At 70.9% G+C, this 115,343-nt stretch carries 99 protein-coding genes (2 of these 99 cut by a window edge); 57 read left to right on the top strand and 42 right to left on the bottom strand.

Features of this window, described 5'->3' with window-relative positions; translation table 11 throughout:
* The 6 genes from BLQ73_RS01700 to BLQ73_RS01675 all read left to right on the top strand — a co-directional run.
* On the top strand, positions 1 to 2,301 hold the 3' portion of the coding sequence (locus BLQ73_RS01700; protein ID WP_176955212.1) for an Eco57I restriction-modification methylase domain-containing protein. It extends 1,821 nt beyond the left edge of the window; only the last 2,301 of its 4,122 coding nucleotides appear in the window; its start codon lies beyond the left edge, outside the window; the stop codon is at positions 2,299 to 2,301.
* Between the two features lie 76 nt (positions 2,302 to 2,377).
* Complete coding sequence (gene drmA / locus BLQ73_RS01695; protein WP_093167466.1) at positions 2,378 to 6,274, top strand: DISARM system helicase DrmA; 3,897 nt, start codon at positions 2,378 to 2,380, stop codon at positions 6,272 to 6,274.
* Positions 6,271 to 8,193 carry a DUF1998 domain-containing protein gene (drmB, locus tag BLQ73_RS01690; protein WP_093167464.1) on the top strand — a complete coding sequence of 641 codons (1,923 nt, stop codon included), beginning with the start codon at positions 6,271 to 6,273 and terminating at the stop codon, positions 8,191 to 8,193. Before drmA ends, drmB begins: the two co-directional genes overlap by 4 nt.
* A complete protein-coding gene (drmC, locus tag BLQ73_RS01685) occupies positions 8,190 to 8,945 on the top strand; it encodes a DISARM system phospholipase D-like protein DrmC (RefSeq protein ID WP_093167462.1) in 756 nt (251 codons plus the stop codon). The genes drmB and drmC overlap by 4 nt, the downstream gene beginning before the upstream one ends.
* An 88-nt stretch (positions 8,946 to 9,033) precedes the next feature.
* Positions 9,034 to 10,962 (top strand): N-6 DNA methylase, encoded by a 1,929-nt coding sequence (locus BLQ73_RS01680; protein WP_143020074.1) that lies wholly within the window; start codon positions 9,034 to 9,036, stop codon positions 10,960 to 10,962.
* A 52-nt stretch (positions 10,963 to 11,014) separates the two neighbouring features.
* Positions 11,015 to 12,556 carry a serine/threonine-protein kinase gene (locus tag BLQ73_RS01675; protein ID WP_245690688.1) on the top strand — a complete coding sequence of 514 codons (1,542 nt, stop codon included), beginning with the start codon at positions 11,015 to 11,017 and terminating at the stop codon, positions 12,554 to 12,556.
* An 82-nt stretch (positions 12,557 to 12,638) separates the two neighbouring features.
* Here the strand turns inward: BLQ73_RS01675 and BLQ73_RS33045 are convergent, their stop codons facing one another.
* Positions 12,639 to 13,490 carry a DUF4190 domain-containing protein gene (locus BLQ73_RS33045; RefSeq protein ID WP_093167455.1) on the bottom strand — a complete coding sequence of 284 codons (852 nt, stop codon included), beginning with the start codon at positions 13,488 to 13,490 and terminating at the stop codon, positions 12,639 to 12,641.
* Between the two features lie 313 nt (positions 13,491 to 13,803).
* Between BLQ73_RS33045 and BLQ73_RS01665 the strand changes: the two genes are divergently transcribed.
* Positions 13,804 to 15,759: an ABC transporter ATP-binding protein gene (locus BLQ73_RS01665; protein ID WP_093167453.1), complete on the top strand. Its 1,956-nt coding sequence runs from the start codon at positions 13,804 to 13,806 to the stop codon at positions 15,757 to 15,759.
* 52 nt (positions 15,760 to 15,811) lie between these two features.
* On the opposite strand, the gene BLQ73_RS01660 is transcribed toward BLQ73_RS01665, so the two are convergent.
* From BLQ73_RS01660 to BLQ73_RS01650, 3 genes are all read right to left on the bottom strand, one after another.
* On the bottom strand, positions 15,812 to 16,273 hold the full coding sequence (locus tag BLQ73_RS01660) for a carboxymuconolactone decarboxylase family protein (protein WP_093167451.1): 462 nt from the start codon (positions 16,271 to 16,273) through the stop codon (positions 15,812 to 15,814).
* Positions 16,270 to 17,172, bottom strand: coding sequence for an RNA polymerase sigma factor SigJ (gene sigJ / locus BLQ73_RS01655; protein WP_245690686.1), 903 nt, complete (start codon positions 17,170 to 17,172; stop codon positions 16,270 to 16,272). The genes BLQ73_RS01660 and sigJ overlap by 4 nt, the downstream gene beginning before the upstream one ends.
* 75 nt (positions 17,173 to 17,247) lie before the next feature.
* The gene (locus tag BLQ73_RS01650; protein ID WP_093167447.1) at positions 17,248 to 17,937 is read right to left on the bottom strand and encodes a FadR/GntR family transcriptional regulator; all 690 of its coding nucleotides are present in this window, start codon (positions 17,935 to 17,937) and stop codon (positions 17,248 to 17,250) included.
* Between the two features lie 309 nt (positions 17,938 to 18,246).
* Here BLQ73_RS01650 and leuA point away from each other — a divergent pair, with 309 nt between their 5' ends.
* The 7 genes from leuA (at position 18,247) to BLQ73_RS01615 (ending at position 27,729) form a co-directional block, all read left to right on the top strand.
* Positions 18,247 to 19,938, top strand: coding sequence for a 2-isopropylmalate synthase (gene leuA, locus BLQ73_RS01645; protein ID WP_218125578.1), 1,692 nt, complete (start codon positions 18,247 to 18,249; stop codon positions 19,936 to 19,938).
* Positions 19,939 to 20,073: 135 nt separating this feature from the next.
* Positions 20,074 to 21,282, top strand: coding sequence for an MFS transporter (locus BLQ73_RS01640; protein WP_093167443.1), 1,209 nt, complete (start codon positions 20,074 to 20,076; stop codon positions 21,280 to 21,282).
* Positions 21,283 to 21,661: 379 nt separating this feature from the next.
* The gene (locus BLQ73_RS01635) at positions 21,662 to 22,570 is read left to right on the top strand and encodes a hypothetical protein (RefSeq protein WP_093167441.1); all 909 of its coding nucleotides are present in this window, start codon (positions 21,662 to 21,664) and stop codon (positions 22,568 to 22,570) included.
* A 159-nt stretch (positions 22,571 to 22,729) separates the two neighbouring features.
* Complete coding sequence (locus BLQ73_RS01630; RefSeq protein ID WP_093167439.1) at positions 22,730 to 23,980, top strand: MFS transporter; 1,251 nt, start codon at positions 22,730 to 22,732, stop codon at positions 23,978 to 23,980.
* A gap of 172 nt (positions 23,981 to 24,152) precedes the next feature.
* Positions 24,153 to 24,539: a hypothetical protein gene (locus tag BLQ73_RS01625; RefSeq protein ID WP_093167437.1), complete on the top strand. Its 387-nt coding sequence runs from the start codon at positions 24,153 to 24,155 to the stop codon at positions 24,537 to 24,539.
* A 498-nt stretch (positions 24,540 to 25,037) separates the two neighbouring features.
* On the top strand, positions 25,038 to 26,201 hold the full coding sequence (locus BLQ73_RS01620; RefSeq protein WP_093167435.1) for a CaiB/BaiF CoA transferase family protein: 1,164 nt from the start codon (positions 25,038 to 25,040) through the stop codon (positions 26,199 to 26,201).
* Between the two features lie 4 nt (positions 26,202 to 26,205).
* Positions 26,206 to 27,729 carry a carboxyl transferase domain-containing protein gene (locus BLQ73_RS01615; RefSeq protein WP_245690684.1) on the top strand — a complete coding sequence of 508 codons (1,524 nt, stop codon included), beginning with the start codon at positions 26,206 to 26,208 and terminating at the stop codon, positions 27,727 to 27,729.
* An 8-nt stretch (positions 27,730 to 27,737) separates the two neighbouring features.
* Here BLQ73_RS01615 and BLQ73_RS01610 read toward each other — a convergent pair whose 3' ends face one another.
* From BLQ73_RS01610 to BLQ73_RS01580, 7 genes are all read right to left on the bottom strand, one after another.
* The gene (locus tag BLQ73_RS01610) at positions 27,738 to 28,898 is read right to left on the bottom strand and encodes a hypothetical protein (protein WP_093167433.1); all 1,161 of its coding nucleotides are present in this window, start codon (positions 28,896 to 28,898) and stop codon (positions 27,738 to 27,740) included.
* Positions 28,895 to 29,425: a SigE family RNA polymerase sigma factor gene (locus BLQ73_RS01605; RefSeq protein ID WP_245690682.1), complete on the bottom strand. Its 531-nt coding sequence runs from the start codon at positions 29,423 to 29,425 to the stop codon at positions 28,895 to 28,897. Before BLQ73_RS01605 ends, BLQ73_RS01610 begins: the two co-directional genes overlap by 4 nt.
* 134 nt (positions 29,426 to 29,559) lie before the next feature.
* A complete protein-coding gene (locus tag BLQ73_RS01600; protein WP_093167431.1) occupies positions 29,560 to 29,970 on the bottom strand; it encodes a hypothetical protein in 411 nt (136 codons plus the stop codon).
* Positions 29,967 to 30,425, bottom strand: a complete 459-nt coding sequence (locus BLQ73_RS01595; RefSeq protein ID WP_245690680.1) for a hypothetical protein — start codon at positions 30,423 to 30,425, stop codon at positions 29,967 to 29,969. Before BLQ73_RS01595 ends, BLQ73_RS01600 begins: the two co-directional genes overlap by 4 nt.
* A gap of 4 nt (positions 30,426 to 30,429) precedes the next feature.
* Positions 30,430 to 31,248, bottom strand: coding sequence for a carbon-nitrogen hydrolase family protein (locus tag BLQ73_RS01590; protein ID WP_093167427.1), 819 nt, complete (start codon positions 31,246 to 31,248; stop codon positions 30,430 to 30,432).
* A gap of 27 nt (positions 31,249 to 31,275) precedes the next feature.
* Positions 31,276 to 31,887, bottom strand: coding sequence for an NAD-binding protein (locus BLQ73_RS01585; protein WP_093167425.1), 612 nt, complete (start codon positions 31,885 to 31,887; stop codon positions 31,276 to 31,278).
* 29 nt (positions 31,888 to 31,916) lie between these two features.
* The gene (locus tag BLQ73_RS01580) at positions 31,917 to 32,882 is read right to left on the bottom strand and encodes a DUF418 domain-containing protein (RefSeq protein WP_245690679.1); all 966 of its coding nucleotides are present in this window, start codon (positions 32,880 to 32,882) and stop codon (positions 31,917 to 31,919) included.
* Between the two features lie 112 nt (positions 32,883 to 32,994).
* On the opposite strand from BLQ73_RS01580, the gene BLQ73_RS01575 reads away from it, so the two are divergent.
* From BLQ73_RS01575 to BLQ73_RS01550, 6 genes are all read left to right on the top strand, one after another.
* Positions 32,995 to 34,161 (top strand): pyridoxal phosphate-dependent aminotransferase, encoded by a 1,167-nt coding sequence (locus tag BLQ73_RS01575; protein WP_176955211.1) that lies wholly within the window; start codon positions 32,995 to 32,997, stop codon positions 34,159 to 34,161.
* A 77-nt stretch (positions 34,162 to 34,238) separates the two neighbouring features.
* Positions 34,239 to 34,442 carry a FitA-like ribbon-helix-helix domain-containing protein gene (locus tag BLQ73_RS01570; protein ID WP_093167421.1) on the top strand — a complete coding sequence of 68 codons (204 nt, stop codon included), beginning with the start codon at positions 34,239 to 34,241 and terminating at the stop codon, positions 34,440 to 34,442.
* Positions 34,439 to 34,819: a type II toxin-antitoxin system death-on-curing family toxin gene (locus BLQ73_RS01565; RefSeq protein WP_093167419.1), complete on the top strand. Its 381-nt coding sequence runs from the start codon at positions 34,439 to 34,441 to the stop codon at positions 34,817 to 34,819. Before BLQ73_RS01570 ends, BLQ73_RS01565 begins: the two co-directional genes overlap by 4 nt.
* A gap of 216 nt (positions 34,820 to 35,035) precedes the next feature.
* A complete protein-coding gene (locus tag BLQ73_RS01560; protein ID WP_093167417.1) occupies positions 35,036 to 35,407 on the top strand; it encodes an ArsR/SmtB family transcription factor in 372 nt (123 codons plus the stop codon).
* On the top strand, positions 35,407 to 36,339 hold the full coding sequence (locus tag BLQ73_RS01555) for a cation diffusion facilitator family transporter (protein WP_093167415.1): 933 nt from the start codon (positions 35,407 to 35,409) through the stop codon (positions 36,337 to 36,339). Before BLQ73_RS01560 ends, BLQ73_RS01555 begins: the two co-directional genes overlap by 1 nt.
* Positions 36,340 to 36,400: 61 nt before the next feature.
* Positions 36,401 to 36,787, top strand: coding sequence for an aldo/keto reductase (locus tag BLQ73_RS01550; protein WP_093167413.1), 387 nt, complete (start codon positions 36,401 to 36,403; stop codon positions 36,785 to 36,787).
* A 223-nt stretch (positions 36,788 to 37,010) separates the two neighbouring features.
* On the opposite strand, the gene BLQ73_RS01545 is transcribed toward BLQ73_RS01550, so the two are convergent.
* Complete coding sequence (locus BLQ73_RS01545) at positions 37,011 to 37,604, bottom strand: TetR/AcrR family transcriptional regulator (RefSeq protein WP_143020073.1); 594 nt, start codon at positions 37,602 to 37,604, stop codon at positions 37,011 to 37,013.
* Positions 37,605 to 37,684: 80 nt separating this feature from the next.
* On the opposite strand from BLQ73_RS01545, the gene BLQ73_RS01540 reads away from it, so the two are divergent.
* Positions 37,685 to 39,226 (top strand): MDR family MFS transporter, encoded by a 1,542-nt coding sequence (locus BLQ73_RS01540; protein ID WP_245690676.1) that lies wholly within the window; start codon positions 37,685 to 37,687, stop codon positions 39,224 to 39,226.
* Positions 39,227 to 39,379: 153 nt separating this feature from the next.
* On the opposite strand, the gene ahpD is transcribed toward BLQ73_RS01540, so the two are convergent.
* Positions 39,380 to 39,916 carry an alkylhydroperoxidase, AhpD family gene (gene ahpD, locus BLQ73_RS01535; protein ID WP_093167409.1) on the bottom strand — a complete coding sequence of 179 codons (537 nt, stop codon included), beginning with the start codon at positions 39,914 to 39,916 and terminating at the stop codon, positions 39,380 to 39,382.
* The gene (locus tag BLQ73_RS01530) at positions 39,913 to 40,464 is read right to left on the bottom strand and encodes a peroxiredoxin (protein WP_093167407.1); all 552 of its coding nucleotides are present in this window, start codon (positions 40,462 to 40,464) and stop codon (positions 39,913 to 39,915) included. The genes ahpD and BLQ73_RS01530 overlap by 4 nt, the downstream gene beginning before the upstream one ends.
* A gap of 182 nt (positions 40,465 to 40,646) precedes the next feature.
* Between BLQ73_RS01530 and BLQ73_RS01525 the strand changes: the two genes are divergently transcribed.
* Positions 40,647 to 41,585, top strand: coding sequence for a LysR substrate-binding domain-containing protein (locus tag BLQ73_RS01525; protein ID WP_093167405.1), 939 nt, complete (start codon positions 40,647 to 40,649; stop codon positions 41,583 to 41,585).
* Positions 41,586 to 41,641: 56 nt separating this feature from the next.
* Here BLQ73_RS01525 and BLQ73_RS01520 read toward each other — a convergent pair whose 3' ends face one another.
* The 5 genes from BLQ73_RS01520 to BLQ73_RS01500 all read right to left on the bottom strand — a co-directional run bounded on the left by BLQ73_RS01520 (position 41,642) and on the right by BLQ73_RS01500 (position 47,382).
* A complete protein-coding gene (locus BLQ73_RS01520) occupies positions 41,642 to 41,992 on the bottom strand; it encodes a hypothetical protein (RefSeq protein ID WP_093167403.1) in 351 nt (116 codons plus the stop codon).
* Positions 41,993 to 42,092: 100 nt separating this feature from the next.
* Positions 42,093 to 42,995, bottom strand: coding sequence for a glycoside hydrolase family 16 protein (locus BLQ73_RS01515; protein WP_093167401.1), 903 nt, complete (start codon positions 42,993 to 42,995; stop codon positions 42,093 to 42,095).
* Between the two features lie 98 nt (positions 42,996 to 43,093).
* The gene (locus tag BLQ73_RS01510; protein ID WP_093167399.1) at positions 43,094 to 45,070 is read right to left on the bottom strand and encodes an acyltransferase family protein; all 1,977 of its coding nucleotides are present in this window, start codon (positions 45,068 to 45,070) and stop codon (positions 43,094 to 43,096) included.
* Positions 45,071 to 45,167: 97 nt separating this feature from the next.
* Positions 45,168 to 46,607 (bottom strand): glycosyltransferase family 2 protein, encoded by a 1,440-nt coding sequence (locus BLQ73_RS01505; protein ID WP_245690674.1) that lies wholly within the window; start codon positions 46,605 to 46,607, stop codon positions 45,168 to 45,170.
* A 538-nt stretch (positions 46,608 to 47,145) separates the two neighbouring features.
* On the bottom strand, positions 47,146 to 47,382 hold the full coding sequence (locus tag BLQ73_RS01500) for a hypothetical protein (protein ID WP_143020072.1): 237 nt from the start codon (positions 47,380 to 47,382) through the stop codon (positions 47,146 to 47,148).
* A gap of 169 nt (positions 47,383 to 47,551) precedes the next feature.
* Here BLQ73_RS01500 and bar point away from each other — a divergent pair, with 169 nt between their 5' ends.
* Entirely contained in the window at positions 47,552 to 48,658 is a 1,107-nt protein-coding gene (gene bar, locus BLQ73_RS01495; RefSeq protein ID WP_093167395.1) for a barbiturase, read from the top strand.
* Positions 48,659 to 49,428: 770 nt separating this feature from the next.
* Here the strand turns inward: bar and BLQ73_RS01490 are convergent.
* Both BLQ73_RS01490 and BLQ73_RS01485 read right to left on the bottom strand, forming a co-directional pair.
* Positions 49,429 to 49,806 carry a hypothetical protein gene (locus BLQ73_RS01490; protein WP_093167393.1) on the bottom strand — a complete coding sequence of 126 codons (378 nt, stop codon included), beginning with the start codon at positions 49,804 to 49,806 and terminating at the stop codon, positions 49,429 to 49,431.
* A 315-nt stretch (positions 49,807 to 50,121) separates the two neighbouring features.
* Positions 50,122 to 50,535 (bottom strand): hypothetical protein, encoded by a 414-nt coding sequence (locus BLQ73_RS01485; protein ID WP_093167391.1) that lies wholly within the window; start codon positions 50,533 to 50,535, stop codon positions 50,122 to 50,124.
* 696 nt (positions 50,536 to 51,231) lie between these two features.
* Between BLQ73_RS01485 and BLQ73_RS01480 the strand changes: the two genes are divergently transcribed.
* The 9 genes from BLQ73_RS01480 to BLQ73_RS01440 all read left to right on the top strand — a co-directional run bounded on the left by BLQ73_RS01480 (position 51,232) and on the right by BLQ73_RS01440 (position 58,380).
* Positions 51,232 to 52,281: an NBR1-Ig-like domain-containing protein gene (locus BLQ73_RS01480; RefSeq protein ID WP_143020071.1), complete on the top strand. Its 1,050-nt coding sequence runs from the start codon at positions 51,232 to 51,234 to the stop codon at positions 52,279 to 52,281.
* Positions 52,282 to 52,437: 156 nt separating this feature from the next.
* Positions 52,438 to 53,007, top strand: a complete 570-nt coding sequence (locus tag BLQ73_RS01475; protein ID WP_093167387.1) for an SseB family protein — start codon at positions 52,438 to 52,440, stop codon at positions 53,005 to 53,007.
* Between the two features lie 76 nt (positions 53,008 to 53,083).
* Complete coding sequence (locus BLQ73_RS01470) at positions 53,084 to 53,794, top strand: prepilin peptidase (RefSeq protein ID WP_245690672.1); 711 nt, start codon at positions 53,084 to 53,086, stop codon at positions 53,792 to 53,794.
* Between the two features lie 60 nt (positions 53,795 to 53,854).
* Positions 53,855 to 55,033: a chorismate synthase gene (gene aroC, locus BLQ73_RS01465; RefSeq protein ID WP_093167385.1), complete on the top strand. Its 1,179-nt coding sequence runs from the start codon at positions 53,855 to 53,857 to the stop codon at positions 55,031 to 55,033.
* Positions 55,030 to 55,536 carry a shikimate kinase gene (locus BLQ73_RS01460; RefSeq protein WP_218125570.1) on the top strand — a complete coding sequence of 169 codons (507 nt, stop codon included), beginning with the start codon at positions 55,030 to 55,032 and terminating at the stop codon, positions 55,534 to 55,536. The genes aroC and BLQ73_RS01460 overlap by 4 nt, the downstream gene beginning before the upstream one ends.
* Entirely contained in the window at positions 55,533 to 56,609 is a 1,077-nt protein-coding gene (gene aroB / locus BLQ73_RS01455) for a 3-dehydroquinate synthase (protein WP_093167383.1), read from the top strand. Before BLQ73_RS01460 ends, aroB begins: the two co-directional genes overlap by 4 nt.
* Positions 56,606 to 57,040 carry a type II 3-dehydroquinate dehydratase gene (aroQ, locus tag BLQ73_RS01450; protein ID WP_093167381.1) on the top strand — a complete coding sequence of 145 codons (435 nt, stop codon included), beginning with the start codon at positions 56,606 to 56,608 and terminating at the stop codon, positions 57,038 to 57,040. Before aroB ends, aroQ begins: the two co-directional genes overlap by 4 nt.
* Positions 57,037 to 57,798: an SGNH/GDSL hydrolase family protein gene (locus BLQ73_RS01445; protein WP_093167379.1), complete on the top strand. Its 762-nt coding sequence runs from the start codon at positions 57,037 to 57,039 to the stop codon at positions 57,796 to 57,798. Before aroQ ends, BLQ73_RS01445 begins: the two co-directional genes overlap by 4 nt.
* Before the next feature lie 78 nt (positions 57,799 to 57,876).
* The gene (locus BLQ73_RS01440) at positions 57,877 to 58,380 is read left to right on the top strand and encodes a hypothetical protein (protein ID WP_093167377.1); all 504 of its coding nucleotides are present in this window, start codon (positions 57,877 to 57,879) and stop codon (positions 58,378 to 58,380) included.
* On the opposite strand, the gene BLQ73_RS01435 is transcribed toward BLQ73_RS01440, so the two are convergent.
* Complete coding sequence (locus tag BLQ73_RS01435; RefSeq protein ID WP_245690703.1) at positions 58,317 to 60,248, bottom strand: ATP-dependent DNA helicase; 1,932 nt, start codon at positions 60,246 to 60,248, stop codon at positions 58,317 to 58,319. The two genes, BLQ73_RS01440 and BLQ73_RS01435, sit on opposite strands and share 64 nt — an antisense overlap.
* Before the next feature lie 360 nt (positions 60,249 to 60,608).
* On the opposite strand from BLQ73_RS01435, the gene BLQ73_RS01430 reads away from it, so the two are divergent.
* On the top strand, positions 60,609 to 62,114 hold the full coding sequence (locus tag BLQ73_RS01430; protein WP_143020070.1) for a hypothetical protein: 1,506 nt from the start codon (positions 60,609 to 60,611) through the stop codon (positions 62,112 to 62,114).
* Between the two features lie 89 nt (positions 62,115 to 62,203).
* A complete protein-coding gene (locus tag BLQ73_RS01425; protein ID WP_093167372.1) occupies positions 62,204 to 63,790 on the top strand; it encodes a Na+/H+ antiporter in 1,587 nt (528 codons plus the stop codon).
* 43 nt (positions 63,791 to 63,833) lie between these two features.
* Here the strand turns inward: BLQ73_RS01425 and BLQ73_RS01420 are convergent, their stop codons facing one another.
* Positions 63,834 to 64,091, bottom strand: coding sequence for a UBP-type zinc finger domain-containing protein (locus BLQ73_RS01420; RefSeq protein ID WP_093167370.1), 258 nt, complete (start codon positions 64,089 to 64,091; stop codon positions 63,834 to 63,836).
* Positions 64,092 to 64,203: 112 nt separating this feature from the next.
* Between BLQ73_RS01420 and BLQ73_RS01415 the strand changes: the two genes are divergently transcribed.
* The 3 genes from BLQ73_RS01415 (at position 64,204) to BLQ73_RS01405 (ending at position 65,493) form a co-directional block, all read left to right on the top strand.
* Positions 64,204 to 64,602: a hypothetical protein gene (locus BLQ73_RS01415; protein WP_093167368.1), complete on the top strand. Its 399-nt coding sequence runs from the start codon at positions 64,204 to 64,206 to the stop codon at positions 64,600 to 64,602.
* 208 nt (positions 64,603 to 64,810) lie between these two features.
* A complete protein-coding gene (locus BLQ73_RS01410; RefSeq protein ID WP_093167366.1) occupies positions 64,811 to 65,158 on the top strand; it encodes a YidH family protein in 348 nt (115 codons plus the stop codon).
* Positions 65,155 to 65,493 (top strand): YidH family protein, encoded by a 339-nt coding sequence (locus BLQ73_RS01405; RefSeq protein WP_093167364.1) that lies wholly within the window; start codon positions 65,155 to 65,157, stop codon positions 65,491 to 65,493. Before BLQ73_RS01410 ends, BLQ73_RS01405 begins: the two co-directional genes overlap by 4 nt.
* A 39-nt stretch (positions 65,494 to 65,532) precedes the next feature.
* Here the strand turns inward: BLQ73_RS01405 and BLQ73_RS01400 are convergent, their stop codons facing one another.
* Both BLQ73_RS01400 and BLQ73_RS01395 read right to left on the bottom strand, forming a co-directional pair.
* Positions 65,533 to 66,192, bottom strand: a complete 660-nt coding sequence (locus BLQ73_RS01400; RefSeq protein ID WP_093167362.1) for an SRPBCC family protein — start codon at positions 66,190 to 66,192, stop codon at positions 65,533 to 65,535.
* Complete coding sequence (locus BLQ73_RS01395; RefSeq protein WP_218125569.1) at positions 66,189 to 66,812, bottom strand: winged helix-turn-helix domain-containing protein; 624 nt, start codon at positions 66,810 to 66,812, stop codon at positions 66,189 to 66,191. Before BLQ73_RS01395 ends, BLQ73_RS01400 begins: the two co-directional genes overlap by 4 nt.
* A 153-nt stretch (positions 66,813 to 66,965) precedes the next feature.
* Here BLQ73_RS01395 and BLQ73_RS01390 point away from each other — a divergent pair, with 153 nt between their 5' ends.
* Positions 66,966 to 67,607 carry a TetR/AcrR family transcriptional regulator gene (locus tag BLQ73_RS01390; protein ID WP_093167358.1) on the top strand — a complete coding sequence of 214 codons (642 nt, stop codon included), beginning with the start codon at positions 66,966 to 66,968 and terminating at the stop codon, positions 67,605 to 67,607.
* A gap of 146 nt (positions 67,608 to 67,753) precedes the next feature.
* Here BLQ73_RS01390 and BLQ73_RS33760 read toward each other — a convergent pair whose 3' ends face one another.
* Positions 67,754 to 68,272 carry an aggregation-promoting factor C-terminal-like domain-containing protein gene (locus BLQ73_RS33760; protein WP_245690670.1) on the bottom strand — a complete coding sequence of 173 codons (519 nt, stop codon included), beginning with the start codon at positions 68,270 to 68,272 and terminating at the stop codon, positions 67,754 to 67,756.
* 599 nt (positions 68,273 to 68,871) lie between these two features.
* Positions 68,872 to 69,870 (bottom strand): LacI family DNA-binding transcriptional regulator, encoded by a 999-nt coding sequence (locus BLQ73_RS01380; protein ID WP_093167356.1) that lies wholly within the window; start codon positions 69,868 to 69,870, stop codon positions 68,872 to 68,874.
* A 200-nt stretch (positions 69,871 to 70,070) separates the two neighbouring features.
* On the opposite strand from BLQ73_RS01380, the gene BLQ73_RS01375 reads away from it, so the two are divergent.
* The gene (locus tag BLQ73_RS01375) at positions 70,071 to 71,291 is read left to right on the top strand and encodes an ABC transporter ATP-binding protein (protein ID WP_093167354.1); all 1,221 of its coding nucleotides are present in this window, start codon (positions 70,071 to 70,073) and stop codon (positions 71,289 to 71,291) included.
* A gap of 267 nt (positions 71,292 to 71,558) precedes the next feature.
* Positions 71,559 to 72,308 carry an SDR family NAD(P)-dependent oxidoreductase gene (locus BLQ73_RS01370; RefSeq protein WP_093167352.1) on the top strand — a complete coding sequence of 250 codons (750 nt, stop codon included), beginning with the start codon at positions 71,559 to 71,561 and terminating at the stop codon, positions 72,306 to 72,308.
* Positions 72,309 to 72,480: 172 nt separating this feature from the next.
* Here BLQ73_RS01370 and BLQ73_RS01365 read toward each other — a convergent pair whose 3' ends face one another.
* Entirely contained in the window at positions 72,481 to 73,470 is a 990-nt protein-coding gene (locus BLQ73_RS01365; protein ID WP_093167350.1) for a pirin family protein, read from the bottom strand.
* Between the two features lie 290 nt (positions 73,471 to 73,760).
* Between BLQ73_RS01365 and BLQ73_RS01360 the strand changes: the two genes are divergently transcribed.
* Complete coding sequence (locus BLQ73_RS01360; protein ID WP_093167348.1) at positions 73,761 to 75,584, top strand: M14 family zinc carboxypeptidase; 1,824 nt, start codon at positions 73,761 to 73,763, stop codon at positions 75,582 to 75,584.
* Positions 75,585 to 75,624: 40 nt separating this feature from the next.
* On the opposite strand, the gene BLQ73_RS34445 is transcribed toward BLQ73_RS01360, so the two are convergent.
* Together BLQ73_RS34445 and BLQ73_RS01355 are read right to left on the bottom strand one after the other, a co-directional pair.
* On the bottom strand, positions 75,625 to 75,750 hold the full coding sequence (locus BLQ73_RS34445; protein ID WP_275936250.1) for a hypothetical protein: 126 nt from the start codon (positions 75,748 to 75,750) through the stop codon (positions 75,625 to 75,627).
* A 243-nt stretch (positions 75,751 to 75,993) separates the two neighbouring features.
* Positions 75,994 to 77,529 carry an aldehyde dehydrogenase family protein gene (locus BLQ73_RS01355; protein ID WP_093167346.1) on the bottom strand — a complete coding sequence of 512 codons (1,536 nt, stop codon included), beginning with the start codon at positions 77,527 to 77,529 and terminating at the stop codon, positions 75,994 to 75,996.
* A 181-nt stretch (positions 77,530 to 77,710) separates the two neighbouring features.
* Here BLQ73_RS01355 and BLQ73_RS01350 point away from each other — a divergent pair, with 181 nt between their 5' ends.
* From BLQ73_RS01350 to BLQ73_RS01315, 8 genes are all read left to right on the top strand, one after another.
* Positions 77,711 to 78,730 carry an SWIM zinc finger family protein gene (locus BLQ73_RS01350; protein ID WP_176955210.1) on the top strand — a complete coding sequence of 340 codons (1,020 nt, stop codon included), beginning with the start codon at positions 77,711 to 77,713 and terminating at the stop codon, positions 78,728 to 78,730.
* Positions 78,727 to 80,130, top strand: a complete 1,404-nt coding sequence (locus BLQ73_RS01345) for a DUF5691 domain-containing protein (RefSeq protein WP_093167344.1) — start codon at positions 78,727 to 78,729, stop codon at positions 80,128 to 80,130. Before BLQ73_RS01350 ends, BLQ73_RS01345 begins: the two co-directional genes overlap by 4 nt.
* A complete protein-coding gene (locus BLQ73_RS01340) occupies positions 80,127 to 81,194 on the top strand; it encodes an ATP-binding protein (protein ID WP_093167342.1) in 1,068 nt (355 codons plus the stop codon). The genes BLQ73_RS01345 and BLQ73_RS01340 overlap by 4 nt, the downstream gene beginning before the upstream one ends.
* The gene (locus tag BLQ73_RS01335) at positions 81,181 to 83,691 is read left to right on the top strand and encodes a DUF5682 family protein (protein WP_093167340.1); all 2,511 of its coding nucleotides are present in this window, start codon (positions 81,181 to 81,183) and stop codon (positions 83,689 to 83,691) included. The genes BLQ73_RS01340 and BLQ73_RS01335 overlap by 14 nt, the downstream gene beginning before the upstream one ends.
* Positions 83,681 to 84,829 (top strand): vWA domain-containing protein, encoded by a 1,149-nt coding sequence (locus BLQ73_RS01330; RefSeq protein WP_093167338.1) that lies wholly within the window; start codon positions 83,681 to 83,683, stop codon positions 84,827 to 84,829. The genes BLQ73_RS01335 and BLQ73_RS01330 overlap by 11 nt, the downstream gene beginning before the upstream one ends.
* Positions 84,830 to 84,984: 155 nt before the next feature.
* Positions 84,985 to 86,385 (top strand): MFS transporter, encoded by a 1,401-nt coding sequence (locus tag BLQ73_RS01325; protein WP_093167335.1) that lies wholly within the window; start codon positions 84,985 to 84,987, stop codon positions 86,383 to 86,385.
* A 17-nt stretch (positions 86,386 to 86,402) separates the two neighbouring features.
* Complete coding sequence (locus BLQ73_RS01320; RefSeq protein WP_093167334.1) at positions 86,403 to 87,440, top strand: enolase C-terminal domain-like protein; 1,038 nt, start codon at positions 86,403 to 86,405, stop codon at positions 87,438 to 87,440.
* 57 nt (positions 87,441 to 87,497) lie between these two features.
* Entirely contained in the window at positions 87,498 to 88,547 is a 1,050-nt protein-coding gene (locus tag BLQ73_RS01315) for an alpha/beta hydrolase (RefSeq protein ID WP_093167332.1), read from the top strand.
* Here the strand turns inward: BLQ73_RS01315 and BLQ73_RS01310 are convergent.
* On the bottom strand, positions 88,517 to 89,989 hold the full coding sequence (locus BLQ73_RS01310) for an alpha/beta hydrolase family protein (protein ID WP_245690668.1): 1,473 nt from the start codon (positions 89,987 to 89,989) through the stop codon (positions 88,517 to 88,519). The genes BLQ73_RS01315 and BLQ73_RS01310 overlap by 31 nt on opposite strands.
* A gap of 195 nt (positions 89,990 to 90,184) precedes the next feature.
* Here BLQ73_RS01310 and BLQ73_RS01305 point away from each other — a divergent pair, with 195 nt between their 5' ends.
* The 5 genes from BLQ73_RS01305 to BLQ73_RS01285 all read left to right on the top strand — a co-directional run bounded on the left by BLQ73_RS01305 (position 90,185) and on the right by BLQ73_RS01285 (position 97,867).
* Positions 90,185 to 91,342: an exonuclease SbcCD subunit D gene (locus tag BLQ73_RS01305; protein WP_093167330.1), complete on the top strand. Its 1,158-nt coding sequence runs from the start codon at positions 90,185 to 90,187 to the stop codon at positions 91,340 to 91,342.
* Complete coding sequence (locus BLQ73_RS34440) at positions 91,342 to 95,781, top strand: AAA family ATPase (protein ID WP_093167328.1); 4,440 nt, start codon at positions 91,342 to 91,344, stop codon at positions 95,779 to 95,781. The genes BLQ73_RS01305 and BLQ73_RS34440 overlap by 1 nt, the downstream gene beginning before the upstream one ends.
* A gap of 258 nt (positions 95,782 to 96,039) precedes the next feature.
* Positions 96,040 to 96,774: a DsbA family protein gene (locus tag BLQ73_RS01295; RefSeq protein ID WP_245690666.1), complete on the top strand. Its 735-nt coding sequence runs from the start codon at positions 96,040 to 96,042 to the stop codon at positions 96,772 to 96,774.
* Positions 96,755 to 97,441, top strand: coding sequence for a vitamin K epoxide reductase family protein (locus BLQ73_RS01290; protein WP_093167326.1), 687 nt, complete (start codon positions 96,755 to 96,757; stop codon positions 97,439 to 97,441). The genes BLQ73_RS01295 and BLQ73_RS01290 overlap by 20 nt, the downstream gene beginning before the upstream one ends.
* Positions 97,442 to 97,576: 135 nt before the next feature.
* The gene (locus tag BLQ73_RS01285; protein WP_093167324.1) at positions 97,577 to 97,867 is read left to right on the top strand and encodes a hypothetical protein; all 291 of its coding nucleotides are present in this window, start codon (positions 97,577 to 97,579) and stop codon (positions 97,865 to 97,867) included.
* Positions 97,868 to 97,880: 13 nt separating this feature from the next.
* On the opposite strand, the gene BLQ73_RS01280 is transcribed toward BLQ73_RS01285, so the two are convergent.
* The 7 genes from BLQ73_RS01280 to BLQ73_RS01245 form a co-directional block, all read right to left on the bottom strand.
* Positions 97,881 to 98,540, bottom strand: a complete 660-nt coding sequence (locus BLQ73_RS01280) for a hydrolase (RefSeq protein ID WP_093167322.1) — start codon at positions 98,538 to 98,540, stop codon at positions 97,881 to 97,883.
* Between the two features lie 248 nt (positions 98,541 to 98,788).
* The gene (locus tag BLQ73_RS01275; protein ID WP_093167320.1) at positions 98,789 to 100,114 is read right to left on the bottom strand and encodes a threonine/serine exporter family protein; all 1,326 of its coding nucleotides are present in this window, start codon (positions 100,112 to 100,114) and stop codon (positions 98,789 to 98,791) included.
* Positions 100,115 to 100,196: 82 nt separating this feature from the next.
* Entirely contained in the window at positions 100,197 to 103,175 is a 2,979-nt protein-coding gene (locus BLQ73_RS01270) for a coiled-coil domain-containing protein (RefSeq protein ID WP_245690664.1), read from the bottom strand.
* Between the two features lie 127 nt (positions 103,176 to 103,302).
* A complete protein-coding gene (locus BLQ73_RS32015; protein ID WP_245690663.1) occupies positions 103,303 to 104,775 on the bottom strand; it encodes a DprA-like winged helix domain-containing protein in 1,473 nt (490 codons plus the stop codon).
* Positions 104,765 to 105,985, bottom strand: coding sequence for a hypothetical protein (locus tag BLQ73_RS01255; protein WP_093167318.1), 1,221 nt, complete (start codon positions 105,983 to 105,985; stop codon positions 104,765 to 104,767). Before BLQ73_RS01255 ends, BLQ73_RS32015 begins: the two co-directional genes overlap by 11 nt.
* 51 nt (positions 105,986 to 106,036) lie before the next feature.
* The gene (locus BLQ73_RS01250) at positions 106,037 to 106,771 is read right to left on the bottom strand and encodes a M50 family metallopeptidase (RefSeq protein ID WP_093167316.1); all 735 of its coding nucleotides are present in this window, start codon (positions 106,769 to 106,771) and stop codon (positions 106,037 to 106,039) included.
* A 289-nt stretch (positions 106,772 to 107,060) separates the two neighbouring features.
* A complete protein-coding gene (locus BLQ73_RS01245) occupies positions 107,061 to 107,441 on the bottom strand; it encodes a winged helix-turn-helix transcriptional regulator (protein WP_420819986.1) in 381 nt (126 codons plus the stop codon).
* A 17-nt stretch (positions 107,442 to 107,458) separates the two neighbouring features.
* Here BLQ73_RS01245 and BLQ73_RS01240 point away from each other — a divergent pair, with 17 nt between their 5' ends.
* On the top strand, positions 107,459 to 108,346 hold the full coding sequence (locus BLQ73_RS01240) for an NAD(P)-dependent oxidoreductase (protein WP_093167314.1): 888 nt from the start codon (positions 107,459 to 107,461) through the stop codon (positions 108,344 to 108,346).
* Between the two features lie 227 nt (positions 108,347 to 108,573).
* Here BLQ73_RS01240 and BLQ73_RS01235 read toward each other — a convergent pair whose 3' ends face one another.
* Positions 108,574 to 110,787, bottom strand: a complete 2,214-nt coding sequence (locus BLQ73_RS01235) for a thiamine pyrophosphate-dependent enzyme (RefSeq protein ID WP_093167312.1) — start codon at positions 110,785 to 110,787, stop codon at positions 108,574 to 108,576.
* Between the two features lie 250 nt (positions 110,788 to 111,037).
* Here BLQ73_RS01235 and BLQ73_RS01230 point away from each other — a divergent pair, with 250 nt between their 5' ends.
* Positions 111,038 to 112,096, top strand: a complete 1,059-nt coding sequence (locus BLQ73_RS01230) for a hypothetical protein (protein WP_093167310.1) — start codon at positions 111,038 to 111,040, stop codon at positions 112,094 to 112,096.
* 98 nt (positions 112,097 to 112,194) lie between these two features.
* Here the strand turns inward: BLQ73_RS01230 and BLQ73_RS01225 are convergent, their stop codons facing one another.
* Genes BLQ73_RS01225 through BLQ73_RS01215 form a run of 3 tightly spaced genes read right to left on the bottom strand, consistent with a single transcriptional unit; the run spans position 112,195 to position 114,664 of the window.
* Positions 112,195 to 113,058, bottom strand: coding sequence for an ABC transporter permease (locus BLQ73_RS01225; protein WP_093167308.1), 864 nt, complete (start codon positions 113,056 to 113,058; stop codon positions 112,195 to 112,197).
* Between the two features lie 3 nt (positions 113,059 to 113,061).
* Positions 113,062 to 114,045 carry an ATP-binding cassette domain-containing protein gene (locus tag BLQ73_RS01220; RefSeq protein ID WP_093167306.1) on the bottom strand — a complete coding sequence of 328 codons (984 nt, stop codon included), beginning with the start codon at positions 114,043 to 114,045 and terminating at the stop codon, positions 113,062 to 113,064.
* On the bottom strand, positions 114,038 to 114,664 hold the full coding sequence (locus BLQ73_RS01215; protein WP_218125568.1) for a PadR family transcriptional regulator: 627 nt from the start codon (positions 114,662 to 114,664) through the stop codon (positions 114,038 to 114,040). The genes BLQ73_RS01220 and BLQ73_RS01215 overlap by 8 nt, the downstream gene beginning before the upstream one ends.
* Before the next feature lie 193 nt (positions 114,665 to 114,857).
* On the opposite strand from BLQ73_RS01215, the gene pgeF reads away from it, so the two are divergent.
* Positions 114,858 to 115,343, top strand: partial view of a peptidoglycan editing factor PgeF gene (gene pgeF / locus BLQ73_RS01210; protein ID WP_093167541.1) — the 5' portion only. The gene runs 249 nt beyond the window's last position; the window shows 486 of its 735 coding nt (coding positions 1–486); it begins with the start codon at positions 114,858 to 114,860; its stop codon lies off the right edge, out of view.

Genomic DNA, 115,343 nt, shown 5'->3' with positions numbered 1-115,343 from the left:
CGGCCGAAGACCTCCGCCGAGATCCTCACTCTCAAGGTGGCCGACATCGCCATGGGCTCGGCCGCCTTCCTCGTCGCCGCTGCCCGCTACCTCGGCAACGCTCTCGTCGAAGCCTGGTCGCGCGAAGGCGACGCCCGCGCCGCCGCCTACCTCGACACCGAGCCCGCAGCCGGGGCCGAAGTGGACCCCGTTGTCATCGAAGCTCGTCGGCTCATCATCGAACACTGCCTGTACGGTGCCGACATCAACCCGATGGCTGTGGAGATGGCGAAACTGTCGCTGTGGCTGGTCTCCATGGACCCCCGCAGGCCCTTCACGTTCCTCGACGACAGGCTCGTCTCGGGTGACTCGCTGCTCGGCATCACCTCACTCGACCAGCTCGAAGTGATGCACATGGACCCGGTGAAGGGGCGCAAACTCCAGTCGGAGGGGGTGGTCGTCGACTTCACCACCGGCATCCGCGAACTCGTCGCCGACGTCGCCGCAGAGCGGCGACGCATCGCCGACATACCCCTGGGTGATGACCCGCCGGCGGCGCTGGCCATGAAACGCGCGCTTCTCGCCGACATCGGAGTGAAGACCGCACGCGTACGGCTGTTCGCCGATCTGGCCGTCGGCGCCGCCCTGGCCCACGCCGATCGGGGCGACAGCGGTCTGCGGGACGGGTCGCTGCACGCGGCCAACCTGGCCCGCAAGGTGCACGAGGGCACCGCGGACGAGGCCGAGGCGCGGGACAAGGCGGACGAATGGCTCGCGGTCGACCAGGTCACCGGGTCCTTTGATCGGGTGCCCATTCACTGGCCACTGGTGTTTCCCGAGGTGTTCGAACAGGGCGGATTCGACGCGGTCATCGGCAACCCTCCGTTTCTCGGTGGATCGAAAATTACTGGAAATTCTGGTAGCTCGTATCGCGAGTACCTGGTAAGGGCGGTAGGTGGCGGCAAGCGCGGCAATGCCGATCTGGTGGCATACTTTGTTCTTCGTGCCCATAGTTTCCTTGCGGAAATCGGTCAGACAGGGCTCATTGCCACTAACACGCTCGCGCAGGGAGATAGCCGGGAAGTTGGACTGGACCAACTGGTGGTGCAGGGTTTTGTCATTCGCAAGGCAATAAAGAGTCGCCCGTGGCCGTCGAAGAGTGCCACCCTCGAGTATTGCGCTGTATGGACAAGCCGTAAGTCGTTGGGCGACGCTGCTGGCCGCGATATCGACGGCCTCAGCGTGAGGGGCATCACGACCTCTCTCGAAGCTGAGTTTAGGGTGTTCGGCAAGCCGTACCGCTTGGCTTTCAATGAAAATATTTCCTTTGGCGGGTCGAAGCCCGATTCGTTGGGATTCACTATGCCAAATGACGCTGCCGCTCTTCTTGTAGAGAAAAATGTGCGGAATTCGGAGGTGCTTTTCCCTTACGTTAATGGCCAGGACTTGAATTCGCGTCCGGACCTGTCTTGCAGTCGGTGGATTATAAATTTCCATGACTGGAGCGAAACTCGGGCGAAAGGCTTTACTGAAGCCTACGGCCAAGTGTTGCGGATGGTTAAGCCGCAGCGCGAAAAGAATAATCGAAAGGTTCGGCGGGAGCGCTGGTGGCAATTTGCGGAGCGGGCGGTTGCTCTCTACAAGGCTATTGCCGGGTTGGATCGAGTGTTTGCAATAACTCGTGTAAGCAAGACGGTGATGCCGGTCATGCTGCCCACGGGGCAGGTTTTCAGTGAGGCGATGATAGTTTTCGCGTCCGAGGACACCGCGATGCTGGCCTTGTTGTCCAGCGCCCCCCACTACTGGTGGGCCGTCGCACACGCCTCCTCCATGAAGGCCGACCTCCGCTACACCCCTTCTGACGTTTTCGAAACCCTTCCCCTGCCCGGGCTCACGCAGGAGATGCGCGATCTGGGGGACCGGCTGGACACGTTCCGCCGTGACCTCATGCTGTCCCGCGACCTGGGCCTGACCAAGACCTACAACTTGGTCCACAGCCCCGACAACAAGGACCGCGATATCGCCGAGCTCCGCGAAATCCATAAGGCCGTCGACGAGGCCGTGTGCCGTGCCTACGGCTGGGACGACCTGATCGACCAAATGGCCCACGGCCACTACGACCTGGGCCGGGAGATCCGCTACACGGTGGCTCCCGCCGTACAGCGCGAGTTCGTGGACCGGCTCCTCGAACTTAACCACGAGCGTTACGCCGAGGAAGTGGCGAGGGGCCTGCACAAGAAAACAGCCGGCAAGGCGCCGGGCAAACCGAAGGCGCGTAAATCCGCGGCCGGTGGCGACGCCGTACAGGAGACGTTGCTCTAACAGAGTTGCTTTAACAGCATGGAACCGCTCGGGGGAGTTGGATGTCGGCGCGATCTGGAGAGAAGGTGTCCCCGGGGTGTTCGATCGCCAGGAGGGCTTGTTCGAGGCGGGTGCCGTTCAGGACGATCTGTTCGGCGGCGATGGTGGCGACGACGGCGGGGAGGGGTTAGCCGTGCCGTCGGATCGTGAGGAGCCGGTGTCCCCGCTGGACGTGCCGAAGGTGTTTGAGGAGGCCACGTCCTTCCAGGTCAGGGGCGAGTTCGAGAAGCTGGTCCGCAAAGACCTGTTGGGGCCGTGGCACGGGGAGTACGAGGAACTGCCGAAGCGGTCGCGGGGGCCTCGCGACCGCTACCTGGTGGGGATGCTGGGTCCGAAGCGGCTCGTGAGGTCGGTGCTGGAGTCGGCCGACGAGCAGCCGGACGTCGACGTGGCGGTGGGCGGCGACGGGTCCAGTGGTGAGTTGAACGACGTGCTGACGCCGCAGATCCTGGGCCGTATCTGGGCGTCGTCGATGGGGTTGTCGTGCACGGTGCCGGCGGATGTGGACCTGCTGGCGGTGACGGCGTCGTGGGGCCGCTACGGCATCTCCGAGGTGGAGGACGAGGACGGCAGGAAAGTCAACGTTTGGGTGCGGACGCCGGTGGCGCATCGTCTGGAAGTCCGGCTGGACGAGGGGCGCAGGGATCGGATTCCGTTGACGATGCACCGGGCGGAGGACCCGGGCGTGTACCTCTCGGTGGCGGTGCGCGATCTGCCGAATGCGCGCCGGGTGGTGGAGTTGGCTCTCGTCAACGGCCAGGAGGAGCCGGAGAGCAGGAAAGACACGAGCTGGCTGTTCCAGTCGGAGTTGCGGGTGACGGCATTGGACGGGGCAGCACCGGTTTTCCTGCCGATCGGCGACCCGACGGATGACGCGCCGGGCACGTCGCTCGATGGCGAGGACGCCCACCTGAGGCTGCTTTACCGCGACGAGCTGCGGCACGCGACGGGGCGCAATGTGGCGGTGCACGCGGAGGTCCGGGCGGGGGAAAGACGTGCGCACGAGCTGTGTACGACGTGGATCCCGGCGTTCGACGTTCCCACGACGATCGCTCCCGACGGCGACTTGCGGCTGGCCGGAGTGGAGCTGTCGATGGACCGTCTCGCACACGTCGACGTGGCGGAACTGGCGGCTGGGCTGTCGCCGCTGGCCGACGGTTACGCGCTGTGGCTGGACGAGCAGGCGGCGTTGATCGCTGGGCTGCCCGAGGGGTTGAGGGACGCCGCGACGGCCGCCGTGCACCGTGCCCGACAGGCTGCCACGCGTATTCGTGCCGGCATCGTGCTGCTCACCGATCCGGGGCGGGCAAGGCATGGGGAGGCGCTTCGGGCGTTCCGGTTTGCGAACAGGGCGATGGCGCTGCAGCGCCGCCACACGCTGATCGCCGGGCTGCGTGAGGAGCAAGGGCTGGGTTTCGGCGAGGCAGAAGCACAGGTGGCCTCCCGTGGGACTGACGCGGCGAAGTGGCGGCCGTTCCAGCTCGCGTTCATGCTGCTCAACCTGCCGTCCTTGACCGACCCGACTCACCCGGAGCGGTCGCGCGGCGCCGAGTCCGCCTCGACGGCGGTTGTTGACCTTCTGTTCTTCCCCACGGGAGGCGGCAAGACCGAGGCGTATCTCGGCCTGACCGCCTACACCTTTGCGATCCGCCGCATCCAAGGCGAGCTGGGGGCAGGCACGGACAAACGCAGCGGATTGGACGGCGTCGCCGTACTGATGCGTTACACGCTGCGGCTGCTCACGGCGCAGCAGTTTCAGCGGGCCGCGTCGCTGGTGTGCGCGGCGGAGATCCTGCGTCGTGAGGACCCTGGGCAGTGGGGGCGAGAGCCGTTCCGGATCGGGCTGTGGGTGGGGAGCGCGGTGTCACCGAACTGGTTCCCCGATGCGCAGCGGCAGATAGCCGATGCCAGGACCGCCGGACGGGGCGACCGGGTGAACGTGCTGCAGACGCTCACCTGCCCTTGGTGCGGCACGCGCCTGCGCGGGCACCAGGACCTCTACCCCGACGACGACCGGCGCAGGGTGCTGCTCTACTGCCCCAATGGGGAGGGACAGCGTGCCTGCCCGTTCTCCCAGCGGATGTCGCCCGGCGAGGGGCTCCCCATCCTGACCGTCGATGAAGAGATCTACCGGTTGACACCCAGCCTGGTGATCGCGACCGTTGACAAGCTGGCCCAGCTCCCGTGGCGCGGCTACGCGGGGCACCTGTTCGGGCGGGTGGGGCAGTACTGCCCTCGCCACGGCTACCGGCACGACGACCTCGATGACAAGACCAAGTGCGGCAACCGCCACAACTCCAAAGGGAACCTGCCCGCGGTGACGAGCACCGGTGTCGTACGGCTCCGCCCGCCGGACCTCGTCATCCAGGACGAGCTGCACCTGATCTCGGGCGCGCTCGGCACCGTCGTCGGCCTGTTCGAAGCCGCCGTCGACGAGTTGAGCACATGGACGTTCGAGGGGCGGGAGACAGGTCCGAAGATCGTCGCCTCAACAGCCACCACGAAACGCGCCCAAGAGCAGATCCTCGGCGTGTTCGGGCAGGGCCATGCGGTGTTCCCGCCGCAGGTGATCGATGTGAAGGACACGTTCTTCTCCCGCCGCGTGCCCGTCACCGAGGCGAACCCGGGCCGTCGCTATCTCGGCCTGTGCGCGCACGGCACCCGCCTCAAGGCCGCCGAGATCCGCCTCGCCGAGATCCTGCTGCTGGCCGGCCAGACGATGTTCGACAGATACGGCAGAGCCGCCGACCCATACATGACCACGGTCGGCTACTTCAACGCCACCAGGGAACTCGCGGGCATGCGCCGCTACCTGGACGACGACGTCGCGATCCGCGTGCGCCGCCACGGCTCCCTCAAAGGTCTGTCGAACCGGCTTGTCGCCCGGAACGCCGTACTGAACATCCAGGAACTCACGGCGCGCATCTCCTCCGGAGACATCAGCGAGGTATTGAAAAGGCTGGAACTCGGCTTCGACCCCGACCTCGACACCTCGGCCCGCCGCCGCGAGATCATGGCGCACAAGCGCGAGACTCAGCCCGCGCTCCGGGGTAGGAAGGACTCGCACGGCAGGCGGGGCGAGTCGGCCCTGCACCCCTTGGCCGCGCGGGAGCACGAGCGGTCCACGGCGGGGCGGCAGCCGATCGACTTCGCGCTGGCCACCTCGATGCTTCAGGTCGGCGTGGACGTGTCGCGGTTCGGGTTGATGGTCGTCACGGGTCAGCCGAAGAACACCGCGGAGTACATCCAGGCGTCTTCCCGCGTCGGGCGCGACCCGCTACGGCCCGGGTTGGTGATCACTCTCTACAGTTGGACTCGGCCTCGCGATCTCGCGCACTACGAGGACTTCGAGCACTACCACGCGACCTTCTACCGGCAGGTCGAGGCGCTGTCGGTCACGCCGTACACCCGTCGGGCCCTGGACCGCGGCACGACAGCCGCTTTCGTCGCCGCGGTCAGGAACACCGCCGGAGATCATTCGCGTAACGAGGACGCCCACGATGTGGATCTCGACGGGGATGACGTGCGGCGCGTGGTGGCCCGCTGGCTCGACCGCGCGGGATACATCGCGGGGGAGAGGGCCCGTGAGTACCTCGCCGAACGCATCGCCGTGGTCTGCGACGCGTGGCGGCGTGAGAGGTCGGGGCAGTTCGCCCTTGGGTATCAGGAGCAGCGCAAGCGCGGGCGAGAGCGAACCGGCCTGCTGAAGCTTCCGGGGAGCGCATCGTGGGGCGAGTTGACGGTCGGCAACTCGATGCGTGAGACCGAACGCGAGATCAACATGCTGCTGCCAGGCGGTGGGGAGATCTTCACACCGCTCTATGACGCGCCGGGCTGGTCCTTCCGCCTCGATGCCACGGCGTCGGAGGATTCGCGGGCCGACGAAGGCGATGAGATGGGTATGACAGGTGGGCGGGAAGGGAACGAGCGATGACGACCACGGCTCCATATCACCGCAAGGTCGGTAGCATACGGCCCAGCCACCTGATGTTCACGGGTGGAGTCGGTGCACTGATCGATCTGCCGTACTTCACTGTTCTCATGCGCGGGCTTGACGACTGGCGCTACGACTACCCCAGCGGTTCCGAGGAGAACGCCGGGTTCCGCGTCGTCGAGCCAAGGTTGCTGCGTGCAGCGCGCGCGCTGCGCGGACAGCAGGTAGGGGAGCTGCGCGCCGCGCCCTGGCTGGTGGAATCCGATGACGACCCGTCTGACCAGGCGGCGAGGACAGGTGTGCCGGTGGTGCCGTTCCCGGCCTGGATGCGCTGCATCGCATGTGACATCCTCGCCCCCATCGCATCGGCGACCATCTTCAGCTTCGAGAACTCCAAACGACGCAAACCACACGAAGCTCGTTTTTTCCATAAGAGTTGTTCGCGTGCCCAAGGCCGAAAGGCGATCGCGGTTCCCGCCCGTTTCCTTCTCGCGTGTGTGGCGGGGCATCTCGACGAGTTTCCCTATGCCCACTTCGTGCACCGCGGCGGCGCCTGTCCCGCAGCCTCTTACCCGACGTTGGAGATGCAGGACAGGGGAGGCAACATCGGGGTCAACGTCCAGCTCCGCTGTCAATCCTGCAACTCCGAGCCGCGAAACATGAGCGAGGCCATGGGAAGACGCGGCGCGGAGAACCTTCCGGCCTGCCGGGGTCGCCACCCTCATCTGCACAATCAGTTCCCACGCCCATGCAAGGCCGGCTCTCCGCCCAAGCTGCTGGTGCTCGGTGCATCCAACCAGTGGTTCGCGCAGACCTTATCTCTGCTCTCCGTACCAACGGACGCCGACGACGCGTTGGCCGACAAGGTGCGCAAGCACTGGCAGGCCATCGGCCCTTTGAAGTTGGAGATGTACCCCTGGGCGAGGACAGTGGTCAACGGGTTCAGCGAGCTGGCCCGCTGGACCGACGAAGAGATCTGGGCCGCCGTCGAACGTCACCGAGCGTCGCTTGAGGCGCCGGAGGAAGACGAGGAGGGGTATCCCGATCTGCGCACTCCCGAGTGGAAGGCGTTCACCGGGTCCGACGTGACGCAGACCGATGATTTCTCCCTCTACCGGCCTGGAGTTCCGACGGCACTGGCAGGTTTCTACCAGGACGTCGTGCAGGCCGAACGCATCCGGGAGGTGCGCGCGCTCATCGGTTTCACGCGTCTCGACGCCCCCGACCCCGAGGAGCCGGACCTTGTCACCTCGGTTCAGTTGGCCGGAGGACGCCCTGAGTGGCTGCCCGCGAGCGAAGTTCGGGGAGAGGGCGTTTTCATCAGGGTCAGGGAGGAGCTGCTCGCCGAGTGGGAACGGCGGGTGCGTGGCAGCGCAGCGATGAACCGGCATCGCGAGGCCTACGGCCGTTTCCGCGAGAACCGCTTCTCCGACCGGATCAAAACGGACTTCGACCCCATGAAGCACTGGCCCGGCTACCGTTACTATGCCCTGCACACGCTCTCCCACCTGTTGATCCGCACCATTGCTTTGGAATGCGGCTACAACTCGGCGAGCCTCGCCGAACGCATCTACGCGGGGGACGAGACCGACCCGCGCGGTGGCATCTTCATCTACACCGCCGTGCCCGATGCCGAAGGCACCCTTGGCGGGCTGGTCACTCTCGCTGAAGAGCAGTCCCTGATACGGCTGACGCGGCGCGCGCTCATCGAGGCTCGAACCTGCTCCTCCGACCCGTTGTGCTCTGAACGGATTCCCGATCGCGTTGACGACTTCCTGCACGGGGCGGCATGCCATGTATGCCTGTTCGTCTCCGAGACGACCTGTGAACGCGGCAACAGGTTCCTTGATCGCAGGTTCGTTGTCCCGGTCGACGGCAGCGGACTCGCCCTCTTCCCCGAGGCGCCGGTGGTCTCGTGAACCCTGGGTTCGAGCGGGCGGTGGAGAGCGCGGCACGCGCACTCCCACCCGCTCACCTGCGGGTGCTGGCGGCGCGTATCGCCGAAGGGTGGCCTGCCGAGGCTCTGGCCCTCGCACTCCCCACCGTGGACTTCGCCCCCGCCGCCCGTGCCGTGCTCGCCGCGAAGGAGGCGGGTGGTGTGTCCGACGCCGAAGCCGCGGCCTACCTACGCGGCGTCGCCGCCGGGATGGTACGTCAGGCGGCCGAGGTGACCGTGGAATCGGTGTGGAGCGGCCCGCACACGCACGCGGTGCCGCTGCGCTCTACGGCGCAGGTCCTCGTCGAACTGGTGGGTGAGGCTCGGCGGGAACTGCTGCTGATGACCTACTCGGCAAAGCCCTATGCTCCGGTGCTGGAGGCACTGGCCGCCGCCATTGAACGCGGAGTCGGAGTAGTGGCTGTAGTGGAGACACTGCGGGGCGCGGGCGGTGCTCTCACCGACCACGAACCCGCTGCCGCCTTCCGTTCGGTACCCGGAGTCGAACTCTGGCACTGGCCGACGGCGCAGCGGACCGAGGCGGGTGCGAAGATGCATGCCAAGCTCGCAGTGGCCGACCGGCGCGACATGCTGGTCTCGAGTGCCAATCTGACCCAATCGGGCATTGGAAAGAACGTGGAGGCAGGAGTGCGCATCCGTGGAGGCGCCGCGCCAAGGCGAGTGGCGGAGCACCTGGCCGAACTTAGGTTCAAGGGCATTCTGGCTCGATTATGAGCTTGAGGAAACGACTCACGATTGGGAGCAGGTGAAGCGGATCGGCCCGGTGCCGGGCCGCGGGCTGACGAATTCGAGGAGGTAGGCAGTGACGTCGGGGGAGAACGCGACGGTGGCGGCCGGCGACATCGCCAGGCTTGCCGGTGTGGGACGCGCCGCGGTGAGCAACTGGCGCAGGAGATTCGGAGATTTCCCCCAGCCGGTGGGTGGTACGACCGCGAGTCCGCTGTTCTCGCTTGCCGAGGTCGAAGCCTGGCTGGTCGAACAGGGGAAACTCCGACAGCTCCCCCAAGACGAGATGCTGTGGCAGCACGTACGCAACTCGGTCGACGATCTTCAACTGCTGTCACTTGTCAGCCGCCTCGCGACCGCCGTGGCTCACAGGAAGCTGTCATCCTTGCTCCGCAAGGATGACGACAAGGTCGCCGAAGCACTGCCAAACCTGCTCGTCGGTGACAACGATGTTCCGCTGATCCGGGCCACGGCCGAGCTCGCCCGAGAGCGGGGGCTGGCGGAGACGGTGGAGTTCCTCTACACCCGCTACACCGAGGCCCATTCGCGGCGGGTTCAAGCGCTGTCCCCGGAGGTTGCGCGGTTCATGGTGGCGTTTATCGAACCGGAAGCCACCGAAGTATTCGACCCGTCCTGCGCATTCGGTGGTCTTCTTCTGGCGCTCGTGTCCCGCCGCGACGACGGACATGAGATAAGTGCGATTCGGGTGAAGGGGCAGGACCGCAACACCGACGCCGCGAGGCTGGCCTGCGCCCGTTTGACAGCGCGTGGCATTTCCGCCGACATCCAGTCGGGCGATGCCCTGACCCGCGATGCCTTCCCTAACCTTCGCGTCGACGCCGCCGTCTGCGCCCCGCCATTCAATGAGCGCGGCTGGGGCTATGAGGCGTTGACGAACGACCCCCGGTGGGAATATGGCCTGCCGCCACGCGGCGAGTCTGAGTTGGCCTGGGTCCAGCACTGCCTGGCGCACGTCAAGTCCGGCGGACAGGCCATCGTGCTCATGCCCCCCGCCGCCGCCGACCGCAGGTCCGGGCGCAGAATCAGATCTCAGCTCTTGCGCACCGGCACGCTCCAGGCCGTGGTGTCGCTGCCGGCGGGGACGGCCCCGCAGTCCGCTGTCCCTCCACACCTGTGGCTGCTGCGACGACCCGGTGTCGGCGACGGCGTGCCTTCGCATGTGCTCATGGTGGACTCGTCGGAGGGCATTTGCTCCGACGACACAGTGCGGGCATGGCGATCGTTCCGGCGGGGGGAGAAGATCGACGAGGCCTTCGGCCGTACGGTGCCCATCATCGACCTACTCGACGACGAGGTTGACCTCACTCCCGTGCGTCACCTGCCGCGGGCCGCGTCGGTGCAGGTCGGCAACCTCGACCGCGCCCGCGAGGAGTTCTTCGCCCTAGCGGACGCCTTGCCTGCGGCATTGCCGGACGTATCACCGGGGGGCGGGCCGCTCACCATGACGACGATCGCGGAGCTTGTCCGAGCGGGGTCCCTTCAGGTCGAACACACTCCGATGCGCATGGAGACCGAGAGCGGCGATCTACGGCTCCTGACGGTCAAAGACGTAACCCTCGGTCGTCTGGCGACGGGGCAGGGCACACGGGAGGCCGGTCTGGTGATCGGGAGACCGGGCGACATCGTCGTCCCTGCCATCACCCGGCACATCATCGCCCGTGTCCTCGACGAGGAGGAGGCGCTCGGCCCTCACCTGTCCCTGATCCGGCCCAATCCGGAGGTGTTCGACTCGCATTTCATCGCTGGTTTCCTCCGTGCGACGTCGGTCCGTACGGCCGGTTCGGTCACGGGCTCTCACCGGGTGGATGTCAGGCGTGCGCAGATTCCCCGACTTCCCCTCACCGAGCAGCGGAAGTACGGTGAGGCGTTTCGTCGGCTCGACCGTTTCGAAGACACAGTGCGCCGCACCGGCGAGGCAGGTGAGAATCTCCGGCGTCTCATTTTCAATGGCCTGGCCGGCGGCGACCTACTCCCCGACTGTTGAATCCCCGCCCGTTGAACCAGATCAACTCGGCGCCTCAGGCAAGGTGGATGGCTTGAGCAGACCAACCAGCATCGACAACCGCTATGACCTTATCCCTAACTCCCTACGCCAAGGTGGGATGGGGGAGGTCTGGTTCGGGTTCGACAAGCGCCTTGATCGCAAGGTCGCCATCAAGTTCATCAGGATCGACAAGCTTCCCGACGGCAAGCCCGACACTATGCTTACGCAGCGGTTCGTGCGCGAATCGCGTATCACCGCGAGACTTGAGCACCCCGGGGTTCCCTCCGTCTACGACTGCGGAACGGTCGGCGACGATCTCTATCTGGTCATGCAACTCATTGACGGCTGCCCAGTGTCGGCACTCCTTGACGAAGTCGGCCATGTGCCTGTCGCCTGGGTTGCCGCAATCGGCGCACAGGTATGTTCGGTACTGGCGGTCGCCCATACCCATTCGCTCGTGCACCGGGACCTGAAGCCCTCCAACCTGATGCTCTGCGCGGACGGCACTGTGAAAGTGCTCGACTTCGGCGTCGCCGCCGCTCTCGCATCCAACGAGACCAGGCTCACCATGACGGGCATGGCGCTGGGCACGCCGGAGTACATGGCCCCAGAGCAGGCTCTCTCCGCTACCACCAGTCCGCAGAGCGATCTTTATTCCCTTGGCGTGATCCTCGATGAGTTGTTGACTGGCGAGAACCAGTTCGCCGGTGCGACTCGGCTGGCCGCCATGCGCAATCACATCGATCTCGCCCCTCGATCGCCGGGCGCGTGCAGGCCGGCTGTGCCGAAGGGGCTTGATCATCTAATTCTCCAAATGTTAGCCAAAAAGCCGGAGAACCGCCCGGCGAGCGCCGTTGAGGTCTACGACAGACTGATGGAGTTTTGTGGTGACCTCCCCGCCTTCCCGGGATATGTCGACATGGCTGCCGCGCATCCGGTCCGTATGTATTCCGCGGTGGTTGGCCGGATAGCGCCGTCCGTCCGGGAGGCCGTCTCGCCGCCTTCTAAGCCCGAGCGTGTTCCAATGCCCGCCCAGACTGTGCGGGCAAGCGACATCGCTTTGGCGCGGAGCGACGCCCGTGCTCTCATCGCTGAATCCCGTTTCACTCAGGCGGCCGACCTCCTCGCTGCCATCGTCGAGCCCGCCGGCCAGACGTTCGGCGCGCAGGACTCAAGCGTGATCAACCTGCGCTTGGAGCTCGCCGACGCGTTGTTCCTCGGTGGCGATTACTCGCGGGCCGCTTCGGCATTCGGGAAACTGGCAGAGGATCTCGCTGTGCGCGACGGGGCGGGGAACGACCTCGCGCTGCGCTGCCGCCAGCAACAGGCAACCTGTCACGCAGCGCTGGGTGAGAGCAGCCTTGCCCTCTCCAAGCTCAACGCGCTGCTTAAGGACGAACGGCGCTTCGGTGCGGACGAAGACCGCATCCTGGAACTACGCGAGCAGATCGGCCTCCTAGAGTTCGGCTCCGGCAATCCGAGCCGGGCCGCCAGTACGCTCAAAGCCCTCCTGCCCGACCTCGAACGTCGCCACGGCGCTGGCCACTTGAAGGTCGCGAGAATCCGAGAGATCCTCGCGACCGTCGATTCCTGACGCGGGACGTATGGTCGCTTGTGGCCGTCGTGCGAAGCAGGGGGCAGACCCGCGTTACGAGGGACAGATGGTTCTGACGGAGCTACTTCTTCAGGCTTCCGTAGACCTTGATCCGGTCGACCTGGAAGCTGGGGACGGTGGTGTTGCCGCCGATCTGGGTTTCGTAGCTTTCGCTACCGAGAGAGGTCACGTAGGCCTGGAAAAGGTCGCCTTGCACCACGTCGGACAGACGTGACTCCGACCCGGTGAGGAGTGCGTTCTGGTCGAAGTCGACGAAGCCGTAGGACGGTTGGAGTTTCGCGTGCCCGGTGTCGGCGCGGAATGTCGTGGTGCCGGTGGCCGCGTCGAACTGGGTGACTTCTCCGTAGATGATGAACTGCTTGCCGGTGTACGCGTCGGGGTCTTTGGTGAGTTTCGCGAAGCCTCTGCCGCTCAGAGTGCGGTAGTCCGATGCCGTGAAGGTGGAGCGCGTCGGGGTCGGTACGGCTGAGGACGCCTCCTTGTCCGCCGGAGTCGTGTCGGCCTGGGCCGTCTCCTCGGGGCCTGAGGTCTCCTCGACGGGGTTGGCGTTGGCCTCGGCCGACGCCTGGATCTCCTCGTAGCTTTCGATGGCCGCGTTGGTGAAGAGGCCGAAGACGGCGACGCTCACCACTGTCGAGACGATCCCCAGATAGCCGAGGACGAGTCCCGCGATGGCCAGCCCCCTGCCGAGGGCGTGTGTGGTCCGGATCTTTATGAGTGCGACATGTCCCAGAATCACGGCGAGAAGGCTGCCAAGGCCGCATAGCCAGAGAATGCCGAACACCAGCGACGCGATGGCGAGGCCGTTGGTTCGTGGGGGAGGTGCGCCGTATCCGCCGTATCCGGGCCCTTGTCCGGGATAGCCGGAGGCGTGGGTGGGGTAATCATGGTTCGGCGGATTTTGATCGTACATGCCTGCCACCTGGGGTTTTTCTTTGGGGAGCGATTAGCTTAGGGGAATTTGGTCACCTCTGGATCACGGAATGTTCAAAAGCGTATCGGTGTGAATACCTACTTTTTGGAAGCTGAAATGCCTTCGCATTGACCGTCGCCTTGGCATTTGTTGATCAAGAGGCGAGGGTGGGCGGGCTTGAGGTCAAGCATGCTTGAGGTTCTACGCTCAAGGTGAGCCGCCGGCGACAGCGGCGGCGGTGCCGTACTCAAGGGCCATCAGGGGCCATCGGGGGCGGCACTTCCGGCGAGCGAGAGAGCCCGGTGGTGAAAAAATGGACATGCAAGTGACGGCCTGGCACTCGATGTACAGCGCCATACACGCGCAAGACGACAAACGCCCCTTCTCCAAGGCGGTGTTACGCAGGATCGGGGGGTTCATCCGGCCGCACCGCCGGCAGCTCATGTGGTTCATGGCGTTGAGCGTCGTGCTGGCCGTGCTCGCGGTGGTGACGCCCGTGCTGGCCGGGCAGGTGGTCGACGCGATCGTCAACGCCGCCCCGCTTGAGAACGTCGTACGGCTGGCGCTGATCATCGCCGGGCTCGCCATCGCGGAGGCGGGGCTGGGTCTGCTGGGGCGGTGGCTGTCGTCGGGCGTCGGCGAAGGACTCATCCTCACCATGCGGACGGCCGTGTTCGACCACGTGCAGCGCATGCCCGTGGCGTTCTTCACCCGCACCCGCACCGGAGCCCTCGTCAGCAGGCTGAACAACGACGTCATCGGCGCGCAGCGCGCGTTCACCCAGGTCCTGTCCGGCGTCGTCGGCAACGTGGTGACGCTGGTCCTGACGTTCGTCGTGATGGTGGGGATCTCGTGGCAGATCACGCTGCTCGCGCTGCTCCTGCTACCGGTGTTCGTGATCCCCGCCCGCCGCATGGGCACCCGGCTGGCCCGGCTGCAGCGCGAGGCCGCCAACCACAACGCGCTGATGAGCACCCAGATGACCGAGAGGTTCTCCGCGCCCGGCGCGACGCTCGTCAAGCTGTTCGGCAGGCCGTCGCGCGAGTCGACGGAGTTCGCCCTGCGGGCGCGGCGCGTCCGCGACATCGGCGTGCGCACGGCCATGGTGCAGGCGGTGTTCGTCACCGCGCTGACCCTGGTGTCGGCGCTCGCGCTCGCGGTCGTGTACGGCCTCGGTGGCTTCTACTCCCTGAGCGGGCAGCTCGACGCCGGCGCCGTGGTCGCGCTCGCGCTGCTGCTCACCCGCCTCTACGCTCCGCTCACCGCGCTGGCCAGCGCACGCGTCGAGGTGATGAGCGCACTCGTCAGCTTCGAGCGGGTCTTCGAAGTGCTCGACCTCAAGCCGCTCATCACCGAGAAGCCCGACGCCGAGACCGTGCCGGAAGGCCCGGTGTCGCTGGAGTTCGACGGCGTGGACTTCGCCTACCCGTCGGCCGACAAGGTGTCGCTGGCCTCCCTGGAGGAGGTCGCCGCCCTCGACAGCCGCGGCGGAGTCCAAGTGCTCCACAATGTGTCGTTCAAGGCCGAACCCGGCCACATGGTCGCGCTCGTCGGTTCGTCCGGCGCCGGCAAGTCCACGATCGCCCAGCTCACGGCCCGGCTGTACGACGTGGACGGCGGTGCCGTACGCCTGTCGGGCATCGACGTGCGCGACCTGTCCGCGCAGTCGATCCGGGAAACGCTCGGCGTCGTCACCCAGGACGGGCACCTGTTCCACGACTCCATCCGGGAGAACCTGCTCCTGGCCCGGCCCGAGGCCACCGAGGACGAACTGTGGGACGCGCTGCTGCGCGCCCGGCTGGACACCCTGGTCAGGTCGCTCCCCGACAAGCTCGACACCGTGGTGGGGGAGCGGGGCTACCGCCTGTCGGGCGGCGAACGGCAACGCCTCACCATCGCCCGGATCCTGCTGGCCAGGCCCCGCGTCGTCATCCTCGACGAGGCGACCGCCCACCTGGACTCGACCTCCGAGGCGGCCGTCCAGGACGCCCTGGCCGAAGCCCTCGACGGGCGCACCTCCCTGGTCATCGCCCACCGACTCTCCACTGTGCGGGCGGCCGACCTCATCCTCGTCATCGAGGACGGGCGCGTCGTCGAACGCGGCACCCACGCCGAACTCCTCGCCGCGGGCGGACGCTACGAGGAGCTCCACCGCACCCAGTTCGAGCAGTCGCCCGAGGCGCCCGAGGCGCCCGAGGCGCCCGAGCCGTCCGAGGCGGCCGAGCCGTTCCGCGCGGAGCCGGGCGGCGATCTGGCCACCGTACGGTGACCCCGGGCAGTCGCGGCCTCCGCCCCCACAGGGGGCGGAGGCCGCGACGGGCTCAGGAGCTCTTCTGGTGCGACCCCGGCGGCATCCTGGTGATCACAGCGATACGGTTCCACGCGTTGATCGTGGCGATCGCCACGATCAACGCGGAGAGATCGTCCTCATCGAAATGCTTGGCGGCCTCCCGCCACACCTCATCCGGGACCGCCTCCGGCCGGTCGGCCAGCCGGGTGCCCTCCTCGGCCAGGGCGAGCGCCGCCCGCTCGGCGTCGGTGAACCACGGCGCCTCCCGCCACACAGGCACGTTGAAGAGCCGGTCGTCGGTCTCCCCGGCCTTGCGAAGCTCACGGGAGTGCATGTCCACGCAGAGGCCGCACCCGTTGATCTGGCTGACCCGCAGTTTCACCAGCCCCATCGTGATCTTCGACAGGCCGCTGTCCCGCAGGAACTCCTCCAGGCCCACCATGGCCTTGTAGGCTTCCGGCCTCTGCCGGAGGACATTCAGGCGTGCTGTCATTGGACTCTCCCTAGTTTCTCTGGATTGAGCACCATGTAGATCTCGGTGACGCGGCCGTCGACCACGGCTATCCCGATCACGCACTTGACCTCGCCGTCGCGCGTCCAGCAAAGCCCCGGCTCGCCGTTCACCGTGGTCGGCTCCAATGCGTACCCAGGTCTGGCACGCCTCGTCATCACCCCGACCAGGAAGCGCGCCACGCGGTCCGCGCCGCGTAGCACCCGCCGTGCCGCCGTGACAACCCCGCCGCCGTCACTGCGCAACACCACAGTCGGATCCAGCAGCGTCAACAGTGCGTCGAGATCATGCCCGAGGCACGCCCCCGCGAACGCCGTCACGACCTTGCGGTGTTCAGCCGGATCCACCTCGAAGCGCGGGCCGCGACTGCGCACATGCCTCCGCGCCCGTGCCGCCAACTGTCGGCATGCCGCCGGCGTACGGCCCACGACCCGGCCGACCTCGTCGAACGCCAGCCCGAACACATCGTGCAGCACGAACGCCGTGCGTTCAGCCGGGCTCAGCGACTCCAGCACGACGAGCATCGCCAGACTCATCGACTCGTCCAGCGTCACCCGATCCGCCGGGTCGCCGCCCTCGACCACCGGCTCGGGCAGCCACGGCCCGACGTACTCCTCACGCCGCACCCGCGCCGACCGCAGCACGTCGAGCGCCAGCCGCGACACCGTCACGACCAGCCATCCGGTCACGTCGTCGATCTCGGCGTGTGCCGTACGGCTCAGCCGCAGCCACGCCTCCTGCACGACGTCCTCGGCCTCGCCCAGGCTGCCGAGCAGGCCGTACGCCACTCCGACCAGCCGCGGCCTGATCGCCTCGAACTCGGCGGCCAGTTCCACTAGGCCACGCGCGCACTCACCGTTCACATCCCAAGGACGAGACACACCTCCAGGATGTGACATCCCCCGCCCGCCGTACGGCGGAGCCCTGCCCGTTCCTCGTCACCGGTGAGGTGGGTCCTACAGCGACTGGAGCCGGGCGAGTGTCTGCTCCAGCTCGCCCTGCAAGGTGCGCCGGGCGGCTTCGGCGTCTTCCCGGGCGATGGCGTCCACCAGCGCGGCGTGGCTCTCGTCGCCGTGGTCGGGCCGGCCGGCACGCAGATCGAGAAGCTCGACGAGATCGATGAGCCCTTGCCGGAGCACGGGCGTGAACTCGGTGAACAGGCCCGTCAGGACCGGGTTGTGGGCTGCGGCGATCACCGCCGCGTGCAGGGCTATGTCGGCGTCGACGAATTCGGCGTCGTTCTTGGCGGCGGCGTCGCGGCGCTCGGCCAGGGCGGCGCGGAGGGCCGTGATGTCGTCGTCGGTACGGCGCCGCGCCGCGAGGTGCGCGGCTTCGACCTCGACGAGCATGCGGACTTCGTAGACGTCGGTGACGGCCGCCTGGCGGAGTCGGACGGACCAGTCGTCCTGGGGGGTGGTCGCGATGACGAAGACCCCGGACCCTTGACGTGCCTGCACCAGCCCCGCCCCGGCCAGGGCGCGGAGGGCCTCCCTGACGGTGGAGCGGCCGACGCCGAGGGATTTGGCCAGGGTGGTCTCGCCGGGGAGCTTGGTGCCCACGGGCCATTCACCACCGGTGATCTGCGCCCGCAGGTGCTCGGTGGCCTGCTCGACCAAGGGGGACGGCCTCAGGGCGCCGAGGGGCATGTGACGGCCACCTTCCTGAAACTTGTCAGCTTGTCTGCGGAGTTGGTGCTATTCTACCGGGCATGCTGCGGTTCGAGCTTCTCCTTGGTTGCCGCTGCGGGGCCTGACCCGACCGGCCACCCGCAGCGGGTGCCAAGGCTGCGCCGGTCACCCCGTTGGCCGACTGAAAGAAGTCCAGCAGCAATGGTTCGCTCCATCCAGCCCAATGTCGAGAGCACTGTCCAGAGCAGTGTGTTCCCCACTCTGCGCACGCCGTCCGGAGACGTTCCGGCGGACGCGCCGCGGTGGAATCCGCAGCGTCCGAGCGCGATGCCGCACCACCGCTACCGGCCCGCCGATGAGCGGGTCGCCCTCCCTTTGACCGACCGCACCTGGCCCTCGCGCCGGCTTGAGCGGGCCCCGCTGTGGGTGCCCGTCGACCTCCGCGACGGCAACCAGGCCCTGGCCGAACCCATGGACACCGCCCGCAAGCGCCGGATGTTCGACCTGCTGGTGGCGATGGGCTTCAAGGAGATCGAGGTCGGATACCCCTCCGCCAGCCAGACCGACTTCGACTTCGTCCGTCATCTGGCCGACAGCGGCGCGGTGCCCGACGACGTGACCGTCTCCGTCTTCACGCCCGCCCGGCGCGACCTGATCGACCGGACCGTCGCCTCCGTCGAGGGGCTTCCCCGCGTCCTCGTCCACCTCTACACCGCCACCGCGCCCACCTGGAGGGACGTGGTGCTGGGCCGCTCCCGCGCCGAGGTCGGCGAGCTGATCCGGGGCGCCGCCACCTACCTGATGCGGCGCGCAGAGGAACGGCCGGGGGCCGACATCCGGTTCCAATTCTCCCCGGAGGTCTTCAACCTCACGGAGCCGGACTTCGTCCTTGAGGTGTGCAACGGCCTGACCGAGCTGTGGGAGGCGAGTCCCGACCGACCCGTGATCCACAACCTGCCGGCCACGGTCGAGATCGCCACCCCCAACGTCTACGCGGACCAGATCGAATACATGGACCGCCACTTGGCGCGCCGCGACTCCGTGATCCTGTCGGTCCACCCGCACAACGACCGCGGCACCGGTGTCGCCTGCGCCGAGCTGGCCGTCCTGGCGGGGGCGCAGCGCGTGGAGGGCTGCCTGTTCGGCAACGGCGAGCGCACCGGGAACGTCGACCTGGTGACCCTGGCCCTCAACCTGTACGCGCAGGGCGTCAACCCGATGATCGACTTCTCCGACATCGACGCGGTGCGCGAGGTGGTGGAGTACTGCAACCGGCTGCCGATCCACCCGCGCCACCCCTATGTCGGCGAGCTCGTGCACACGGCCTTCTCCGGCACCCACCAGGACGCCATCTCCAAGGGCATGGCCCATCACGCCAAGCAGGCCGCCGACAGTGGGGTTCCCGCCGAAGAGATCCCGTGGGCGGTGCCGTACCTCCCGATCGACCCGGGTGACATCGGCCGCACCTACGAGGAGGTCATCCGCATCAACTCCCAGTCCGGCAAGGGGGGCATGGCCTACCTGCTCCAGGTCCACCACGGCCTGGACCTGCCTCAGGCGATGCGCCCGGACTTCTCACGCGTCGTACAGCGGGTGACGGACGCGACGGGCCGGGAGCTCTCCCACAAGGAGCTGCTGGAGCTCTTCCGCACGACCTACATCATCCCGGCGGAGGAGGGCCCGGTCAGACTGCTCTCGTGGTCGACGTCGGAGACCGCTCCCGGTGAGCACCGTTTCACCTGCACGGTCCACGCCGACGGCCGGGAGCGCTCCTGCCAGGGCACCGGCAACGGGCCGCTGTCGGCCCTGACCGACGCGCTTCGCGCCGTGGGTGTCGCCGTCGACATCCTCAGCTACGCCGAGCACGCCACCGGGACCGGCCCGGACAGCCCGGCCGTCGCCTACATCGAGTGCGATGTCGACGGCGTGACCTGCTGGGGGGCGGGCTGGGACACCTCCGTCCTGAGCTCGACGGTCCACGCGGTCATGTCGGCCGTCAACCGTGCCGGGAGCGCCTGACCCGGCCTTCCCGCACCTAGTACGGCCTACGGTCTCACGGCCCGCACTTCAACTGACTCCTCAGAGGACCTGAGCACCCGAGTAGTAGCTGAGGGGTCCTGATCCGCATAGCACGGAGAACGGAACAGGCGTTTCATGAAAAAAGGACAGCTCGGCTTTCTGGCGGGCACGCACGTGGTCAACGACCTGTACCAAGGTGCGATCCCGGCGATGCTGCCGTTCCTGATGGCCGAGCGGCACTACAGCTACGCCGCGGTCTCAGGCCTGGCGTTCGCGGCCAGCGGCCTCTCCAGCCTGTTCCAGCCGCTGTTCGGTGTCCTCTCCGACCGCAAACCCCGGACCTGGCTGGTTCCGGCGGGCTTCGTGACCGCCGCGCTGGGGGTGGTGGCCGCCGGCCTGTCCTCCAGCTACCTGCTCACGTGGCTGTACCTCGCGCTGGCGGGGATCGGGATCGCCGCCTATCACCCGCCCGCGACCAGCCAGGCCCGGGCCGCGGGCGGATCCTCGCAGAAGGCCATGAGCGTCTTCTCGGTCGGCGGGACGATCGGCGGCTCGGTCGCGCCGGCCCTGGTCACGCTGGTGATCGGGTCGGTGGGTTTCGACGGCAGCTACCTGCTGGCGGTTCCCGCCCTGGTGATGGCGGCCCTGTGGATGCTCAAAGGGCCGTGGATGCGGTGGCGGGGCTACGTGGAGGCCCGCCCGCCGGTCATCGGCGGGCGGGGGTCCGCGGAGGGCGGCGCGGGCCGTACCGACGACTGGCGTTCGTTCACCCGCCTGGTCTTCGTGATCATCGGATGGTCCATCCCGTTCGTCGCGGTCACGTCGATGGTCTCGCTCTTCGCGCAAGGAGATCTGGGCCAGTCGCCGGCGGCCGGGGCGGCCGTCCTCACCGCCTACACCGCCGCCGGCGCCGCCGGCACCCTACTGGGCGGCTGGATCGGCGACCGGTACGGCCGGATGGCCGCGGTGCGGGTCGGCTATCTGGCGGCGCTCCCGGCGCTGCTGGGCATCGCCTGGGCCCCGACGTTCTGGGTCCTCGTCGTCAGTGCCGTGCTGTTCGGGACCGCGATGTTCCTCCCGTTCGCCGCACAGGTCACGCTGGCGCAGGATTACCTGCCCACCCGCATAGGGACCGCCAGCGGACTCACCCTGGGGCTGGCCATGGCCGCCGGCGGCCTGTGCTCTCCCCTGTTCGGGTGGCTGGCCGATGCGAGTGGTCTGCGGACCACCTTCTTCTCACTCGTCCTTGTTTTCATCGTTCCCGTCGTCATGGCACTCCGCCTTCCCGATCGTGCAGTGGAATTGTCCAATACGCAATCGCCGGAGCAGGTCGCCAAAAGGTGACTTCTTATCTCTCCCCAAGCCAGACCGCCGTCTGCGTATATCTGCGCCGACCGGCGGAGGGCGGACTGATCAAGGAGGCGGATCGGCGAGGCCGCCCGGCCGGCCTGCCCCGGTGGAACGCAGATCCCTGGTCTCGGCAGCGACGCAGGGGGCTGTTGTTGTCCAGGTCGCCGGTGGTGAGTCGGCGATGGTCTGCCGGTGGCGGCGGTCTCGTCATGCCGGGACGTGAGCGGGCCACGCGACGCGGCCGTGGGTAAAGAGCCCCACCTGGACTGGTCAACGTCTCTTCGTGAACGCTCCTTGGACGAGTGTGGTTCGGGTTATCACCCCTGGTCAGCCCCTCCTGAGCGGCGAATGATGAAAGAAGGAGGTGAAGGCTATGAAAGAGGGCCACGAGCTTCGCTGGGGAGGGATAGCGGGGATTCTCGCGTTGATCGTCGCGATCATCGCCCGAATCGTGGCGTGGAATGCGCCAGGCATCACCGAACACGCCGGACTGATCGGCGGCTATGTCGGCCAGCATCGGGGGCACATGCTGTGGGCCGCGCTGCTCACGACGATCGCGGCGGCGCTGTTCCTGTGGTTCGGTGTCGCCCTGGCTGCGGCGTTCCGCCGCGGGGAGGCCCGGCACGCGGACCTGACCGACATGGCCGGTGCGCGTGCGGAGGAGACCCGGCCGCCGGGCACCCCCGCGGCAGGGGGCCACGCTCCCGGGACGTATCCCGGGGAAGGGGTTCACGGGCCCGGGACGCATCCTGCGGCAGGAGGGCGGCCTGAGGGGGTCCGGGGGGAACACGCTCGTGCCGCGAGTGTCCGTCGCTACGGGTTCAGCGATCTGCCGGCGCTGGTGCTGGCCGGTTTCGTGGTTGTGGTGACGCTCGGGTTCGTCGGCGCCGCCGTCTATGCCGGAACGGCCTATGTGTTCTCCGTCAACCGGGGGCTGCTGCCTCTCGCGGCGGTGCCGTACACGGGGGTGACGCTCATGGGGTTGCTGTCCGGCATCGCGTGGGCCCTGCTGTTCGCCGCGATAGCGGGGGCGATCATACGCACGGCTGTGCTCCCGCAGTGGATGGCCTGGTTCGCCATCATCGTCGCGATCATCGCCTTCCTCTCGGCGTTGGCGCTGGGGATCACGGGCGGCGTCCTGGCGCCCCGTAGTTTCCTCGTGGGCTGGCTGCCCATGATCCTGGTCGGTCTGTGGACGCTGGTGGCGAGCGGACTGCTGATCCGTGAGCACCTGCCGTTCGCCACGCGGACGGTGGAGGCCAGGCCGGCGATGGGCCACTGAGCCCGGCGGAGGTCACGGCCTTGGAGGGCTCCACCCGCGTCCGGGTGGAGCCCTCACGCCTGCCTGGCTCCGCCGTACGGCGGGGTTTGCCTGGGTGTCCCCCTGAACGTGACCACCCCCGAGAGCCCGCGCCGATCGCCGGGCGGTAGGAAGGTGCGCATGACGAATGTGCACCGGCGCGTCTTCGACCACCGCACGATCGGCGGCGCCGAGGCGTGGACCGTCTGGACCTTAGCCGCCCTCCTGGTGGTCTGGCAGTTCTCCATCCTGACCGGCTACGGCATCGTGTCGCCGCAGATCCAGGCCACCGCCGGCCTTTCGGTGGCCGAAGTGGGGCTGGCCGCGTCGATCTACACGTGGGCGTTCGCCCTCTGCCAGTTCTTCTCGGGTTCCCTGCTGGACCGGTTCGGCTCGCGCCCGCTGATGACGGTCGCCGTGGCGCTCGTCACCTGTGGAGCGTTCCTGTACTCCGCCACCTCCTCCATGGGCACGCTCATCCTCGCCCAACTGGTGCTCGCCGCCGGCGCGTCCTTCGGCTTCGTCGGCGCGGGCTACCTCGGGCGCCACTGGTTCGGGCCGGCGAGGTTCGGCCTGATGTTCGGCCTGGTCCAGTCGCTGGCGTCGCTCGGCTCGGCCGTCGCCCAGCCCTCCCTGTCGTCCGCGCTGGAGCACATGAGCTGGCAGCACCTGCTCGTCGGCTTCGGCGCGTTCGGTGTGCTGCTGACCGCGCTGTTCGCGGTGTTCGTGCGCAACCCGGCCGACTCGGTGCCCTCCGCGTCCGGTACGGCACCGCTGCTCACCCACATCCTGCGCGACCTGGGCCGCTGCCTCGCCAACCGGCAGGTGCCGCTCGCCGCGCTGGTCTCGGGCGTCTCGTTCGGCACGATGCTGGCCATGGGGGGCCTGTGGGGGCCGCGCCTCATGGAGGCCCGCGGCGAGGGCGCGGAGGCCGCCGCCTGGCTCAACGCCGCCGCCTGGCTTGGGCTGGCCGCGGGGTCGCCGCTGCTCACGCTGCTGTCGGAGCGGCTCCGCGCCCGGAAGCCGCCCATCGCGGCGGGGGTGCTGCTGCAGGCGGTGGCCGTACTGGGTGTGATCTACCTGCCGGCCGGGTCGGGCGGCCTGTCCCTGGTGTTCATGCTCGCGATGGGCTTGTGCGCGGGCGCGCTGATGCTCGGCTTCACCGTCGCGGGGGAGTCGGTGCCCCATTCGCTCGTCGGCACCGCCTCCGCCGTCGTCAACGGCGTCTGCTTCCTGATCGGCGGCCTTTTCACGGCGCTGCCCGGCCGGCTTCTCGGGGATTCTCCCGGCCTGGCGGACTTCCAGGGGGCCCTGTGGATCATTCCGGCCCTGCTGCTGGTGGGCTTTGTGGCCGCGCTCCTGCTGAAGGAGAGCCACCCGCGCGGTACATAGCGCCGCGACCAGATCAGGCCATGCCTCCGCCATGTTTCCGCCATGCCTCCGTCATGCCGGATCACGCCACGCCGCGCTGCGCAGAGTTCGGCCGTGCGACGCCGCAGGGGGCTTAGGGTAGAGAGCTTAAGGTGATATTGCCTGATCTGTTCAATCGGTTGGAGAACGAAGTATGACCACACAGGCCCACGAGATGCCCCCCGCACTCGCGGCCATGATGACCGATGACGAAGTCGCGGCGGTCAAAGCCGATGCCGCTCGCTGGCGTTACGGCTTCCTTGTGGTCTGTGCGGGGCTGATCGTGGTACTCCTCGGCTTCGTGGTCGTGGTGTTCAAGAGCGGCGCGCCGGAGACGGCGTTCGCCGGGCTCGTCGGTGTCGTCGGCACGACCATCGGAGCCTACTTCGGCGTCCAGGTCGGCCAGTCCGGCAAGGACCGGGTGGAGGCGGAGCTCCGCCGTACGACCGAGACCGCGATGCGCCTCGCCGCCAAGATCCACTCGCACGACGCCGACGAGGTGATCAAGGCCACGATGGACCGGGGACGCGGCACGAAGTGAGCGGCGGCCCAAGGGCCGCCCGCACCGCCTGCCGCCCGCCCCGGATCAGGGGCGGGCGGCACGCGGCGATGAACACCAAAAAGTAGACGAACCTTCGGCACGTATGCCGAATGCCGTGGCCGCGCCGACCGGGTGGACGCCGACCGGGTGGACGCCGACCGGGTGGACACGGAGACCTGCGCAGTTTCCGGTTCGGCATCGACACACACGGCACCTTCACGAACGTCGTTGCGATGGACGAGGCCACCGTGGACGAGGCCACCGTGGACAAGGCCACCAGTGAGATCCTCACCCGCCGTCCACCCCCGCCGACGGGTTCATGGCGGGCAGCGGGAAGATCCTACCCGGTGGCATGCCGTGACGGCTCTCACAGTCGCCGCAACCGGGGTACCTGGCCGAATAGGGCCAGGATGGACCTGGCAATCTGGGCCATGAGCACTCTCTTCCGCCCGGCAGGTGGGCGGAAGGGATCAGGTGACGCACTACTGGAGGACAAGAGTGCAGGGACCCCTCAGTGACATCGTCGTACTCGACCTTTCCCGCGCTCTCGCCGGGCCGCACGCGGCGCAGATGCTCGGCGACCTGGGCGCGAAGGTGGTCAAGGTCGAACACCCCCAGGGCGGTGACGAGTCGCGCGGCTGGGGTCCGCCCTTCGTCGGCCCCGACCAGGACATCTCCACCTACTACCTGGCGGCGAACCGCAACAAGCAGTCCATCACCGTCGACCTCAAGTCCGACGAGGGCAAAGCCCTCATCGAACGTCTCGTACGGCACAGCGACATCCTCATCGAGAACTTCCGCACCGGCGTCCTCGACCGGCTCGGCTTCTCGGTCGAGCGCCTCCACGAGATCAACCCGGCCCTCGTCATCCTGTCGATCACCGGGTTCGGACACGACGGCCCCGAAGGCGGCAGGCCCGGATACGACCAGATCGCCCAGGGCGAGGCCGGGCTCATGAGCCTCACCGGCCCGTCCTCGGAGGAGCCCTACCGCGTCGGCGCCTCCATCGCCGACCTCCTCGCCGGCATCCACGGCGCCTACGGCGTCGTCGCCGCCCTCTACGAGCGCGCCCGCACCGGGGCGGGCAAGGTCGTGCGCACCTCCCTGCTCGCCTCCGTCGCCGGCGTCCACTCCTACCACGGCACCGCCTGGACCGTCGGCGGCAAGGTGCCCAAGGCCGGCGGCAACCACCACGCCTCCATCGCCCCCTATGGCGCGTTCCACTGCGCCGACGGCATGATCCAGATCGCCGTCGCCAACGACGGCCAGTGGCGCAAGGTCGCCGCCCTCCTCGGCATCGACCCCGACCGGCCCGAGTACGCCACCAACTCCCAGCGTTTCGCCCACCGCGACGAGCTCATCGCCGAGATGGAGAAGACCCTCGCCACCGCCGACCGCGGCCACTGGCTCGTCGCCCTCGGGGAGGTCGGCGTCCCCGCCGGCGCCATCCGCTCCATCGACGAGGTCTACGAGTGGGACCAGACCCGCTCCCAGGGCCTCATCGTCACCGTCGACCACCCCGTCCTCGGCCCCATCGAACTGCCCGGTCCCCCTCTCCGCTTCGACGGCGAACCGGCCAAGGAGCACCTGCCGCCCCCGGCCCTCGGAGAGCACAACGAGGTCGTCCAGGCATGGCTGGACGACCTGGAGATCACGGAGTAGAGGAATGCGCAAGGCCATGGAAGGACCCGTGACCCGGCCCCGTCCGGACGCTCGGACGCTGATCAACGAGGTGCTGGACCCGGGTTCGTGGAAATCGTGGGACCAGACGCCGGTCGACCCCGCCGAACCGGGGTCGGACTACGCGCGGGAGCTCGCGGCGGTGCGGGAGCGCAGCGGCTACGACGAGTCGGTGCTGACCGGTGAGGGACTGCTCGACGGGCGCCGGGTCGCCGTCGTGGTGTGCGAGTTCTCCTTCCTCGCCGGGTCCATCGGCGTGGCCGCCGCGGAGCGGCTCGTCACGGCTGTGGAACGTGCCACAAAGGAAGGGCTGCCCCTTCTCGCGGCCCCCGCCTCCGGCGGCACCCGCATGCAGGAGGGCGCCCTGGCCTTCGTGCAGATGGTGAAGATCACCGCCGCGGTGGCCGCGCACCGCGCCGCCGGCCTGCCGTACGTCGTCTACCTGCGCCACCCCACCACCGGTGGCGTGTTCGCCTCGTGGGGGTCGCTCGCCCACCTCACGGCCGCCGAGCCCGGCGCGCTGGTCGGGTTCCTCGGCCCGAGGGTGTACGAGGCGCTGTACGGCGAGCCGTTCCCCGAAGGCGTGCAGCGCGCCGAGAACCTCTACGAGCACGGCCTCATCGACGCCGTCGTCTCCGCGGGCGACCTGCGGGACATCGCCATCCGGGCTCTCGCCGTACTCTGCGCGCCCCGCCGGGCCGCCCGCAGCGAACCCGAGCGGCCGGCCGAGGCCGCACCGGCCGACGCATGGGAGTCGATCACGCGTTCGCGCCGGAGCGACCGCCCCGGCGTGCGCGCCCTGCTCAAGCTCGCCGCGACCGACGTCACCCCGCTCAACGGCACCGGGACCGGCGAGAACGACCCGGGACTGCTGCTGGCCCTCGCCCGGTTCGGTACGGCTCCCGCCGTCGTCCTCGGCCAGGACCGCAGAGGCCAGCGCGCCGTCGCACCGCTCGGCCCCGCCGGGCTGCGGGTGGCCCGCCGGGGCGTACGGCTGGCGGCGGAGCTCGACCTGCCCCTGGTCAGCGTGATCGACACCGGGGGCGCGGCGCTGTCCAAGGAGTCCGAGGAAGGCGGTCTGGCCGCCGAGATCGCACGCTCCCTGTCCGACCTCGTCATGCTGGAGGCGCCCACGGTGTGCCTGCTGCTCGGCGAGGGAGCCGGCGGGGCCGCTCTCGCCCTGCTGCCCGCCGACCGCGTGCTGTGCGCCCAGCACGCCTGGCTGTCGCCGCTGCCGCCGGAGGGCGCCTCCGCGCTGCTGCACCGCAGCACCGAGTTCGCGCCGCAGGTGGCCGCAGCGCAGGGCGTGCGGTCGGCCGACCTGGAACGCGACGGCATCGTCGACCGCGTCATCCCCGAACTGCCGGACGCCGCCGACGAACCGGAGGAGTTCTGCGGCCGGGTGGCGAGGGCCCTGGAATACGAGATCGCGGGCCTGATGGCCACACCCTCCGCCGACCGGATGAGGGCTCGCCTCGCGCGCTACCGCGACCTCGGCCGGATCGAGTAGAGCCGCCGCTAAAGGGTGGTTCTCCAGATCTCGCGGCCGCTCTCGTTGTAGCCGGCGACGATGACGCCTGGGCGCATCGTGAATCCCGGGGGGAGATGCCCGGAGAAGATCTTCAGCTTCTCCCCCCACGGGTCGTCGACCGTACGCACCGTCTTGCTTTTGCGGGCCCCGCTGATGAGTCCGATCCGGGCGGCGGGCATCGACGTCACGCCGTACCAGGCCGTCCCCTCACCGACCCGCATCACGTGCGGGCGCTTGAGAGCGGCCGTGAGCGGCTCGCGGAGAGATCCCCACGAATAGGCCGCCGCCACGGCCCCCTTCCGGCGCAACTCCGCACACGAGCGGCCTCTGTAGTAGAGCGTGTCGCCTCCCGCGAGAGAGACCCCCGCGCTGATCGGCGCCTGCCCCAAGGGGCAGAACTCCCCTTCGTCCACAGTGAAACGGGCCACCTCCCGCTTCGTCACGTCGGCGAAGACATACGTGGTGCCACGCACCGTGAGCGGCATCCGCACCACCCACAGGGTCTGCCCGGACTTCGCGTCGAACTTCAGCGCGCCGACGATCTTCTGCCCGGCCGTGGTGAACACGTTGAGCGAGGTCACCCGCCCCTCCGCGATGCCCCAGGCGACCTTCTCCTCATTCCTGATGGTCCTGTCCGCCGCGCGGAGAATGAGAGCGTTGTCGCCCGTCCGCCGGGCGGGCTTGCCGGCATCCTGTAGGGGGATCGGCACGCTGCACTCCGCGTACACGTCACCCTGGCTCCCGCACAGGCGGTAGCGGCCGGGATCACCCGGCGTACGGCTCAGCCACAGGCGGACGCTCTTCCCTTTGGCGTCGGGGTGGGGGAAGACAACGGAGTCCCAGGCCGGAGGGTTGAGCGCGACCTGTTCTCGCAGGGTCGTGAGAGGCCCCGACACCGCTGCGGGCGGCGGAGCGGCGGCCACACCCCCACCGTCGCGCCCACCGTCGTCCGGCAGCGTGATCAGCCCGACCACGGCGCCCACCGAGGCCGCCACCGAGATCACGGGGACGGCGGTGAGCACCGCCCGGCGGCGCCGTACGGCACGGACCCGCGACTCCAACTCGCCCCAGGAGCGCGGGCTCTCGGCGTACAGCTCGGCTCCGGCCCTCAAAGCGCCACGCAGGCGGGTCTCCAGCTCGCTGGTCACGAGCGCTCCTTCATGGCCACGCCGAGGGCCTGCATGCCCCGGCTGGTGTGCGTTTTCACGGAACCGGGCGTGACGCCCATCGTCTCGGCGATCTCGCTTTCCGACAGGTCGAGCCAGTAACGCAGGACCAGGGCCTCGCGCTGCCTGCGCGACAGGCGTTTGAGGGCGTCGAGGAGCTCACGGTGGCTTTCCGCGATGACGGCCGCCTGTTCGCCGCTCGGCGCGGGCTCGGGCGGCTCGGGCAGCTCGGGTGCGCGCCTCCGTACGGTGACGAGGTGGCGCAGCCGGTTGCGTGTCAGATTGCAGACGATCGACCGCAGATAGCCGAGCGCCGCGCCGTCGTCGCGGAGACGTGACAGCCGGATGTGCAGGCGGGCGAACGCCTCCTGCGCGATGTCCTCCGGATCGTCCGCGCCGAGCAGGCCCGCCAGCCGCACCATGCCCCGGTAATGGGCGGCGAAGAGCTCCGCGAAGTCCGCCGACTCGTATGCCGCGGTTGTCGGCAGAGCGGTGGAGAAATCAGTCACGCTCTAACAGACACGCGGACGCCGGTCCCGTTGACAGGGACCGGCGAATCCGTTGATTTCTCTGAGGTTGCTTTCTCTGAAAGTTCTCTGAAAGCGCGGACCGGTCAGGCGACCTCAAGCGACCTCAAGCGACCTCAGGCGAACGGCGAAGTCGGCACCGGCACCCGCTCCACCCGGATCGACACGACCTCCTCGCGCGGCACCACCACCTCGTAGGCCCCGTGGTCGACCATCCAGTAGCCGAGCGCCTCCGCCTTGATGCCGTTGTGCCCGGTGTAGGCGATGTGCAGGCCGTCCTCGTCTTCGTCGAGCACCACGCAGGGTTCGCCGCCGAACGCGCCGATCGTGCGCACCATCACGAGCCACGACAGCTCCGACCGGGTCACCTTGCGCGACCAGTAGCCCGAGGACGCCGCGAACCCTTTGCGCTCCTCCTCGCTGAACAAGACCACCTCGGCAGGCCCGGGACCGAGCGCCGCCGGGTGGTTCATGCCCTCGAAATGCGCGACGAAGCCCGACGCCACGGGCGCGATGTGCTCACTCATGCGGCGGGCCGCCAGGTCAGCCCGTCGTAGACGGCGAAAACCCTCTCACCGGCGTTGGTCACATGCACGATCTCGGCTCCGGCGGGAATCGGAATGGGTGTGGTGTGGAACTGGGGGACCACGTGCTCACGCGACGTGGTGAACCCGTTTCCGGCGAACGGCGGCTGGTCGTTCCAGTCGCCGCCCATGTGCGGGCCGTACGGCACGGCGTAGGTGTCGACGTCGCGCGCCTGCCACCGCAGCAGGTAGAGCTCAGGCACCCCCTCATGCAGCTCCGAACCCTCAAACCCCAGATCGAGGCCGGTGACCAGGTGCCGCGGCGAGTCGAGAGGCACGCAGTCCTCGACTCGGTAGACATAGCCGGAGATGACCGTGCGCTTGCCGGAGAGATAGGGGACGAGCAGACGCGGGGGTATGGCTTTTTGCATCAGAGGTCTGCGTCCGGGCTCGTTCACAGCCCTATTTTACGGTGGTGTCGACCCCCAACACCCGGTGTTCCAGGCTCGGAACGATCAGACGGGTGCTCGCGGTCAGCTCCCGGTCGATCTGCGCCACGTGCACCGCCGGAGCGGGACCGAGGTCGGCCCTCACCACACCGAGCGGGTCGACCAGCATGCTGCGCCCGATGCCGAACGCGTCGCTCACCGAAGGGTTGGGCGCCTGGCCGACCGCCACCGTCCACATCGTGTTCTCGATCGCCCGGGCCCGCACCAGAGTCGCCCAATGCTCCTCCTTCATCGGCCCCGAACCCCACGCTGCGATCACCGCGAACACCTCGGCCCCCCGGTCCACCAGGGCCCGCGCCAGCTCGGGGAACCGGACGTCGTAGCAGGTGATCAGCCCGACCCGCAGCCCCGCCACCTCGGCCACCACGGGCGTCGCGCCGGGGGCGACATACTCTGACTCCCGGGCGCCGAACGAGTCGAACAGGTGGATCTTGCGGTAGGCGGCCACCAGCTCGCCCGCCCCGTCGATCACCACCGCCGTGTTGTGGACACGTCCACCGCCCGCCCCACCGGGGCCGCCGGGCTCGAACACGCCCGCGACGACCGCCACACCGAGCTCCCGCGCGGCCTTAGCCATCCCCGTCACGAACGGCCCGTCGAGCGGCTGCGCCGTCTCACTCACCCGTTTGCCGTATCTCGTCAGCGTGGCCTCGGGGAACACCGCCAGCTCGGAGCCCCGGGCGGCTGCAGCCGCCAGCGCCTCGCGCACCCGGCCGAGGTTGACGGAGGGATCGTGGTCGACCGGGATCTGGCACAGCGCGATGCTCGTCACCGGTCCACCTTACGCGTGCGGCCGGCGCTACAGCACCCGCGCCTGCTGCACCCCGGCCGCACGCAGCACCGCCGGATTGCGGGCGTCCCCCGCCACGTGCAGCAGGCCCCTGTCGTTGGCGTACGTCGCCGCATTCGGGCTGATCACCACGACCCTGTCGCCCTGCGTCCGCATCCGCATCCGCTCGGTCAGCGTGATCGCCATGGGCCCCGAACCGCACACCACCGCGTGCCCGTGCGAACGCCGAGCCCGCATCCGGAGCAGCTCCGCCGAAATCAGCAGATAGACACCCGTGACCAGCGTCGACACCGTGACGGCGGGCGCGGTGAACCTCGCCAGTTCAAGCTGCCACGGCAGGCTCGCATTGCTGTCGCCGAGCGGAGCGGGATCCAGCACGAAGAGCTGCAGAGTGAAATAGATCAAATCCAGAAAGGACGCCTCGCCGCCAAGGTGCGCCCGCATTCCCCAGAAACCGAGGAGAAGTGACAGGCCGGTGAGGAATACGAAGACAAAACGCAGCGTGGAACTCACGGAAATCGCCATGCGCTCCCCGTCTCCGGTGAGGGATCGCCGAGACATGCCGCTCGCCTCTCCCGAACGGAGACCGGCTCCGGCGAGCAGCGTGACACGGGAACTCATTCAAAGCCTCTATATCAAGATAACCGAGTTCACCGCCTGTTGGGTATCCGCCGCCACCAGGTCAGACATCTCCACACCCATTCGAGCGGACCGTATCTGAAACGCGTCAGCCACCACCGGCTGAACGCCGCGAAGAAAACGATCAGCGCTCCTGCCAGCACAAAAACCGAAATCCTTTGAGAATCGGAGGAGAGCACCGGAATCGCCGCCAGGAAGACGGGGGTGGCGGCCACGTAGTTCGTGAGGGCCATCCGCCCCACCGGCGCGAGGAGACGGCAGAGCGTACGGCTTCGCCGCAGGAGCATCAGCATGCCCGTGCCGTACGCCGCGGCCCCCGCGAGCGCGGTCAGAGGATAGAGCGCCCTGTCGAAAGGCGACCCGGCGAGCGCCGCGTCCAGAGGGCCGCGCAGCGCCACCAGCGCCACCGACACGGCCGCGGACACCGCGAACGCCGCCGGAGCCCAGCGCCGCCCCGGCCGGTACTCCATCATGGCCATCCCCAGCAGGAACAGGCCCGGGACCAGCCAACTCCCGCCGCCCGCCACGCTCGCCCACCCGAGCGCGACCAGCGCCCCGACCAGCACCGCCGCCCTCGGCAGGAAGGACGCGGGCAGCAGGACCACCGCGCCGAACACGGCGTACGGCAACAGCACCTCGTTGGGGTAGAGCCCGCGGTGGAGGCCGCCGAGCGCGGCCAGCACCAGAAGGCGCCGCAGCAGCACCAGCCGCGGACGGGGCGAACGGCGGGAGGCCGAACGGAGGAACAGGACGAACCCCAGGCCGAAGAGGAAGGAGAAAATCGGGAAGAACCTGCCCTGGAACACCTCCGCCGTGACGGTGTCCACCGGCACCTTGGTCGGGAACGCCGTCTTCGCCACGGTCAGCTGCCACGCGTTGACGAGCGTGATCCCGCAGAGCGCGAACCCCCGCACCGCGTCGAGCTCGTGGATGCGGGAGTCCTCGGCCTCCGTGGCCGCCGCCTCGGTGCCGCTCACCGCGGCCGGCCCCGGTCGAAGGCGCCGTCCGCGCGCATGGGGCAGGATCGGAACATGATCAGAAGCTAGCGGACCTGTAGGCTTCCCGACGTGACCGTCCGGGAGGTTGGGAATGCTCGGTGACCCCTTGATCACGCGCATGCGGGAGTTCGGCACCACGGTCTTCGCCGAGATGACCGCCCTCGCCGTCCGCACCGGGTCGATCAACCTCGGCCAGGGCTTCCCCGACACCGACGGCCCGCCCGCCATGCTGGAGGCCGCCGTCGAGGCGGTCAGGTCCGGCGCCAACCAATACCCGCCCGGACACGGCGTCCCCGAGCTGCGCCAGGCCGTCGCCGAACACCGGGAGAAGCACTACGGCCTGGCCTATGACCCCGACCACGAGATCTACGTCACGGTCGGCGCCACCGAGGCCATCGCCGCGAGCGTGCTCGCCCTCACCGAACCCGGCGACGAGATCGTGCTCTTCGAGCCCTACTACGACTCCTACGCCGCCGTCGTCACCCTCGCCCAGGCGGTCAGGCGCACCGTGCCGCTGCGCCTGACCGAAGGCCGCTTCACCTTCGACCCCGACGAACTCCGCGCCGCCGTAGGCCCGCGCACCCGCGCCATCGTCGTCAACTCCCCGCACAACCCCACCGGCACCGTCTTCACCCGCGACGAGCTCGCCCTCATCGCCGAACTGTGCGCCGAGCACGACCTCATCGCCATCACCGACGAGGTCTACGAGCACCTCACCTTCGACGGAGTCGAGCACATCCCCCTCGCCACCCTCCCCGGCATGCGCGAGCGCACCGTGATGATCTCCTCCGCGGGCAAGACCTTCTCCGTCACCGGCTGGAAAACCGGCTGGATCTGCGCCCCCGCGCCGCTGATCGCCGCCGTCCGCACCGTCAAGCAGTTCCTCACCTTCACCGCCGGCGCCCCCTGGCAGCTCGCCGTCGCGTACGGCCTGCGCCACGAACTCCCCTGGGTCACCGACCTGCGCGACTCCCTCGCCGCCAAACGCGACCGCCTCGCCACCGGCCTCACCCAGGCCGGCTTCGACGTCATCCGCCCGTCCGGCACCTACTTCGTCCAGACCGACATCCGCCCCCTCGGCTTCCGCGACGGCCTCGACCTCACCCGCGCCCTCCCCACCCTCGCCGGCGTCGTCGCGATCCCCACCCAGGTCTTCTACGACAACCCCGACCACGGCCGCCACTTCGTCCGCTTCGCCTTCTGCAAACGCGACGACGTCATCGACGAGGCCGCCGCCCGGCTCGCCCGCCTGGGCTAACGGTCTGACACTAGGACGTGACCAACGGTAATATCGGAGGGGTGGTATCCCAGTGATACCACGCCTACGATGGGGGCATGGCCATGACTCTGCGTTTGAGCGATGAGCAGACCGAAGCCCTTCGTCGTCGAGCCGAGCAGGAGGGGCGAAGCATGCAGCAGGTCGCGCTACACGCCATCGAGGAATACCTCGCTCGCAGAAGTGACGACGAGGAGGTGCACCGACTCGGAGTGGAGGCCGTTCGGCGGTGGAAGCCGGTTCTCGATCGGTTGGCGGAGTGACCCGCTACCTCACTCTGGAGCAGGTTCTCGATCTGGCCGAACTCGCCGTTGGGGCGGCACCGGAGCTTCGGGATCTCGGCCTGCTCGATTCGGCGTTGCATCGCCCGCGCGCGGAAATGTTCGGCCATGAGGCCTATCCCGACCTCTTGACCAAGGCCGCGGCTCTATTGCATTCATTGGCGACCAACCATCCGTTCGTTGATGGCAACAAACGTGTTGCCTGGTTGACGACCGTGGTGTTCCTCGGCTGGAACGGCAGAACCGTCGACACTGACGATGACTCGGCGTACGACCTGGTGATATCCGTGGCCCAAGGCCAGATGTCCGAACTCAAGGAGATCGCGGAGAGCCTGCGCGCCTTCGTGTGTCGGCCCTGAGTGCTTCCTCGCCCTCCTGGCTGGTGATCCACTCTCGGTCGGGAGGGTTTCACATGCCTGTCGGGGGAGGGTTTCGGCGAGGGGGCTGTGCCGTACCTCACCTTGCCCGTCGCGGGGCTCATATGAGTAACTTAGGTGAACCTAACCTCATCCTTGCAGTGCTCGGAGTATGGTGGGTAACATCTGAGCAATTGTTCAAGTATTCAGGAAGTGGTTATGGAAGTCGTTACCGGACTGGACGCGTGTGCCCTGAAGGCGCCCGACGAGGGCAAGGTCGCCGCGGCGCGGGACCGACTCGTCACGCCGGCCGAAGCCGCCCGGTTGGCGGAGATGTTCCGGCTGCTCGGCGACCCGACCCGCGCCCAACTGCTCTACGCCCTGCTTGAGGCCGGGGAGATGTGCGTCTGCGACCTCACCGAGGCCGTCTCGGTGTCGGACACCGCGGTGTCACACGCTTTGCGCCTGCTGCGTACGGCAGGCATCGTGGCGAGCCGCCGCAGCGGACGCATGATCTACTACCGCCTGGCGGACGCCCACGTCCGGATGCTTCTCGATCTCAGCCGCGAGCATTTGAGGGAGAACGACTGATGGGACACGGGCACGGACATGGCCACGGGCACGGACCCAGCGCCAACTCCGACCGGCGCTACCTCGGGGCCGCCTTGGCCATCCTGGTGACGTTCATGGCCGTCGAGGTCGTGATCGGCATCATCGCCAACTCGATCGCTCTGATCTCCGACGCCGGGCACATGCTGACCGACGCGGCGTCCATCGTGTTCGCGCTCATCGCCATCAGCATGGCCGCCCGCCCGGCCCGCGGCGCCTACACCTTCGGATGGAAACGCGCTGAGATCATCTCAGCCGCCGTCAACGGCCTGACCTTCGTCGTCCTCGTCGTCTACTTCACCTACGAGGCCATCCACCGGCTCGTCAACCCGCCGGACGTCATGGGCCCCCTCGTCTTCGTCACCGCCCTCGCCGGCATCGCCGTCAACGCCGTCTGCACCTGGCTCATCGCCAAGGCCGACCGCACCAGCCTCAACGTCGAAGGCGCCTTCCAGCACCTCCTCAACGACATGTACGCCTTCATCGCGACAGCCATCGCCGGCGCCGTCGTCTGGATCACCGGCTGGGGCCGCGCCGACGCCGTCGCGGCCCTCGTCGTCGCCGCCCTCATGGCCAAGGCCGCCTACAGCCTCCTCCGCGACGCCGGCCGCATCCTCTTCGAAGCCGCCCCCCACGGGGCCAACCCCGCCGAGGTCCAGCAGGCCATCACCGACCACACCGAGGTCACCGACGTCCAAGACCTCCACATCTGGACCGTCACCAGCGGCTTCCCCGCCCTCTCCGCCCACGTCACCGTCCGCCCCGGCGGCGACTGCCACGCCGTCCGCCGCGAAGTGGCCGACCTCCTCCACAGCCGCTTCGGCATCGACCACATCACCCTCCAGGTCGACCACACCCCGTCCTCCGGCTGCGCCATAGCCCCCTCCAAAAGCCCCGCCACCACCCACCGCTGACCCACCCACCTGCGCCCACTAACCCAGACCGCACTGCGCACGCTGCGTTAGATGGTTAAGGATCGGCGATCTGCTGTTTTCGCAGCGCGCGCTGCGCGAGGCCGACGCCGGGCTCGGCGTCGTCACCCAGGCTTGGTCGCCGCTGGGCGGGGTGAACAGATACTGGAACGACAATCGCGACCTGGTCGGCGACCCGCTCGGCGACCCCGCCGTCACCGAGATCGCCGCCCGGTACGGCAAGACGCCGGCCCAGGTCGTCCTGCGCTGGCATCTGGAGCACGGTCTGTCCGCGATTCCGAAGTCCGTCCGCCCGCACCGCATCGCGGAGAACTTCGACGTCTTCGACTTCGCCTTGGCGGCCGACGAGGTCGCGGCGATCGATGCGATCGACACCGGGGTGCGCGGTGGGCCCGACCCTGACGTCGTGGGGCCCGGCTACTTCGGCTGAAGCCGGCCGCGTCGCGCAGGCGGGCCCCTAGGGCGCGGATGTGCCGGAAGGGCGGCGGCTCGTGCACCGTGAACGGCACGCCGATCTGCGCGACCGGTACGGCCGGTTCGTCGCGTGATCAAGTTCCGGGTCGCGGTGGGGCCCGGCGTCGTCACCCCCGGCCGGATCGTCGTGGCCGCCATCAGGTGCTCGGTCGTAGAGCCCTGGAAGGTGCGGGGTGGGGTCAGGGCTTGCCGTGGAGGCAGGTTTCGAAGATCTGGGTGAGGTGGGCCACGATGGCGGGGCGGGGGGTGTCGGACAGGTGGTGGGGGCCTAGGAGGCGGCTGACGGTGCCGCTGCCCATGATGAGGGTGGTGGCGAGGGTGGCGCGGAGGTGGGCTTCGGAGCCGGGGAGGGAGGCGGTGAGGGGGGCGAGGATGACGTTGGCGAGGCGGTCGCTGAGGATCTCGTGGACTTCGGGGCTGGTGCCGGTGCGGGTGAGGGCGGCCATGACGGGGGAGTCGGGCTGCTCGGAGGTGAGGCGGTCGGCGATGAATTCGGCGAGGCGCCGGGGGAGGCCGTCGGGCGGGCCGGCGATGACTTCGGGGAGTCTGGCCTGGCGGGCGATGACCTCGGTGAAGAGGGCACGCTTTGAGCCGAAGTAGCGGTTGATGAGGGCGACGTTGGCGTGGGCTTCGGCGGCGAGGTGGCGCATGGTCACCTGGTCGTAGCCGAGTTCGGAGAAGAGCCGCGAGGCGGCGTCGAGGATGCGTCGCCGGGTGGCGTCTCTGTCGCGGGGGCGGGGTTCGTCCCGGGGCCGCTCTTGTGCCTCTTCCACCCCTGCATTCTCCCAGAGTTGACTTGTAAACAAGCGTCTACTAATTTCATGTGTAGCGTACAGGTAACTTGGGAGGGTCAGTGCTCGCGGGGCCGCAGGTCAAGGTGGAGACAGAGACCAGGCCGCAGTTCACCCCTAAACAGGTGCGCAGGATCCTCGCGGCGCTGATGCTCGGCATGCTGACGTCGATGGTGTCCACGTCCGTGGTGGCCACGGCGCTGCCGACGATCGTGGGGACGCTCGGCGGGCAGGAGCATCTCGCCTGGGTGGCGAGCGCGGCGCTGCTGACGATGACGGCGTCCATGCCGGTGTGGGGGAAGCTGTCCGATCTTTACGGGCGCAAGCGCATGTTCCAGGTGGCCATTCTGCTGTTCACGACGGCGTCGCTGGCTGCCGGGTTCGCGCAGGACATGGGGCAGCTTGTGGTGGCCCGTGCCGTACAGGGCATCGGGGTGGGCGGGCTGCAGGTGCTGCCGCAGGTGGTGCTCGGGGATGTGGTGGAGCCGCGTGAGCGGGGGCGCTACAGCGGTTACATCGGCGCGGTGTTCGGGGTGTCGACGGTGGCGGGGCCGCTGATCGGCGGGTTCGTTGTGGACCACCTGTCGTGGCACTGGTGCTTCTGGGTGAGCGTGCCGCTGGCTCTGGTGGCGTTCGGCGTCATCCAGTACGTGCTGCGCCTCCCCCCGGCCCGGCGCCAGGCCAAGATCGACTGGTGGGGCGCGGCGTTCATCACGGGCGCCGCCACGTCGGTGATGATGCTGCTGTCGCTCGGCGGGTCGGCCTTTCCGTGGCACTCCTGGTGGACGTACGGCCTGGCCGCGCTGACGGTGGCCATGCTGGTGGGCGCGGTGCTGGTGGAGCGGCGGGCGTCGGAGCCGATCCTGCCGCCCCGGCTGTTCAGGAACCGCACGTTCGTGCTCGCGAGCGCGGCGTCGCTCCTGGTGGGGATGGCGCTGTTCGGCTCGCTGATGTTCCTGCCGCAGTTCCTGCAGATCGTCCACGGGATGAGCCCGACCCAGTCGGGCTTGATGACGCTGCCGCTGGTGGGCGGCATGTTCGGGGCGTCGCTGACGACGGGCCGGCTGGTGACGCGCACCGGCAGGTGGAAGGTCTTTCCGCTGTTCGGCATGCTGACGGTGGCGATCGGGCTGTTCCTGCTGTCGACGATGCAGGTGCATACGCCGCTCGTGGTGGTCGGCGGCTGCATGGCGGTGCTGGGCGTGGGGCTCGGGGCGTCGATGCAGACGCTCGTCCTCGCCGCGCAGAACGCGGCGCGGCGGGAGGACATGGCGGTGTCGACCACGGGCGTCGCGTTCTTCCGGGCGCTCGGCGGGTCGATCGGGGTGGCGGCCTTCGGCGCCATCTTGTCGAGCCGGCTGGCCGTCGAACTGGCCTCGCTGTCGAAGGCGGCGCATCTGCCGCTGGGGGAGGGGGAGGGGATCTCCCTGGGGTCCCCCGAGGCCATCCGGCTGCTTCCTCCGCCTGTCATCGAGGTGGTTCTGGAGTCCTTCACGCGTGCGGTGCACACGGCGTTCCTGGTGGGGGTGCCGGTGGTCGTGCTGGGGGCCTTCGCCGTCATGGCGTTGAAGGAACTGCCGCTCCGCTCCGCGAAGGCCAAGTGAGGTCTGGCGGTGCCTGGCGCTGAATCCGGGGCCTGAACCACCTGAGGGGGCGCCGCGTCATGCGGCGCCCCCTCGTGGTCGGTCTCCGGTCTCCGGTCTCCGGTCTCCCGTCTCCGGTCTCCCGTCTCGCGGCCGGCGTCGGTGTGCGTCGCGTCAGACGGACGCCAGGGCGGCCTCAGCCTCAAGGATGGCGGCCACGGCGTTGACCACGGAGGCGATCCGGAGCGCCTCCTGGATCTGCTCGCGCGGCATGCCGGACGCGCGCAGGACGCGCTCGTGGGACTCCAGGCAGCGTCCGCACCCGTTGATGGCGGACACGGCCAGGCACCACAGCTCGAAGTCGACCTTGTCGACGCCGGGGGCGCCGATGACCGTCATGCGGAGCCTCGCCGGCAGGGTGGCGTAGGTCTCGTCCCCGATGAGGTGGGTCGCCCGGTAGTAGACGTTGTTCATCGCCATGATGGCCGCGGCGGCCTTGGCGGCGGTGAACGCGTCGGGTGAGAGGTGGCCCTGCGCCTCGGCGGACAGCTCGGCGATGACCCGCGGGGACTTGGTGGCGAGCGCGCAGGCCGTCACCGTGCCCCAGAGCTGCTGGTCGGTGAGCGGCGACGTCGTCGTGACCGAGCCCAGATTGAGCTTGATGTCCTTGGCGTAGGCCGGGAGGGCCGCCTTGAGGGCGTCGACGCTCACTGGGCCATCAGCGCCTTGGCGTCCAGGCCGGATTCGCCCTTGTTCCAGTTGCAGGGGCACAGCTCGTCGGACTGGAGGGCGTCGAGGACACGCAGGACCTCCTTGACGTTGCGGCCGACGGACCCGGCGGTGACCATCGAGAACTGGATGTCGTTGTTGGGGTCGACGATGAAGGTGGCGCGCTGGGCGACGCCGTCCTCGCCGAGGATGCCGAGGGCCTCCGACAGCTCCCGCTTGATGTCCGAGAGCATCGGGAAGGGCAGGTCGCGCAGGTCGGGGTGGTCATTGCGCCAGGCGTGGTGCACGAACTCGGAGTCGATGGAGAAGCCAAGCACCTGCGCGTCGCGGTCGGCGAACTCGTCGTTGAGCCGGCCGAACTCGGCGATCTCGGTGGGACAGACGAAAGTGAAGTCCTTGGGCCATGCGAACACCACACGCCACTTGCCCTCGTGGGTCTTGTGGTCGATGGTCGCGAACGCCTTGTCGGGGTCGAGCGAGACACAGGCGGTGAGCTCGTAAGCAGGGAAACGGTCACCAACGGTGAGCATGGATCTCCTCACTGGACGTCGTTGTCGGGCCCCTAGACTGCCTGAGCTGGTATCGATTCGAGAAATCGAGTAGTCGAACGAATCTGAGAGGTGATCCTTATCAGTGACTCTCCGTAAACACCGCAGATCTATGGTGAGTCAAGGGGCCTTAAAGTGGTCGGAGTCGAGGGAAAGGGTCGATCATGCTCGGTGATCCGACCCCCACGCTGTCCCAGCTTCGAGCGTTTCTCGCGGTGGCCGAGCATCTTCACTTCCGGGAGGCCGCCGTGACGCTGCGTATGAGTCAACCGGCGTTGTCGAGCGCGGTGTCCGCTCTTGAGGAGACCCTCGGCACGCGGCTGCTCGAACGCACGACGCGGAAGGTGCTGCTGACACCGGAGGGCGAGCGGGTGGCGGCGCACGCCGCGCGGGTGCTGTCGACGCTGGACGACCTGATGTACGAGGTCGCGCACTCGCGCCAGCCGTTCACCGGCACCGCGCAACTCGGGGTTATCCCGACCGTCGCCCCCTATCTGCTGCCCGCGCTCCTGCCGATGTTCGCCCGGCGCTTCCCCCGGTTGAAGATGATCATTCGCGAGGCCAAGACGGAGTCGATCCTGGAGGAGGTGCGGGAGGGGCGGCTCGACATGGTGATGCTGGCACTGCCGGTCGAGACGGCGGGGCTGGTGGAGGATCCGCTGTACGCCGAGGAGTTCCTGCTCGCGCTGCCGGGTGACCACCCGCTGGCGGAGGGCACGGGCACGCTGTCGCGCGAGGTGTTGAAGGATCTCGACATCGTGCTGCTCAACCAGGGCCACTGCCTGCGCGAGCAGGCCGTCGACGTGTGCCGGGAGGTGGGGGCGAAGGTCACGGCGGCGACGTACGCCACAAGCCTGCCGACCCTGGTGCAGCTCGTGGCCGGGGGCCTCGGCGTGACGCTCGTGCCCGAGTCGGCGGTGCCCGTGGAGACGGGCAGGCGGGTACGGCTCGGCCTGCGCCGTTTCACCGCTCCCGCGCCGAGGCGGACCATCGGCCTGGCCTACCGTGCGACGTCGGCGCGGGCGGCGGAATACGCGCAGCTCGCCGCCGCCGTGCGGGGCGCGGTCCGCTCGCGGCGGCTGCCCGTCACCGTCCTGTCGTGACCGGTGTGTACGGCACGGGCCCGCGCGGGCCCGTGCCGTACACACTAAAAGGAGCGTCAGCCGCGTCTGTGGAGCGCCCGGGACAGGGCGTAGGCGATGTTCACGAAGCCGACGATCCCGAACGCCGCGAGGACACCGATGTGGCCGGCCTGGGACCCGGCGACGGCCACCAGCGGGGCGGTTAGGACGAGGGAGACGATGCCCAGCGTCATCTGCGCCCAGTCGGGTTGGGGCCGGCGTGACTGCTGCGCGGCGAGTTTGGCGTCGATGACCGCGTTGACGCGGTCGACGAGGCCCTCGGCGATCTCCTGCTCGTAGGAGGGGCCGAGGGCCCTGTTCGCGGCGAACGCCGCCTGCACGTGTTCGGGTTCGAGTCCCTCACGAGGCACGTTTCTCTCGGGATACACGCCCTTGATTCTGCCTCTGGGCCATACCTTATGCGCACCAGTCGAAAGGAGGATTTTCCCCTCCTCCGTGAGGCCCAGGCGGCATGGCCGCCCGGGCGTGTCACGGCCGCTGCTCCGACACGGCGACGTAGTCGACCAGCATGGGCCGGCCGGGGACGGTGGCCGGGTTCGGGCCTCCGCCGTACGCGGCGGGGTAGCCGCCTCCGATCGCCACGTTGAGGATGAGGAAGAACCCGTGGTCGACGGCGTTCCGCCAGGTCTCCGGGTCGACCTGGGCGGAGGTGACGGTGAAGAAGTGCGTGCCGTCGAGGTACCAGCGCACCTGGTCGGCGGAGACCTCGACGGCGTAGGTATGGAATGTCCCATGGCACGTGGCGCACGGCTGAGGGGGCGAGTTCAGCCCCTTGGGCTCGGCGCACGGGCCGCCGGGGGACACGCCGCAATGCATGGCGCCGAAGATCTGCGGCAGCCCGTTCACCGCCTCCATCACGTCGATCTCGCCGACGCCGGGCCATCCGGTGTAGCCGTCGCGGAGCCGTTCGCCGAGCATCCAGAACGCCGGCCAGTAACCTGCGCCGTCGCCGGGGGTGACGTACGGCAGGGCGATGCGCGCCTCGACCCGCATCGTGCCTCCCGGCGGATACCGGAAGTCGGCTCTGCGGGTCTCGATGCGGCCCGAGGTCCACGTGCCGTTCCGCAGCAGCGGCGTGATGGCGAGGTGGCCTTTGCCGTCGAGCGACACGTTCTCCACCGAGTCCGTCATCGTCTCGATCTCGCCGGTGCCCCACTGCGGGGCGGGGCAGCCGGGGTAGCAGGTGCCGATGTCGTGCAGCCACCGGTCGGCCGACACCGGGGTGTCGGCCCCGCCGCCGAAGTCGTCCCGGAACACCTCGCGGAACCCCCCGGGCTCCTGCCGGCCGGGGCCGGGCTCCGAGCACCCGGCCAGCAGGAGGATCAGGGCCGTGAGGGCGGCGAGCGCCCTGACGGCGGGTGCGTTCCTCATAGGACCGCCCTCATAGGACCGCCCTCATAGGACCGCCCTCATAGGACCGCGTCTCATAGGACCGCGTCTCATAGGACCGCGTCTCATAGGACCGCGTCTCATAGGACCGCGGGGATCAGGTCGAGTTCTTCGAGGTCGCGCTCGATCCGGGACGCGAGCCGTACAGCCAGGGTGTTGGTGATGTGGGCGTTGTCGCGGTACAGCACGACGCCGTTCAGCGCCGCCGGGCACGCCGGCCCGGTGCCGGGGCACAGCAGGTCGGTGACGTCCACGGTGGACATCCCCGGCCACCGCTTGTCGTCGATCCCCTCGGCCAGCGGGTCGGGCGGGAGGCCCACGCGGCGGGGAAACGCGCACTGGGCGAGGGGCTTGGCGGACAGGCACTCGGGGATGTCGAGGCCGGGGACCGGCGTGCCGCGCAGGTAGGCCAGCGGCGGACCGAGCGCCCGCAGCCGGGCCAGTGTGCTGTCCCAGCCGGTGGCGAGCGCGTTGCGGTCCGAGGTGTAGGTGTTGAGCGAGGCCATGAGGATCAGGCGCGGCACGGGACCCTTGGCGAGCCGGTCGAAGGCGTAATCCCGCCAGGTGTTGCATTCGCGGTATTCGCGCCCGAGGCGCGGGTCGGTCACGGTGAGCGTGGCCAGCGGGCAGCCCGGCTTGGTGAGCACCTCAAGGGCCCAGCCCCGGCGCACCGCGATGTGCTCGGCCATCGCGAACCACTGCCCGGCGTGCGAGTCGCCGATCAGCACGATCCTGTCCTTGCTCGCCGGGTTCCCGAAGAGGCACGGCGGGCTCGTGACCGCCGTGAGCTCGATCTCGCAGCCCCGCGACAGAGGGTAGTCCGCCTGCGCCGCGCCCGGGTCGAGCGTCGCCGACTGCCGTGCGACCGCGGCCTGCGCGGGGGAGGCGGCGCTCTGCACCGCGCCGCCGCTGAGCAGCAGCGCCGCGGCCACGGGGAGCGTCATCGCCGCGCTGCCGACGGCCAGTCCCCGGCGCGGTAGTTCGGCCACGACACGCGAGAAGCGGACCGGGTTCTCCACCAGTGCGTAGGTGAGGTAGGCGGGCAGGGCCGACAGCGCCATGAGGGCGACGCGCCACGGCCACGCGAGGGGGCCGGTCGCCGCCTCGGCGATCACCAGGACGGGCCAGTGCCAGAGGTACCAGGAGAACGACAGCCGTCCGATCGCTCTCGGCACCCGGGTCGACAGGAGCGTGGAGACGGGGGAGCGGAACAGGATCAGCGCCGCCGTACCGAGCGTCGGCACCAGCGCCGCGAGCCCGGGGTAGCGCGTGGAGGAGTCGAACGCCGCCACCGACCAGACCACCGCGGACGCGCCGGCCAGGCCGAGGGCCGCGCCGGCGAGGCGTACGGCCGGCGCCGTACGGCTTTCGCGGCGCCCGGTGTCGTGTCTGGTGTAGCGCGCGCTGTAGTGCAGCGCCACGGCCGCGAGCGCGCCGACGCCGAACTGCCAGGCGCGGGTGGGGGAGGCGAGGTACGCCAGAGGCCCGTTGATCTCGGTCCACACGGTCGACAGGGCGAACGAGCCGCCGGTCATGGCGACGGTCGCCGCCGCGATCGCCGGCACCGCGAAGCGGCGCGCGGCCAGCGCGACGACCAGCAGCAGCGGCGCCCACAGCAGGTAGAACTGCTCCTCCACCGCGAGCGACCAGTAGTGCTGCAGCGGGCTCGGGGCCGATTCGGCGGCCAGGTAGTCGGTCTGGGCCGCGACGAACCGCCAGTTCGCGAGGTAGAGCGCGGCGGCGATGACATCTCCCGCCACCTCCGGCGCCCGCAGCGGCGGCAGCACCAGCCAGGCCGCGAAGGCCGTCGCGATCAGCACGATGCCCGCCGCGGGCAGCAGCCGCCTGGCGCGCCGCGCGTAGAAGTCGACGAGGGAGAACCGTCCGCGCTCCGCCACGTCGCGCAGCAGCAGCCCGGTGATCAGGAACCCTGAGATGACGAAGAACACGTCGACGCCGACGAAGCCGCCGGTCAGGCCGGGGACGGTCGCGTGGAACGCCAGAACGGCGAGTACGGCGACGGCCCGCAGCCCCTCGATGTCGGGTCTGAACCTCATGGGATGAGAGGGGGGAGTACGGCCCAGCCGGAGGCGACCAGGGCGCCGAGTAGGAGCAGTGCGGTGATGGCCAGGGCTTCGGGCCACGTCATGCGGTTCAACGGAGCGTTCTCCAGAGGTCTCGGATAAGGGGGAGGGCGATGTAGGAGGTGGCCGCCGCGAACGCGGCCATGGCCCAGTACTCGCCCCACCCGTACACGGGGGCCTGGACGGCGATGCCGATCCAGGTGGCGGCGGTGGTGGCGGTCAACCAGACGAACGCGAGCCACCCGACCTGCGACACGAGCCGGGAGCGCCCGGCGCCGGCGCCGCTCGGCACCCAGGCCGCGGCCTGGTCGCGCAGCGCGTGCCAGATGGCGATCAGGTGGCAGTAGGCGTAGAGCGTCTGCACGCGGATCACCTCGAAGCGCCACCTGCTCACCGACACCGCGGGGAACAGGACGAGGGCGATCCACAGCGGGCCCAGGAACGGGATCATGTGCCAGGCGCGTACCTCGTCCGGGTGGAAGAAGAGCATGATCAGACCGGGGAGCGGCACCGCCAGGATGTTCAGCGCGGAGACGAAGTAGCTCAGGAAGCCGCACCAGTAGGACACCCGGACCCGCCATTCCATCGGTGTCGTGTGGAAGTCGCGGCTGAACAGCAGGCTGAGGCACCCCATCGCCCACCGGTACTGCTGCGCGATATAGGCGGCCATGTTGTCGGGGGACAGCCCCTTGGCCAGCAGCACGGGCACGTATTTCGTGCGCAGGCCGTGCTTCATCAATTCGACGCTGGTGTAGATGTCCTCGCTGTGGTCGATGCGGGGGAAGCCTCCGATCGCCTCCAGCGTGGAACGCCGGTAGAGCACGTTGGTGCCGACGCAGATCGCGCCGCCGTCGGCGTCGCGGGAGGGTTGGAGCCAGCGGTAGAAGAGCTCCTGGCTGGCCGCCGCCGTACGCTCCAGCCAGTTCATCGACGCGTCGGTGTCGAAATACTGGGGCGACTGCGCGATGGCTGTTGTCGGGTCCTCCAAATAGGGGGCGAGGTGGGTGAGGAAATCCGGCCTCGGGCAGAAGTCGGCGTCGAACACCGCGATCAGCTCACCGTCGCTGATCGAGAGGCCGTGATTGAGGTTTCCGGCTTTCTTCAGGTGCCCCCGGTCGGGGCGTGCGCTGTAGTGGAAGCCGAATTCCCCGGCGAGGGCCTCAACGTCCTCACGGCCCGCGTCGTCGAGGACCCAGACGGTGACGGGACCGTTCCACGCCAATCCTCCGACGTAATGGAACGTATTTCGGAGAATGGCCATCGGCTCCCCGCGCGTGGGGAGGAAGACGTCCACGCTGGGCGCGCGCTTGGGGCGCCACGCGCGGACCAGGAGCTGGTGGGACTCCCAGCTCGTGCGGCGTTGGCGCTGGCCGTCGACGAGCGACAGCACCCAGCCGGTCAGGTTGAGGGCGAGTGCGGCGAGGAAGGGCCACAGGGCGGGGCTGCGGGTGGAGAAAAGATAGAGGGTCCCCGCGGTGAGAATCAGCGATATGGGTACGGTGAGCAGCACCCAGCGGCGTTGCGGACCGAAATAAAGAGCTATTTCTGTGTCGTCCGGTGGTGCCGGAAGACGTGAGACCGTCTCGTCCGGGGAGGCGGTCGTTGGCTTCGTTGCCAATGCGGGCATGCCGAAGTCCCCGATTCTGTCAGCTTGCACGACCTTTTCGAAAACAAACTTATCAATGGGTGATCTGGGGCTTCGAGTCGAGAACCGATGGGTAGCGAAATAATCAACTAACTGTGCGTAACGCTTGAATGGGAAATATCCCGCCCGGGGGCCCAATAATGCGAAATGTCGGATTCGTGGGATGTTCCGATGTGTGCAAGCTCACAGCCTCGCTCTCGTGGAACATGCCGAAGAAACCGGCTTTCTTGGGCAAAGAGTGATCATGAGTCCCCGCATAGCGGACCGTTAGCGTCGCGCTGAGGTGAGAAACGCGGCAGGAAACCAGGAAACACGGCAGGAAACGCGGCAGGAAACACGGCGCAGGGCGCGACGGCCACTCCTGTCCGAACGAGCTGGAGCGGAGATGGCTGTGAGCGAATCCTCAGGCATCGCCGCAGGCCGGAGCGGTGGCCCGAGGCTCGGACGGGACGCTGCGCGGGGTCGGGGCCGTGGTGGACAGGGATCTCGCCGCGGCGATGCCGGCCTCCGCCGTACGGTGCACGGTGCTGCTGATCGCCACCGACGTGCCCCACGCGTTCGCCGGGTACGGCATGGACGCGGCGCGGCCCATCGGCGAGATCGGCGCGGCGGACTGCGTGTCCTTTCCGAGGAGGGGCACTTCGCCGACGGCAGCATGGGACCCGAGGTCGACGCGGCGCTGCGTTTCGCGGCCGTTCCCGGTCGGCGCGCGATCATCACGACGCTGGACATGATCGGCGAGGCGCTAACCGGAAATTTTGGCACCCGAGTTGCGATATGACGTTAAAGCATGGTGAAAGGTGAAAAACATGCCGGATCCGATTGAAGTGCGCAAGGTGGCCATCGAGAGCGTGACCGACGCCTCCGGGCTCGCGAAACTCATCGACGCCGGAATCATCGAGGCCGACCGGGTGCTCGCGGTGATCGGCAAGACCGAGGGCAACGGCGGGGTCAACGACTACACCCGCATTCTCGCCGACCGGGCCTTCCGCGAAGTGCTCATCGCCAAGGGCACCCGCACCCCCGACGAGGTCGCCCAGGTGCCCCTGGTGTGGTCCGGCGGCACCGACGGCGTGCTCAGCCCGCACGCCACCGTCTTCGCCACCGTGGACCCCTCCCGCGCCCCGGCGAGCGACGAGCCGCGGGTCTCCGTCGGCGTCGCGATGAGCGACGTCATCCTGCCCGAGGACATCGGCCGGCCCGCCATGGTGGAAAAGGTCGCCGCCGGAGTGCTGGAGGCCATGAAGGCCGCCGGCATCGAGGACCCGGCCGACGTCCACTACGTCCAGACCAAGACGCCGCTGCTCACCCTCGCCACCATCAACGACGCGAAGAGCCGCGGACAGGACGTCGTCACCGAGGACACCGGGCCGTCGATGGACATCTCCAACTCCACCACCGCCCTCGGCATCGCCGTGGCCCTCGGTGAGATCGAGATGCCCACCGCCGAGCAGATCCACCGCGACCTGAGCCTCTACTCCAGCGTCGCCTCCTGCTCCAGCGGTGTCGAGCTCGACCGCGCCCAGATCGTCGTCGTGGGCAACGTGCGCGGCATCGGCGGGCGCTACCGCATCGGGCACAGCGTGATGAAGGACGCGCTCGACGCCGACGGCATCTGGGAGGCGATCCGCGGAAGCGGCATCGACCTGCCAGAGCGCCCCCACACCAGCGACCTGGGCGGCCGGCTCGTCAACGTCTTCATGAAGTGCGAGGCCGACCCCTCCGGGAGCGTACGCGGGCGCCGCAACATCATGCTCGACGACTCCGACGTGCACTGGCACCGCCAGATCAAGGCGACCGTCGGCGGCGTCGCCGCCTCCGTCACCGGAGACCCCGCCGTTTTCGTCTCCGTCGCCGCCGTCCACCAGGGCCCCTCTGGCGGCGGCCCCGTCATCGCCATCGCGGACCTCGGCTAAGCGGTCAGGCCGGAGTGTTCAGTCAGGGGCGTTCAGGCCGGGGCGTTCAGGCCGGAGGTTCCGGCCGGAGTGTTCAGGCTGGGGCGTTCCGCTCCCCGTATGCGGAACGCCCCGGCCGCGGCACGCGGATCCACCCCCGTGAACCTCGCGCCGTCGAGGGCCGCCGAAGGCCGGCGATTCCCCGCCTGGTCTCGCTCCCTTCTTATGCGGCCCACGCTCATGACGAGGTTCCGGGCTTCCCCGGCCCACGTCCGCGCACGCTCCGGCCCGCCCCTGTCGTCGGCCGAAACGTCCCGACCGTACAGTCGGCGCCCAGTGCGGCGTGGCGTCCGAAACCATGTCGGCGCACGCCGGACACGCGTGCGCGCGGCGTGATCCGGAACCTCGTCGTCCTCACCCGGTGGCGTTCGTCCCTGGACGCCCGCCCCGGCTCGCCGGTGACTCCCGGTGAGGTACGGCTCGACTATGCCGAGCCGCCCGGCCGTCTGGCAAGGCGAGCCCCCGCCCCGTACGGCCAAACATTGTCCAAACCCATTTGGATAATTAAATCCGCAGGTGAGCGGATTTGTACGGCAAGAGCAGACTGAGGGTGATCCGCCCTAGGGGCACGGCCGTGAGCCCTGGAGGCCGCATCCCGCTCCGTCGTGGAGACCGCGGCCCGCTCCGTCGCGAAGACGACGGTGCGTGAGCCGCTGACGCCCGCAGCCGTGGCGCTCCCCGGCCTTCGAGGTGACCGCCTCGCGTGGCCGCCGGGAGAGTGCGGGAACACGTCAGCATCCCCGGGTGAGCTTGGTCAGGCTGTAGCCGGCGATCTTCAGCACACCCCTCCGTTCGGCGGCGAAGCCGTAGCAGGGCACCTTGACCCGGCCGTTGCGCGCCTTCAGGCGGAGCGTCGCCTTCACGGTGTGCGTACAGGGATTGCGGTAGGCGATGCCGACCGTGGTGCGGGCAGGAGGCCCCCACGAGAACGTGGCCTTCTCACCCCGCGGAGTGGTGCAGGGAATGGTGGCGGAGCGCTTGGCCTCCGCGGACACGCCTGCGGGGGCGATGCCGGTGGGGACGCTCACCGTCGCGGCGGACGACCCGGCCACGGTGATGAGCGCGATTCCCACGACGGTGACGGTGGTAGCGAGGCGATGGAGGCGCATTGGTCACTCCTCCCCTACCGTATGCCCTGGACCGCGGCCGAGGCGGTGGGCGCGGGCAGCAGGGCGAGCGGCCGGCCCCGCCGTGGCGGTCGAGACGCCGAGCGTGATCGAACGCATGGTGATCTCCATTCCCGAACGGGTTTCCGGGGTGAGGCGGTGCTCGGCACGAGGGGGGTGGACGTGAGTCCTCCCGGCCGCCGCCGTGAAAAGGAGCAGGTGAAGAGGAGCAGGTGAAGAGGAGCAGGCCTTCCGGGAAGCAGAAAGGCTTCCCGGAAGGCCGGCGTCAGGGCGCCGCGGTCAACGCCGCCGCGGGGTTCAGCAGCCCTTGGTGATCTTCACGAGCTGGTAGCGGGTCATCGAGAACTTCTTCTTGCCGTTGGTGCCGCCGTTGGTGTTGAGGCACTTCGTGGCGTTCTCGCGGCCGCTCTGGGACTTGAAGTGGAGCTTGGCCTTCACCTTGTGGGAGCAGTGGTTGTTGAAGTAGACCGTGGTCGAGTTCCAGCTTCCCGTGCCCCACGAGTAGTTGGTCTTCTTGCCCCGCGGCGAGGTGCACTTGATGCTCGCCCGCTTGACGGCCTGGGCGTCCACGGCACTCGTGGCCGCGCCGGCGGCCGAGACCGCCTGCGGCGCGGTCGTACCGCCCTGAGCCGTCGCCGAGGCGGGCGCGGACAGCATCGTGAGGGCGATTCCCACGGAGGCCGCCGCGCCGGCGAGTGTTGCGATACGCATGTCTCTCTCCAATTGCCAGTCGAAATACTGTCTGAGAAAAGTGAGCACCGGGGCGGGCCTTAGCCCTTTGACGCTGCGGATCGACCCCCGTTCTTCCGCGGTCCCCGATCGTGGCTCGGATTTCCCGGGCGGTTTTCGCCGGGTGGGGGAGTTGCTTGCGGCAACGACTATGGAAGATTCCGGCCGCCGGTCGCAACTTGAAACCGGGCGTTGCGCGTCCAGGCATTGTCCACGGCTGGGCTGGACAATCGATGTCCCAGGTCGGACGGGGTTCAGGTGGCATTGTCCAAATGTGTCCCTCCGGGCCTTCCGGCTGACGCGATCGGGAGCGGACGACCCGTTTTCCCATTGCCTCGACAAGGGGTTTTTCGCAGGGATGAGCCCCGCTGAAAAGGTGCGGGAAAAGGCCACGCGAATTCATCGGGCCGGAGTCGGATATCGGACCGGAGGTGATGTGGGGGGCATGGATGCTCTCTTCGGAGTTCGTCTGCGCGGGCGGATGGCGGTCCGCAGGCGCCCCGGTTCGCGCCGGCTGTTCCGCGCCGGCCGTTCCGCGCCGATCCCGAGGCCGCGCAAAGCCCTTCAACTGGCGAATTCCGGTAGCCTTCCGGGTCCAAAGGCGGGTTCAGCGGGAGAGAAACAGGGCCGAGGGACGCACGCGGGGTCGCTCGGCGAGTTGACCAAAGCAGGTGAACGATGGCCGAAGCACAGGACTCACCGGATGCGCAGCGCTCACAGGACGCGCAGGGCCTACAGGACGCGCAGGGCCTACGGAGCGCGGAGTCGAGGACGACCCGGGGGCGCAAGCCCGTCCGTCCCGATCCGGAGTCCGGGCCGGTGGCCCTGCTGGCTCACCGGCTGTGGGAGCTGAAGGACGAGGCGGGCGCGCCGTCCTTCGCCGAGATGTCCTCCCGGCTGGGGGCGGCGGCCTCGAAGTCGTCCCTCGCCGCAGCCGCGCGCGGGCAGGTGCTTCCGAGCTGGGAGACGACCTGGGAGTTCGTCAGGGTCCTCGCCGTCGACCGGCTGGGGGGCGACTCCGACGAGGTGCGACGGGAATGGCGGGCCCACTGGGAGCGGGCCGGGCAGGGCGACGCCGCCCCGGAGCCTGCGCCGGTCCCCGCCGCCGGGGTCGGCGCCGAGCCTGGACCGCACAGCGCTGAGGCTCCTGAGCGCCCTCAGGGGGAGGCCCGGCCCGACGGTCATGTGGGTGTCCACGACCCCCCGGCGGATGCCGTGGAGCACTGGCCGGCCGATGAGCCGATGGCGCGGCGAAAGGTGTCCCGGATCAGCAGGCCCGTGCTGTACACCGTGCTGTCGGCGGTGTCGGTCGTGGCCATCGCCGGGTTGGGTTTCCTCTTTCCGCGCCTGTCCGTCGCCCTGGGAGACCGGCCCCTGGAGGCGATGGCCGAGGGCGACAACTCCCTGTTCGAATGGGACGTCACCTATCCCGACGGCACCGTGGTGGATCGCGGCGCCACCTTTGAGAAGATCTGGCGGATCCGCAACACCGGCACCGTGCCTTGGCAGGGGCGCTACCTCTCGCGCGTCAACGAGACCGCCTGCACGGCCCCGGAGCGGGTGCCGATCGAGCCGACCCTCCCCGGCGAGGCGGTCAACATCTCGGCCCCCATCACGGCGGCGAAGGAGCCGGGACGCTGCAAGATCGATTGGAAGATGCTGAACGAGCACGGCGATCTCGCCTTCCCCGGGAAGAAGGCCGTCTTCGTCGACGTCACCGTCAGGTGAACCGCCCTCGTCCGGCACCGCGGTGACGGACATGCCGTACGGCGCCGCGCAGCGGGGCTCATGCCGTACGGCCCGGCGCGGCGGCGGCGCGGCGCGGCGGCGGGGCGGCGCGGCGTCGGGACGGGGACCGGTGCGGGACGGGGATAGGCTCGGGGCGTGCCGAGCATTCCCCAGCCCCTGGTCCCCGATGACGACGGCCGCGCCGACGCCGCTGTGGCGGCGGCTCTGGCGGCTCACGCCGAGGGGCGGGCCGAGGCCGGGGAGGTCGTCGCGGCCCTCAGCCGGGCGCGGCTGCTGGTGCCGGTCGTGGCCCTGCTCACCGAGTCCGAGGTGGGGGCGCACGGCCTCAAGCAGGAGAAGGAGAGCGAGATGGCTCTCCCGAAGCTGGTCGGCAAGGACGGCCGCGAGGCGGTGATCGCCTTCACCGGCGTCGAGCCGCTGGCCAGGTGGCGGCCCGACGCGCGGCCCATCCAGGTCACCGGGCCGCAGGTCTGCCGGGCGGCCCTCCAGGAGGACGCCGCGGCGGTGGTCCTCGACGTGGCCGGGCCCGTCTCCTTCGTCCTGGAAGGCGCTCTTCTGCACACCTTGGCCGTCATGGACCGCCCGGCCGATGAGATCGCCGAGGCGCTCACGGGCGCGGTCCACGGCGTCACCGTCGCCCGTCTCGGCCCCGAGGAGGTCCCGGCGCGGAAACGCCGCTTCCCGTGGCTCCGCCGTACGCCCTGACGACTCAGGGCCCGGCGACGACTCAGAGCCCGGCGTTCGGCCGCCGCGGCCGTCCCCGGTGCCGTAGGGTCGCGGGGTGCTTTCCGGGCTGCTTGTCGGGGTGCTTGTCGGGGCGGTGGCCGCCGGGCTGCTGGGCGCCGTCGCCGGGCGCGTTGCGCGCGGGGCGGCGGCGGGGTTCGGCGACGAGCCGGGCGGGTGGGCCGAGTTCCGGGGCGCCTTCCGCGCGCCCGCCCTCCGGGGGCGCGGGGTGGGCGTCGAGCTGGTCACCGGGGTGATGTGTGCGGCGGTCGTCTGGCGCTTCTCGGGCCTGTGGCCGTACGCCCCAGCGGGCGGCGCGGCGGTGCCGTACGGCGCGGCGCATGCGGCCGCCGGGCTCTACGCGGTGGTGGCGGGCGTGCTGCTGGCGCTGGTGGACCGCCGGACGCACAGGCTGCCCGACACCGTGACGCTGCCGTCCTACCTTGTGCTGGCCGCCCTGATCGCGGTCGCGGGCGATCTCGGGCCCGCGCTGGCCGGCGGGCTGGCGCTGGGCGGGATCTATTTCGTGCTCTGGTGGATCAGGCCGGCGGCGCTCGGCCTCGGAGACGTCAAACTGGCCGGGCTGATCGGCATGGTGTGCGGCATGCTGGGCGCCCAGGCGTGGACGGTCGCCGCCCTGGGCGGGCAGCTCCTCGGCGCCCTGTACGGCGTGGGCCTCGTTCTACGGCGCAGGGCCACCATGACGACGGAGTTCGCATTCGGCCCGTTCCTCCTCCTCGGCGGCTTGACCGGCGTGCTGATCCCCTAGAAGATCCCCGGCCCGTGGCCGGGGAGCACGCACAGCACCGCGCATGGAAGACTTAGGGGCATGTTGCGCTGGTTGACCGCAGGGGAGTCCCACGGCCCCGAGCTTGTCGCGATCCTTGAAGGGCTGCCCGCCGGGGTGGAGGTGACCACGGCCGACCTGGCCGAGGCGCTGCGCCGCCGCAGGCTCGGCTATGGCCGCGGGGCACGGATGAAGTTCGAGCAGGACGTGGTGACGATCGTCGGAGGGGTGCGGCACGGCCGCACGCTCGGCGCCCCCATCGCGGTCCGGGTGGGCAACAGCGAGTGGCCCAAGTGGGAGACCGTCATGGCGGCCGACCCCGTCCCCGCCGAGGAGCTCGAGGGCCTGGCCCGCAATGCGCCGCTGTCGCGGCCGAGGCCCGGCCACGCCGACCTCGCCGGCATGCAGAAATACGGATTCGACGACGCCAGGCCGGTGCTCGACCGGGCGAGCGCCCGTGAGACCGCGGCGCGGGTGGCGCTGGGCCAGGTGGCCCGCAACTACCTCAAGCAGGCGATCGGCGTCGAGATCGTGAGCCATGTGGTCTCCATCGGCACGGCGGCCGCCCCCGCCGGCACGCTGCCCGGCCCCGCCGACCAGGCCGCGATCGACGACGACCCGGTGCGCTGCTTCGACGCGGCGGCGAGCGCGGCCATGGTCGCGGAGATCGACCAGGCCCACAAGGACGGCGACACGATCGGCGGTGTCGTCGAGGTGCTGGCCTACGGGCTGCCCCCGGGCCTCGGCAGCTACGTCCACTGGGACCGGCGGCTCGACGCGCGCCTCGCGGGCGCGCTGATGGGCATTCAGGCGATCAAGGGGGTCGGCGTCGGCGACGGGTTCGAGACGGCCAGACGGCGCGGGTCGGCGGCGCACGACGAGATCGTCGGCACGTCCGAGGGCGTGCGGCGGGTCACCAACCGGGCCGGCGGCATCGAGGGCGGCATGACCAACGGCGAGGTGCTGCGGGTGCAGGCCGCGATGAAGCCGATCTCCACGGTGCCGCGGGCGCTGTCCACCATCGACGTCAGGACCGGCGAGTCGGCCAAGGCCATCCACCAGCGCAGCGACGTGTGCGCGGTGCCCGCGGCGGCGATCGTGGCCGAGGCGATGGTGGCGCTCGTCCTCGCCGACGCGGCGGCGGAGAAGTTCGGCGGCGACTCGGTCGAGGAGACGGCGCGCAACGTGGCGGGCTACCTGTCGTCCCTGGTGATCAAGTGACCGCGCCGAGGGCGGTGCTGATCGGCCCGCCGGGTTCGGGGAAGTCGACGGTCGGCAGGCTGCTGGCCGAGCGGCTCGGCGCGGGGTTCCGCGACACCGACGCCGACATCGAGGCGGCGGCGGGCAAGCCGGTGTCCGACATCTTCGTCGAGGACGGCGAGGAGCGGTTCCGCGACCTTGAAGCGGAGGCCGTCAGACTCGCGCTGGCCGAGCACGACGGTGTCCTGTCGCTCGGCGGCGGCGCGGTGCTGAGCGAGCGCACCCGCGAGCTGCTGGCGGGGCACACCGTGGTCTACCTGGAGGTGCCGCTCGACGAGGCGGTCAAGCGGGTCGGCCTGGCGCAGGCGAGGCCGCTGCTCGTGCTCAACCCGCGCAGCAGGCTGCGCGCGCTCATGGAGGAACGCCGGCCGCTCTACGAGGGCCTGGCGACCGTCCGGGTGAACACCGGGGGACGCGAGGCCGACGAGGTGGCCGACTCGATCGTCAAGGAGGCCGGGCTGTGACCGCGACCCGGATCACCGTCAAGGGCGACCCGCCGTACGACGTGGTGGTGGGCACAGGCGTCCTCGGTGAGCTGCCCGGGCTCGTCGGGGTGGGCGCGCGCACGGTCGCCGTGATCCACCCCGAGACCCTGCCGGAGATCTCCCGCCCGGTGTGCGGGGCGCTGTCGGCGGCCGGTTTCACCGTGGTGCCGCTGCCGGTGCCCGACGGCGAGCGGGCCAAGACCGCCGAGGTCGCCGCCGGCCTGTGGTCGGCGCTCGGCCGCCACGGCTTCACCAGGTCCGACGCCGTCGTCGGCGTCGGCGGGGGCGCGACGACCGACCTCGCCGGATTCGTCGCGGCCACGTGGCTGCGCGGCGTGAAGGTCGTGCAGGTGCCGACGACGCTGCTCGCCATGGTCGACGCGGCCGTCGGCGGCAAGACCGGCATCAACACGCCCGAGGGCAAGAACCTCGTCGGATCTTTCCACCCGCCGGCCGGGGTGCTGTGCGACCTCGCCACGCTCGTCTCGGTGCCGCGCCCCGATTACGTGGCCGGCCTCGCCGAGATCATCAAGGGCGGTTTCATCGCCGACCCGGTGATCCTCACACTGATCGAGGACGACCCGGTGGGCGCGCGCCACCCCGAGGGCGTCCACACCCGCGAGCTGATCGAGCGCAAGGTCCGGGTGAAGGCCGACGTCGTCGGCGCCGACCTGCGCGAGTCGGGGCTGCGGGAGATCCTCAACTACGGCCACACGCTGGCCCACGCGATCGAGCGCGTCGAGCACTACCGCATGCGCCACGGCGAGGCCGTCGCGATCGGCATGGTGTTCGCGGCTGCGCTGTCGGAGCTGTCCGGCCACGCCGCGCCCGGCCTGGTCGAACGCACCCGTTCCATCCTCACCTCGGTCGGGCTGCCCACCTCCTACCGCGCCGACGCCTTCCCCGCCCTGGCCGAGCACATGAGCGTCGACAAGAAGAACCGCGGCGCCACCCGCCGGTTCGTCGTCCTCGACGACATCGCCCGCCCCGCACGCCTGGAGAACCCGTCCGAGGAGCTCCTCCTCGCCGCCTACCGCGAGGTCGTCCGATGAGACCCGTCTACGTGCTCAACGGCCCCAACCTCGGCAGGCTCGGCATCCGCGAGCCCGACGTCTACGGCTCGCAGACGTTCGAAGACCTCGTCGAGCTGTGCCGTGAGGCCGCGCGCGAGGTGGGCCTGTCGGCGGAGGTGCGGCAGACCGACGACGAGGCCGAGCTGATCTCGTGGCTGCACGAGGCCGCCGACCTGCGCATCTCCGTGGTGCTCAACCCGGCGGCGTTCACGCACTACTCCTACGCGCTGCGCGACGCCATCGCCCAGCGCACCGCGCCGCTGGTCGAGGTGCACATCTCCAACCCGGCGGCCCGCGAGGAGTTCCGCCACACCTCGGTCGTGGCGGCGGTCGCCACCGGCACCATCGCCGGCTTCGGGTTCCAGTCCTACGTGCTGGCCCTGCGGGCCATCGCAGGGATGGAGGCGTGACCTCCTACGGCTCGTTCGCGGCAATCGGCGACAGCTTCACCGAGGGACTCAGCGACGAGGGGCCCGACGGCGCCTACCGGGGGTGGGCCGACCGCGTCGCCGACCACCTCGCCTCGCTGACGCCCGGCTTCCGCTACGCCAACCTCGCCGTCCGCGGAAAGCTGCTCGACCAGGTCGTCGACGACCAGGTGCCGCTCGCCGTGGAGATGCGCCCCGACCTGGTCAGCCTCTGCGCCGGCAACAACGACCTGCTCCGGCCCGGCAGCGACCCCGACGCGATGGCGGGCAGGCTGGCCCGGGCCATCCGCGACCTGCGCGCCACGGGCGCCGACGTGGTGCTGTTCACCGGGGTCGACCCTCGCGACAGCCCCCTCCTCGGCCGCGCCCGGGGCAAGTTCGCCACCTACTACCTGCACATCCGATCCCTCGCCGACCTGTACGGCTGCCGCCTCGTCGACCTGTGGTCCATGCAGGGCCTGCGCGACTGGCGGGCCTGGAACGCCGACCGGCTCCACCTCAACGAGGTCGGCCACCGCCTCGTCGCCGCCAAGGTGCTCGCCGCCCTCGGCGTCCCGGACGGCGGCGAATGGCGCATGACCTGGCCCCACGCGGCACCCGTCACCCCGGCCGCCCGCCGCGCCGACGACGCCCGCTGGGCCCGCGAACACCTGCTGCCCTGGGTCGGCCGCCGCCTGCGCGGCACCTCCTCCGGCGACGGCCTCCCCCCGAAGCGCCCCCACCTGACCGAATGGCCCTGACCGCGGCGACATGACGACACGCCGTCGTCAAGCACTAAAGTAAAGTGGATTGCCCTCGACCTCGGCCGAGCAGAGCAGGTGTGGCGAGGCGCGAAAGCGCGCTTCCTGTCCCAGGTGGTCGGGCCGCATTTCGAGCAGCTCTGCCGCGACTGGGCTCTGCAGTACGGCGAGGTCCTCGGTGGGCCGGTGGGAGAGGTGTCCGCCGGTGTGGTGCCGGATCAGGTCAACCGCACGCAGATCGAGGTGGATGTCGCGGTCTTCTCGCCGGAGTGGCCCGGTGAGCGCCGCCGCCTCTTGTCTCTCGGAGAGGCCAAGTGGGGGGAGGTCATGGGCCTACGCCACGTGGAGCGGCTCCGGCGTGCGCGGGAGCTGCTCGCTCGGGGCAAGGTGGACGCGGAGGGGGCCACGCTGGTGTGCTACGGCGGGGCAGGGTTCGACGAGGAGCTGCGGGAGCTGGCGGCCGGGGACGACTCGGTGCGGCTCGTCGATCCGGCGGGGGCTCTATGGGGCGGGCGAGGTCAGGAGTCGCGGAGGCGTTTGAGGGCCGCGCGGGCGACGTCGGGGTCGGCGGTGGTCCAGTAGGGCGGGAGTGAGTCGCGCAGGAAACTCGCGTAGCGGGCGGTGCTGAAGCGCGGGTCGAGGACGGCGATGACGCCCTTGTCGGTCTGGGAGCGCAGCAGGCGGCCGGCGCCCTGGGCGAGTAGGAGGGCGGCGTGGGTGGCGGCGACCGCCATGAAGCCGTTGCCGCCCTTGGCGGCGACGTGGCGCTGGCGCGCGGAGGTGAGCGGGTCGTCGGGCCGCGGGAACGGGATGCGGTCGATGATCACCAGCCGCAGCGAGGGGCCCGGGACGTCGACGCCCTGCCAGAGGGACAGGGTGCCGAACAGGCAGGTCTCCTCGTCCTCGGCGAACTCCTTGACCAGGAGCGAGGTCGAGTCGTCGCCCTGGCACAGCAGGGGCACGCCGAGCCGGTCGCCGAGGGCGTCGGCCGCGGCGCGCGCGGCGCGCATCGAGGAGAACAGGCCGAGGGTGCGCCCGCCGGCCGCCTCGACGAGCTCGGCGATCTCGTCGAGGTATGCCTGGGGGAGGCCGTCGCGGCCGGGCTGGGGCAGGTGGCGGGCGGTGTAGAGGATGCCGCTGCGCGCGTGGTCGAACGGCGAACCGACGTCGAGACCGGTCCAGTGGCCGTCGGGCAGCCCCCACTGCCGGGCGAGCCCGTCGAACGTGCCGCCGAGGGCCAGCGTGGCGGAGGTGAGCACCACGGTGCGGTCGCCGAAGAGCGTGTCGCGGAGCATGCCGCCGACGGTGAGGGGCGCGACCTTGAGGGTGGGGGGCCGCCGGTCGGTGCCGGCCTCCAGCCAGACCACGTCGGCCCGGTCGACCTCGTCGGCGTGGCCGAAGGCCTCCAGCATGCGCACGGCGGTGTCGTGCACCTCGTCCAGGGCGGTGAAGGCGATCTTGCGTGCCGCGGCGGAGTCGGGGTCGTCCTTGTCGGCACCGCGGGGGCCGAGCGCGGTCACGCACACCCGCGCGGCGTCGCGGACGAGGGCGAGGGTCGCGCCGAGCACTTCGGGCAGCTCATCGACGCGTCCGGCGGGCGCGGCGGCGAGCAGCGCCTTCAGGTCCTCGCCCGCCTCCTGCAGGCGGTCGGCGAGCGGCTGGTCGACGAGCCGGGCGATCCGCCGTACGGCGAGGGCCACGCCGGCCTCCGACAGCTCGTCGGTGACGATGGAGGTGACCCGGTCGACCAGCTCGTGGGCCTCGTCGACCACGACGGCGCCGTGCTCGGGCAGGACGGCGAACTCCTCCATCGCGTCGATGGCGAGCAGGGCGTGGTTGGTGACGACGATGTCGGACTCGCCGGCCCGCTGGCGTGCCAGCTCGGTGAAGCACTCAGCGCCGCTCGGGCAGCGCTGCGCCCCGAGGCACTCCTTGGCGCTGACGGAGAACTGCCGCCACGCCTGCTCGTTGACGCCGGGCACGAGCTCGTCGCGGTCGCCGGTCTCGGTCTCGTCCGCCCACTCCTGGATGCGCTGCACCATGCGCCCGGTGACGCCGACCTCACGCGCGTCGAAGAGCTGGTCCGGCTCGTCGTCGGGGAACCCGGCCGCCGCCTTGTGGCGGCACAGGTAGTTGCGGCGGCCCTTGAGGATGGCGAAGGAGATGTCGCGGGGCAGGAGCCCGTCGAGCGCCTCGCGCAGGCGCGGCAGGTCGCGGTCGACGAGCTGCCGCTGGAGCGCGATGGTGGCGGTGGAGACCACGACCGCCTCGCGCTCGGCCACGGCGTGGCGCACGGCGGGCACGAGGTAGGCGAGGGACTTGCCGGTGCCGGTGCCCGCCTGGACGGCGAGGTGCTCGCCTTCGGCGAGCGCCCGGGTGACCGAGCGGGCCATGGCGAGCTGGCCGGGCCGCTCGCTGCCGCCGAGGGAGCCGACCGCCGCGTCGAGCAGCTCCTCGACCCCGGGGAGGTCCGCCCCGGGGAGGTCCGCGGGGGCGGTCGCGGGGGGACCGGTGGGGGTTTCGTCGGCGGAGTTCTCGTCGGGCACGACAGCAAACGGTACCCTCTTCCGGGGCCGTTCGAGGCCGCGCGGGGAGTCGTCGAGCGGATGCATACCGGCATTCCGGAACCGGAGGGCTATGTTGCGTGGCACACTGGCGGTGCCGTCTCCGCGACCCGGGAAGAATGGTCGGATTAAGATCTTCCACTCGTGGTCGTTCGGGGTTCGGGGATGGGGATCGAAAGACCGGTTCGGTAGGGTTCGCCGGGGTCGAGTGGACGAATAAAGGCTGGTTAAAGCACTATGTCTGCCATGTCGGAAGTTGTCCCGTTGCCATCGTTCGGTGAGGTGTTCTTCGACGCACGAGGTCAGGAGCGCGTGCTCCGGGTGACCTGGCACGAAGGCACGCTGGTGCTCAGCCTATGGCGAGGCGAGATGTGCACCGCGAGCTTCCGTATGCCTCTGGAGGACGTCGACCGCCTTCTCGACACGCTCGACGAGGGGTTCGCCGAAGCGTCCGGCGTAGCGCCCGAAGAGGGCGAGGACGGCGGTTACGCGGAGGAGGGCGGCTACCCCGGCACCGGGCAGTATGTGCGGCCCGAAGGCCCGCCTCAGGGGCACTATGACGCCGAGACGCAGGTCTCGCCGGCGGTGGAGGAGCGCTCGGCGCCCACGGTCGGCCCCAACGACGTGCTGGTCGCCCGCGGCGCGGAGAGGCCCGTCGGCGGCTATCCGGGGCCCGGCGAGGTCGTGCCCAGGGAGAACATGATCGTCGGCGACGCCCTGCCGTACGGCCAGGCCGACGCCGAGCCCGTCTACCAGATGCCGGGCGGCCCCTTCAGGTCACCCGCCGCGAGCGCCCCGCCGCGCACCGACCCCCACGGCTTCGCCGCGCAGTCCGCCCAGTCCGCCCAGCCCGCCCACGCCGCCGACCCCGGCTACGGCTCCCAGCCCCTCAGCGGACCGCACACCGGCTCCTACGGCACGCCCCCGCAGCAGCGTCCCGCGGCGGACGAGCCCTACGACATGCCCGGCAGGCAGGCGCCCGACCCCTACGGCCGGCAGGCCGACCCCTACGGCGGCCCCGGGGACTCCTATCCGGGCCTCGGCGGGCAGTCCGCCGACCCCTACGCCGCCCGGCCCCGTGCCGACCAGGCCGCCGACCCGTTCGCCGGCACGACCTACGGCACCCCCCGGGGGGCGCGGGCCGAGGCCCCCGCGGAGCCGTACGCCGCCGATCCCTACGCGTCCGACGGCTACGCGGGCGACGGCTACGGGGCCGACGCCTACGCCCAACAGCAGCACTACGGCCCTGGCGACCCCGGCACCTCCGAGACCTACGGCCGACGCCGCCGACCCGAGCCGTCCGACGCCTACCCCGGCCGGCAGTACGGCACCGACGCCGGCGGCTCCTACGGGCAGCCGCACCAGCACGGCGTCCCGCCCGATCCGTACGGCGTGCCCGCCGACCCATACGGCGCGGCGGGGCCGCAGGCCCAGGCCTACGGGTCGCAGGGCGGGCCCCTCGACGCCGTGGACCCGCTCGGGATGCGCCACCCGGGAGGGGCGGACTACGCGCAGCCCGACATCGACACGCACATGCCCCGCCCTTACGTGCCCGACCAGATGTACACGACGGGGGAGCGCATGCGCCCCGAGCAGGAGCACGGCGGCTACGGCGACCCCGGCTACGACCGGCAGTACGACGAGCCGGGCTACGACCAGGCGCCCGAACCGCGAGGCGAGCGCGGGGGGCGCGGGGGGCGCGGTGAGCGCCGGGGCGAGCGCCGCCGGAGGGGCGAACGCCACGACTGGTAGGGGCGACGCGCGGCTCACCGCCGCGCACGCCGTACGCTGAACCCTGTGCGAGGGCCTGTCGCGGCCATGGGCCGAGTTCAGGGGGAAGCGTGAACACGACGACCGCGCTTCAGCTTCTCCTGCTCCCCGTCGGGGCGGTCGCGGTGGCGGGCTTCGCCCGCAGGCGCGACCTGCCCGGGCCGCTGCTTCTGGTGCTGGCCGGGCTGCTGGTCTCGTTCGTGCCGGGCGTTCCGGCCTACGAGATCGACCCCGAGCTGATCCTGCTGGTCTTCCTGCCGCCGCTGCTCTACTCCTCCGCGCTGGACAGCTCCTACCTGCGCCTTCGCGACGTCAGGCGGGCCGTCGGCCTGCTGTCGGTCGGGCTCGTGCTGTTCAGCATGTTCGTCGTCGGACTGGTGGTGCACTGGCTCCTGCCCGGGTTGCCGCTCGCCGCCGCGTTCGCCCTCGGCGCGATCGTGGCGCCGCCCGACGCGGTGGCGGCGGTGGCCGTGGCGCGCAGGCTGCGGCTTCCCCGCCGCCTGATCACGATCCTGGTGGGCGAGAGCCTGTTCAACGACGCGACCGCTCTGACCGCCTACCGCGTCGCGGTCGGCGCGGTGATGGGCCAGGGCATCAGCATGCTCGGCGCGGTCTCCCAGTTCGTGCTGTCGTCGGTCGGGGGAGTGGCGGTGGGGTTCGCCATCGCCATCCCCCTGACCTGGATACTCGCGCGTCTCCGCGATCCGCTCGTGGAGAACACCGTCATGCTGCTCGTGCCGTTCGCCGCCTACGTGGCCGCCGAGCTGCTCCACTCCTCGGGCGTCATCGCCGTCGTGATCGTCGGCCTCTACCTCGGCCACCGGATGCCCCGCAGCGGCTTCGGCACCCGGTTGATCTCCGATGCCGTGTGGAAAGTGATCACCTTCGTGCTGGAGGCGGTCGTCTTCGCACTGATCGGGCTGCAGGTCAAGCCGATCATGGAGGGGCTGTCGGGGCATAGCGCGTGGACGCTCGCGGCCTACGCGCTCGCCGTCTACGCGGCGGCGGTGGTCGCCCGGGTCGTCTGGGTCATACCGGGCACCTACCTGCCGCGCCGGCTCTCCCGCAAGATCCGTGACATCGACCCCTCACCGCCCTGGCAGCACGTCGGCGTGATCTCGTGGGCGGGCATGCGCGGGGTGGTGTCCCTGGCCGCGGCGTTCGCCATGCCCGCCGGCTTCCCCGAACGCGACCTGCTGCTCTTCCTGACCTTCACCACCGTCGTGGCGACGCTGCTCGTCCACGGGCTCACCTTCCCGAGGGTGATCCGCAGGCTTGGCGTGACCGCCGATCGGGAGGTGTACGAGGACAACCTGGCCGAGGCCGCCGCCCAGCAGGCCGCCGCGGAGCAGGCTCTGGCCACCCTGGAGGAGCTCACCAGGAACGGCGTCTCCGACGTGCACGCGGAGGTGGTCGACCACCTGCGCACGCGCGCCGAACGCCGCGCCCTGCACGCCTGGGAGCGGCTCGGCGGCGGCACGGGACCGGCGGGGGAGGAGACCCCGAGCACGGTCTACCGGCGGCTGCGGCGCGAGATGCTGCAGGCCGAGCGCGACGTGCTCGTACGGCTCCGCGACGAACGCCGCATCGACGACGAGGTGCTCCGGCGCGTCATGCAGGAACTCGACTTCGAGGAGGCCACCCTGGAGCGGGACTGACCGCGACCGACCGCGACCGAGAGCGACCGAGCGCGACCGGGGGTCAGCCGACGATGCCGTCCACGTAGCACCACCGCCAGTGTTCGCCGGGTTCGAAGGACGTGATGGCGGGGTGTGACGTCTCGCGGTGGTGGGCCGTGGCATGCCGGTTGGGCGAGGAGTCGCAGCAGCCAATATGCCCACATGTCAGGCACTTACGAAGATGCACCCAGCTTGATCCGATTTCAAGGCACTCCTCGCACCCCTCGGTCGTGTGCGGCGCCGGGTCGTCCGCGGCGCGAAGATGTTCACAGGTGCTCATGGTCTCTCCCCTTCCCAGCCCCTCTGGCGATCGTATGGCGAGGCCGGCGGCGGCCTCGCGCCCCCCTCCGTATTCCCGTCGGCGCCGCCTCCCGTTGGGTAGTGTCACAGGCATGCGACTCATCTCGCGGCGTCACGCCCCCATCGCCACCGCCGCGCTGGCCGCGGTTCTCCTGACCGGGTGCAGCGAAATCCAAGAGGTCAACAACGCCGTGGACAAAGTCCAGGCATGCGCAGAAGCCGCCAAGATCGCTACCGACCTCGCCGGCAAGGTCGTCGGCCTGGCGACCGACCCGGCCGCCTTGGAGAAGGCGCTCAACGAGGCGGCGGCCAACCTGAGAAGCACCGCCGAGAAGGCCGGCAACACCACGCTGGAGGAGGCCGCCAACGGGCTGGCCAAAACCTACGAGAGCATCACCGTCGAGAACGCCAACAACGCGGTGGACGCCGCCCAGAAGGTCGTGACCGACACCGCTCAGCACGTCAGCTCCATCACCGCGGCCTGCGGCTGATCCACCTGACCCGCCTGATCCGCCTGATCCGCCTGCCCCCCGGGGCGGCCCGCGGTCCGGGGCCGTCCGGGGGCTCCGGCCGACCGGTGGGCCACCGGGTGCGGCAAGAGCACCGGGCTGGATGATGTACGGCACCGGACCGTCACTCTGGGTGAGTGTCGCCAACCCGCCTTTCGGATGGGAAATAAGGCGAAATTAGCCTGAATTCATGAATGCCCAGGGAAAAGAGCCGGACCCCCGATTCACGCTGGCCAACGAACGCACCTACCTCACCTGGCTCAGCACCTCCCTGGCACTCAGCGCCGCCGGGGTGGCGATCGCCGCCGTGCCCACCGGGGCGTTCACCCCCTGGCTCCGGACCCTGCTCGCCATCCTCCTCATCACCCTGTCCACCGCCGCGGCCCTCATGTCCTACCCCCGCTGGCGCCGCGTGGAGCGCGCGATTCGCAGCGATACCCCCCTGCCCACCCCCGCCCTGGCCCCGGTGCTCGGGTACGGCGTGGCGGCGGTGGCCGTACTCGCGCTTGTCCTGGTGCTCGTGGCCGGGCTGGCATGAACCGGCGCGAGCAACCGGGCATCTGGGACCCCGGGCTGCCGAGCGAGCGCACCCGGCTCGCGTGGGTGCGCACGGCCACCGCGCTCGCGGTCGGCGGCCTCGGCGCGGCCGGTATGACGCTGCGTGTCCGGGCGCCCGCCCTGGACACCGCCGCGTTCGTCATGGCCGCGTTCTGCGGTGCCGTACTGCTGGCGCGCACCGGCCTGCGCTACGCGCGCGTGCAGCGGGCCCTCCACGAGAACCGGCCGCTCGGGCACAAGGCCGACGGGCTCCTCGCCTGGATCGGTGTGCTGGCCGTCGCCGCGGGCGCCTTCCTGTTCGTGCTGACCGTCTGAGCGCGTGCTGACCGTCTGAGCGCCGCAGCCCGGCCGCCGTCAGAGGGTGACCTCGGCGTCCCGCGCGGCGGCCGACCAGCGGGACTCCCAGCGCTCCCGCAGCTCCGCGAACGCCGCGTCGGGCAGGCCGTAGGCCGCCACGGTGACGCCGATCGGGCCCGCCGCGTCGTCGGAGAGCGGGCGCTGTGCCTCGAGCGCGATCAGGTGCCCGCCGCCGTCGACCACGACGCGCTGGTAGACGCTCTCATGCCAGACCTCCCGAACCCCTCCCGCCGAGGCGGCGGCGAGGGCCGCCGAGGCCGTGGCCGTACCGGTCAGGAAGAGCGTACGGCGGCGCCCCGCGGGCTTTCGCTCAAGCCAGAAGCGCAGTTGCGCGAAGAACGTGCGCCACCCTTCCCGCAGCCCGTCGTAGAACCCCTCCCAGTCGGCGTCACCGGCGGGTCCTGCCATGGTGACCCGCACGACCGTGCGGCGGTCGTCCGGCACGAGCGTGATCGCCTGGCCGTTGTCCCAGGTGATGCTGTCGGGTGGAGCATGCTCGGCGTGGTCGGCGAAGATGAACCGGATCTCGTCGCCGATGCCGGGGTGGTCCCAGCCGAACCATTCGCTCACCTGGTCGAGCCTGGTCAGCGCGTTCCACACCTCCTCGGCAGGCGCCTCGATCGCCTGCTCGACGCGGAACGCCCTCTGCTCGGTCATGATGTCTCCTTCGTCTGCTCTGCTGCTGTCCGCTCTGCTGCCCGGTCTGCCGTGCCGGGGTGGCCTCCGACGGCGATCCGGTAGGGACGGGACGTCTCGCCGGTGTCGAACTCCCCGGCCAGATCGGCGATCAGCTCGGCCAGGCGTGTGGCGAAGCGCTCGACGTCGGCGGGCCGGGCGAAGCCCACCTCGGTCTCGACGGAGAAGGTGAGCAGCCGCTTGCCCTGCTCGGCCGCGCGGTCGCGCATGGCCGCCACCTCCGAGACCGTGCGGGCGGAGGCCGCGATGAGGGCCTCGGCGGCGAACCGGTCCTGCCCCGCGGGCCCGAGCTCTCCGATCACCTCCGGAGCGACGATCACCGCGTGCGCGGTGACGCGCAGCAGTCTCTCAGTACGGCCGCGCCGCTGCCGCAGCTCCACAAGCTCGACGAGCCCGGCCTTCTCCAGCTCCCGCAGGTGGTAGTTGACCCGCTGCCGACTCTCGCCGAGCCGGGCCGACAGGCCGGTGGCCGAGGCGGGTTCCCGCAGCTCCGCGAGCAGGCGCTTGCGCAGCGGCGACAAGGTGCCCCGCAACCGCTCGGCCTCCCGGACGACGGTGAGTTCCGTATCGATCACGTCCACGCGCTCCATGGTGCCAATTGAAAAATTCATTTGTCAATTGCCTTCGGCGCGGGGTGCGCGATGCGGGTGGAGGCGCAGGTGGGGGGAGGGAAGTCGGCGCGGCAGACGTGGTAATGGAGACGTGGACAGGGGAATGCCGCTATGAAGGCTGATATGAAGCCGGAGCCCCTCTCCAAAGCGCGCATCGTCACCGCGGCCATCGGGCTGATCGAGCGTGAAGGTGTGGACGCGGTGTCCATGCGCCGCATCGCACACGAGCTCGGCGCGGGGGCGATGTCGCTCTACAACCACATTCCCAACAAGTCGGCCCTCCTGGACGGCGTGGCCGAGCACGTCTTCTCCAAGTTCGAGTTCACCGACGACGCTGCGGCCCCCTGGGAAGACCGCGTCGTCGCCCAGGCGCGGGCCTTTCGGCAGATCGCCCTGCAGTATCCGCGGTGCACGGTGGTCGTCCTCACCCGTCAGCTCAAGTCGCCGACGGGGCTCCTCCCCACCGAGCGGGCCCTGGCCACGTTCCGCAGCGCCGGGTTCGACCGGCCGCAGGCGGTGAGCATGCTGCGGGCCGTCGTCGCCTACATCGTGGGCTCGCTGCTGCGGGAGGTCGGGGTCACGCCGTCCTTCGACCCGGCCGGCGGGGGAGGGTCGCTCGGCGGCAGCGTGGACCCGGCGCGGTTCCCCGAGGTCGCCGACATGGCCGCGCTGCTCGCGACGTGCGACCATGACGACGAGTTCGAGTTCGGGCTGCGCATGCTGGTCCAGGCGATGACCATGCTGCCGCGCGGCGTGGCGAGCTGACGTGTGCCCGGGGTCCGCGCGCGGACCCCGGGCATCGTTGAGCGCACCCTTCCCCCGGGCACTCAGCCGGCGTTTCCCATCCCCGTTCCCCGGACCGGCCGGATCGGCGAGGTCGAGGCGGGGGCTGGGGAATACTCAAATTGACTTCAGTACCAGTTGCGCGATTGGAAATGTCCCCACGCGCCGCACGCGGTTCCGTAGCGGCCCTTGATGTACTTCAACCCCCAGCGGATCTGCGTGGCCGGGTTGATGCGCCAATCCCTGGCGACCCCGCTCATTTTGCGACCGGGAAGCGCCTGAGGAATGCCGTAGGCCCCAGATGACGGATTCTGGGCGCGGTGGTTCCAGTTACTCTCACGGGTCCAGAGACTGTCGAGGCAGCGGAACTGGCGCATCGACCACGCCCGCTGGACCACGAGGCGAAACGCGATCGCCTTGTTCTTTCCCGGAGAACTCTTGGCCTTCCTGCCCTTGAACCTGATCTTGGGCTTGACCGATGTCGTCCACGTACGGTGGATCACACGTTTGGGGACGACTCGTTTGCGGGCCGCGCGCTGATTGACCGCGTCGACCGACTCGGCGCGCGTGACGCGCTTATCGGTTTTGGAACGGTCCTGCTGGGCGATCGCCTCTGGTGTGACGCTCATCGCGGCGATCGCGACCATGGACGCGACTGTGGTGCGCAGAGCACAGATACTGTTCAAATCAATCCTTGTCGTCGGGCCGCGTGCGGGCGGCGCGGGCACTGACGTGCCGCACGCTGTGCCGTCCTGACGTCCGTGGCTCGGACGTGGCGTCCCGCGTGGCCACCCGGACCTTCGACCCCCGTGCGAGCGGTCCGCGTGGAACCGCCGGCACGGATGCCTTCCGGTGGCACCGCGACGGGTTTCTCAAGGCGGTTTGTAGTACGCGGCGGGCTCTGTCGCCCTCTATCGGGACACGCGAAAGACAGGTATTTACTCGACGTATGAGTGATGTGTACGGCTGCGCGATCTCCGGTTGACGGGTTCCGGCTTCAGGCATACTTGACCGCAGCGCGAAAATGCCCCGAGCTTGGGGTTTGGGCAGGAAAACCGGCCGTCGAGGGCCGGGAGGACCCGCGCCGCGCCCTCACCGCGAGCGCGTGCGCTCCGGGGCGCGAGCCCGTCTCCACAGGCGTTTCATCGCATGTTCCGCCGCATGTCCCGCCGCGCTGGGGCAGGCGCGACCCGCGGGCGTGGCGGACGGGCGTCGCGGACGGGCGTTCTAGGTGGGCGTGCGCGGGTCAGCGGCGGGGACCGCAGCTGCCGCGGACGAGGAGTTCGGTGGGCAGGACGGTGTCGCGGGTGCGGCGGGCACTCTCGCGCATGACGAGTTCGGCGGCGCGGTAGCCGATGTCCTGCGCGGGCTGGGCGATGACGGTGAGGGGCGGGGAGCACAGTTCGGCCCAGGGGACGTCGTCGAACATGACGATGGAGACGTCGCGGGGGAGGCGCAGGTCGAGTTCGCGGGCGGCGAGGACGGCGGCCTCGCCGAGGACGTTGCCTCCGGCGAGGACAGCGGTGAGGTCGGGCCTGTGCTGGAACAGCCCCGAGGCGGCCGCGTAGGCGGAGTCGCGGGCGGCGCGGGCGGAGACGACGAGCTCGTCGTCGAGGGTGATGCCGAGGGCGGCGAGGGTGTCGCGGAAGGCGCGTAGGCGCGGGCCTTGGCCGGGGCCGCCCAGGTAGGCGATGCGGCGGTGGCCGAGGCCGGCGAGGTATTCCACGGCGGTGCGGACGCCGAGCCGGTCGTCGGAGAGCACGGCGGGCACGTCGTCGCGGCCGGGGGGCCGCCGGTGGGCGAAGACCACGGTGAGTCCGGCGCGCAGCGCGGGGGTCCAGGTGTCGGCGTCGCCGCAGGGCACGGCTATCACCCGGTCGACACTCTGTTCCAGGAACGTGCCAATGAGCTCGGCTTCCAGTTCGGGGTCGTCGCCGGTGGCGCCGATCATCACGGGTTCGCCGGCGGATCGGGCGCAGGACAGGACCCCTTCGGTGAGCCTGCCGTAGAAGGTGTCGGTGATGTCGGGGACGAGGAGGGCGATGCCTCCGGTTCTGCGCTGTCTGAGGTTGCGCCCGAGCGCGCTCGGGCGGTAGTCGAGCCGCGCGGCTGCGGCGAGCACGCGTTCGCGTGTCTCGGGGCTGGCCGACCCGCCGGACAGGACGCGGGACACGGTCGCCACGCCGACGCCCGCCGCGGCGGCGACGTCCTTGATCGTTATACGGTGATGCCCGCTGACCTTCATGGAAACGATTCCATCATGTTTCCATGGCGATGGATAGCCCGAAGGGATAACGACTTGGTGCTGACAAGCCAGTATTCCCATAGGGCTTGACACGCTTGTCCCTTTCGGGTGGGATGCATGAAAACGTATCCACTTCCGGTGGTAAATACCTACGGGGCGGGCCGTCTCCGTGGGGCGGTTCCGGAGCGCGAAGGACTGGCATGGCATCCATCGTTCTAACCAACGTCGACAAGGTGTACGCCGGCGGCGTGAAGGCCGTGAACAGCCTGAACCTTGAGATCAGGGACGGCGAGTTCATGGTTCTGGTCGGTCCGTCCGGCTGCGGAAAATCCACCGCACTCCGGATGGTCGCCGGACTTGAGGACATCAGCGGCGGCGAGATCCGCATCGGCGAGAAGGTGGTCAACCACCTGCCGCCCAAGGACCGCGACATCGCCATGGTGTTCCAGAACTACGCCCTCTACCCGCACATGACGGTCGAGGAGAACCTCGCCTTCGGCCTCAAGCTGCGCAAGATGCCGAAATCGGAGATCCAGAAGCGGGTCAACGAGGCGGCCAAGATGCTCGGCCTGGAGCAGTACCTGAAGCGCAAGCCGGCCGCCCTCTCGGGTGGTCAGCGTCAGCGTGTCGCGATGGGCCGCGCGATCGTCCGCGAGCCGCAGGCGTTCCTCATGGACGAGCCGCTCTCCAACCTCGACGCCAAGCTCCGCGTCTCCATGCGCGCCTCGCTGAACCAGATGCACGAGCGTCTCGGCGTCACCACCGTCTACGTCACCCACGACCAGGTCGAGGCCATGACCCTCGGCGACCGCGTCTGTGTGCTGCGTGACGGTCTCCTCCAGCAGGTCGACACGCCGCAGAACCTCTTCGACAAGCCGGTCAACCTGTTCGTCGCGGGCTTCATGGGCTCCCCGTCCATGAACTTCGTCACGGCCGAGCTGGTCAAGGACGGCGGCACCGCCGTCGCGTTCGCCGGCTACCGCCTGCCGGTGCCCGACTCGACCTTCCACGACAAGCCGGGCCTCGACCAGTACTTCGGGCGCAAGGTCATCCTCGGTATCCGCCCCTCGGACTTCGAGGACTCCGTCGCCGCCAACGGCAACGTCAGCAACGGCTGGGTGCGCATCCCGGCCCGCGCCGAGGTGACCGAGGAACTGGGCAGCGAGATCAACGTGCTGTTCCTCATCGACGCCCCGCCGGTCGAGCACCGCGACACCGTGGCCGCCGCCGACCAGGGCGACGACACCGACACCAGCCTCCCGCTCGTGGGCGGCAAGTCGCTGTGGACGGCCCGCGTCAACGCCCGCAGCCACGTGCGTCCCGGCCAGAACATCGAGCTGGCGGTCGACACGCACAACCTGCACTTCTTCGACGTCGACTCGGGCCTGGCGATCGGCCACCCCGCCAACATCGGACGTTGATCCCACACCGCGGCCCGGCGCCTCCTGCCAGGGACCGGGCCGCGGACGCGGGACGGCGGCCACCTGCCGGCCGCCTGACCGCGCAAGAGGCCCTCGCTGCGACCCCCTCCCGTGGCGAGGGCCTTCCCCTGTCCGGCGCCCTGTGCGCGGTCCCTACCCGGCCCTCTGCCCGGTCTCCCGCGCGGCCCTCACCCGGGCCCGCCGCCCGGCCGGGCGCAGAGCGGAAGGGCCCCTCTCGCGCCCCCTCGCACCACTAGGCTGATCACCATGCCGACCTCTCTCATCACCGGGGCCACCGCCGGCATCGGCGCGGCGTTCGCCCGGCGGCTCGCGGCCGACGGCTTCTCCCTGGTCCTGTCCGCCCGCGACGCGGAGCGCCTGGAGGAGACCGCCCGCGACATGCGCCTCCGCTACGGCGTCGGCGTCGAGGTGCTCGCCGCGGACCTCGCCACCGACGAGGGGTTGGAGACGGTCGAGCGGCGCCTGCGCGAGGACGTCGACCTGCTGGTGAACAACGCCGGGTTCGGCCACACCGGGTCGTTCCTGGAGGTATCGATCGAGGACGAGCTGCGCATGCTGCGCGTCCACTGCGAGGCGGTGCTGCGCTTCACGCACGCGGCCCTCCCCGGCATGGTCGCCAGGGGCCGCGGCGGCGTGATCAACGTCTCGTCGGTCGCCGCCTTCCTCACCGGAAGCACGTACGGCGCGACCAAGGCCTACGTGGTCAACCTCAGCGAGTCCATCGCGGCGGGACTCGGCCGTTCGCCCGTCCGCGTCATGGCGCTCTGCCCCGGATTCGTGCGCACGGAGTTCCACCGGCGGGCCGACATCGACATGTCCGGCCTCCCCGGCCCCCTCTGGCTGTCGGCCGACCGCGTGGCCGACGTCGCGATCCGCGATCTGGCCAGGGGCGTGCGCGTGAGCATTCCCTCCCTGCGCTACAAGGTCATCGCCGCCCTGGGGCGCTACGCGCCGCCGGGCCTGGTCAGCGGGGTCTCACGGATCATCGGCCGCTAGACGCCGACAGCGCGAGCCTCCGGTCCTACGGGATTGGTGCATGCTGTCCGGCCGGGAAGGCGGTCGCCGCAGGCTCGGCGTCGGCTCGCGGTCACGGCCGAAGCAGCCGGCGGGAAGGTGGTGCCCCCAGTGCCCGCCGGCTGTGGAACGGCGGGCACCGGGGAGCCTGAGGTCAGAGCGACTCGTCGCTCGACGTGCGGTGGGCGATCTTCTGTGCGGGCACCACGCCCATGCGCCCGGCCTGGAAGTCCTCGAACGCCTGGACGATCTCGGCGCGGGTGTTCATGACGAACGGCCCGTAGCGGGCGACAGGCTCCCGGATCGGCAGCCCGCCGAGCACGAGGATCTCCCAGCCCGACTGCGACGCCTGCGGCTGCGTGTCCGCGGCCCGCACCGACAGCGCGGACCCCGGCCCGAAGACCGCGAGCTGCCCCTCGTTGAGCGGACGCCCTTCCTCGCCAGCGCTTCCGCTTCCGCTCAGCACGTAGACCAAGGCGTTGAAGTTCTCCGGCCACGGCAGGGCGAGCCTGGCTCCGGGCGCGACCGTGGCGTGCAGGTAGGTGATCGGCGTGTGGGTGGTGCCGGGTCCCTGGTAGCCCGCGACGTCGCCGGCGATCAGCCGTACCAGTGACGCGCCGTCGTCGGCCGCGAGCAGGGTCACGTCACCGGCGCGGATGTCCTGGTACGCCGGAGGCAGCCACTTCTGGGCCTTCGGAAGGTTGACCCAGAGCTGCACACCGTGGAACAGGCCGCCGCTGGCGACCAGCTCCGGCGGAGGCTGCTCGATGTGCTGGATGCCCGAGGCCGCGGTCATCCACTGAGTCGCGCCGTCGGTGATCAGCCCGCCGCCGCCCGTCGTGTCCTGGTGCTGGAACGCGCCGTCGATCATGTAGGTGACGGTCTCGAAGCCCCGGTGCGGATGCCACGGGGTCCCCTTGGCCTCGCCGGGAGCGTATTCCACGGCGCCCATGTGGTCGAGGAGCAGGAACGGGTCGGCAAGCGCCAGGTCCACGCCGGGGAAGGGGCGCCGTACGACGAAGCCCTCGCCCTCGACCTGCCGCGCGGCGGTAATGACCTTGGCCACCTTGCGCCATGCCGTACCGGTCTCGGGCAGGTGCGGCAGGCGGGGCAGGGTCAGCGTGTCTGCGGTGATGGCGGGCATCGTGCCTCCTCCTTGTCGGGCGTCCGACGCTCTGAATGCTCCCCACAACAATAGTTGACGCTTCAACTATTCCGCCACCTCTCCAGCGGCGTCCCGATCGCTCCCGGCCATGCTTCCAGGCGCCGTCATGGGCGGCGCGGAGCGCGGTTGTGTCGGCGTGTGCACAGGGGCGGTGCAGGGGTGGCGTCCGGAAAGTGTGGAAATTTGGGTCTTTCAAGCATGGCTGCTGGGCCTGACTCTCAGTAAGAGGTGCGCGCCAACCCCCGACAGCGCACCCTCCCAAGGAGGAAATGGTGAGAAGGCATCTCATCACTGCCTTAACCGCCCTTGTGCTCCTGTTAGCCGCGGGGATCAGCGCGGCGGGAGCGGCGGCGGAACCACTACCCAGTCGGCAGTATCGCGTCGAGGGGCCGTCCACCGCCCAGCAGCGTACGGCCATCGCCCGCACCGGTGCGTTGATCGACGAGGTCGCCAAGTCCTCGGTCGTCGTGACGGCGACGGAGAGCGAGATCGCCGCCGTCAAGGCGCAGGGGTATGCCGTCACCGTGCTGCCCCACCAGCTCGGCCCCAAGACGGGCCGGCTCGCGGACTTCCCCCCGGCGGACTCCGGCTACCACACCTACGCCGAGATGACCGCCGCCGTGGACCGGATCGTGGCCGACCACCCCTCGGTCGCCAAGAAGATCAGCTACGGCACGTCGCATCAGGGCCGCGACCTGATGGCCATCAAGATCAGCGACAACGTGAACTCCGACGAGAACGAGCCCGAGGTGCTGTTCACCCACCACCAGCACGCACGCGAGCACCTCACCGTCGAGATGGCGATCTACCTGCTCAACCTGTTCACCGACGGCTACGGCACCGACGCTCGGATCACCGGCCTGGTCGACACCCGCGAAATCTGGATCATGCCGGATCTGAACCCCGACGGCGGCGAATACGACATCGCCACCGGGTCCTACCGGACATGGCGTAAGAACCGCCAGCCGAACAGCGGATCCTCCGCCGTCGGCACCGACATGAACCGTAACTGGGACTTCAACTGGGGCTGCTGCGGCGGATCGTCCAGTTCACCGTCCAGCGAGACCTACCGGGGCCCCTCGGCGGAGTCGGCGCCCGAGGTGAAGGCCGTGGCCGACTTTGTGCGCGGCCGGGTCGTCGGGGGAGTCCAGCAGATCAGGTCGCACATCGACTGGCACACCTACGGCGAGCTGATCCTGTGGCCGTACGGCTACACCTTCAACGACACCGCCCCCGGACTCACCCAGGACGACCGTGACGCCCACGCCGCCCTCGGCCAGAACATGGCCTCGACGAACGGCTACACCGCCCAGCAGGCGAGCGACCTCTACGTGACAGACGGCGGCATCGACGACTACCTGTGGGGCGTCCACAAGATCTTCAGCTTCACCTTCGAGATGTATCCGGTGAGCGCCTCGCCCGGTTTCTACCCGCCCGACGAGCAGATCGTGCCGCAGACCACACGCAACCGCGAGGCCGTGCTCCGCTTCCTCGAATACTCCGACTGCGTCTACCGCATCATCGGCAAGGAGGCGCAGCATTGCGGAGGCGCACCGCCCGCCACGGTCTGGTCGGACACCTTCGAAACCGCGACCGGCTGGATCACCGACCCCGGCGGCACCGACACCGCCACCTCCGGCCAGTGGGAACGCGGCGACCCCGAGGCCACCTCAAGCGGAGGCCCCAAGCAGCTCGGCACCACCGCCGGCGGAACCCACGCCCTCGTCACCGGCCGCCTCGCCGGATCATCCGCCGGAGCCCACGACCTCGACGGCGGCACCACGACCGTCCAGTCGCCGCCCATCACACTGCCCGCGCCCGGCCCGCTCACCCTGAGCTTCGCCTGGTATCTCGCCCACGGCAGCAACTCCAGCAACGCCGACCACCTCAAGGTCAAGGTCGTCGGCGCCACCACGAACCAGGTCCTCCAGCAGCCCGGCGCGGCCGTCAACCGCAATGGCTCCTGGGCGACCGCCACCGCAGACATCAGCGGCTTCGCCGGCCAGACCGTCCGCATCGTGGTCGAGGCCGCCGACGCCGCCGGAGCCTCCCTCGTCGAGGCGGGCGTCGACGACGTCAGAATCCTGCGATAGACAGCGCGCGGGGACCTCCAAGGTCCCCGCGTCATCCACGTCAGGCCGTGATCATGATCGCAAGGCCGATGAGCACGATCACGGGGATCATCCACATCACGACCTCGGCCGCGAACTCCTTGTACATGTGAACAGCTCCTCTAGGGACGAGCGGGGCGCGACGCAAGGCACACGTCATCCCGCAGCATATTCGACCGTCGGCAAACCCCATAAGGCGAGTCCCGCCCGCGCCACGCCTCTCTACAGAGAGGAAGACCTGTCGGCGCGCGGGAGGCCCTGGAGCTCTACTACGAGGACGAGCCGGTCCCCGAGGCCGTCGAGCAGCCCATCGTGGCCCCTACCGAGATCCGGCTGTCCGCGTGAGCTGTTGTGTGGTCAGGCCGGCGGGGAACCGGCCTGACGGGGCGGGTCAGAGGCGGTAGTCGAGGTCGGGGGTGATCTCGGCGACGTCCATCTGGGCCTTCTGCAGGCGGCCGCTGTGGTCCCAGTTCATGGACTGCCAGCGGGTGAACTGGTCGAGCACCCACATGCCGGACTGGCGGCTGCCGTTGCCGGACTTGCCGTTGCCGCCGAAGGGCAGGTGGGCTTCAGCGCCCGAGGTGGAGTTGTTGACGCTGACCATGCCGGCGCCGATGCCTTCGCGGAAGCGGAAGGCGGAGGCGGGGTCGGTGGTGTAGATCGACGAGGAGAGGCCGTAGCCGGGGCGGTTGGCGAGTTCGATGGCCTCGTCCAGGGTGCGGTAGGTCGCGATGCCGACGAGGGGGCCGAAGGTCTCCTCAAGGAAGATCTGGTCGTCGGGCCGGACGCCGTCGACGACGACGGGGTGGTAGTAGAGGCCGCCCTCGCCGGTGAAGCCGCCCCTGGGGTTGTCCTGCGTGATGCGTCCGGTGGGGCCGGTGACGACGGTGTGGTGCGGCTCGATCCAGTCGAGGTATTCCTCGTAGCGCTCGGCGAACCGGGTGTCCAGCAGCGGGCCGTAGACCACGTCCCCCGTCGGCTCGCCGACCTTGGCCGAGGCGACGGCGGCGGCGAGGCGGGCGGTGAAGTCGGCGTGCACGGATTCGTGCACGATCGCGGTGCCGAGGGAGGTGCAGCGCTGGCCTGCCGTACCGAAGCCGGAGAACAGGGCGCCTTCGACCGCGAGGTCCAGGTCGGCGTCGGGGGTGACGACCATGGGGTTCTTGCCGCCGAGTTCCAGGCAGGGCGACTGGAGGTGGCGACCGCAGAGTTCGCCGACGGCGCGGCCGACGGCGGTGGAGCCGGTGAAGCCGACCTTCTGCACGGTGCCTTCGGTGAGGGCGAGTTCGAGGCCGGCGAAGGTGGAGGAGCCGTCGGCGAAGACGAGGTTCAGGACGCCGTCGGGCAGCCCGGCCGCGGTGAACAGCCGGTAGAGCGCGTGGGCGGAGGCCGCCGCGTATTCCGCGGGCTTCCAGACGGCGGTGTTGCCGCACAGGAGCGCGGGGATGAGATACCAGGCCGGGACGGCGACGGGGAAGTTGCCCGCGGTGATGACGGCGGCGACGCCGACCGGTACCCGGAAGGTGAACAGGTTCTTGTCGGGCATCTCCGACGGCACGGTCTGGCCGTACAGGCGCCGGCCTTCGCCGAGGAAGAAGTCGCAGGTGTCGACGATCTCCCGGACCTCGCCCAGCGCTTCGGCGTAGGGCTTGCCGATCTCTTCGGTGACGAGCCGCGCGAGGCTTTCGGCGTTCGCTTCGACGAGGCGTCCGATCGAGGCGATGACGCGCCCGCGGACGGGCGCGGGCACGCGGGCCCATTCGCGCTGGGCGTTCCTGGCGGTACGGCAGGCCGCGGCGAAGGTCTCCGCGTCGGCGAGCCCCACGGTGGCCACGGTCTCGCCGGTGCGTGCGGGGTTGATGGACGTGTAGGACGCGACCGACGGGGCGTCCTTGCCGCCGATGATGGAGACGAGCTGGCGGGTCACCGTTGACCTCCTTGGAAGGTGTTCGCCCGAATTCTTCCCACGGGCTCTTCTCAGACAATCATCCGTCTTCCCGGCGGGTGCGGGCAGGCCGAGGATGTCTGCTGCATCAGATTGGCATAGCCAATCAAGGATTTACATAACCGGTCATGAAATGTCGGTCTAGCTGGCTAGTGTGCGTCAGGTGATCGAGGACTCGACGGCCGCCGGGAGGGACGGCGCGGGGGGCCGGGACGCCTCGGCGCGCCGCGCCGAGCAGCGCGAGCAGCGGGTGTCCACCGGCCTGCTTGAGCTGGAGCGATGGCTCACCGACCAGATACGGCAGGGCATCGCGGGCACCAAGGCCGCCGGCCACGCCCACTGGGACGACGTGGCCAGGCGCCTGGTCGACGCCCAGGCCCCTGGTGTGGCCGGGGCCGTCGCCCGGCTCGGCGCCACGCTGAGCGGCGAGGACTGGCCGGGCCGCCTCCTCGGGGAGTACGGGCTGCTCTACCTGCTGACCGCCGCCTACCGGGGCAGGGCAGGGCTGCCCGCAGACCTCGTCCGCACGGTCCGCAGCAGGATCGGCTTCCCCGTCACCAGGGAGGAGGTGCTGGCGGGCGCGGGCGTCCGCGACGTGTGGGACGTGCTCGGCCTCCGCGACGAGGAGCAGGACCGCTTGATCGCCCGCAGGGTGTGGCTGCGCGGACGCCGCACCGGCCGCAGCGCCCTGGTGCTGTCGTTCGCCCCTCCCGGCCGGCCGCTCGACGCCACATTGGCGACGGGCACCGCGGTCGACGCCGACCTCGCGTTCTACGCGGGAGCCGTCCCGCTGCGCGCCCTGGTGGCGGCCCGCCACGCCGCGCCGTACGCCTTCACGGGCCCTCCGCCCGGCACCGGCCCCGCCGCGGCCCTGGGGGAGGTGGCGGCGGCGCTGGCGGGCGACCCGTGGCTGGAGTCGTGGCCCCTGGTGCTCTCCGGCGTGGTGCCCACGCGGGACGGCGGGGCGGACGTGCGGGACGGCGGGGCGGACGCGGGCGAGGCCGGCTGGATGCTCGCCGACGCCTCCGGTGAGGGGCTGGCGCTGCACCCCGGGGCCGGAGCGCCGTGGACGCTCGTCGCCACGTCGGGCGGCGCGCCGGTCACGGTGGCCGCCGAGTGGACCCCCTGGGGCCTTGTGCCGTTGACGACCTGGGACGAGGACGGGCGGACGGTGGTCGTGTGACCGCACGGACCGTATGGGAGGACCTGCTATCCGCCGCCCTGATCGGCACGGACCGCAGGCCGTCGCCGGGCGCGGACGGTGAACCCGCGGCGGCGCTGCTGTCGGCGGCGGCGGCCGAGGAGGTACGGCGGAGAGCCGGGCGGCGGCCCCGCCGCGGCGAACCGCTGCCGCCCGCCGCGCCCGAGGAGCGCCCGCTCGTGCCGGAGGCCGCGATCACCAGGCTGACCGCCGTTCTCGGCGGCGACCGCGTACGGCTGCTGCCCGAGTGGCTCGCCGCGGCGGCCGGACGCGAACGGAGGCTTCCGCCGTACCTGCTGCCGGCGCTGCTGGACCACGGGGTTCGGGACCGTTCGATCCGCGAGCACCTGGGGGTGCTCGCGGGGCGGCGCGGCCGGTGGCTCGCCGGCCTGAACCCCGCCTGGGCCTACCTCGCCGAGGCGCCCGGCGGAGGCGACGGCGGGGCGGGGGAGCGGATGTGGGAGTTCGGCAGCAGGGGCGACCGCGTCCGCCACCTGCGCGAGCTGCGCGAGACCGACCCAGGCGCCGCCCGGGACCTGCTGGCGTCGGCCTGGGACAGGGAGACGCCGGGCGACCGCGCCGCCTTCCTCGACGTCCTGCGGTCCGGCCTGTCGCCCGCCGACGAGCCGTTCCTGGAGGCCGCCCTCGACGACCGCAGGCGCGAGGTACGGCACCGCGCGGCCGACCTGCTCACCATGCTTCCCGGGTCCCGCCTGGCCCGCCGCATGGCCGCCCGCGCCGCCCGCTGCCTCGGCAGGGACGGCGACGGCTTCGCCGTCAACCCCCCGTCCGCCTGCGACCCGCCGATGGAACGTGACGGGATCCGGGCCGCCGCCCCCGGCGGCAGCGGCAGGCGCGGCTGGTGGCTCCAGCAGGTGATAGCGCGGACGCCGCTGGGGTTCTGGCCTGGCCACCTCGGGCTGACCGCGGAGGAGATCACGGCGGCGGAGCTCGGCGACTGGTCCCGTGAGGTCAGGGTCGGCTGGGAGCGCGCCGCAGTGCTGCAGCACGACGCCGCGTGGGCGCGGGCGCTGTTCGCGAGGGAGCCGCTGGCCGACCTGTTGGCGGTGCTGCCGGCGGAGGAGCGCGCCGTCAGGGCGGCGGAGGTCGTCCGGGGGCACGCCGTGGACGGGCAGTTGATCATGCTGCTGGGCGGGGTGCCGGGGCCGTGGGGGCCGCCGCTGGCGAAAGCCGTACTGAACACGATCGTCGAGACGCTGGCGGTGCAGCCGTGGAACGTTGGCGAACTGGCCCGGATGGCGGCGGAGCGGGTGGACCCGGCCCTGGCCGGGCTGGTCGCCGACCTGTCGGACGACGCCGTCGTGCAGAACGTCGCCGAGACCCTCCGATTCCGCGATGAGATGCTCAAGGAGCTTCAGTGACCAACGTTCTCCGCCCGCACGCCGAGGATCAGTACGCCGAGGAGCTGGCGATCCTGGCCAAGGACGACGACCGGCCGAGGCCGCCGGGCTGGCACCTGTCGCCGTGGGCGGTCACGACCTACGTGCTGGGGGACGGCGAACGGATCACCCCGAAGTACATCGGCCCGCGGCGCGTCGTCGAGGTGGCCGTCGCGACCCTCGCCACCGACCGGGCGCTGCTGCTGCTCGGCGTGCCCGGCACCGCCAAGACGTGGCTGTCGGAGCACCTCGCGGCGGCCGTCAGCGGCGACTCGACGCTGCTCGTGCAGGGTACGGCGGGCACCGCCGAGGAGGCGATCCGCTACGGCTGGAACTACGCGCGGCTGCTCGCCGAAGGACCCTCGCGGGAGGCCCTGACGCCAAGCCCGGTGATGCGGGCGATGGCCTCCGGCGCGGTCGCCAGGATCGAGGAGCTGACCCGCATGCCCTCCGACGTGCAGGACGCGCTGATCACCGTGCTGTCGGAGAAGACGCTGCCCATCCCCGAGCTGAACGAGGAGGTGCAGGCCGTCCCGGGCTTCAACGTCATCGCCACGGCCAACGACCGCGACCGGGGCGTCAACGAGCTGTCGTCGGCGCTGCGCCGCCGTTTCAACACGGTCGTCCTGCCGCTCCCCGCCGGAGCCGACGAGGAGGTCGAGATCGTGGCCCGCCGGGTCGCGCAGCTCAGCGCGGCGCTGCGGCTGCCCGAGACCGCGACCGGGCTTGAAGAGATCCGCCGCGTCGTCACGGTGTTCCGGGAGCTGCGCTCCGGCGTCACCGAGGACGGCCGCACCAAGGTCAAGTCGCCGAGCGGCACGCTGTCGACGGCGGAGGCCATCTCGGTGCTGACGGGCGGCGTGGCGCTGGCCGCGCACTTCGGCGACGGGGTGCTGCGCCCGGCCGACGTGGCCGCCGGCATCGTCGGGGCGGTCGTCCAGGACCCGGTGTCGGACACGGTGGTGTGGCGCGAATACCTGGAGACGGTGGTGCGCGAGCGCGAGGGCTGGCGCGACTTCTACCGGGCGTGCCGTGACGAGCGTTGACCTGCACCTTCTCGGTGTGCGGCACCACGGGCCCGGCTCGGCCCGTGCCGTACGCGACCACCTGGCCGCACTCGGACCGGACATCGTCCTGATCGAAGGACCACCGGAGGCCGACGCCCTCGTCGGCCTGGCGGGCGACCCGGGTCTCGTCCCCCCGGTCGCGCTGCTCGCCCACGTGCCGGGCGAGCCGGGCCGTGCCGCGTACTGGCCGTTCGCGGAGTTCTCGCCGGAGTGGCAGGCGATCCGCTACGCGGTCGCCGCCGGCGTGCCGGCCCGGTTCTGCGACCTGCCCGCCGCGCACGGGCTCGCGGCGCAGCCCGAGGACGGCGGCGCCGACCGCGACCTGCCCGACCGCGACCCGGCCGACCGCGACCCGGCCGACCGCGACCCGGCCGACCGCGACCCGCTGGGGGAGTTGGCGCGCGCGGCCGGCTACGACGACCCGGAACGCTGGTGGGAGGACGTCGTCGAACACCGGGGCGACACGCCGTTCCAGGTCATCGCCGAGGCCATGGCAGCGGTGCGCGACGGCCACGTGCCGTCCGGCCGCGAGGCCCGGCGCGAGGCGCACATGCGGCGCGCGATCCGCAGGGCCGCCAAGGACGGCCACCGGCGCGTCGCCGTGGTCTGCGGGGCCTGGCACGTGCCCGCGCTGTCCCTGCCCGTGCCCGCCAGAGCGGACGACGCGCTGCTGCGCGGCCTGCCGAAGGCCACGGTGGAGGTCACCTGGGTGCCGTGGACCTACGGCAGGCTCGGCTCGTGGAGCGGGTACGGCGCCGGCGTGGACTCACCCGGCTGGTACCACCACCTGTTCACCGCCGCCGATCGCCCCGTCGAACGCTGGCTCACCGCGGCCGCCGGTGTGCTGCGCGAGGAGGGCCTGCCGGTGTCGTCCGCCCACGTCATCGAGGCCGTACGGCTGGCGCACGCCCTCGCCGTGCTCCGCGGCCGGCCGCTCGCCGGGCTCGGCGAGGTGACCGAGGCGGCCAGAGCCGTGCTGTGCGAGGGCGACGAGCTGCCGGTCGAGCTGATTCGGCGGCGCATGGTCGTCGGGGAGCGCCTCGGCCGCGTGCCCGACTCCACGCCGATGGTGCCGCTCCAGCGGGATCTGCGCGACCGGCGTACGCGGCTGCGCCTCAAACCGGAGGCGCTCGACCGGGAGCTTGATCTCGACCTGCGCAAGCCGCTCGACCTCGGCCGCAGCGGGCTGCTGCACCGGCTGACGGTGCTCGGCGTCCCGTGGGGCGCGGCACGGGAGGCACGGGGCAAGGGCACTTTCCGCGAGTCGTGGACCCTGGCGTGGCGGCCGGAGTACGACCTCCAGCTGATCGAGGCCGGCGTGTACGGCACCACCGTCGAGTCGGCGGCAACCGCGCGCATTCGCGAACTGGCGGCGGGGAACGCCGGTCCCCATGCCGGCGGGCCGGGCGAGGCGGGCCTCCCGGGCCTCCCGGGCCTCCCGGGTGTCCCGGGTGGAGCCGCCGGCGGGTCCGCGGGCGGGTCCGCGGGCGGGTCCGCGGGCAGGGCGGCGGCCGTGGGCGCGCCCCTGGCGGAGCTGACCGGCCTAGTGGAGACCTGCCTGCTGGCCGACCTGCCGGAGGCCCTGAAGGACGTGCTGGCGGCCCTGTCGGCCAAGGCCGCGCTCGACACCGACGTGATACGGCTCATGGCCGCCCTGCCCGCCGTCGCCCGCGCCCAGCGCTACGGCGACGTGCGCGGCACTCCGCCCGAGGGGCTCGCCTCGATCGCCGAGGCCCTGCTGACCCGCGTCTGCGTGGGGCTGCCCGCCGTGGTGTCGGCCATCGACGACGACGCGGCCTCGGCCCTGCTCGCCCACATCGACGCCGTCAACAGCGCCGTCGTCCTCCTTGAGACCGGCCCGGAGACCAGTACGGCCGGCGGCCTGGGGAGCGGCGCGGCGGGTGGCCCGGGGAGCGGTACGGAGACCAGTACGGCGGGCGGTCCGCCGGGCGGGGAGCCGGGGCCGCGCGGCCGGTGGCTGGCGGCGCTGCGGCAGGTCGCCGACCGGCGGGACCTGCACGGGCTCGTCGAGGGCCGCCTGATCCGCATCCTGCTCGACGCCGGGCACCTCGACGCCGACTTGGCGGCGCTGCGCCTGTCGCGGGCCACGTCGCCCGGAAACCCGCCCGCCCGCACGGCCGCCTGGGTGGAGGGCTTCCTGCCCGGCGACGGCCTGCTGCTGGTCCACGACGCCAGGCTGCTGACCCTCGTGGACGACTGGCTGACCTCCCTGGCCGCCGACCAGTTCACCGCGGTCCTGCCGCTGCTCCGCCGCACCTTCGGCGCGTTCGCCGCGCCCGAGCGGCGCTCCATCGGGGAGCGGGTCCGGGCGCGCGGTTCGCGTACGGTGGACGCCCCGGCCGACGAGGTGGACGGCGAACGGGCGGCGGCAGCCGTACGCACGGTGATGGACATCCTCGCGGCGGCGCGGGGGACGGCACGGGCCGGGGCAGGGGGCACGTCCGGTGGACGGTGAACGGCTGCGCAGGTGGCGGCTGGTGCTGGGCGGCGAGGCGGACGGCACCGGCCGTTCGCTCGGCGGTGACGACGCGCGGATGGACGCGGCGCTCGCCGCGCTCTACGACGGGGCCCCGGGCGACGGGGCCAGGTCGGCCGGGCTCGGCGGTTCGGCGCCGAAGGTGGCCCGGTGGCTGGGGGACATCCGTACCTATTTCCCCTCCACCGTCGTGCAGGTCATGCAGAAGGACGCCGTCGAACGGCTCAACCTCACCCGGCTCCTGCTGGAGCCCGAGATGCTCCAGGCCGTCGAACCCGACGTGCACCTGGTCGGCACGCTGCTCGCGCTCAACCGCGTCATGCCCGAGCGGACCAGGGAGACCGCCCGCGCCGTCGTGCGCAAGGTCGTCGCCGAGCTGGAAGCCCGGCTGGCGCAGCGCACCCGCGCGGCCGTCGCCGGCGCGCTCGACCGGTCGGCCCGCACCCGCCGCCCCCGCCGCGCCGCCGACATCGACTGGGACCGCACGATCCGCGCCAACCTCGCGAACTACCTGCCGGACCGGCGCACGGTCGTGCCGTCGACGCTGGTGGGGTACGGCAGACGCAGCAACGCCGTCCAGCGCGAGGTGGTGCTCTGCGTCGACCAGAGCGGGTCGATGGCGGCATCGGTGGTCTACTCGGGCGTCTTCGGCGCGGCGCTTGCCTCGATACGGTCGCTGAAGACGTCGCTGGTGGCCTTCGACACCGCCGTCGCCGACCTCACCGAGCGGCTGCACGACCCGGTGGACGTGCTGTTCGGCACGCAGCTCGGCGGAGGCACGGATATCAACCGGGCGCTGGCGTACGGCCAGGGCCTGATCACGCGGCCCGCGGATGCGCTGCTGGTCCTGATCAGCGACCTCTACGAGGGCGGGGTGCGGGAGGAGATGCTGCGCAGGGTCGCCGAGATGACTTCGGCGGGGGTGCAGGTGATCGCGCTGACGGCCCTGTCCGACGACGGTGCGCCGTCCTACGACCGCGACAACGCCGCGGCTCTGGCGGCGCTGGGCGTGCCCGTGTTCGCCTGCACTCCGGACGCGTTCCCCGACCTGATGGCGGCGGCGATCGAACGGCGCGACCTGAACCGCCCGCCGGAGCGGCATCGCGACCGGGCTTAGCGGGCCGAGGGCCGTACACCGCGGCCGGAGCGGGCCGGAGTGGGCCGGAGCGGGCCGGAGCGGGCGGGAGCGGGGCGCGTCTCCTCCAAAGGGCTGAGATCTCTAGGGCCAGGGCCCGATGCGACCGTGAGAATGCGGGGCCTATCTTGCGATTCATGGCCACATTGGATGAGTCACCCCGGCACGGGGACGAGATCACCGGCATTTTCGGCCCGCGCCACCGGGCGTTGGCCGTCGGGCTGGTGGCGATCATGACATTGGTGGCCTTCGAGTACCTCGCCGTCGCCACGGCCATGCCCAAGGTCGCCGCCGACCTCGACGGTATGGGGCTGTACAGCCTGGCGTTCAGCGGCGCGATGGCCGCCGGCGTGGTGGCCACCGTGGTCGGCGGGCGGTGGAGCGACCTGCGGGGGCCGCTCGCGCCGCTCTGGACCGGCGTCGCGGTCTTCCTCGCCGGGCTGGTGACGGCCGGCGCCGCCCTGAACATGGAGATGCTGCTGGCCGGGCGGCTCTTTCAGGGCTTCGGCGGTGGCCTGTTCCAGGTGTCGCTCTACGTCCTCGTGGCGAGGGTCTACCCGCCGGCGCTGCATCCGAGGGTGTTCTCCCTGTTCGCCGTGGCGTGGGTACTGCCGTCCATGATCGGGCCCGCGGTCGCGGGGGCGGTGGTCGACCAGGTCGGATGGCGCTGGGTCTTCCTCGGCGTCGCGCTGATCGCGGTGCCCGCGGCCCTGCCGACCTGGTGGGGGCTGAGCCGCCCCGACGTGGTGCGGAGCCTCGCCGGAGGCCAGGGCACCCCGGCGCCCGGCCTGGCCAGGCGCGTCGGCTGGGCCGTCCTGACCGCCGTGGGCGCCGCGCTCATGCAGTACGGCAGTGGCCGCCGCGGCGCCGAGATGCTGATCATGGTGGCGGGGCTGGCGCTGCTGGCCGTCGCCCTGCCGCGCCTGCTCCCGCGCGGGACCCTGCGCGCCGCCAGGGGCCTGCCGACCGTCGTCGCTCTGCGCGGCCTGGCCGCCGGGGCTTTCATCTCCGCCGAGGTCATGGTCCCCCTGATGCTCATGGAGGCGCGCGGGCTTTCCACCGTCGCGGCCGGCCTCGCCCTGACCGGCGGCGCGGTGACCTGGTCGTTCGGGTCGTGGCTCCAGGGGCGCGGGGTGCTGCCCCGCCTGGTGCTCCTGCGCGGCGGCACGGCGCTGATCACGGTCGGCGTCGCCCTGATGGCCGTGGTGATCTTCGAGGCGGTGCCGGTCGCGCTCGCCTACGTCTCCTGGATCATCGGCGGGCTGGGCATGGGCCTGGTCTACCCGACGCTGTCCGTCCTCGCCCTTGAGCTGTCCCGCCCGGGGGAGCAGGGGCACAACAGCTCCGCCCTCCAGGTGGGCGAGCAGGTCTTCACGGTCGTGGTCGTGGCGGTGACCGGCGCGCTGTTCACCGCACTGGAATCGGGGTTCTTGTACAGTTTCGGGGTCGCCGCCCTGGTAGCGCTGGCCGCGGTGGCCATCGCCCCCCGTTTTGCGCAACCCGTAGTAGGGGGCACCATGGTGAAAACAGAGGTCTGATCTGGATCGGGGGTCTGATGCCGCGAGTGCGGGCGCTTGAGGTGTTCCGGCTCCGCCTGCCCTATGGGAGGCGCCCGGAGAGCATCCTCATCAGGCTGACCGATTACGGCGGGATGACCGGGTGGGGAGAGGTGGTCGAGCCCGCCGTCGGCCACGGAAGCCTCGACAAGACCTGGACCGTTCTCGCCGAAAGCCTCGCCCCCGCCCTCATCGGGGTCGACTGGGAGCACCCCCACGACCTCGGACGGCCCCTGCCCGGCGGCTCGGCCACCGACATGGCCTGCTGGGACCTGTGGGCCCGCATGCGCGGCGTGCCGCTGGCCCACGCCCTCGGCGGCAGCCGTACGTCCCTCACGGCGACCGTGCGCATCGGGGCGGACCGGTCGCTGGAGAGCCTGGTCGGCCGGGTCAACCGCCACATCTGCGGCGGATACGCCCACGTCACGCTGGACGTCTACCCCGGATGGGACATCGAGCCCCTGCGGGCCGTGCGCCTCGCCTACCCGGGTCTCGCGATCTCCGTGGACGCCCAGTGCGCATACGGCGAAGCCGAGATCGAGCAGGTCGCCGCCCTCGACGCCTACCGTCTCACCGCCATCGAGCGCCCCTTCGCCCCCGCCGACCACATCTCCCACGCCGAGCTGCAGGAGCGGGTCGCCGCGTCCGTGGCCGTCGAGGCCCACACCGTGCCCGACCTGACCGAGCTCACCGCCGCCCACGCGGGCCGCGCCCTGCTGCTGAAGCCGCAGGGGTTCGCCTCCCTCCAGGAGGTACGGCGGGCGCACGACCACTGCGTCGCCTCCGGATGGGACATCGTGTGCTCCGGAGGCCAGGGCACCGGCCTGGCCAGGGCCGCCACCGTCGCCGTCGCCGGACTGCCCGGCTGCACCCTGCCGTGCGACGTCACCCAGCCGCCCAGGAGCGCCCAGATCGTCACCCCCGCCGTCGGGGCCTCGGGCGGCGTCGTCGCCGTCCCCCTCACCCAGCCCGGCCTGGGACACCTCGTCGACGAGGACCGGGTCCGCCGCCTGGCCAAGGACTCGTTCGCGATGTGACCATCTTCATCCCCCCGGAAAGCAGCATTTCCGATCAACAACGTTAGTCTCCTCACCATGCGCGTGGAAGAGGACATACTCGGTCCCGGATATGAAGCGATCACGCTGCCCATGCCCGACGACGAGGAGGGGCCGGTCGTGGCCACGCTGGTGCGGCGGCGCGCGGCCGACGCGTCCCGCCGCGCGGTCCTCTACGTGCACGGCTTCAGCGACTACTTCTTCCAGCGGCACCTGGCCGACTTCTACACCGCCCGGGGTATCGACTTCTACGCACTCGACCTGCGGAAATATGGCCGATCTTTACTACCTCACCAGAGCAGGGGCCTGATCCGCAGCGTCACCGACTACTTCCCCGAGATCGACGCGGCCGTGCGCCTCATCCGCGAGACCGACGGCAACGACCACCTGATCGTCAACGGCCACTCGACCGGCGGCCTCGTCACCACCCTGTGGGCCGACCGGGTACGCGGTCGCGGGCTGCTCCAGGCGCTCATCCTCAACAGCCCGTTCCTCGACCTCAACGTGCCCCTCCCGGTCCGTGCCGCCGTCGACGTGCTCGCCGGGGCCCTCGCCGCCGCGCCGGCCTCCGCCGTACTCCCCATCGGGCTCCCCAGCGCGTACGGCGTGAGCCTGCACCGCGACCACCACGGCGAATGGGACTACGACCTCGCCTGGAAGCCGCTCCGCGGATTCCCCGTGCACGCGGTGTGGCTCGCCGCGATCCGCCGTGCCCAGCGCCGGCTCCACGCAGGCCTCGCGGTGGACGTGCCGGTGCTGGTGATGTGCGCGGCCAAGGGGCTGCGCACCGCCGTGTTCACACCCCAGGCGCATGGGGCCGACCTCGTGCTCGACCCCGAGCACATCGCGCTCTGGTCCACCGGGATCGGGCCGCACGTCACCTGCGTACGTGTGATCGGGGGAGTGCACGACCTCGTGCTCTCCCCCGAACCGGTGCGCGGGCGGGTCTTCGCGGAGATGAGCCGGTGGATGGCCCTTTTCGCCGCGCCGGGGCACCGCGTGCCCGGCGCGAAGCGGCGCACCGAGCACGTCGAGGACGTGTGGTCGGCCATGCCCGATCACCACCAGGGGAACGCGAACAGCCCGTAATACCCGGCGGCCACCAGCAGCAGCCCCGTGCTGCCGAGGACACTGGAGACGGCGATCTTCTGCCAGCGCGTCGGCCGCCACCCCTCGCGCAGCCCCGTCACGACGGCCGAGACCGCCGTGACCTCCTGCACGAGCATCAGCAGCGCCAGCACCCGGATGACGAGCCACCCCGACAGGACCGCCGGCCACGCCCCCGCCTGGTTGACGGAGAACAGCACCAGCAGCGTGATGAACGCCATCACCGACGCCAGCAGCCCCGCACCCGTCCACGCCATGCGGCGCAGCCGCCGGCGTATGGGCGGCCACACCACCGCGCCCGTCGCCACCCGGTCCGTGCCGCGCCGCAGCCGCACCAGCATCTCGGCCACGGGCGCCGCCACATAGCCGACGACGGCCAGGCCCAGCGTCAGGCTCAGTACGGCACCGCGGGCATACCAGGGCGCCGCGGGCACGTCGGAGGCCTCCAGCCGCTGCACCGCCGGCGTCCCGGCCATGTGCTCGGACGGCTTCGCCGTACCGGGCAGGCCCTTCACCCAGTTGACCAGCGTCGGCATGTAGTTCGAGGCGAACGGGCCGCCGCGGATGCGCATCGCGTGGTCGGCCTTGTCGAGGAAGCGGATCGTGTACTGGTCGTTCCCCGCCTCCTTCAGCCCCGCCTCAAGGTTGCGCGCGCTCTCGACGAAGGGAATGGAGGGGTCGGCGGTGCCGTACAGGGCCAGGACCGGCTGCTTGATCCGCGTGAGGGCGGGCGCCGCGTTGTAGCGCAGGAAGTCGAAACCGACCGCCCCCATCGCTCGGGTGAGCAGGTCACGCACCCCGATCGGCGCGTAGAGACGCTGGAGCTGCTCGTTGAGCGCCCACGCCACCTGGCGCATCGGCGACACGTTCGGCGCCGACACCATCACCATGAACGACACGTCCGAGCGGCCCGCGTCCGCCGTGAGGGGGGTCACCCAGGTGCCCTCGCTCACGCCCCACAGCCCCGTCCGCGCCGGGTCGACGTCGGCCCGCTGCCGCAGCGTCCTGATCATGCGCAGCGCGTCGTCGGCGAGGAGCCCGAAGTCGCGGTGGCGGAAGCTGTAGCCTTCGGTCCGTTTGTCGTAGACGAGGGTGATGACGCCCGCATGGGCGAGCCACTCGGCCTGCTCGTTGAAATCGGATCGCGCGCCCGTCCCCGAGCCCTGCACGAACACCAGCGCCGGATGACGCCCCGACGCCAGCGGCGCCCGGATCGTGGCCTCCACGATCTCTCCGCCCTTCAGCGGGACGGAGAGATGTTGCACGGAGATCGGCTCCGTCGCGGAGACCGGACGCAGCTCCGCCGCCGTCTGCGCGGGAATCGGCCCGACGGTCTGCCCCGCGGCCAACGGAGGCGGATCGAATCTCGGCGGAAGCACATAGCCCACCGTCGCAAGGGCCACCAGCACCATCCCGGCGGCCACGCTCAGTCTTCCTCGGCCCGTCCACCGGCCGAAACGCTCTCCGAACGTCGCCCTTCCACCTCCGCACAGAGGGCGCACACCGACCCGGTACGGAGGGTGTGCCCCCCGATCTTCCACACTACCCGCCGCGGGCCCGCATACCCCTGTGGCCGATGGGGCCGCGATTGTCGGTGAGACCTGTTAGCTTCATGCGACATGCGCGTGCTGCACACGTCCGACTGGCACCTCGGCCGGTCCTTCCACAAGGAGAGCCTGCTGTCCGCGCAGGGGGTGTTCGTCGACCACCTGATCGACACCGTCCGCGGCCAGAGCGTCGACGCCGTCGTGGTCTCCGGCGACGTCTACGACCGCGCCCTGCCCCCTGTCGACGCCGTCCGGCTCTGCCACGAGGCCCTGCAGCGCCTGTCCGCCGAAGGCGTCGCCACCGTCGTGATCAGCGGCAACCACGACTCCGCGCTCAGGCTCGGGTTCCTGGCGGGCCTCGTCGACCGGGCAGGCGTCCACCTGCGCACCGACCCGGCCAGAGTCGGCGAGCCCGTGACGGTGAAGGGGGTCGCCTTCTACGCCATCCCCTACCTGGAGCCCGATCTCGTGAAAGAGCCCTACGGGCTCGCCGAGCGCAGCCACGCCGCCGCCCTCGGCCACGCCATGTCGCTCGTCCGCGCCGACCTCGCCGCCCGGCCCGGCCCCTCCGTGGTCCTCGCCCACGCCTTCGTCACCGGCGGGGTCGCCAGCGACAGCGAGCGCGACATCAGCGTCGGGGGAGTCGCCCATGTGCCCGCCGAGGTGTTCGCGGGAACCGACTACGTGGCGCTCGGCCACCTGCACGGCCGCCAGTGCGTCAGCGAGACCGTGCGCTACTCCGGCTCCCCGCTGGCCTACTCGTTCTCCGAGGCGGGTCAGGTCAAGGGCACGTGGCTGATCGACCTTGGCGAGCCCGGCTCCGGTCCCGGCTCCGCTTCCGGCTCCGGCCCCGTCCGCGCGGAGTTCGTGCCCGCGCCCGTGCCGCGGCCCGTCTCGGTGCGCGAGGGCACCCTCGACGAACTGCTCACCGGCGCCCGGCACACCCCCTATGAGGAGCACTGGCTCCACGTCGTGATCACCGACCCGGTCCGACCGCGCGCCGCGATGGAGCGGCTGCGGCAGCGCTTCCCCCACACGCTGTCCCTCGCGTTCGAATCCGACGGGGCGCGGCAGGCGCCCGCCCGCGCCCCCCGCACCGCGGGGCGCGCCGAGCTCGACATCGCCCGCGACTTCGTCCGCGAGGTGCGCGGCGAACCCGCCGACGACGCCGAGACCCGGCTCCTGGACGAGGCGCTCCGGCAGTTCCGCCTCCAGGAGGTCACCGGCTGATGCGCGTCCACCGGCTCCGGCTCACCGCCTTCGGCTCCTTCCCCGGCACCGAGGAGATCGACTTCGACGCCCTGGGCGACGACGGCCTCTTCCTCGTCCACGGGCCCACCGGGGCCGGTAAGACCACCGTCCTCGACGCTGTCTGCTTCGCCCTGTACGGCGCGGTGCCCGGCCAGCGCGACAGCGCCCGCAGCCTCCGCTGCGACCACGCCCCCGAAGGCCGCGGCCCCGCTGTGCGCCTTGAGGCCACCATCCGAGGCCGCCGCCTGCGCCTCACCCGCTCCCCGGCCTGGCAGCGCCCCAAGCTCCGCGGCACCGGCACCGTGGAGGAGAAGGCCAAGACCGTCGTCGAAGAGCTGGCGGACGGCGAGTGGCGCGGCCTCACCACGCGGCACGACGAGGCCGGCCACCTCGTCGGCGACCTGCTCGGCATGAGCGCCGACCAGTTCCAGCAGGTGGCCATGCTGCCGCAGGGCGAGTTCTCCAGGTTCCTGCGAGCCGCCGGCCGCGACCGGCGGGCGCTGCTGGAGCGGTTGTTCTCGGTCAAGGCCTATACCCACGCCGAGAAGTGGCTGGCCGAGCGCCGCACCGAGGCCGGTCGCGAGGCCACCCGCCTCCGCAGGGAGGTCGACCTCGTCCTCGAACGCCTCGCCGAGGCCGCGGGCGACCTCGTTTCGGGTGAGGAGCCGTCCGCGCCGGAGGGCGCGGCGGCGGAAGCCGCACCGGGCGCGGGTGTTGCGGGCACGGCTGTTGCGGGCACGGGTGTTCCGGACACCGCTGGGTCGGACACTGCCGTTCCAGGCGCGACTGTGTCGGACACGGCTGCGCCGGCCGGGGACGACCCGCAGGGGTGGGCGGGCCGCCTGCTGGGCGCGGCGGCCCGGGCCGCGGAGCTGGCGGAGGCGGCCCATGCGGAGGCGGCCACGCGGGCTTCCGCCGTACGCGGCGAGGTGGAGCAGGCGGTCCGGACGGCCGAGCTGAGACGTCGGCACGCCGACGCCCTCGCCCGGCGGCGAGCGCTCGACGAGGCCGGCGAGGAGCGCGCCGACCTGGTGGAGACCCTCGACGAGGCCGCCCGGGCCGACCGCGTCGCGCCGCTGATCGAAGCCGCCGGCCAGCGCGGCGAGGCCGCCCTGAAAGCCGACGCCCTCGCCGCCGACGCCCTCTCCCGCGCCCGGCCGCTGCTCCTCGCCGAAGCCGAGCGCACCCTCCCCCACGGGGGTGCCGGCCACGGAGGCGCCGACCGCGTCCCTCCCCGGGCCGGTCTCAAGGTGGCGGACGGCCATCGGGGAGACCCCATGTCCTCCCAGGGCGATCCCGGTGATCCCGTCGTGCCGGGGGCCGGCCGCGGGCGCCGCGAAGGCGGCGACGCGGACGGCCCGGACGCCGAGCTGCTGACGGCGATGGAGCGGGAACGGCGTGCCGAGACCGCCACGCTGGCAGCGCTGCGGGCCGAGCAGGAGCGGCTCGGCCAGGTGCGGGCGGACCTCGACGATGTGAACCGGCGGATCGCGGACCTGGAGGACGCCGACAGGCGGACCGCCGCAGAGGCCGCGCTGCTCCCGGGCCGCGTCGAGGCGGGTCGGGCCCGCCTGGAGGCCGCCAGGCGCGCCGCCGTACGCCTCCCGACGGCCCGCTCGATACGTGCCGACGTCGTCGCCCGTCTCGATGCCCTCGCCCACCGCGACCGTCTCGCCGCCGATCTCGCCGCCGCCTCCGGCCGGGCCGAGGAGTGCGTGACCGCCCTCCCGGCCAGGGTGTTCGAGGAGGAGGCGCAGGCCCTCCCGCTTCCCCCCGGAGCCGGTGAGGGGACGTCTTCGCATGCCGGCCCCCCGCCCGCGGTGGATGGTCCGGAGCCTGACGAGGGGGCGTCACCGGTTCCGGCGGAGGCGGGCGGGGCGGCCGGTCGCGCCGGGGTCTCGGCCGATCGGCTGGCCGGGTGGGAGCGGGCGTGCCGTGAGGAGGGTGCGGTCCTCGACGGCCTGCGAGCCGACGAGGAGCGGCTGCGGGAGGTCGCCGGGCGGCTGGCCGACGCCGAGGAGGCACTGGCGGGGCTGAGCGAGCGGGAGGCGGGGCTCGCCGCCCGCCGGGGCGAGCTGCCGGAGCTGGCCGACGCCGCGCGGGCGGAGCTGGCCGGGGCCCGGGAGCGGGCCGCCCAGGTGCCCGCGGCGGCGTCGGAGAGGGACGCGGCGTCGGAGGTGCTGCGGGCGGCGCGGAGCCGCGACCGGCTCGGCGGCGAGGTCGGGGCCGCCGCCGAGGCGCTGCGGGATGCGGTCGACGCGGCTCAGGGCCTGCGTGAGCGCCTCCTCGACGTCCGGCAGGCCCGCATCGACGGCATGGCGGCCGAGCTGGCGCGCGAGCTCGCCCCCGGGGAGCCCTGCGCGGTGTGCGGCTCGCCGGAACACCCGGCCCCCGCTCAGGCGGGCGAGGCCGGGGCCCCCTCCGCCGAAGACGAGGCGCAGGTGCAGGCGCTCTACGACACCGCCGTGGAGGAGCGGAGGGAGGCCGAGCGGGCCCATGCCGTACTCCGCGGCGACCTCGACCGGGAGACCGCCGCGGCCGGAGACCGGTCGGTGGAGGAGGCCGCGGAGGCGGTCCGGGAGATCGAGGCCCGCCTCGCCGCCCTCACGGCCGACGCCGACCGGGAGGAGACCCTCGCGGCCGAGGCGCGCCGCCTCGACCGCGAGCTCGACGACCTGCGCGACAGGGCCCACGAGCTCGACCTGGCGCTGGCCGAGCAGCGCGCCCAGCACGGCGAGCTCCTCGACGAGCGGACCCGGCTGACGGCAAGGCTCGACGCCGCCAGGGGCGACGACGCCGACCTCGACACCCGCCGCGCCCGCCTGGCGGCCGAAGCCGATCTGTTCGCCGTCGCCCGATCCGCCCTGCTCGACGTCGCCGAGCTCTCCGTACGGCACAGCGGGGCCGTCGGCTCCCTCACCGCCGGGCGCGTCGCCGCCTCGGTGGTCGCCGAGGCCGTGGGGTGGGGTGTGGACGCGGTGGCCGACTCGGCGGGCGTCCCCGCGTCCGTGACGGCGGCCTTGACGGGTGGCGTGGACACGGCGGCGCGGTCCGACGAGGCCGTGGGCGAGACCGCCCTGCCGGGCGGCAACGATGACCGGAGTGGGTCGGGGCGGACCGGTTCGGCTGATGTTCCGGGGCGGTGGGGGTTCGTCGCGGGGGAGGTGACGGGGGAGACGCTCGGCATGGTGGAGTGGGCACTCGGCGTGATCGCGGATCGGGCCGCGCTGGAGGACGAGGGTCAGGCCGAGGTGGAGAGCCTGGCCGGGGAGGCCGAGGCTCTGCATGGGCGGGCGGGGGAGATCGCGGTCGAGCTGGCGCAGTGCCGCACCCGACGAGCGGAGCTCGCGGCGGCCGGCGAGAGGCTGGCCGCGACCCTCGACGGGGCGCGGGGCGACGACGCGACGCTGGACGCCAGGGTGGAGCGGCTTTCCGTCGAGGCCGATCTGCTGCAGGAGGCGGGCGAGCGGCTGGGCGCGGCCCGCACGGCGGCGGCCGAGCGTGACGCGGCGAGGGAACGCGCCCTGCTCGCCGCGCTGGAACACGGCTTCGCCGACATGCTCGCCGTCACGGAGTCCGTCCGCACGGCCGGCGAACTACGTGAGATGAGCGAACGGCTCCGGGCCTTCGACGCCGAGCACGCCGCGGTGACACGCATCCTCGACGATCCGGAGCTCCAGGCGGCGGCGGACGTCCCCGAGCCCGACCTGCCGACCCTGGCGGCCGGGCGCGACGAGGCCGACCGGGCCGCCACCGGCCTCGCCACGGCGCTCGACCGGGCCGTGCGCAGGCGGGAACGCCTCGCCGCACTCAACGCCGAACTTCAGGCGGCGCTCGATCTGTGGCGCCCGGCGGACGACCATCACCGTCTCGCCGAACGCATGGCCGCCCTGGCGCTCGGCACCTCGGCCGACAACCGGTGGCGGATGAGCCTGTCGTCCTACGTCCTCGGCGAACGGCTCAGCCAGGTCGTGGCCGCCGCCAACCTACGCCTCGACCCGATGTCCGAAGGCAGATATCTGCTCCGCCACGACCTGGCGTGGACCGCGGGCACGCGTTCCGGTGGCGGCCTCGGCCTGCGTGTCGTCGACGCGTGGACGGGTGTCGACCGCGACCCCGCCACCCTGTCCGGAGGCGAGGCGTTCATGACCTCCCTGGCGTTGGCGCTCGGTCTCGCCGACGTCGTCACCGACGAGGCCGGCGGCGCGGACATCGGCACCCTGTTCGTCGACGAGGGCTTCGGCAGCCTCGACGAGGACACCCTCGACAGGGTTCTCGACATCCTCGACTCCCTCCGCGTCCGCGGCCGGGTCGTCGGCGTGGTCAGCCATGTCGCCGAACTGCGCACCCGCATCCCCAGCCGGCTCGTGATCAACAAGACCGCCACCGGCTCCACCGCGCGCGTCTACACCCCCTGACCGAACCCCCTGACCGAACCCCGACCGCCCCCTGACAGGCCAAGGTGAGCAAGCGCCTCACCGGTGCCGATGTGCTTGATGAGGCTCGACCGACCAGCGGCCTCTGGTCGATCGTGTTGCTAGCACTGCGAAGACATCCCTATCTTCTACACGATGTCTTCTATGTCTTCTACGTCTTCTACGTCTTCTACGTGACGGAGAAGTTGCGATACCGGTTGGGGCCAGGCATACGAGTGGTCTCCAGCGGAAGGGGGTCAAGTGTCGCAGGGGAAGGACAAGTCCAGAGCTCTCCGCGCCAAGGTCGACGCCATGCGCGCCGAGGACAGGCGCAAGGCGGCGCGCAGCCGCAACCTCGTGGCCACGCTGGTGGTGGTCCTGATGTTCGCGGTGGTGGCGGCGGCCACCCTGGCGATCAACGCGTCCGGCTCGGGCGCGGGTTCCGCGACCGTCGCTGACGGGGAGTCCAGGGTTGTGCGGGCCGACAGCCACCGCGTGCAGACGGCGCCCGACGGCAAGGTGACGCTGGTCGAGTTCCTCGACTTCGAGTGCGAGGCGTGCCGGGCGGCCTATCCCATCGTCGAGGAGCTGCGCAAGGAATACGCGGGCAAGGTCACGTTCGTCATCCGGTACTTCCCGATCCCGGGCCACTTCAACGCCGAGCGGTCCGCCCGCGCGGTCGAGGCCGCCGCGCAGCAGGGCAAGTTCGAGCAGATGTACCAGCGCATGTACGAGACCCAGGCCCAGTGGGGGGAGAAGCGGGTCCCCGCCGACGACACCTTCCGCGGGTTCGCCAAGGATCTCGGCCTTGACATGGCCGCCTGGGACACGGCGTACAACGACCCCGCGACGCTGGAGCGGATCAAGAAGGACGTGGCCGACGGGCAGGCTCTGGGGGTGCAGGGCACGCCGACGTTCTTCGTGAACGGCGAGAAGGTCGAGCTCCGCACGTCCGACGATCTCAAGGCGGCGGTCGATGCGGCGCTCGCCGGCTGACGCCGCGGAGGGCCCTGCGGAGGGCCCCGAGCCGGACGGCGCGTCGCATGCTGGGCCGGACACCGGGGCAGGCGATGCGGAGGGCGGGCCCTATCCCCGGCTTCTGCCGTACCTGCTGCTGGTGGGCGGGGCGATCGGCCTGATCGCGGCGTTCGCGCTCACCGTGGAGCGGATCGCGCTGCTGAAGGACCCGGCCTATGTGCCGAGTTGCAGCATCAACCCTGTTCTGTCCTGCGGTTCGGTCATGACCACTCCGCAGGCGGAACTGTTCGGATTTCCCAATCCGCTCCTCGGGATCGCCGGGTTCGCGATCGTCGTCGCCGTCGGCGCGGCCCAGCTCGCCGGTGCCCGGTTCCGCCCCTGGTTCTGGGCCGGACTGCAGGCCGGTGCCACCGCCGGGGCGGTGTTCGTCCACTGGTTGATCTACCACAGCCTCTACACCATCGGCGCCCTGTGCCCGTACTGCATGGTGGTGTGGGCGGTGACCATGCCGATCTTCTGGTACGTCACCCTGCGCAACCTGTCCCGGTCGCGGCTCTCCCGCCCGGCCCGACGCCTTGTGGAGACCGCCGTCGCCTACCACTCGGTCGCGCTCACCGTCTGGTTCCTGGGCGTCCTGACGCTGATCGGCATCCGGTTCTGGTCATACTGGAGCACCGTGATCTAGTGTCCCGGCGGACACGACCCGGAAGGCGGGATTCGAGCCCGCTGACCCCGTCAATCGGGTGACAATCGAACGCCTAGCCGATCATGCCACCGTGGGCGTCCACGGGGAAACACATATGAAATGACGGGATTTGCGTTGGACAAGCTCGTTCCCAATCCGCGGCATCGGGAGCTTCAGGAAGTGCTCCAGAAGATCCAGGCCCGTGGCCGTACCCTGGAGCGGGCTCTGGACCAGGCCGTCAAGCAGTTCGCTGGCGGCTCGGTGTGGGTGGGGCCGTCGGCGAATCGGTTCGGCCAGGCGCTGACCCATCACCGCAAGCGGCTCCGCACCACCGTTGACGAGACGATCACCCAGGTGGAGGCGGAGCTGAAGGCGACCGACCGCGAGGTGCACGCCAGCACGCTGCGCGGCGGCTATCTGAACTGACCCCGCCCGGGCGCTACCGCCCGGCGGCGCGCTTCTGGCCGGCTTCGAGCGCGAAATACCAGCCCGGGGTCAGACCGTGGTCGATGAAGTTCTCCACAAAGCCCGGGGCCGTCTCGTGACGGTTCCAGTCGCGTTGGAGTTCGCAGGCGAGGGATGCGCAGCTCGTCGGCTGCGCTCCCGCATGGACCATGCGGCTGAGGGCGGCATGGTGCGCCTCCCGCGAGGTCCCGCCGACGGCGTCGGCCACGGGGAAGACCTCGAAGCCCTCCTTCAGCGCGTCGAGCGTCGGGAAGAGCAGGCACGCCTCGGTCCACAGCGCGCCGATGATCAGCTTGCGCCGCCCGGTGGCCTTCACGGCGTCGAGGAAATCGGCGTCCTCCCAGGAGTTGATCGACGTCCGGTCGATCTCCGGGACGTCCGGGATGACCTCGCGAAGCTGGGGAATCGTCGGCTGGTTGATGCCGGTGCGGACGTTCACCGTGGACAGGACGATGGGCAGCTTGTAGAGCTTCGCGGTTTTGGCGAGCGCGACCACGTTCCTCACCAGGGCTCCGCGCTCGATCGAGGCGGACGTATACACCTGCGGCGGCTGGTAATCGATCAGGATCAACGCCGAGTTCTCGGGCGCCAGCAGGTGATCGGCTGCGGGGTCGCGCTTGGGCAGACTGGTCATGAGATCGCCTTCTCCGTCTCTCTCTCGGCGGCGGATGCTCCGATCGGCCTCCACCGGATCCGTCCGGTCGGGGAGAGAAGGACGGCCGACGACGCCCGGAGCCGTCGTGCCGGGCGTCGATGCTCGTCGTGAACCGCCCGGCGCACGCGCGCTCGCCGAGGTCGGTCCAGCACTGTCCCTACCCAGGGCCGGGTACGGCGGAACGCCGCCGGAGGCGAGCGCGACCGGCGGGCCGAGGGCGGTCCGGGCTAGAAGCCGCGGGTGCGCCGGGCGGCGGGGCGGAAACGGCGGGCGAGTCGGCGGCTGCTGAAAGCACGGATGATCTCCGCGCCGAGGATCACGCCGGCGCCGATGGCCAGGGCGGTGGAGATCGCCTGGACGAGGTTGACGGTGCCGCCAGCGAGGTGGCCGAGGCTCACATCGAGCATGCCGCGGTAGAGGAGCGTTCCAGGGAGCAGCGGGCCGACGGCGGGAACGATGAAGACCATCGCGGGGACCTTGACGAGCTTGGCGTAAGCCGTACCCAGCAGGCCGATGGCGGCGCAGGCGACGGCGGTGGCGATGAGCGGGGGGAAATCCGCCTCGCTGAGCAGCACGTAAGCGGTCCAGATGAGCCCGCCGCCGAGCGCGCCGGGCAGGACGTGGCGCGGCGGGACCAGCAGCGCCACGGCGAAGGTGAGACTCACCGCGGCCGCGCCGAGGAGCTGCGGGGCTTCCAGCGACAGCGGGGCCACCGGCACATCGTCCACCGTGACGGGGACGCCGAGCCGCAGCCCGACGGCGATCGCGGTGCCGATGCCGGACACCACGCCGGCGACGATGAAGAGGACCTCGGTGAGGCGTCCCGCGGCCGTGACGTATTCACCGGCGATGCCGTCCTGCACGCAGGCCACGAGCGCGCGGCCCGGCAGCAGGGCGACGACCGCGCCGACGACCACCGCCGACGCCTGGACCGGCACCTTCTGCCAGATCAGGCCCACGGCGACGAGCGTGCCGAGCAGCGACGCCACCAGGAGCTGGAAGAACTCGGCGACTCCCCGGCGCGCCAGCCACGCTCCCACGCGGTCGCCCAGCACGGTGGCGGCGAATGCGGCCACCGCGACGACCCAGCCGCCGCCCACAAGGATGCTGGCCGACGCCGCGATGAGGGCGAGGCTCGTGACGATCAACCAGTTCGGATAGACCCCCACCCTCCGGGTGATGTCGCGCAGCCGGGTCTCGGCCTCGGGGAGCGGAAGCTCCCCGGCGTTGATCCGCCGCACGAGGGAGCTGACGGCGATCAGGCGGTCATAGTCGGGCTGGCGGCGCCGTACGCGCCGCTCGGCCGTGACGGGCGCGCGGTCGCCGCCGGGGACGTGGGAAATGCTGAGGGAGGAGAGATTGACGTCCGCCTCGCACTTGCGCACGCCGTAGGTCGCGGCGATGCGGCGCATCGTCTCGGACACGGTTTCGGTGGCTTCGCCGCTGCCCAGCAGCAGTTCGCCCACGCGCAGCGCCAGCCCCATCGCGCGATAAGCGTCCCGCTCGTCCCGCTGGTCTTGCTCATCCGGCTCGGTTGAGATTTCTCCGGTCATCGAGGTGCGATGCTATCCGCTTATTCCCCCTAAATCGCCCCCCGTGGCCGGTACGGCACAGCCCCGGCACCCGGGCGACCCCTTAGCCCACCGCACCCCCTGCCGACTCGGCCGAACCGGCCGCCTCATGCGGCTCGGGCGGCTCCGGCGGCGTGTGGGGTGCTGCCGGCCCTCGGCCGACGAACGCGGCCAGGGCCCGCACGCGCTCGGCGTGCGCGTCGTGGCCGATGACGACCGGCGGCTCGTTGTACGGCATGGCGTCCGACGAGCGGCGAAGCTTGACGTACTGCCCGCAGGCGTCGATCGCGTAAGGCTCCATGTCGTCCTGCAGCGCCCCGATGACGGTGATCCCGTAGGTCTCGCCGATGCGCCGGAACAGCGCCACCGCCTCACGCCGGTGCTCCTTGCCCAGGTTGCGGCCCAGCTCGTCGAGGACCAGGCACAGATGCCCCCCGCCCGACGACGCGATGGCCGCGGCGCACACCAGCTTCACCGCCTTCTCGTCCATGAGCGCGGTGTTGGCCCTCCGGTTGTACGGCACATGCCCCTGCCCCTCGCCCCGCCGCCACTTCGGCACGACCTTCCACGACCAGCGCTGCTCGGGGTCGGCCGGCGCCGGCGGGACGGGGAAGTCCAACGTGGCGCCGTAGCCGCCGTAGGCGAGGTCGAGCCGGTCGAACTCCTCGGCGACGCGGGCGAGCCGGGCCTTGACGGCCGCGGTGAGCGCGGCCCGGTGCACCGCCGTCGACTGGGCGGCGTCCTCGGCCCCGGTCTCCGCGACCGCGAGGTCGCGGCGGCGCGAGGCGAGCTGGGCCTCGATCTGCCGCCGCTGGTGCCGCTCGTAGTCCTCCTGGCCGCGCAGGTAGGAGGCGAGCGCCGCGCAGAGCGCCGGGAAGGTGGCCTGCTCGCGCGAGGTGCGGCCGGTGCGCTCGGCCACGAGGAAGGCGAGCTCCTCGGGCAGCTCGTCGTCCTCCCCGGGGAAGGTGTCGCGCAGCGCGTGCTCGACGTGGCGCTCGGCGGCCCGCCACCACTCCTCGGCGGTCAGAGCCGCCTCCTCGCCGAGGCCGTCGAGCCACGCCTTGGCGGCGTCCGCGCTGCCGCCCCACTCGGAGACCAGGGCCGGCAGGCCCAGCGCCTCCCGCTCGGCGGCGATGCGGGCCGCGCCCGCCGCGGCCTGGGCGCGCTCGGACTCGCAGCGGGCGCGGCGCCCCTCCAGTCGCTCGATGGACAGGTCGCGGGTGCGGGCGCGGAAGTCGAGGCCGCTCACCCGCCGCTCGGCCTCGGCGACCTTGGGCGTGAGCTCCGTCAGCGCCTGCGTCAGCTCGGTGAGGCGCTGCCGCCGCTCGGCCAGCCTGGCCTCCAGCTCGCCGAGCCGGACGGCGGCCCGCGCGCCCTCAAGGCGGCGCCCGGCCTCCGCGAGGTGGTCCTCGGCGGTACGCACGGCCGCCGCGGCCTCCTCCTGCGCGTCGCGGGCGCGGTGCAGCCGCTGCTCGGCGGCTTTGACGCGGGCCTCGCGCCCCGTCGGCACCCTGTCGAACGCGCCGGTGACGCTGACCCCGGCCGAGGTGACGATCACCGAGCCGGGCAGGCCGCCGAGCGCGGCCGACGCGGCGGCCAGGTCGGCGGCGTCGACGACGACCGCGTGCTCCTGCAGCCGGCCCCGCACGTCGACCACCCCGCGGGCCTGCTCGGCCACATCGAGGGCGTCGAGCAGGCCGCAGGCCGCGACCCCCGCCGCGGAGAGCGCCTTGAGCTGCGCCGCGGCGGGTCCGCCCTCGGCGTCGCCGAGCGCCGCCGCGGCCTCCTCGACCTCGCGGTCGGCCACGCCGAGCGCCTTGAGAGCCAGGTTGAGCCGGGAGCGGGTCGCCGCGACCTCGCGCTCCGCCGCGGGGACGTCGCGCCCGTCGGCGAACCGCCGGACCTCCTCCAACGCGGGTACGGCCGCGCGCAGCTCGTCGGCGGAGTTCTCCGCCACGGCCCGGTCGGCCTCCAGCCGGGCCGCCTGCGCCTGCGCGGTGGTGAACTCGGCGCGGGCCTGCGCCAGCGCGCGGTCGAGCGTGTCGTCCTTCAACTGGGCGAGCTCGGTCTTGACCGCGGCGACGGCCTCGGCGGCGGTCTGCGCCGCCGCCTCGAAACGCTCGGACTCCTCGGCCAGCCTCCCGTCCCGATCCGCCGCGTCTTTGAGGCGGCGGGCCAGCCGCCCGCGCCAGCAGCGCAGCGCGTCGGCGAGCCGCACCCGCGCCCGGTCGCGCCTGTCGAAGGTGTCGAGCAGCGCCCGCGACTCGGCCTCGAACTCGCTCAGGTGCTCGGCCGCCCGCGCCGCGCCCACCCGCTTGGCGTATTCGTCGCGGCGGGCCTCACGCTCCTGGTCGAGCTCGGCGTCGAGGCCGGTGAGCGCGGCGATGGCCTCGAAGACACGCTCGGGGCTGATCTCGTTGAGCGGCTGCGACAGCAGGTTCGTCGCCACCTTGGTGCGCACCGAGGTGGACAGGAAGGAGACGCACCGCACGCGCCCGCCGTAGAGCACCCGGGTCAGGTCGCGGGCCACGACGTCGCGGCGCCCCGCCGAGCGGGGCAGCGCGGCCCACCGCTCGTCGGCCTTCGCCACCCGCTCGGCCTCGGAGTCGCCCGTCGCGACATGCACCCCCGAGGTCCACCTGACCTCCAGGTGCGGGGCCTCCTGGTTGACCCGCAGCCACACCGTCATCGGGTCGAGCCGGCCGGTGGCCCCGAACACCCCCACGATGTAGCCGTGGGAGGCGCTGGCCCACTGCCGCCCGCCCGCGCCCGCGGCCAGCTCGGCGTTGAACAGCAGCTCTGACACCGCCTTGGCCCCGGAGGCGAAACGCCACTGCTCGTCGCCGAGCAGCGCCGTGATCGAGGCGATGAACGAGGACTTGCCGGCGCCGTTGGAGTCTTTGGGGCCCGCCCCGGCCACGACGACCAGCGTGCCCGGAACCACCGGCACCACATGGGTGGACAGCCGGGAGATGTTGACCGCCTGCACGGCGACCAGCACTCTGTCTCCGACGACGTTGTCGGTCTGGTCTGCCACGGTCACGGGTTGCCCCCCAGTCTTGCGTCGTGCGTTGTCGCGTCATGCGGGACCACTGGCACCGGGCCTGTGACGGCCTGTCGGGTGACCAGGTCCGTGGCTCCGACGACGTTGTCGGTCTGGTCCGCCGTGGTCACGGGTTGTCCCCTACTCGTGCGTCGTGCGGGCGTGCGTCACGTGTGCCGACCTCATGTGTGCCGGCGCCACGCGCTCGCGTGCCGCGGTCGCCGCGCCTGGCCCGTACGGCCGCGCCCAGAGGCGTGTGGGGGCCGGCGGCCAGGATGAGCTCTTCTTGCAGCCGCCGCCGCGCCGCGGGGGTCAGCCGGTGGAACTGCGGCCCCGGCACGTAGCCGCCCCCCTCCTCACCCGCCTTCACCTGCGCGACCAGCCCCGCGTGGCGCAGCGCCCGCAGCGCCGCCGAAAGCTCGCCGACCGGCACCTGCGTGTGCCGCCGCAGCTCGTCGACGGACGTCGGGTGCGGCGACAGCCATGTGTCCTCGGCCAGCACCCCCTCGGCCCTCGGGATCGCGACCGAGTGGATGAGCACCAGCACGAGCACCGCCCGCTCGGCCTCGCCGAGCGATGCGCCGACGCGCGCCGCCACCCGGTCGTCGAAGCCCGACGTCCAGTGCTCGCGCCGCTGCACCAGCACCCGGCCCCGCCGCGCCAGCAGGTCGGCGAGGGCGCGGCGCGGAGCGGGGTCGCGCAACGCGGCGAACCGGGCCTCGTGGACCGGTTCGGCGGCGTGCTCCACCGCCATGAACGCCGCCACGAGCTCCGCCCGCCGCCTCTCGTCGAACGCCTCCAGCGCCTCGTCCAGATCGGTCGCCGCGGACGCCTCCGCGACCGAACCCCCACCCGGGACGGCCTCGACGAGCACCGCCTCGACGAGGTGCTCGTCGGCGATCAGCGGTGTCTCGCCGCCGGCCGGGGCGCCCGGCTCGCCCGGCTCGGGAAGACGGCGCACCAGCTCGGCGAGCTGGGTGTGGGTCTCGGGAGGCCAGGTCGCGCAGCGCGGGCCGAGCCTGACGAACCCGTCGGACAGCACGATCCACGCCGAGTCGTGCAACCTCCGCAGTGCGCCGACGGCCCAGTTGCGCATCAGGTCGTCGGTGCGCCCGATCAGCGCCCGATAGGTGTCGAGCACCAGCCCCACCGGCGCGGGCTCACCGGGCCACGGGTCGGTGCCCCCATCGGTCCAGCAGCACTTCAGGCACGCGGCCAGCACCCGCCTGGTCTCCCCGGCGCGCTCCACGGCGACCGGGTTGACCTGGTATTCCAGCAGCAGACTCGGCGTCGCCCCATCCGGCCACACCGGCAGCGCGATCCCCGACGTGTCGTCGTGGGCCAGGCGCGTCATGCCCTCGGGAGCCGCCTCACCCGCCCCCAGCGGAAGGGGCCCCGAGGCCCGCACCCGCGCATGCGCCTCCGCCGCCGCGCCCGAGCCGCCCCGGAAACCCGGCACGCCGGAGTCGGCCCTGTCGGAGTCGGCCCTGTCGGAGTCGGCCCTGTCGGAGTCGGCCGTGCCGGGGTATGCCCTGCCGGGGTGTGCCCTGCCGGGGCGAGCCCCGCCGGGCTCGTGTTCGGGTTCGTGCTCAGCGGTCATGGCCCGACCTCGTGAGGGCGCCGTGGGACAGCCACACCGGCTCGCCGTCGGGATCGGCGGTCAGCTCGTCGGACCACCGCAGCCGGAAGGGCACCTCGGGGCGGAGATCGGCGGACGTCAGGTCGGCGAGCAGCCGCCGGGCCGACACCCAGTCGCCCGCCTCGGCCAGAAGCCGGTCGACCGGCGCGGCGCCACCGCCGCCGAGCGCCGCCTCGGCGACCTCGGTGAGGCGGGCGAGCCCGTCGGCGCCGGCCCGGTCGAGGGAGTCGGCGGGCCCGCCGTCCGGCAGCGACGAGCGCGGGGGAGCGGGGGCGGCGGGCGCGGGACGGGGGCTCTCGTCGACGGCGCGGATGATCGCCGCCGGGTCGTGCCAGGAGGCCGGGGCGTCGAAGACGAACCCGTCGAGCACCGAGGCGAGCCTTTCGCGGCTCGCCGTCTGGGAGAACGTGCGCCAGGTCTCGGCGGGGAGCAGCATGAGGTTGCGCGTGGTGCCCGCCGAGTCGGCGAGCCGCCCGGCGGCGCGGCGCGAGGCGTCGCTGTAGGCGTAGATCGAGGCGCGCAGCTCGGTGCACACCCGGTCGAGCTCGGGCCAGCGGGTGAGGATCGTGGCGTGCAGGCTCTGCGCCCGCCGCGCGATCTCCTCGGTGCCCCACAGCTTGGGGGCCTGCTCCCGCAGCTCCTCGATCGTGCCCGTGGTGAGGGTGACCAGCTCCAGCGCCCACAGCCGGAACGCGCGCGACAGGTTGCGCGCGCTCTGCCCGGCCTCCTCCATCGTGGTGCGCGGATCGGCGACGTTGAGGTCTTCGAGGGCGAGCAGGCGGTGCATCTCGGACTGCCCGCCGTCGTCCATCATGCGCCGGATGAACATCAGCCCGACCACGCTCGTGAAGGACGCCCGGTAGCGGAGCTGGTTGGGCTTGGGGAACACCTCGCGGATCGCGCCGAGACCTTTCAGCACCCGCAGCCGGTTGTCGAACCGGTCGCCGGGGAAGGCCCGGCAGGCGTGGCGCATCTGCTCATGGGTCAGCCACTCCTCGCCGGCCTCGGCGAACGCCGCGAACAGCGTCTCGGCGATGTCGACGAGCGTCGGGTCGTCGACGACCGCCCCGCTGTCCCTGGCGAGCGCGGCGAACATGCGCCGGTAGGTCGCCAGCACGGCCTCATCGGTCAGCACGGAGTCGAGCGTGATCTCGTGGTCGGTCTCGGGCACGCGCTCTACGGTAGGGCCTGGCACTGACACTTCGGGGCGGCTCGCGTCAGGTCAGCGCAGGCCCAGCGCCTCCAGCGGGGCCAGCAGGTAGGCCCCGCCGACCAGGGACACCGCCGCCACCAGCAGGAAGAACCCGATGTAGAACCCGGCGGGCAGGATGGTGAGCCGGGCGAGCTGGTCGGCGTCGGAGTCGGGCGTGCGGGTGCGCCGCCGCTTGCGCCGCAGTTCGACGATGGGGCGGAACCCGCCGAGCAGCAGGAACCAGACGGCGGCGTGGGCGGCGACCGCCTGTACGGCCGGCGGCGCGTAGATCGACAGCACGAGCAGCCCGCCGCCGACGGCGACGAGGATCGCCACGCCGAACAGGTTGCGGATCATCAGGAGCATGCAGGCCAGAAGCGCCAGCATGCTCCAGATCAGGATCGTCACGTAGCCCGCGCCGGTCAGCCACGCCCCCGCGAGCCCCAGCAGCGACGGGGCGACGTATCCCGCCAGCGCCGTCAGAATCATGCCGGGCCCGGTCGGGCGCCCCCGGGTGAGCGTGACCCCGGAGGTGTCCGAATGCAGGCGGATGCCCTGGAGTTTGCGCCGCGTCAACAGGGCGGCCAGTGCGTGGCCGCCCTCGTGCGCGATGGTGATCAGGCCCCGCGAAAGCTGCCACGAGGTCGAGTGCCAGACCACTGCCAGGGCACCGAGGGCGGACAACACCACGATCCACACCGATGGAGTCGGCTGAGGCGTGGTCAGGTGGACCCACAGGTCGGCCAGGAGCGAAGCGTCGTTCATGTCGAGGTCAAGTCTGCCCGATGGCGGCCTGTCGTAGGAAACACCCGACTCCTCGCCGACTCCTGACACCGTAAGAAAACCGCCGACGAGACCCGCACGGCCGCTGTTACCGCGCAGCATCCCGTTCAGGAGAAGACCGGTAGTCGGCCGAGCCGCGCCAGTACTCCGCGCTACCTGCGGTAGCCACCTTTTTGTGGGTACTTGTCGGCCGGCCCGTGGCGGCTTGAAGCTTGGTCGTGCGGGCCGAAGCGCCCTTACAGCCAGATGAGATGGGGAGGTTGGCGGTGTTTCACGAGACTGGTTGGGATGCGGCCAGCTTCTCCAGGCGGCGATGGCCCCAGTCGGAAAGCGGTGCCAGCGCTTCGGAGAGCTCATGGCCGAACGAGGTCAGGGAGTACACGGTCTTCAACGGCCGTACATCGTGCACCTCCCGGTGGACCAGTCCGTCGGCCTCCATCTCCCGCAGCGTCTGAGTCAGCACCTTCTCGGTGAGGCCCGGCAGCCGCCGGCGTAGCTCGCCGGGGCGGCGCGGACCGGATTCCAGGAGCCAGAGCAATATCGTCTTCCACTTGCCGTCGATCACGGCAATCGCGGCGGTCACTCCGCAGACATTCGGGTCCTGGGCACGGCTGCGCGTCATCGTCATCCCATTCATCACCGTTTTGCTCATTATCGAGGAGTAGAGGCATGACCTCACACGCTGAACAGTCTGCCGTCACCGTGCTCGGCCTGGGTCCGATGGGGCGGGCCCTGGCCGGCGCCTTCCTGGACGCCGGTCTGCGGACCACGGTCTGGAACCGGACGCCGGGCAAGGACGGGGAGTTGGTCGAGCGGGGCGCGGTCAGTGCTCGGTCGCCCGAAGAGGCGGTCGGCGCGAGCGGTTTGACCGTGATCTGCGTGGTGAACTACGACGCGGTGGACGCCATTGTGCGGCGTGGCGCGGTCACCGACGCGCTCAAGGGGCGCACTGTCGTGAACCTGACCGCCGACACCCCCGATCGGGCCCGGGACAACGCGACCTGGGCGGCCGAGCACGGCTTCGGGTACCTGGATGGTGCGATCATGACACCGATCACGACCATCGGAACACCGGCCGGGGTATTCCTGCACAGCGGTCCTGAGGAGCTTTACCGCGAGCACCGACCGACGCTGGACGCCCTGGGAGGCACACACACCCACCTCGGCGAGGACATCGGCAGGGCCGCTGCATACGACATCGCCTTGCTCGACATCTTCTGGACCGCGATGGCGGGCTACGCACACGCGCTGGCGGTGGCCAGGGCCGAGGGGGTCACCGCGCGGGAACTGGTGCCGTTCGCCAAGGGGATCGGCACGATCCTTCCCCCGATCTTCGAGCGGGCTGCGGCGGACGTGGACAGCGGCAGGTTCTCCGGCGAAGGCAACCCGATCACCTCGGCGGTGTCGTCCATGGCCCATATCGTCCACACCTCCGAGGCCCATGGCATCGACGCGGGCGTGATGCGTGCGGCCGAAGGCCTGGCGCGCCGCGCCATCGGCCGGGGCCACGGCACCGACGGCTTCTTCCAGATCACCGAGATCCTCAACCCTCGGTGAGGTGATCGGTAGCCGGCGCCCTGAGAACAGTCAGGTGGGGTCCTGTGGCTGCGAGCGCCGCAGTCGGACGCAGCATCCACCAGGGTGTGGGGGCACGTCTCATCGATGTGCACGGAGGAACGGCCGAGGGGAGCGCACCTGCAGCTCGCCGCGATCAGCTTCGGGTTCCGCTCCCGACGCGTCAGCGCGCTCCCTCGTCCGACCGGTCCCCCAGATCAAGACCTCGCTCAGCCGAGCATTTTGCGCGCCGCCTCCTCGATGTCGGCCTCCGACAGCAGCACGTGCCCGGCCGCCGGGCCGAGCGGCACGAAGCTGTCGTGGGAGGTGACCCGCGAGATCTGCCCGCCGAACCCGGCGTCCAGCAGCTCGGTCACGATGCCCTCCGACACCCCGCCCGTCCGGCGCGTCTCGTCGGCGATCAGCACCTTGCCCGTCAGCTCGGCCGCGCGCAGCATGTCCTCGATCGGCAGCGGACGCAGCCACCGCAGGTCGAGCACGCGGCACCCGAACCCCTCGGCGGTGAGCCGTACGGCGGCGCGCAGACTCATGTGCAGGCCGTTGCCGAACGTGATGATGGTGAGGTCGCGGCCGTCGCCGTAGCTTCTCGCCCGCCCGAACGGCACATGCGTCTCGGCCCATCTGCTCGGCGGCACGTACGGCGCGAGCCACCCGTTGTCGCCTTCGTCGAACAGGTCGCGCGTGTTGTACAGCGCGATCGGCTCCAGGAAGACGCTGACCGTGCCGTCCACCCGCGCCGCGGCCAGGCAGGTGCGCAGCATGGCGGCGGCGTCGTCGGGCCTGGCGGGCGCGGCGACGACGAGACCGGGGATGTCGCGCAGCGCGGTGACGGAGTTGTCGTTGTGGAAGTGCCCGCCGAACCCCTTCTGGTAGGCGAGGCCGGCGATACGGACCACCATCGGGTTGAGGTAGGAGCCCTGGGAGAAGAACGACAGGCTCGACGCCTCTCCCCGGATCTGGTCGAGCGCGTTGTGGAGGTACGCGAGGTACTGGATCTCCGGCACCGGCAGCATGCCCGACACCCCGGCGCCGAGGGCGAGGCCGAGGATCGCCTGCTCGTCGAGGTGGGTGTCGAAGACCCGCTCCCCGCCGAAGCGCTTCTGCAGGCGCCGGGTCACGCCGTAGACCCCGCCTTTGCGCCCGACGTCCTCGCCGAACGCCATTACGCCGGGGTCGGCCAGCATGGCGTCGGCCAGGGTGCGGTTGATCGCCTGCGACAGCGTCATCGGGCCTTCGTTCTCCGGCAGTTCGCCGAAGAGCTTGCGCCGCGCCTCGGGGGCGGCGGCCTCGCAGGCGGCGACCGCGACCTTGTCGGGGTGCCGGGGCGACAGCGGCTCCATGACGGTTTCGGACGTGGTGAGCTTGGGCCGGCGAGAGCTCTCGGAGGCCATCTTCAGGATGTGCTCCCGCGTGGTCTCGTAACGCTGGACCAGCTCCTCGGGCGTCGCCAGGCCCGCCTCGACGAGCAACCGCGCCGTGTGCACCAGCGGGTCGTGTTCGAGGTCGGCGGCGATCTCGCGCCGGGTCCGGTAGCTCAGCTCGACGTCGGAGCCGGCGTGGCCTCCGAGGCGCACCGTACGCAGGTGCAGGAAGGCGGGGCTCCTCGTGGTGCGCACGTGCTCGACCGCGCGCCGCGCCACGTCGTAGCTGTCGGCGAGGTCGCAGCCGTCGGCCGCGAAGTACGGCATGGCCGAGTGGCGGGACGCCTCGACCCAGCCTTTGGCCGTACGCACGCTGATGCCGATGCCGTTGTCCTCGCACACGAACAGCACCGGCAGCCGCATGCCCTGGTAGGCGCCGTACGCCGCGGTGTTGAGTCCGGTGAGCGCCGTCGCGTGGTTGACAGAGGCGTCTCCGAAGCTCGTCACCGCGATCGCGTCGGACGGCCAGCGGCCCGGCACGCCGAGCTTGGCGGCCCGCTCGATGGCGAAACCGACGCCGACCGCGCGGGGCAGGTGGCTGGCGATGGTGGAGGTCTGGGGGATCACCGCCAGGTCGGGGTGTCCGAACACCTTGTGCCGGCCTCCGGCGATCGGCTCCTCCGCAGCGGCCGACAGGCCGAGAAGCACGTCGCGCAGGCCCTCCTCGGGGAGGCGGCCCGCCATCGTCGACCGCGTCAGGTAGAACGCGCCGGAGCGGTAGTGCAGCAGCGCCGGGTCGCCTGTGCGTAGGGCGGCGGCGACCGCCGCGTTGCCCTCGTGGCCCGAGGAGCCGATCGTGTAGTAGCTCTCGCCCCTTTCGCGCAGCCATCGGGCCGCGATGTCCAAGAGGCGGCTGCCGAGCTGGTAGTCGAACAGTTCGCGGCACCGCGCTCCCGTCAGTCCCGTCCCGTCGCGGATGGGAAGTTCTGGTTCGCGTCGGATGCCCGGGGTCAGTGCCCCGATCGCCTCGATGAAATGCGTCTCAACACTGTCACGCGCCACATGCCCGATTATGTCGCTGTGAGGTGTCCTGCGTCCCCATCAGGGCCCAACCTTGTGAGTAATCGCCTGGGAGCGTTCCCACGCGTCCCCGCGGCGGTGATGCCCGTGTTGCTCGACAGACAGGTAGATCGACAGGATTTGTTTACTGTTTGTCAGATCTCCAAACGGTTTGCCCCTATTTTCCGTCTACTTGAAGGAAGGACGTGGCACCCTCATGCCGCGTTGGAACCTCAGGGGAAGGATGAACCCCATGTTGCAACGCTTCCGAGCCGTCGTCGTGGTCACGGCGATGGGCGCGGGCGCGCTCGCCGTGACGCCGGCGGCGTCGGCGGGCACCTCTTCAGGTCCCGACATCTCAAAGATCGGAGTATCCCCCAACCCCGTCGTCGTGGACAGCTCCAACGGCACCACGGCGACCTTCAGCTTCGAGGCCGGAGCGACCAACGCCAAGGTCGTGCTCACCGCGCCCGGTGCCAAGGACGGCACCGACGTGGTGGCCACCAACGACGGCACCAAGTGGAAGGCGCAGTACAAGTTCACCCGGGCCCACAAGCCCGGTGAGTGGAACTTCCGCGTCCACGCCACCAGTGTGGTGGGCACCAAGGTCTCCGACTCGGTGCCGTTCAACGTGCGCAACGTCTACGACACGCGGGCCGTCGACTTCAACGCCTCTCCCGAGGACGTCTCGCAGGGCGACACGCTGACCCTGACCGGCAGGCTGCAGATCGACTGGGGCAGCGGCTGGAAGGGCTACGGCCGAGGCCAGAAGGTCAACCTCACCTTCCGTGAGAAGGGGACCGACGCCTACAGGTACGTCACCTCGACGGTGACCGGCACCGACGGCTGGTTCAAGGCCCGGGCCAGGACCTGGTCCACGGGCTGGTGGCGCGCCGAGTTCGACGGCAACAGCGAGGCCCACAAGGCCGTCAGCGACACCGACCGCATCGACGTCTCCCGCGCTCCCGAGCCGGAGCCCGAGCCGGAGGAGCGGGTCGACAGCCGCCTGATCAGGTTCAACGCGTCGCCCGAGCCCGTGCGCAAGGGCCGCAACATCAAGCTGACCGCCAAGCTCCAGATCGACGACGACTGGGGCTGGGACGGCTACCGCGCCCGGGTCAAGGTCGAGTTCAAGCCCGCCGGCAGCTCCAGGTACCGCTACGTGAAGACCACCAACCTGTCGAACGGCGACGGCGACGTCCGCACCTACGTCCGCGCCTACACGTCCGGCCGCTGGAGGGTGCGTTTCGCCGGCGACTCCGACGCCTACGGCTCGACCAGCAAGAGCGACTACGTGCGCGTCAAGCGCTGAGGTGTCCGACTGACGCGCTCCGACCGAGTGGAGCGTGACGGACAGGGGGGCGGCCCGGATGCTCAGGCGTCCGGGCCGCTTCGGCGTCCGCCGTACGGTCAGCGGGCCCTGCGGAAGCGCGCCACGGCCATGGCGAGCAGGACGAGGCCGGCGGCCGTCACCAGCCCGATCTCCAGCGGGACGGGCACCTTCCAGTCCCCCCAGCTCACACCGGGGTTCAAAAGTGCCGAGGCGGTCGGCGACAGGTCGAGGTGGGAGAAGACGGCCTGCCGCATCGGGTCGACGGCGTAGGTCAGCGGGTTCACCGTGGTCAGCACCTGCAGCCAGCCGGGCAGGTTGGCCAGGGGGAACATGGCTCCCGACAGGAACAGCATGGGCATCACGGCCATCTGGACCACGCCGAAGAACGACTGGATGTTCTTCAATCCGGCGGCGATCAGCACCCCGAACGCGGTGACCGTGAAGGCCGCGAGGAACATCTCGACCACCATCGTGAGGATGAGCACCGGGTCGTACGGCACGCCCACCAACCCCGCGAGAGCCAAGATGATCAGGCCCTGAGCGGTAGCCACCACCGCTCCGCCCAGGCACTTGCCGGTGACGATGGCGGTCCTGCTGATCGGCGCGACGAGCATCTCGCGCAGGAACCCGAACTCCCGGTCCCAGACGATCGATCCGGCGGAGAACATCGCCGTCATGATGATCGTCATGGAGATCATGCCGGGATAGATGAAGGTGCGGTAGTCGATGCCGGGGACCGCGGTCTCCACCAGGCTGCCGATGCCCGTGCCGATGACGAACAGCCAGAGCACGGGCTGGACCAGCATGGAGATCATGCGGGGGCGGTCGTCAAGGAAACGCAGGATCTCGCGGTGCAGGACGACGCGTACGGCACGCGCGTTGTGCCTCACGCCGATTCCCGGGGTCCGCACCGCGACGGGCTCCGCGATGTCCGTCAGCATCGCTCATCTCCTTCCCGTGGTGCGGGCCCACGTCTTCGTGGCGGACTTCTCGAACTCGGCATCGCGGATCGTGACGCCTGTGTACGACATGAAGACGTCGTCCAGCGAGGGCCGCGACACGCTCACCGACCTGATCGGGAGCCCCAGCTCGGCGAACAGGCGGGGGACGAACTCCTCGCCCGCCGGCACGGAGAACATCACCTCGCCCTCGTGGACCGCCGCCGTGAGGCCGAAGCGCTTCTCCAAGGCGTCGATCGCCGCCTCGGAGTCCTCCGTCGAGATCCTCACCCTGTCCTTGCCCACACTGGCCTTGAGCGCCTCGGGGGAGTCCACGACGACGATCTCGCCATGGTCGATGATCGCGATGCGGTCGCAGTACTCGGCCTCGTCCATGTAGTGCGTCGTCATGAAGATGGTGATGTCCTCGGCCCGGCGGAGCTTGTGGATGTAGCCCCAGATCGCGGCGCGCGTCTGCGGGTCGAGACCGACGGTGGGCTCGTCGAGGAACAGCACCCTCGGCGAGTGCAGCAGGCCGCGTGCGATCTCCAGCCTGCGCTTCATGCCGCCGGAGAAGGTGAGCACCTTGCTGTCCTTGCGGTCCCAGAGGGCCACCATCTCCATGACCTGCTGGATGCGGGGGCCGACCTGGGGTCTGGGCACGCCGTACAGCTCGGCGTGGAACCTCAGGTTCTGCTCCGCCGAGAGGTAGAGGTCCAGGGTCGAGTCCTGGAACACCAGCCCGATGTTGCGCCTGACCTCGTCGCGCTCACGCACCACGTCGCGGCCCGCCACCAGCGCGGTGCCGCCGGTCGGCGCGACCAGGGTGCACAGCATGCCGATCGTGGTGGTCTTGCCCGCCCCGTTGGGGCCGAGGAAACCGAACACCTCGCCGGGGGCCACGGTGAAGTTGACGTCTTTGACCGCCTCGACCTGGCCGTATGTCTTCTTCAAGCCCGTCACGGAGATCGCGGGGGCCGGTTCACTCATCGTCGCCCTCCGCGAGGATAGTGAAAATGGACCTGCGTGTGGAGATCAGCAGCTTCTTGGCCGCCTCCACCTGCGACGTGTCGGCGACCCGGGTCAGGTGGAGGAACGCCTCGCCGACCTGCGCCCAGAGCAGGCGCAGCTCCTGCATGTCGTCGGGCAGCGACCGCACCACGTCGGCCCACGGAGCGCCGAGCTCCTGCGCCCGCTCGCTCACATAGTGCAAGCCCTCCTCGCTGAGCAGATAGCTCTTGCGTCCGCCCTGCTCCGTGCTGGTGACCAGCCCTTCGTCCTCCAGTTGTTGCAGCGCGGGGTACACCGAACCGGGGCTGGGCCGCCACACGCCGTGACTGCGCTCCTCGATCTCCTGGATGAGCTGGTATCCGCTGCGCGCGTCGCCCTTCTCCGGAGACAGGAGCAGCAGCAGCGCCGCCCGAACATCGCCTCTGCGCACACGCGGAGAGAACCCCCGCCCCGGCGGATGGCCCGGCATACCCGGCATGCCCGGTACGACCGGCACGCCCGGTGGGCCGGGCAAGCCCGGCGGGCCGGGCGTGCCGTGGGGACCGGGGAACGGCCCTCTGCCCATCCACGGTGGGTGGTGACCTGAGATGTCCATCATGTCCTCACCTTCCCAACTATCTAGATATTTTGACGATATATCTAGATGTTCGGCGTGGCAATGCCCTGCCGGGCAGGCGTCGCGGTATACCTGAGGGCACACACGACACCGGACCGGTCCCAAGCGCCCGGCCGGACGGAAGGAGGCCCTCGTGGACAGCGTCCCCACGGTCCCCACGGTTCCCGCGGCCCCCATGCGCGCGGTGACGCTCGGAGGCCGCGTGCGGGCCGCCGTCACCGTGCGCTCCGGCGGCGTCAGCGCCCCGCCGTACGGCACGCGCAATCTCGGCGGCGCCGTCGGAGACGACCCCGCGGCCGTCCGCGCCAACCGCGAGGCCACCGCCCGCGAGCTCGGGCTGTCGCCCGACCGCGTCGTCTTCATGCGGCAGGTCCACGGCAAGGACGTGCGTTACGTCACCGAGCCCTTCCCCGACGGCGACACGCCCGCCCTCGACGCCGTCTTCACCGACCGGCCCGGCCTCGCCCTCGCCGCCCTCGTGGCCGACTGCGTGCCGGTCCTGCTCGCCGACCCCGGCGCGGGCCTCGTCGGCGCCGCCCACTCCGGCCGCCCCGGCACGCTCCTCGGCGTCGTGCCCGCCCTCGTCGCCGCCATGGCCGCCCGCGGCGCCGAGCCGTCCCGCATGGCCGCCCTCATCGGGCCCTCCGCCTGCGGCGCCTGC

It is taken from the genome of Sinosporangium album (assembly GCF_900100605.1).
Classification (GTDB): Bacteria; Actinomycetota; Actinomycetes; order Streptosporangiales; family Streptosporangiaceae; genus Sinosporangium; species Sinosporangium album.
This window is presented reverse-complemented; position numbering and strand designations above follow the sequence as displayed.

Bases quoted from the DNA above. Each gene is read 5' to 3' on its own strand.
- drmB (WP_093167464.1), top strand. From the start codon at position 6,271: ATGACGACCACGGCTCCATATCACCGCAAGGTCGGTAGCATACGGCCC.
- BLQ73_RS33045 (WP_093167455.1), bottom strand. From the start codon at position 13,490: ATGTACGATCAAAATCCGCCGAACCATGATTACCCCACCCACGCCTCC.
- BLQ73_RS01665 (WP_093167453.1), top strand. From the start codon at position 13,804: ATGGACATGCAAGTGACGGCCTGGCACTCGATGTACAGCGCCATACAC.
- BLQ73_RS01660 (WP_093167451.1), bottom strand. From the start codon at position 16,273: ATGACAGCACGCCTGAATGTCCTCCGGCAGAGGCCGGAAGCCTACAAG.
- BLQ73_RS01650 (WP_093167447.1), bottom strand. From the start codon at position 17,937: ATGCCCCTCGGCGCCCTGAGGCCGTCCCCCTTGGTCGAGCAGGCCACC.
- leuA (WP_218125578.1), top strand. From the start codon at position 18,247: ATGCCGCACCACCGCTACCGGCCCGCCGATGAGCGGGTCGCCCTCCCT.
- BLQ73_RS01640 (WP_093167443.1), top strand. From the start codon at position 20,074: ATGAAAAAAGGACAGCTCGGCTTTCTGGCGGGCACGCACGTGGTCAAC.
- BLQ73_RS01635 (WP_093167441.1), top strand. From the start codon at position 21,662: ATGAAAGAGGGCCACGAGCTTCGCTGGGGAGGGATAGCGGGGATTCTC.
- BLQ73_RS01630 (WP_093167439.1), top strand. From the start codon at position 22,730: ATGACGAATGTGCACCGGCGCGTCTTCGACCACCGCACGATCGGCGGC.
- BLQ73_RS01625 (WP_093167437.1), top strand. From the start codon at position 24,153: ATGACCACACAGGCCCACGAGATGCCCCCCGCACTCGCGGCCATGATG.
- BLQ73_RS01615 (WP_245690684.1), top strand. From the start codon at position 26,206: ATGCGCAAGGCCATGGAAGGACCCGTGACCCGGCCCCGTCCGGACGCT.
- BLQ73_RS01600 (WP_093167431.1), bottom strand. From the start codon at position 29,970: ATGAGTGAGCACATCGCGCCCGTGGCGTCGGGCTTCGTCGCGCATTTC.
- BLQ73_RS01585 (WP_093167425.1), bottom strand. From the start codon at position 31,887: ATGAGTTCCCGTGTCACGCTGCTCGCCGGAGCCGGTCTCCGTTCGGGA.
- BLQ73_RS01575 (WP_176955211.1), top strand. From the start codon at position 32,995: ATGCTCGGTGACCCCTTGATCACGCGCATGCGGGAGTTCGGCACCACG.
- BLQ73_RS01570 (WP_093167421.1), top strand. From the start codon at position 34,239: ATGGCCATGACTCTGCGTTTGAGCGATGAGCAGACCGAAGCCCTTCGT.
- BLQ73_RS01560 (WP_093167417.1), top strand. From the start codon at position 35,036: ATGGAAGTCGTTACCGGACTGGACGCGTGTGCCCTGAAGGCGCCCGAC.
- BLQ73_RS01555 (WP_093167415.1), top strand. From the start codon at position 35,407: ATGGGACACGGGCACGGACATGGCCACGGGCACGGACCCAGCGCCAAC.
- BLQ73_RS01530 (WP_093167407.1), bottom strand. From the start codon at position 40,464: ATGCTCACCGTTGGTGACCGTTTCCCTGCTTACGAGCTCACCGCCTGT.
- BLQ73_RS01525 (WP_093167405.1), top strand. From the start codon at position 40,647: ATGCTCGGTGATCCGACCCCCACGCTGTCCCAGCTTCGAGCGTTTCTC.
- BLQ73_RS01515 (WP_093167401.1), bottom strand. From the start codon at position 42,995: ATGAGGAACGCACCCGCCGTCAGGGCGCTCGCCGCCCTCACGGCCCTG.
- BLQ73_RS01510 (WP_093167399.1), bottom strand. From the start codon at position 45,070: ATGAGGTTCAGACCCGACATCGAGGGGCTGCGGGCCGTCGCCGTACTC.
- bar (WP_093167395.1), top strand. From the start codon at position 47,552: ATGCCGGATCCGATTGAAGTGCGCAAGGTGGCCATCGAGAGCGTGACC.
- BLQ73_RS01490 (WP_093167393.1), bottom strand. From the start codon at position 49,806: ATGCGCCTCCATCGCCTCGCTACCACCGTCACCGTCGTGGGAATCGCG.
- BLQ73_RS01485 (WP_093167391.1), bottom strand. From the start codon at position 50,535: ATGCGTATCGCAACACTCGCCGGCGCGGCGGCCTCCGTGGGAATCGCC.
- BLQ73_RS01480 (WP_143020071.1), top strand. From the start codon at position 51,232: ATGGCCGAAGCACAGGACTCACCGGATGCGCAGCGCTCACAGGACGCG.
- aroC (WP_093167385.1), top strand. From the start codon at position 53,855: ATGTTGCGCTGGTTGACCGCAGGGGAGTCCCACGGCCCCGAGCTTGTC.
- aroQ (WP_093167381.1), top strand. From the start codon at position 56,606: ATGAGACCCGTCTACGTGCTCAACGGCCCCAACCTCGGCAGGCTCGGC.
- BLQ73_RS01430 (WP_143020070.1), top strand. From the start codon at position 60,609: ATGTCGGAAGTTGTCCCGTTGCCATCGTTCGGTGAGGTGTTCTTCGAC.
- BLQ73_RS01420 (WP_093167370.1), bottom strand. From the start codon at position 64,091: ATGAGCACCTGTGAACATCTTCGCGCCGCGGACGACCCGGCGCCGCAC.
- BLQ73_RS01415 (WP_093167368.1), top strand. From the start codon at position 64,204: ATGCGACTCATCTCGCGGCGTCACGCCCCCATCGCCACCGCCGCGCTG.
- BLQ73_RS01410 (WP_093167366.1), top strand. From the start codon at position 64,811: ATGAATGCCCAGGGAAAAGAGCCGGACCCCCGATTCACGCTGGCCAAC.
- BLQ73_RS01405 (WP_093167364.1), top strand. From the start codon at position 65,155: ATGAACCGGCGCGAGCAACCGGGCATCTGGGACCCCGGGCTGCCGAGC.
- BLQ73_RS01400 (WP_093167362.1), bottom strand. From the start codon at position 66,192: ATGACCGAGCAGAGGGCGTTCCGCGTCGAGCAGGCGATCGAGGCGCCT.
- BLQ73_RS01390 (WP_093167358.1), top strand. From the start codon at position 66,966: ATGAAGCCGGAGCCCCTCTCCAAAGCGCGCATCGTCACCGCGGCCATC.
- BLQ73_RS33760 (WP_245690670.1), bottom strand. From the start codon at position 68,272: ATGGTCGCGATCGCCGCGATGAGCGTCACACCAGAGGCGATCGCCCAG.
- BLQ73_RS01380 (WP_093167356.1), bottom strand. From the start codon at position 69,870: ATGAAGGTCAGCGGGCATCACCGTATAACGATCAAGGACGTCGCCGCC.
- BLQ73_RS01375 (WP_093167354.1), top strand. From the start codon at position 70,071: ATGGCATCCATCGTTCTAACCAACGTCGACAAGGTGTACGCCGGCGGC.
- BLQ73_RS01370 (WP_093167352.1), top strand. From the start codon at position 71,559: ATGCCGACCTCTCTCATCACCGGGGCCACCGCCGGCATCGGCGCGGCG.
- BLQ73_RS01365 (WP_093167350.1), bottom strand. From the start codon at position 73,470: ATGCCCGCCATCACCGCAGACACGCTGACCCTGCCCCGCCTGCCGCAC.
- BLQ73_RS01360 (WP_093167348.1), top strand. From the start codon at position 73,761: ATGGTGAGAAGGCATCTCATCACTGCCTTAACCGCCCTTGTGCTCCTG.
- BLQ73_RS01325 (WP_093167335.1), top strand. From the start codon at position 84,985: ATGGCCACATTGGATGAGTCACCCCGGCACGGGGACGAGATCACCGGC.
- BLQ73_RS01320 (WP_093167334.1), top strand. From the start codon at position 86,403: ATGCCGCGAGTGCGGGCGCTTGAGGTGTTCCGGCTCCGCCTGCCCTAT.
- BLQ73_RS01315 (WP_093167332.1), top strand. From the start codon at position 87,498: ATGCGCGTGGAAGAGGACATACTCGGTCCCGGATATGAAGCGATCACG.
- BLQ73_RS01305 (WP_093167330.1), top strand. From the start codon at position 90,185: ATGCGCGTGCTGCACACGTCCGACTGGCACCTCGGCCGGTCCTTCCAC.
- BLQ73_RS34440 (WP_093167328.1), top strand. From the start codon at position 91,342: ATGCGCGTCCACCGGCTCCGGCTCACCGCCTTCGGCTCCTTCCCCGGC.
- BLQ73_RS01290 (WP_093167326.1), top strand. From the start codon at position 96,755: ATGCGGCGCTCGCCGGCTGACGCCGCGGAGGGCCCTGCGGAGGGCCCC.
- BLQ73_RS01280 (WP_093167322.1), bottom strand. From the start codon at position 98,540: ATGACCAGTCTGCCCAAGCGCGACCCCGCAGCCGATCACCTGCTGGCG.
- BLQ73_RS01275 (WP_093167320.1), bottom strand. From the start codon at position 100,114: ATGACCGGAGAAATCTCAACCGAGCCGGATGAGCAAGACCAGCGGGAC.
- BLQ73_RS32015 (WP_245690663.1), bottom strand. From the start codon at position 104,775: ATGACCGCTGAGCACGAACCCGAACACGAGCCCGGCGGGGCTCGCCCC.
- BLQ73_RS01250 (WP_093167316.1), bottom strand. From the start codon at position 106,771: ATGAACGACGCTTCGCTCCTGGCCGACCTGTGGGTCCACCTGACCACG.
- BLQ73_RS01245 (WP_420819986.1), bottom strand. From the start codon at position 107,441: ATGAGCAAAACGGTGATGAATGGGATGACGATGACGCGCAGCCGTGCC.
- BLQ73_RS01240 (WP_093167314.1), top strand. From the start codon at position 107,459: ATGACCTCACACGCTGAACAGTCTGCCGTCACCGTGCTCGGCCTGGGT.
- BLQ73_RS01230 (WP_093167310.1), top strand. From the start codon at position 111,038: ATGTTGCAACGCTTCCGAGCCGTCGTCGTGGTCACGGCGATGGGCGCG.
- BLQ73_RS01225 (WP_093167308.1), bottom strand. From the start codon at position 113,058: ATGCTGACGGACATCGCGGAGCCCGTCGCGGTGCGGACCCCGGGAATC.
- BLQ73_RS01220 (WP_093167306.1), bottom strand. From the start codon at position 114,045: ATGAGTGAACCGGCCCCCGCGATCTCCGTGACGGGCTTGAAGAAGACA.
- BLQ73_RS01215 (WP_218125568.1), bottom strand. From the start codon at position 114,664: ATGATGGACATCTCAGGTCACCACCCACCGTGGATGGGCAGAGGGCCG.